Annotated in this window: 96 protein-coding genes, 2 tRNA genes and 2 pseudogenes; 50 read left to right on the forward strand and 50 right to left on the reverse strand. The window is 61.1% G+C overall.

Going from position 1 to position 92218, the window contains the following annotated elements:
• Positions 1-516: methyl-accepting chemotaxis protein (locus RHIBUN_RS33715; protein WP_037217316.1), on the forward strand; the 516-nt coding region annotated here is incomplete at its 5' end.
• Between the two features lie 62 nt (positions 517-578).
• Here the strand turns inward: RHIBUN_RS33715 and RHIBUN_RS0121170 are convergent.
• The 6 genes from RHIBUN_RS0121170 to RHIBUN_RS0121200 all read right to left on the reverse strand — a co-directional run bounded on the left by RHIBUN_RS0121170 (position 579) and on the right by RHIBUN_RS0121200 (position 7003).
• Positions 579-1829: a class I SAM-dependent RNA methyltransferase gene (locus tag RHIBUN_RS0121170; RefSeq protein WP_025661081.1), complete on the reverse strand. Its 1251-nt coding sequence runs from the start codon at positions 1827-1829 to the stop codon at positions 579-581.
• Positions 1826-2572: a TlyA family RNA methyltransferase gene (locus RHIBUN_RS0121175; protein WP_025661082.1), complete on the reverse strand. Its 747-nt coding sequence runs from the start codon at positions 2570-2572 to the stop codon at positions 1826-1828. The genes RHIBUN_RS0121170 and RHIBUN_RS0121175 overlap by 4 nt, the downstream gene beginning before the upstream one ends.
• A 165-nt stretch (positions 2573-2737) precedes the next feature.
• Positions 2738-4660: a 1-deoxy-D-xylulose-5-phosphate synthase gene (gene dxs / locus RHIBUN_RS0121185; protein ID WP_018858967.1), complete on the reverse strand. Its 1923-nt coding sequence runs from the start codon at positions 4658-4660 to the stop codon at positions 2738-2740.
• Positions 4661-4766: 106 nt separating this feature from the next.
• Positions 4767-5690 carry a pirin family protein gene (locus RHIBUN_RS0121190; RefSeq protein WP_018858968.1) on the reverse strand — a complete coding sequence of 308 codons (924 nt, stop codon included), beginning with the start codon at positions 5688-5690 and terminating at the stop codon, positions 4767-4769.
• Positions 5691-5813: 123 nt separating this feature from the next.
• Positions 5814-6065 (reverse strand): exodeoxyribonuclease VII small subunit, encoded by a 252-nt coding sequence (locus tag RHIBUN_RS0121195; RefSeq protein ID WP_018858969.1) that lies wholly within the window; start codon positions 6063-6065, stop codon positions 5814-5816.
• A 2-nt stretch (positions 6066-6067) separates the two neighbouring features.
• Positions 6068-7003, reverse strand: a complete 936-nt coding sequence (locus RHIBUN_RS0121200) for a histone deacetylase family protein (protein ID WP_018858970.1) — start codon at positions 7001-7003, stop codon at positions 6068-6070.
• Positions 7004-7163: 160 nt separating this feature from the next.
• Between RHIBUN_RS0121200 and RHIBUN_RS0121205 the strand changes: the two genes are divergently transcribed.
• Positions 7164-7559, forward strand: a complete 396-nt coding sequence (locus RHIBUN_RS0121205) for a hotdog domain-containing protein (protein WP_018858971.1) — start codon at positions 7164-7166, stop codon at positions 7557-7559.
• On the opposite strand, the gene RHIBUN_RS0121210 is transcribed toward RHIBUN_RS0121205, so the two are convergent.
• From RHIBUN_RS0121210 to RHIBUN_RS0121220, 3 genes are read right to left on the reverse strand one after another with little or no spacing between them, the layout of a single operon-like run.
• Complete coding sequence (locus RHIBUN_RS0121210) at positions 7556-8119, reverse strand: biotin transporter BioY (RefSeq protein WP_018858972.1); 564 nt, start codon at positions 8117-8119, stop codon at positions 7556-7558. The genes RHIBUN_RS0121205 and RHIBUN_RS0121210 overlap by 4 nt on opposite strands.
• Positions 8120-8142: 23 nt before the next feature.
• Entirely contained in the window at positions 8143-8751 is a 609-nt protein-coding gene (locus RHIBUN_RS0121215; protein WP_025661083.1) for an energy-coupling factor transporter transmembrane protein EcfT, read from the reverse strand.
• Positions 8748-9425: an ABC transporter ATP-binding protein gene (locus tag RHIBUN_RS0121220; protein ID WP_025661084.1), complete on the reverse strand. Its 678-nt coding sequence runs from the start codon at positions 9423-9425 to the stop codon at positions 8748-8750. Before RHIBUN_RS0121220 ends, RHIBUN_RS0121215 begins: the two co-directional genes overlap by 4 nt.
• A gap of 148 nt (positions 9426-9573) precedes the next feature.
• Between RHIBUN_RS0121220 and RHIBUN_RS0121225 the strand changes: the two genes are divergently transcribed.
• The 3 genes and pseudogenes from RHIBUN_RS0121225 to RHIBUN_RS0121235 form a co-directional block, all read left to right on the forward strand.
• Positions 9574-10764 (forward strand): winged helix-turn-helix domain-containing protein, encoded by a 1191-nt coding sequence (locus RHIBUN_RS0121225; RefSeq protein WP_025661085.1) that lies wholly within the window; start codon positions 9574-9576, stop codon positions 10762-10764.
• Positions 10765-11022: 258 nt separating this feature from the next.
• Complete coding sequence (locus tag RHIBUN_RS38045) at positions 11023-11232, forward strand: KTSC domain-containing protein (protein WP_025661086.1); 210 nt, start codon at positions 11023-11025, stop codon at positions 11230-11232.
• Positions 11233-11254: 22 nt separating this feature from the next.
• Positions 11255-11516 (forward strand): annotated as a pseudogene (locus tag RHIBUN_RS0121235) (crosslink repair DNA glycosylase YcaQ family protein); the annotation flags it as partial.
• Here RHIBUN_RS0121235 and ribB read toward each other — a convergent pair.
• The 3 genes from ribB to RHIBUN_RS0121250 all read right to left on the reverse strand — a co-directional run bounded on the left by ribB (position 11513) and on the right by RHIBUN_RS0121250 (position 17054).
• The gene (gene ribB, locus RHIBUN_RS0121240) at positions 11513-12616 is read right to left on the reverse strand and encodes a 3,4-dihydroxy-2-butanone-4-phosphate synthase (RefSeq protein ID WP_018858978.1); all 1104 of its coding nucleotides are present in this window, start codon (positions 12614-12616) and stop codon (positions 11513-11515) included. The pseudogene RHIBUN_RS0121235 and the gene ribB overlap by 4 nt on opposite strands.
• Before the next feature lie 11 nt (positions 12617-12627).
• On the reverse strand, positions 12628-13725 hold the full coding sequence (gene aroC / locus RHIBUN_RS0121245) for a chorismate synthase (RefSeq protein ID WP_018858979.1): 1098 nt from the start codon (positions 13723-13725) through the stop codon (positions 12628-12630).
• 161 nt (positions 13726-13886) lie between these two features.
• Positions 13887-17054, reverse strand: a complete 3168-nt coding sequence (locus RHIBUN_RS0121250) for an EAL domain-containing protein (RefSeq protein ID WP_025661088.1) — start codon at positions 17052-17054, stop codon at positions 13887-13889.
• Positions 17055-17301: 247 nt separating this feature from the next.
• Between RHIBUN_RS0121250 and RHIBUN_RS0121255 the strand changes: the two genes are divergently transcribed.
• Complete coding sequence (locus RHIBUN_RS0121255; RefSeq protein ID WP_025661089.1) at positions 17302-17562, forward strand: DUF1344 domain-containing protein; 261 nt, start codon at positions 17302-17304, stop codon at positions 17560-17562.
• A 6-nt stretch (positions 17563-17568) separates the two neighbouring features.
• Here the strand turns inward: RHIBUN_RS0121255 and RHIBUN_RS0121260 are convergent, their stop codons facing one another.
• From RHIBUN_RS0121260 to RHIBUN_RS0121275, 4 genes are all read right to left on the reverse strand, one after another.
• On the reverse strand, positions 17569-18159 hold the full coding sequence (locus RHIBUN_RS0121260) for a histidine phosphatase family protein (protein WP_025661090.1): 591 nt from the start codon (positions 18157-18159) through the stop codon (positions 17569-17571).
• An 84-nt stretch (positions 18160-18243) separates the two neighbouring features.
• Positions 18244-19062: an enoyl-ACP reductase FabI gene (gene fabI, locus RHIBUN_RS0121265; RefSeq protein ID WP_025661091.1), complete on the reverse strand. Its 819-nt coding sequence runs from the start codon at positions 19060-19062 to the stop codon at positions 18244-18246.
• A 123-nt stretch (positions 19063-19185) separates the two neighbouring features.
• Positions 19186-20355 (reverse strand): DnaJ C-terminal domain-containing protein, encoded by a 1170-nt coding sequence (locus RHIBUN_RS0121270; RefSeq protein ID WP_025661092.1) that lies wholly within the window; start codon positions 20353-20355, stop codon positions 19186-19188.
• 251 nt (positions 20356-20606) lie between these two features.
• The gene (locus RHIBUN_RS0121275; protein WP_018858985.1) at positions 20607-21065 is read right to left on the reverse strand and encodes an RT0821/Lpp0805 family surface protein; all 459 of its coding nucleotides are present in this window, start codon (positions 21063-21065) and stop codon (positions 20607-20609) included.
• A gap of 66 nt (positions 21066-21131) precedes the next feature.
• Here RHIBUN_RS0121275 and pdxH point away from each other — a divergent pair, with 66 nt between their 5' ends.
• Positions 21132-21752 (forward strand): pyridoxamine 5'-phosphate oxidase, encoded by a 621-nt coding sequence (gene pdxH, locus RHIBUN_RS0121280; RefSeq protein WP_025661093.1) that lies wholly within the window; start codon positions 21132-21134, stop codon positions 21750-21752.
• A 5-nt stretch (positions 21753-21757) separates the two neighbouring features.
• On the opposite strand, the gene RHIBUN_RS0121285 is transcribed toward pdxH, so the two are convergent.
• Positions 21758-22810 (reverse strand): polysaccharide deacetylase family protein, encoded by a 1053-nt coding sequence (locus RHIBUN_RS0121285; protein WP_025661094.1) that lies wholly within the window; start codon positions 22808-22810, stop codon positions 21758-21760.
• A gap of 226 nt (positions 22811-23036) precedes the next feature.
• On the opposite strand from RHIBUN_RS0121285, the gene RHIBUN_RS0121290 reads away from it, so the two are divergent.
• On the forward strand, positions 23037-24314 hold the full coding sequence (locus tag RHIBUN_RS0121290) for a D-alanyl-D-alanine carboxypeptidase family protein (protein WP_025661095.1): 1278 nt from the start codon (positions 23037-23039) through the stop codon (positions 24312-24314).
• A gap of 22 nt (positions 24315-24336) precedes the next feature.
• Complete coding sequence (locus RHIBUN_RS37425) at positions 24337-24645, forward strand: pyrophosphatase (RefSeq protein WP_084659768.1); 309 nt, start codon at positions 24337-24339, stop codon at positions 24643-24645.
• Here the strand turns inward: RHIBUN_RS37425 and RHIBUN_RS33720 are convergent.
• From RHIBUN_RS33720 to RHIBUN_RS0121305, 3 genes and pseudogenes are all read right to left on the reverse strand, one after another.
• Positions 24642-25139: pseudogene (locus RHIBUN_RS33720) on the reverse strand (GNAT family N-acetyltransferase). The gene RHIBUN_RS37425 and the pseudogene RHIBUN_RS33720 overlap by 4 nt on opposite strands.
• 19 nt (positions 25140-25158) lie before the next feature.
• Positions 25159-26574: a metalloprotease TldD gene (gene tldD, locus RHIBUN_RS0121300; protein ID WP_018858991.1), complete on the reverse strand. Its 1416-nt coding sequence runs from the start codon at positions 26572-26574 to the stop codon at positions 25159-25161.
• 84 nt (positions 26575-26658) lie between these two features.
• The gene (locus RHIBUN_RS0121305; protein WP_007793136.1) at positions 26659-27246 is read right to left on the reverse strand and encodes an invasion associated locus B family protein; all 588 of its coding nucleotides are present in this window, start codon (positions 27244-27246) and stop codon (positions 26659-26661) included.
• Between the two features lie 337 nt (positions 27247-27583).
• On the opposite strand from RHIBUN_RS0121305, the gene coxB reads away from it, so the two are divergent.
• From coxB to RHIBUN_RS0121335, 6 genes are all read left to right on the forward strand, one after another.
• A complete protein-coding gene (gene coxB, locus RHIBUN_RS0121310) occupies positions 27584-28477 on the forward strand; it encodes a cytochrome c oxidase subunit II (protein WP_025661096.1) in 894 nt (297 codons plus the stop codon).
• 18 nt (positions 28478-28495) lie between these two features.
• Positions 28496-30193, forward strand: a complete 1698-nt coding sequence (ctaD, locus tag RHIBUN_RS0121315) for a cytochrome c oxidase subunit I (RefSeq protein ID WP_018858993.1) — start codon at positions 28496-28498, stop codon at positions 30191-30193.
• 69 nt (positions 30194-30262) lie between these two features.
• Positions 30263-31219 (forward strand): heme o synthase, encoded by a 957-nt coding sequence (locus RHIBUN_RS0121320; RefSeq protein WP_018858994.1) that lies wholly within the window; start codon positions 30263-30265, stop codon positions 31217-31219.
• Positions 31219-31356 (forward strand): hypothetical protein, encoded by a 138-nt coding sequence (locus RHIBUN_RS36925; protein WP_018858995.1) that lies wholly within the window; start codon positions 31219-31221, stop codon positions 31354-31356. The genes RHIBUN_RS0121320 and RHIBUN_RS36925 overlap by 1 nt, the downstream gene beginning before the upstream one ends.
• 1 nt (position 31357) lies before the next feature.
• Positions 31358-31963 (forward strand): cytochrome c oxidase assembly protein, encoded by a 606-nt coding sequence (locus RHIBUN_RS0121330; protein WP_025661097.1) that lies wholly within the window; start codon positions 31358-31360, stop codon positions 31961-31963.
• A 58-nt stretch (positions 31964-32021) separates the two neighbouring features.
• Entirely contained in the window at positions 32022-32900 is an 879-nt protein-coding gene (locus RHIBUN_RS0121335; protein WP_018858997.1) for a cytochrome c oxidase subunit 3, read from the forward strand.
• A gap of 62 nt (positions 32901-32962) precedes the next feature.
• On the opposite strand, the gene RHIBUN_RS0121340 is transcribed toward RHIBUN_RS0121335, so the two are convergent.
• On the reverse strand, positions 32963-33604 hold the full coding sequence (locus RHIBUN_RS0121340) for a chloramphenicol phosphotransferase (RefSeq protein WP_025661098.1): 642 nt from the start codon (positions 33602-33604) through the stop codon (positions 32963-32965).
• Positions 33605-33735: 131 nt separating this feature from the next.
• On the opposite strand from RHIBUN_RS0121340, the gene RHIBUN_RS0121345 reads away from it, so the two are divergent.
• The 6 genes from RHIBUN_RS0121345 (at position 33736) to RHIBUN_RS0121370 (ending at position 38328) form a co-directional block, all read left to right on the forward strand.
• Positions 33736-34119: a DUF983 domain-containing protein gene (locus RHIBUN_RS0121345; RefSeq protein WP_018858999.1), complete on the forward strand. Its 384-nt coding sequence runs from the start codon at positions 33736-33738 to the stop codon at positions 34117-34119.
• Positions 34112-34861 (forward strand): SURF1 family protein, encoded by a 750-nt coding sequence (locus tag RHIBUN_RS0121350; RefSeq protein ID WP_025661099.1) that lies wholly within the window; start codon positions 34112-34114, stop codon positions 34859-34861. Before RHIBUN_RS0121345 ends, RHIBUN_RS0121350 begins: the two co-directional genes overlap by 8 nt.
• A gap of 62 nt (positions 34862-34923) precedes the next feature.
• The gene (gene ispH, locus RHIBUN_RS0121355) at positions 34924-35925 is read left to right on the forward strand and encodes a 4-hydroxy-3-methylbut-2-enyl diphosphate reductase (protein ID WP_018859001.1); all 1002 of its coding nucleotides are present in this window, start codon (positions 34924-34926) and stop codon (positions 35923-35925) included.
• A gap of 107 nt (positions 35926-36032) precedes the next feature.
• Positions 36033-36998, forward strand: coding sequence for a homoserine kinase (locus RHIBUN_RS0121360; protein ID WP_025661100.1), 966 nt, complete (start codon positions 36033-36035; stop codon positions 36996-36998).
• Positions 36995-37435, forward strand: a complete 441-nt coding sequence (gene rnhA / locus RHIBUN_RS0121365) for a ribonuclease HI (RefSeq protein ID WP_018859003.1) — start codon at positions 36995-36997, stop codon at positions 37433-37435. Before RHIBUN_RS0121360 ends, rnhA begins: the two co-directional genes overlap by 4 nt.
• Positions 37436-37524: 89 nt before the next feature.
• Entirely contained in the window at positions 37525-38328 is an 804-nt protein-coding gene (locus RHIBUN_RS0121370; RefSeq protein ID WP_025661101.1) for an endonuclease/exonuclease/phosphatase family protein, read from the forward strand.
• A gap of 66 nt (positions 38329-38394) precedes the next feature.
• Here RHIBUN_RS0121370 and fdhA read toward each other — a convergent pair whose 3' ends face one another.
• A complete protein-coding gene (gene fdhA / locus RHIBUN_RS0121375; protein WP_025661102.1) occupies positions 38395-39585 on the reverse strand; it encodes a formaldehyde dehydrogenase, glutathione-independent in 1191 nt (396 codons plus the stop codon).
• 258 nt (positions 39586-39843) lie between these two features.
• Here fdhA and RHIBUN_RS0121380 point away from each other — a divergent pair, with 258 nt between their 5' ends.
• Entirely contained in the window at positions 39844-40152 is a 309-nt protein-coding gene (locus RHIBUN_RS0121380; RefSeq protein WP_025661103.1) for a Dabb family protein, read from the forward strand.
• 37 nt (positions 40153-40189) lie between these two features.
• Here RHIBUN_RS0121380 and RHIBUN_RS0121385 read toward each other — a convergent pair whose 3' ends face one another.
• The 6 genes from RHIBUN_RS0121385 to RHIBUN_RS0121410 all read right to left on the reverse strand — a co-directional run bounded on the left by RHIBUN_RS0121385 (position 40190) and on the right by RHIBUN_RS0121410 (position 44360).
• On the reverse strand, positions 40190-41089 hold the full coding sequence (locus RHIBUN_RS0121385) for a zinc ABC transporter substrate-binding protein (RefSeq protein WP_025661104.1): 900 nt from the start codon (positions 41087-41089) through the stop codon (positions 40190-40192).
• 16 nt (positions 41090-41105) lie between these two features.
• Positions 41106-41978, reverse strand: a complete 873-nt coding sequence (locus tag RHIBUN_RS0121390) for a metal ABC transporter permease (RefSeq protein ID WP_025661105.1) — start codon at positions 41976-41978, stop codon at positions 41106-41108.
• On the reverse strand, positions 41975-42715 hold the full coding sequence (locus tag RHIBUN_RS0121395) for an ABC transporter ATP-binding protein (RefSeq protein ID WP_025661106.1): 741 nt from the start codon (positions 42713-42715) through the stop codon (positions 41975-41977). The genes RHIBUN_RS0121390 and RHIBUN_RS0121395 overlap by 4 nt, the downstream gene beginning before the upstream one ends.
• Complete coding sequence (locus RHIBUN_RS37935; RefSeq protein WP_272481253.1) at positions 42712-42840, reverse strand: hypothetical protein; 129 nt, start codon at positions 42838-42840, stop codon at positions 42712-42714. The genes RHIBUN_RS0121395 and RHIBUN_RS37935 overlap by 4 nt, the downstream gene beginning before the upstream one ends.
• A 135-nt stretch (positions 42841-42975) precedes the next feature.
• The gene (locus RHIBUN_RS0121405; RefSeq protein WP_018859011.1) at positions 42976-43461 is read right to left on the reverse strand and encodes a peroxiredoxin; all 486 of its coding nucleotides are present in this window, start codon (positions 43459-43461) and stop codon (positions 42976-42978) included.
• Positions 43462-43523: 62 nt separating this feature from the next.
• On the reverse strand, positions 43524-44360 hold the full coding sequence (locus tag RHIBUN_RS0121410; RefSeq protein ID WP_025661107.1) for a protein-disulfide reductase DsbD domain-containing protein: 837 nt from the start codon (positions 44358-44360) through the stop codon (positions 43524-43526).
• Positions 44361-44500: 140 nt separating this feature from the next.
• Here RHIBUN_RS0121410 and RHIBUN_RS0121415 point away from each other — a divergent pair, with 140 nt between their 5' ends.
• A complete protein-coding gene (locus tag RHIBUN_RS0121415) occupies positions 44501-45100 on the forward strand; it encodes a YqgE/AlgH family protein (RefSeq protein ID WP_018859013.1) in 600 nt (199 codons plus the stop codon).
• Positions 45101-45255: 155 nt separating this feature from the next.
• Positions 45256-46323: a putative zinc-binding metallopeptidase gene (locus tag RHIBUN_RS0121420; RefSeq protein ID WP_025661108.1), complete on the forward strand. Its 1068-nt coding sequence runs from the start codon at positions 45256-45258 to the stop codon at positions 46321-46323.
• 29 nt (positions 46324-46352) lie between these two features.
• Here the strand turns inward: RHIBUN_RS0121420 and RHIBUN_RS0121425 are convergent, their stop codons facing one another.
• From RHIBUN_RS0121425 to thrC, 4 genes are read right to left on the reverse strand one after another with little or no spacing between them, the layout of a single operon-like run.
• Positions 46353-49265: an EAL domain-containing protein gene (locus tag RHIBUN_RS0121425; RefSeq protein WP_025661109.1), complete on the reverse strand. Its 2913-nt coding sequence runs from the start codon at positions 49263-49265 to the stop codon at positions 46353-46355.
• Positions 49262-49876 carry a GNAT family protein gene (locus tag RHIBUN_RS0121430; protein ID WP_025661110.1) on the reverse strand — a complete coding sequence of 205 codons (615 nt, stop codon included), beginning with the start codon at positions 49874-49876 and terminating at the stop codon, positions 49262-49264. The genes RHIBUN_RS0121425 and RHIBUN_RS0121430 overlap by 4 nt, the downstream gene beginning before the upstream one ends.
• A gap of 29 nt (positions 49877-49905) precedes the next feature.
• Positions 49906-51204 carry a pitrilysin family protein gene (locus RHIBUN_RS0121435; protein WP_025661111.1) on the reverse strand — a complete coding sequence of 433 codons (1299 nt, stop codon included), beginning with the start codon at positions 51202-51204 and terminating at the stop codon, positions 49906-49908.
• Positions 51205-51230: 26 nt separating this feature from the next.
• Complete coding sequence (thrC, locus tag RHIBUN_RS0121440; protein WP_025661112.1) at positions 51231-52631, reverse strand: threonine synthase; 1401 nt, start codon at positions 52629-52631, stop codon at positions 51231-51233.
• 228 nt (positions 52632-52859) lie between these two features.
• On the opposite strand from thrC, the gene RHIBUN_RS0121445 reads away from it, so the two are divergent.
• Entirely contained in the window at positions 52860-53504 is a 645-nt protein-coding gene (locus RHIBUN_RS0121445) for a hypothetical protein (protein WP_025661113.1), read from the forward strand.
• A gap of 49 nt (positions 53505-53553) precedes the next feature.
• Positions 53554-54474: a diacylglycerol kinase family protein gene (locus tag RHIBUN_RS0121450; protein ID WP_025661114.1), complete on the forward strand. Its 921-nt coding sequence runs from the start codon at positions 53554-53556 to the stop codon at positions 54472-54474.
• Positions 54475-54517: 43 nt separating this feature from the next.
• Here the strand turns inward: RHIBUN_RS0121450 and RHIBUN_RS0121455 are convergent, their stop codons facing one another.
• The 3 genes from RHIBUN_RS0121455 to RHIBUN_RS0121465 all read right to left on the reverse strand — a co-directional run bounded on the left by RHIBUN_RS0121455 (position 54518) and on the right by RHIBUN_RS0121465 (position 57086).
• Positions 54518-55399, reverse strand: a complete 882-nt coding sequence (locus RHIBUN_RS0121455; protein WP_025661115.1) for an MBL fold metallo-hydrolase — start codon at positions 55397-55399, stop codon at positions 54518-54520.
• Positions 55400-55589: 190 nt separating this feature from the next.
• Positions 55590-56279 carry an HAD family hydrolase gene (locus RHIBUN_RS0121460; protein WP_025661116.1) on the reverse strand — a complete coding sequence of 230 codons (690 nt, stop codon included), beginning with the start codon at positions 56277-56279 and terminating at the stop codon, positions 55590-55592.
• Positions 56280-56399: 120 nt separating this feature from the next.
• Complete coding sequence (locus RHIBUN_RS0121465) at positions 56400-57086, reverse strand: helix-turn-helix transcriptional regulator (RefSeq protein ID WP_025661117.1); 687 nt, start codon at positions 57084-57086, stop codon at positions 56400-56402.
• 201 nt (positions 57087-57287) lie between these two features.
• On the opposite strand from RHIBUN_RS0121465, the gene RHIBUN_RS0121470 reads away from it, so the two are divergent.
• The 5 genes from RHIBUN_RS0121470 (at position 57288) to RHIBUN_RS0121495 (ending at position 61241) form a co-directional block, all read left to right on the forward strand.
• Complete coding sequence (locus RHIBUN_RS0121470; RefSeq protein ID WP_025661118.1) at positions 57288-58355, forward strand: IS110 family transposase; 1068 nt, start codon at positions 57288-57290, stop codon at positions 58353-58355.
• 269 nt (positions 58356-58624) lie between these two features.
• Complete coding sequence (locus tag RHIBUN_RS0121480; protein ID WP_025661119.1) at positions 58625-58954, forward strand: NIPSNAP family protein; 330 nt, start codon at positions 58625-58627, stop codon at positions 58952-58954.
• Positions 58951-59304, forward strand: a complete 354-nt coding sequence (locus RHIBUN_RS0121485) for an antibiotic biosynthesis monooxygenase (protein WP_018116426.1) — start codon at positions 58951-58953, stop codon at positions 59302-59304. Before RHIBUN_RS0121480 ends, RHIBUN_RS0121485 begins: the two co-directional genes overlap by 4 nt.
• 161 nt (positions 59305-59465) lie before the next feature.
• Positions 59466-60596, forward strand: coding sequence for a site-specific DNA-methyltransferase (locus tag RHIBUN_RS0121490; RefSeq protein ID WP_016553038.1), 1131 nt, complete (start codon positions 59466-59468; stop codon positions 60594-60596).
• 177 nt (positions 60597-60773) lie between these two features.
• A complete protein-coding gene (locus RHIBUN_RS0121495) occupies positions 60774-61241 on the forward strand; it encodes a DUF6790 family protein (RefSeq protein ID WP_025661120.1) in 468 nt (155 codons plus the stop codon).
• Here the strand turns inward: RHIBUN_RS0121495 and RHIBUN_RS0121500 are convergent.
• From RHIBUN_RS0121500 to mutY, 3 genes are read right to left on the reverse strand one after another with little or no spacing between them, the layout of a single operon-like run.
• Positions 61229-61594 (reverse strand): nuclear transport factor 2 family protein, encoded by a 366-nt coding sequence (locus RHIBUN_RS0121500; protein WP_025661121.1) that lies wholly within the window; start codon positions 61592-61594, stop codon positions 61229-61231. The genes RHIBUN_RS0121495 and RHIBUN_RS0121500 overlap by 13 nt on opposite strands.
• Before the next feature lie 2 nt (positions 61595-61596).
• On the reverse strand, positions 61597-62205 hold the full coding sequence (locus RHIBUN_RS0121505) for an HAD family phosphatase (RefSeq protein ID WP_025661122.1): 609 nt from the start codon (positions 62203-62205) through the stop codon (positions 61597-61599).
• 3 nt (positions 62206-62208) lie between these two features.
• On the reverse strand, positions 62209-63300 hold the full coding sequence (gene mutY / locus RHIBUN_RS0121510; RefSeq protein ID WP_025661123.1) for an A/G-specific adenine glycosylase: 1092 nt from the start codon (positions 63298-63300) through the stop codon (positions 62209-62211).
• Positions 63301-63397: 97 nt separating this feature from the next.
• On the opposite strand from mutY, the gene RHIBUN_RS0121515 reads away from it, so the two are divergent.
• The 4 genes from RHIBUN_RS0121515 (at position 63398) to ppdK (ending at position 71394) form a co-directional block, all read left to right on the forward strand.
• Positions 63398-63886, forward strand: a complete 489-nt coding sequence (locus tag RHIBUN_RS0121515) for a DUF721 domain-containing protein (RefSeq protein ID WP_018116432.1) — start codon at positions 63398-63400, stop codon at positions 63884-63886.
• A 160-nt stretch (positions 63887-64046) separates the two neighbouring features.
• Positions 64047-64739, forward strand: a complete 693-nt coding sequence (locus tag RHIBUN_RS0121520; RefSeq protein WP_025661124.1) for a DsbA family protein — start codon at positions 64047-64049, stop codon at positions 64737-64739.
• A gap of 78 nt (positions 64740-64817) precedes the next feature.
• On the forward strand, positions 64818-68279 hold the full coding sequence (locus tag RHIBUN_RS0121525) for a chromosome segregation SMC family protein (protein ID WP_025661125.1): 3462 nt from the start codon (positions 64818-64820) through the stop codon (positions 68277-68279).
• A gap of 397 nt (positions 68280-68676) precedes the next feature.
• Positions 68677-71394 (forward strand): pyruvate, phosphate dikinase, encoded by a 2718-nt coding sequence (gene ppdK, locus RHIBUN_RS0121530; protein WP_025661126.1) that lies wholly within the window; start codon positions 68677-68679, stop codon positions 71392-71394.
• On the opposite strand, the gene RHIBUN_RS35565 is transcribed toward ppdK, so the two are convergent.
• Positions 71327-71602 (reverse strand): hypothetical protein, encoded by a 276-nt coding sequence (locus tag RHIBUN_RS35565; protein ID WP_083929893.1) that lies wholly within the window; start codon positions 71600-71602, stop codon positions 71327-71329. The genes ppdK and RHIBUN_RS35565 overlap by 68 nt on opposite strands.
• 182 nt (positions 71603-71784) lie before the next feature.
• Here RHIBUN_RS35565 and RHIBUN_RS0121535 point away from each other — a divergent pair, with 182 nt between their 5' ends.
• Complete coding sequence (locus RHIBUN_RS0121535; RefSeq protein ID WP_018116436.1) at positions 71785-72030, forward strand: hypothetical protein; 246 nt, start codon at positions 71785-71787, stop codon at positions 72028-72030.
• 17 nt (positions 72031-72047) lie between these two features.
• On the opposite strand, the gene RHIBUN_RS0121540 is transcribed toward RHIBUN_RS0121535, so the two are convergent.
• On the reverse strand, positions 72048-72434 hold the full coding sequence (locus tag RHIBUN_RS0121540; RefSeq protein ID WP_018860461.1) for a hypothetical protein: 387 nt from the start codon (positions 72432-72434) through the stop codon (positions 72048-72050).
• 218 nt (positions 72435-72652) lie between these two features.
• Between RHIBUN_RS0121540 and RHIBUN_RS0121545 the strand changes: the two genes are divergently transcribed.
• A complete protein-coding gene (locus RHIBUN_RS0121545) occupies positions 72653-73561 on the forward strand; it encodes a DUF1499 domain-containing protein (protein ID WP_025661127.1) in 909 nt (302 codons plus the stop codon).
• A gap of 74 nt (positions 73562-73635) precedes the next feature.
• Here the strand turns inward: RHIBUN_RS0121545 and RHIBUN_RS0121550 are convergent, their stop codons facing one another.
• Both RHIBUN_RS0121550 and RHIBUN_RS0121555 read right to left on the reverse strand, forming a co-directional pair.
• A complete protein-coding gene (locus RHIBUN_RS0121550) occupies positions 73636-74553 on the reverse strand; it encodes an MBL fold metallo-hydrolase (protein ID WP_025661128.1) in 918 nt (305 codons plus the stop codon).
• Entirely contained in the window at positions 74554-74850 is a 297-nt protein-coding gene (locus RHIBUN_RS0121555; protein ID WP_025661129.1) for a cupin domain-containing protein, read from the reverse strand. It lies immediately after the preceding gene.
• Positions 74851-75011: 161 nt separating this feature from the next.
• Between RHIBUN_RS0121555 and RHIBUN_RS0121560 the strand changes: the two genes are divergently transcribed.
• A tRNA-Gln gene (locus RHIBUN_RS0121560) sits at positions 75012-75086 on the forward strand.
• A gap of 133 nt (positions 75087-75219) precedes the next feature.
• On the opposite strand, the gene RHIBUN_RS0121565 is transcribed toward RHIBUN_RS0121560, so the two are convergent.
• Positions 75220-75633 (reverse strand): hypothetical protein, encoded by a 414-nt coding sequence (locus tag RHIBUN_RS0121565; protein WP_025661130.1) that lies wholly within the window; start codon positions 75631-75633, stop codon positions 75220-75222.
• A gap of 272 nt (positions 75634-75905) precedes the next feature.
• Between RHIBUN_RS0121565 and RHIBUN_RS0121570 the strand changes: the two genes are divergently transcribed.
• The 4 genes from RHIBUN_RS0121570 (at position 75906) to RHIBUN_RS0121575 (ending at position 77429) form a co-directional block, all read left to right on the forward strand.
• Positions 75906-75982 (forward strand) — tRNA-Pro (locus tag RHIBUN_RS0121570).
• Positions 75957-76247 carry a hypothetical protein gene (locus RHIBUN_RS36475; RefSeq protein ID WP_156932735.1) on the forward strand — a complete coding sequence of 97 codons (291 nt, stop codon included), beginning with the start codon at positions 75957-75959 and terminating at the stop codon, positions 76245-76247. Before RHIBUN_RS0121570 ends, RHIBUN_RS36475 begins: the two co-directional genes overlap by 26 nt.
• A gap of 317 nt (positions 76248-76564) precedes the next feature.
• The gene (locus tag RHIBUN_RS36480; protein ID WP_156932736.1) at positions 76565-76822 is read left to right on the forward strand and encodes a hypothetical protein; all 258 of its coding nucleotides are present in this window, start codon (positions 76565-76567) and stop codon (positions 76820-76822) included.
• A gap of 373 nt (positions 76823-77195) precedes the next feature.
• On the forward strand, positions 77196-77429 hold the full coding sequence (locus tag RHIBUN_RS0121575; protein WP_018858477.1) for a hypothetical protein: 234 nt from the start codon (positions 77196-77198) through the stop codon (positions 77427-77429).
• 74 nt (positions 77430-77503) lie between these two features.
• Here the strand turns inward: RHIBUN_RS0121575 and RHIBUN_RS33725 are convergent, their stop codons facing one another.
• Positions 77504-77782, reverse strand: coding sequence for a hypothetical protein (locus tag RHIBUN_RS33725; RefSeq protein WP_025661131.1), 279 nt, complete (start codon positions 77780-77782; stop codon positions 77504-77506).
• A gap of 125 nt (positions 77783-77907) precedes the next feature.
• On the opposite strand from RHIBUN_RS33725, the gene RHIBUN_RS0121585 reads away from it, so the two are divergent.
• A complete protein-coding gene (locus tag RHIBUN_RS0121585) occupies positions 77908-78729 on the forward strand; it encodes a bifunctional allantoicase/(S)-ureidoglycine aminohydrolase (RefSeq protein WP_025661132.1) in 822 nt (273 codons plus the stop codon).
• Between the two features lie 59 nt (positions 78730-78788).
• On the opposite strand, the gene cysN is transcribed toward RHIBUN_RS0121585, so the two are convergent.
• The 3 genes from cysN to RHIBUN_RS0121600 form a co-directional block, all read right to left on the reverse strand.
• Entirely contained in the window at positions 78789-80276 is a 1488-nt protein-coding gene (gene cysN / locus RHIBUN_RS0121590) for a sulfate adenylyltransferase subunit CysN (protein WP_025661133.1), read from the reverse strand.
• Position 80277: 1 nt separating this feature from the next.
• Positions 80278-81231 (reverse strand): sulfate adenylyltransferase subunit CysD, encoded by a 954-nt coding sequence (gene cysD, locus RHIBUN_RS0121595; RefSeq protein ID WP_018116469.1) that lies wholly within the window; start codon positions 81229-81231, stop codon positions 80278-80280.
• A gap of 111 nt (positions 81232-81342) precedes the next feature.
• Positions 81343-82089 carry a phosphoadenylyl-sulfate reductase gene (locus tag RHIBUN_RS0121600; protein WP_018116470.1) on the reverse strand — a complete coding sequence of 249 codons (747 nt, stop codon included), beginning with the start codon at positions 82087-82089 and terminating at the stop codon, positions 81343-81345.
• A 413-nt stretch (positions 82090-82502) separates the two neighbouring features.
• Here RHIBUN_RS0121600 and RHIBUN_RS0121605 point away from each other — a divergent pair, with 413 nt between their 5' ends.
• The 3 genes from RHIBUN_RS0121605 (at position 82503) to RHIBUN_RS0121615 (ending at position 83958) form a co-directional block, all read left to right on the forward strand.
• Positions 82503-82949 carry an Rrf2 family transcriptional regulator gene (locus RHIBUN_RS0121605; protein ID WP_018116480.1) on the forward strand — a complete coding sequence of 149 codons (447 nt, stop codon included), beginning with the start codon at positions 82503-82505 and terminating at the stop codon, positions 82947-82949.
• A gap of 142 nt (positions 82950-83091) precedes the next feature.
• Positions 83092-83478 (forward strand): DUF6152 family protein, encoded by a 387-nt coding sequence (locus RHIBUN_RS0121610; protein ID WP_018116479.1) that lies wholly within the window; start codon positions 83092-83094, stop codon positions 83476-83478.
• A gap of 3 nt (positions 83479-83481) precedes the next feature.
• Entirely contained in the window at positions 83482-83958 is a 477-nt protein-coding gene (locus RHIBUN_RS0121615; protein ID WP_025661134.1) for a DUF6644 family protein, read from the forward strand.
• A gap of 14 nt (positions 83959-83972) precedes the next feature.
• Here RHIBUN_RS0121615 and betA read toward each other — a convergent pair whose 3' ends face one another.
• The 3 genes from betA to betI form a co-directional block, all read right to left on the reverse strand.
• Positions 83973-85625, reverse strand: coding sequence for a choline dehydrogenase (betA, locus tag RHIBUN_RS0121620; protein WP_025661135.1), 1653 nt, complete (start codon positions 85623-85625; stop codon positions 83973-83975).
• Positions 85626-85732: 107 nt separating this feature from the next.
• Positions 85733-87202: a betaine-aldehyde dehydrogenase gene (gene betB / locus RHIBUN_RS0121625; protein WP_025661136.1), complete on the reverse strand. Its 1470-nt coding sequence runs from the start codon at positions 87200-87202 to the stop codon at positions 85733-85735.
• Entirely contained in the window at positions 87199-87798 is a 600-nt protein-coding gene (betI, locus tag RHIBUN_RS0121630; protein ID WP_018116475.1) for a transcriptional regulator BetI, read from the reverse strand. Before betI ends, betB begins: the two co-directional genes overlap by 4 nt.
• A 142-nt stretch (positions 87799-87940) precedes the next feature.
• Between betI and RHIBUN_RS0121635 the strand changes: the two genes are divergently transcribed.
• The 4 genes from RHIBUN_RS0121635 (at position 87941) to RHIBUN_RS0121650 (ending at position 91932) form a co-directional block, all read left to right on the forward strand.
• Positions 87941-88489, forward strand: a complete 549-nt coding sequence (locus RHIBUN_RS0121635; protein WP_025661137.1) for an HdeD family acid-resistance protein — start codon at positions 87941-87943, stop codon at positions 88487-88489.
• Positions 88490-88672: 183 nt separating this feature from the next.
• Positions 88673-88915 (forward strand): type II toxin-antitoxin system ParD family antitoxin, encoded by a 243-nt coding sequence (locus tag RHIBUN_RS0121640; protein WP_018116473.1) that lies wholly within the window; start codon positions 88673-88675, stop codon positions 88913-88915.
• Positions 88916-89052: 137 nt separating this feature from the next.
• On the forward strand, positions 89053-90858 hold the full coding sequence (locus RHIBUN_RS0121645) for a GGDEF domain-containing protein (protein ID WP_025661138.1): 1806 nt from the start codon (positions 89053-89055) through the stop codon (positions 90856-90858).
• Positions 90859-90936: 78 nt separating this feature from the next.
• Positions 90937-91932 (forward strand): NAD(P)H-quinone oxidoreductase, encoded by a 996-nt coding sequence (locus RHIBUN_RS0121650; RefSeq protein ID WP_025661139.1) that lies wholly within the window; start codon positions 90937-90939, stop codon positions 91930-91932.
• Positions 91933-92218: the final 286 nt, after the last annotated feature.

Here is a 92218-nt window from a genome sequence, read left to right on the forward strand (position 1 = left end):
GCCAATATCATCAGTGTCATCGACGACATTGCCTTCCAGACCAACCTGCTGGCGCTGAATGCCGGTGTCGAGGCGGCACGCGCAGGCGAAGCCGGCAAGGGCTTTGCTGTCGTCGCCCAGGAAGTGCGCGAGCTGGCACAGCGTTCTGCCCATGCCGCGAAGGAAATCGAAAGCCTGATCACCGCCTCGAACTCACAGGTTCGCTCGGGCGTCACGCTCGTCGGCGACACCGGCAAGGCGTTGGAAGCAATCGTCGGTCAGGTTCAGGAAATCAGCCGTCACGTCGACGCAATCGTCACGGCAACCCGTGAGCAGTCGACGGGGCTTGCCGAGATCAATACGGCCGTCAACACGATGGACCAGGGCACGCAGCAGAACGCCGCCATGGTCGAGGAGCAGACGGCAGCGAGCCATGGGCTGGCGCAGGAAGCAGCAAAGCTGATGCAACTCCTTGCCCAGTTCAACCTGCAGGCAGCATCCCACGGCGCATCATCCTACAGCCGTCGCGCCGCCTGATTGATTGATACACACAAACTGGAACGCCCGCGCTCGTCGCGGGCGTTTTGTTTTTCGCGCCGCTACTTCTCCAGCGTCGCCACGACCTCGACGTGCGATGTCCACAGGAACTGGTCGATCGGGGTCACACCGGTGATGCGATAGCCACCCTCGACGAGCAGGGCGAGATCCCGGGCGAGCGTCACCGGATTGCAGCTGACGGCGACGATTTTCTTGACCGTCGAGCGCGCCAGTTCCTTGCACTGAAACTCGGCGCCGGCGCGCGGCGGATCGAAGACCACGGCGTCGTAGACCTTCAGCTCGGATGTCATCAGCGGCCGGCGGAAGAGGTCTCGCCTTTCGACGCTGACCGGCTTCAGACCCTGCGTGTTGCGAGCAGCGTGATCGAGCGCCGCCAGCGGCTTGTCCTCGCTCTCGACCGCATGAACCCGGCCGACGCGGGCAAGGCGAAGCGAGAAGGTGCCGGCGCCTGCGAAAAGATCGGCGATGCGTTTCGCCTTGCCGACATGCGCCAGAACCAATTCCGCCATTGCGTCTTCCGCCTGCTTGGTCGCCTGCGTGAAGCTGCCGGGCGGCGGAACGACATTGACGCCGCCGAAATCGACGATCGGCTTCGATGGTTCGACGAGGATTTCGTCGTTGAGCGAGACGCGGGCGATGCCGCGAAGGGAAAGCACCGTCTCGATCGCCTTGCGGCGCTGCTGATCCGAGAGTTTCTTGATGCCGTCGACCGCGAGATCAAGACCCGACAGGGTCTCCAACACGGTGATGCGGAACGCTTCGGCGCTATTGGCAAGTGCTGCACCAATCGCCTTGATCGCCGGCAGCCTGGCGATGATGCCCGCCGACGAGATGGGACATTCCTCGATGGCGACGATGTGGTGGCTTTCGGCCTGATTGAAGCCGATAAGCATGTCCTTCTCGGTCCGCCGTGCGGCGAAGACGACACGCCGCCGTTCGCCGGGATGAGCGACGACGAGGTCGGCAACCTCAGCCGTCAGTCCCTTCGATTTCAGCGCGTCGACGACAAGCTGGCGCTTGAAGCTGCGATAGGAAGGATCGTTCATGTGCTGGAGGCTGCAGCCGCCGCAGGTGCCGTTCACTCCGTCCGGTCCGAAATGCCGGCAAGGAGGGGCCTGGCGATCGGCCGATGGATCGGAGATCGACATCACCGTGCCGTGGTTCTTGAGGCGCGCGATGGCGACGGTTTCGCCGGGCAGGGTGAAGGGCACATAGACCGGCCCGCCATCCGCGTGCACGATGCCATCGCCCTGGGCGCCCAGCTTTTCGATCGTAACAGTTTGCGTGCTCACGGTTTTGTCCCTGCGAGTAGAAATTCCTGATTACCGTCGCCGCCGGCAATGGGTGAGGGGATGAGGCCAAGGCTCTTCCAGCCCATATCCTCGACGAACCAGCGCTCGAGTTCGGCCGCGACATCGGGCGCCGATGACGGGTCCTTGAGAAGCCCCCCCTTGCCGATCGCCTCGCGCCCGGCCTCGAACTGCGGCTTGACGAGGAGAGCCGCGCAAGCCCCAGCTTCCGCGATCTCAAGAGCAGGGGCAAGTGCCAGCTTCAGCGAGATGAAGGAGACGTCCGACACGATAAAGGTGATCGGATGGCCGATATTCTCCGCCGTCAGGTTGCGGGCGTTGAGGCCTTCGATGTTCGTCACGCGGGGATCGCTCGAGATGCGCGGATGCATCTGGCCATGGCCGACGTCGATCGCGGTGACATGGGTTGCCCCTTGGGCCAGCAGCACTTCGGTGAAGCCACCGGTTGATGCGCCGACATCGAGACAGTGATGTCCTGACGGGTCGAGCTTGAAGTGATCGAGCGCTGCGGCGAGCTTCAGCGCCGCACGGGACACATAGTCCTGCGCCGGATCGTCGATTTCGATTGGGGCATCCTCGCCAAACAGCGCACCTGCTTTCGTCACGATCTTGCCTCCGACCTTCACGGTGCCGCGTTGCACCGCATCCCGCGCTCGGGAACGGCTGGCGAAAAGACCAAGGCTGACGAGCAACTGGTCGAGGCGTTGTGTGTTTTGATCGGACATCGGCTGTCCATGACCGGCAAAGCCGTTAGTTGCAAGCCTTTTGTTGGAGAGGCGTCGCTGGCAGCCGGATGGCAGCGGTTCATCGACACTTCCGTCGGCCTTTCGCCAAACAAAAAAGACGGTCCCGTCTCCAGGGCCGTCTTCATCTGACGCGATGAGATTGAACTATCCGGCAGCGCCGACGCCAAATGCGGCGGGCCGGCCAAGCGCCTTGAACACGGTCGAAACGATGCCCGCGCGATCGAGGCCGGCATGGGCGTTCATCACTTCCGGCTTTGCCTGTTCCACCCAGATATCGGGCATGACAAGCGAGCGGATCTTCAGGCCATTGTCGAGCAGGCCGTCCATGGCCAGGAACTGCATGACTTGGCTGCCGAAGCCGCCGACCGCTCCCTCTTCGACGGTGATCAGGATTTCGTGGTGGCGTGCCAACTGGCGGATCAGATCATGATCCAGCGGCTTGGCGAATCGCGCATCGGCAACCGTCGTCGAAAGCCCGGCTGCGTCAAGGTCCTCGGCAGCAAGCAGACAGTCAGCGAGGCGGGTGCCGAACGAGAGCAGCGCCACTTTCGCGCCTTCCTTGACGACGCGGCCCTTGCCGATCTGCAGGATTTCACCACGGACGGGCATTTCTATGCCGACGCCTTCGCCGCGCGGATATCGGAAGGAGATCGGACCGGCATCATAGGCTGCCGCCGTTCGCACCATATGCTTCAGCTCAGCCTCATCGGCGGCCGCCATCACCACGAAGCCGGGGAGGGTGGCGAGGAACGTCGTATCGAACGAGCCTGCATGCGTCGGGCCGTCGGCGCCGACGAAACCGGCGCGATCGATCGGGAAGCGAACCGGAAGGCCCTGGATCGCGACGTCGTGCACCACCTGGTCATAGGCGCGCTGCAGGAACGTCGAGTAAAGCGCGGCAAACGGCTTGAAGCCCTCGGCGGCTAGACCGGCGGCAAATGTCACCGCATGCTGCTCGGCAATCCCGACATCGAAACATCGCGACGGGAAGACGCTTGCGAGCTTGTCGAGGCCAGTCCCGTTCGGCATGGCGGCGGTAATGCCGACGATCTTGTCGTCGTGCTCCGCTTCCTGCACCAGCGCTTCGGCGAATACGCTCGTGTAGCTCGGCGCATTCGGCTTCACCTTCGCCTGCGCGCCGGTGATGACGTCGAACTTGTTGACGCCGTGATACTTGTCGGCTGCCGCCTCGGCGGGCGCGTAGCCCTTGCCCTTCTGCGTCACCACATGGATCAGCACGGGGCCGTTGGCATTGTCGCGCACATTGCGCAACACCGGCAGCAGGTGCTCGAACGAGTGACCGTCGATCGGCCCGATATGATAGAAACCCATCTCCTCGAACATTGTCCCCCCGGTCACATAGCCCCGGGCATGCTCCACGGCGCGAGTGATGGCGCGGTCGACATTCTTGCCGAGGTAGGCCGTCAGCTTCTTGCCGAAATCGCGGAAGCCCATGTAGGTGCGGCCGGAAGCAAGGCGCGCGAGATAGGCGCTCATCGCGCCGGTCGGCGGCGCAATCGACATGTCGTTGTCGTTGAGGATGACGATCAGGCGGGCGTCGAGCGCGCCAGCATTGTTCAATGCTTCGTAGGCCATGCCGGCCGACAACGCGCCGTCGCCGATCACGGCAATCACCCGGCGGTCGGTCTTGTCGAGGTCGGAGGCAACCGCCATGCCGAGGCCGGCGGAGATGGACGTGGAGGAGTGAGCAGCACCGAAGGGATCGTATTCGCTTTCCGCGCGGCGCGTGAAACCGGAGAGGCCGCCTTCTTGGCGCAACGTCCGGATACGGTCACGGCGACCGGTGAGGATCTTGTGCGGATAGCACTGGTGCCCGACGTCGAAGATCAGCCGATCTTCAGGCGTGTTGAAGACGCTGTGGATCGCAATCGTCAGTTCCACCACGCCGAGTCCTGCACCGAGATGACCGCCGGTGCGCGACACCGCATCGATCATTTCATCGCGAACCTCGCGCGCAAGCTGCGGCAGGTCGCGATCGTCAAGCTTTCGGAGGTCGGCTGGATAGGGAACCTTATCCAGCAGCGGCGTCTTCGGCGATTGTGTCACGGGCGGGCGCTCTTTCTTGTCTTTCTTGGGCAGGATGCCTTTAAGCCATAAATTGCGGTGAAAAAAGTCGATTTCAAGAATGGCCGAAACTCCTTTCTAAAGGAGATCAGCCTTCCGGCAAAGGTATGAATTCTTCTTCGTCCCCCGGTACGATGTCGAACTTGCCGGTCCGCCACTCTTCCTTGGCCTTTTCGATGCGTTCTTTCGACGAGGAAACGAAGTTCCACCAGATGTACCGCTTCGAGTTCAGCGCCGCTCCGCCGAACAGCATCAGGTGACAGCCCTCTCTGCCAGCTTCGAGAGTGATCGCATCGCCGGGGCGGAAGACGAGCAGCTGATCGGCTGCAAACCTATCGCCCGATATCACGACTTCGCCTGACAGTACGTATGCCGCCCGCTCCTCGTGTCCCGCCGCGAAGGGAAACTTCACACCCGGTTCAAGGCTGATATCGGCATAGAGCGTGTCGGAAAACACCTTCACCGGTGAAGACATCCCCTCGAACGATCCGATGACGACACGCCCGCGCACGCCGCGTTCGTCGATCACAGGCATGTCGCTCTTTTCGGTATGCGCAAAGGAGGGATCGATCTCCTCCCTGTCATCCGGCAGTGCGAGCCAGGTCTGCAGGCCCGACATCAGCAGCGGATGGCCGCGCAAATTATCGGGCGTGCGCTCCGAATGGACGATGCCGCGCCCTGCCGTCATCAGGTTGATGTCCCCGGGGCGAATGACCTTCTCGGTGCCGAGGCTGTCCCGATGCCGGATCTCGCCGTCAAAGAGATAGGTCACCGTCGAAAGCCCGATATGCGGATGCGGCCGCACATCCAGCGCCTCGTTCGGCTTCAGGATCGCCGGCCCCATGCGGTCGAAAAAGATGAACGGCCCGACCAGCCGCCGCTGCCGCGTCGGCAGCGCTCGCCGCACCTCGAAGCCGCCAATATCGCTGGTGCGGGGGATTATGAGGTTCTCGATCGCATCGCAGGCGAAAGCATCGCCGGGCAGGGGATCTTTACCGGGGAAAAAGGACATCAAAGCGTCTCCGATGAGCGTTGTGCGTAGGCTAGACCGATTACCGATGGCGGACTAGGAAAACTTGATCGCCAGGAGGCGACGCTCTGTTCATCACGACGACGATTTCGGCAAAACTCTTGCTTATGCCCCGTCTAGCGGCTCGACGCCCTGCGGCCTGCCAGATCGGTCAAGGCGGATCTTTTCGATGCGGTTTTCGGCGGCCGAAAGCAGCGTTTCGCAGTGCTTCTTCAGCGCTTCGCCGCGCTCGTAGATCTCGATGGATTCGTCCAGCGCCACGTCGCCGCGTTCCAGCCGGGCCACGATGCTTTCGAGCTCTGCAACCGCCTTCTCGAAGGAAAGACCGGAAACGTCCGGCTTGGCGCTGTCAGTCATACTCAACCCTTCATCATTCTAAGAATATGCAGGCCAGCCGACTCGGCGAGGCCTTCGAGATCATAGCCGCCTTCCAGCAGGCTGACGACCCGGTTTGCGGCACTTTTGTCGGCGACCTCAAGCAACCGCCCGGTTGCCCAGTCGAAATCCTCGCCGACGAGATTGATCTGCGCCAAGGGATCGCGGTGATGCGCATCGAAGCCGGCGGAGATGATGATCAGGTCCGGGCGAAAATCAACGAGCGCAGGCAACACCCGTGATTTGAACGCTTCGCGGAAGTGATCGCTACCGACATTCGGAGACAGCGGCGCGTTGACGATGGTACCGTGCTTGCCGCTTTCCTCCTTCGCGCCGGTGCCGGGGTAAAGCGGCATCTGGTGCGTCGAGCAGAAGAGCACGGAGGGATCGTCCCAGAAGATGTCCTGCGTGCCGTTGCCGTGATGCACGTCCCAGTCGACGATCGCCACACGCTCCGCACCGTGCGCTTTCTGGGCATGGCGGGCGGCGATCGCGGCATTGTTGAAGAAGCAGAAGCCCATTGCCGTTGATTTTTCGGCATGATGGCCCGGCGGGCGGGCCGCAACGAAGACGTTATCGGCCTTGCCGGTAAACACATCATCGACCGCGGCCATCGCGCCGCCGATCCCCGTCAGTGCCGCTTCGAAGCTCTTTCGGCTGGCGTAAGTATCGGCCTCGAGCTGATTGATCTCGCCATCCTCTTCGGGCACCTGGCGCAGCACTGACAGCAGGTGCTCTTCGGGATGGGCGAGCAGAACGGCTTCTTCGGCGGCCTGCGGTGCGCGCTTGCGGTCAAGACCTGCGAAGTTCGGATGTTCCAGCGCCACGTTGATCGCCCGCAGACGGTCGGACCGTTCGGGATGGCCGGCGGGCGTGACGTGTTCCAGGAAGATCGGGTGCTCGTAAAGGCGGGTGCTCATGGTGTCACTCTATCTTTCCGTCCCGTCATGATCCACAGCAGATGGGGCTCGGCGTGGCAATTTCAACAAGCGCGCGCCTTGGTCATGGGGCCAGTCCTGCGTTTACTTCGTCCGGCCCCGCGGCTAGTCTTTGGGGAGGGGAGAATTGGCAGAAAGATCAATGAACGAGGTCACGCGTACCGTTGAGATGAATGTGCCGTTCCGCGACGTCGACATGAACGGCCAGGTTTTCTTGGGCTCCTACATTTCCTATGCGGAGTCGGTGCTGGCGACCTTCTGGTCGTCGAGGCCGCAACTGGCGAATGAGCCGCTTTATATCGCCAGCAAGGTGACCTGTATCCTCCATCGGCCGCTGCATTACGATGAGCGGGTCGTGTTCACGGCGTCGGTCGACAAGATCGGCATGCGTTCGGTCGGCTTCATCATTTCGGCCGATATCGGCGACGAGCGCTCCGCCGAGGTCGAAATTATCTGGCAGGCGCGCTCGCGCGACGATCGTTCGCCAGTCCCGCTTCCCGAAGACACGCGTGACTGGCTTTATGGTTTCGTCGATTAGCTGCGCACCGGCAGGAGGGGATAGCCGACCATGACCGCGCGGCCGACAAGTGCCGCAACGAAGGCCTTGACGACGTCGCCGGGGATAAATGCCATTGAGCCGAGGAACGCCTTGGAGAGGCCAAGCTGGGCGGCGAACGCCAGATAGACGATGCCGCAGGCGTAGAGAACCACGATGCCGCCGATCATCGCGGCGAAGAAGAAGCCGACCGTCTGCACCAACGCCGACTGTTCGGATTTGACCAGCCGTTCGCTGAGATAACCGGTGACGAAGGCTGCCAGCACCCAGCCGATCAGAAAGCCGGTGGTCGGTGCGGCAAAGGCAGCAAGTCCGCCACGACCGCCGGAAAGCACAGGAAGGCCGATCGCGACAAGCACGAGAACGATCAGGACCGCGATCGTGCCGCGGCGCGCGCCGAGCACGACACCCGCCATCATGACGCCGAGCGACTGCGCCGTAATCGGCACCGGTATGAAGCCGAGCGTGATCGGCGGCAGAATGCCGAGCGCGACGATGATGGCCGCAAAGAGGGCGGAGAGAACGAGGTCGCGAGTGCTCATGCAGGGCTCCTGTTAGCGAGTTCTCAATTGACATGCCGCCGAACGCCGCGCGCGTCAATTGCCGCAGCAATGTTATCCGCATCCCTCAGCGTCAGAATGATCAATGGCACGAGCACGGTTGTCGGCCGCACCTTGATACCGCGCGCCGCGTGCGCCTCGCGGATGGCACGATAACGATCGAGAATCTCGGGAACAAAGCGGACGACGAGCCCGACAGCCAGCCCGACATCGTCGGCCCGAAGAAGTCCGAGCCGCTCCAGTGGCCTGGCCAGCAGGGTAATTTCGTCGATGAATTGCGCGATAGCAGTTGTTGCAGTCACGGCAGCGGCAAACAGCATCAATGCCGTGAGCCGGAGCAGGGCGACGACGGCGATATGCCAGGGATTGAAGGCCAGGCTGAACAACGCCACGATGAGGATCGTCAGGAAGACCGGCTTCAGTCGCGCAAGCGCGGATCGCGCCGGAAGGCCGATGCTGAAGTAGATCCCGGCCGTCGCGAGCACTCCAAGGGCAAGCAACAGGAAGTTCGCCGTAAGGAAGAGCATGACGCCGAGGGCCGCAAGAACAAGCAGCTTGGCGCGCGCCGAAACCCGATGCATGGCGCTGTTGCCTTCGACGAAAAGCGACTTCATCGGCTTGCGATCTCCCTGTAGCGGCGGATCGCCTCTCCGGCCGGCGCGTCGGCGACGAGAATGCCCTCATGGAAAACCAGTACGCGCTCGTAATCCGCGACCAATTCCAGATCGTGGCTGATGACGACCGCGCTCTCCGGAAGGCTTTCCACCAGCCTTTGCACGAGGCTGCGGTTCTTGAGGTCCAGCTGATTGGTCGGCTCGTCCAGGATGAGAATATCGGGCCCGGTTGCGAGCACGGAGCAAAGGGCGGCAATTTGCAGCTCTCCGCCCGAGAGCTCGTGCGCCCGGCGGTCGGCAAGACGGGCCGCGCTGAAACGCTGCAGGACCGCCTCCACCTTCGCCGTAATTTCCGCCGGCTTGTAGCCGCGGCACTTCAGACCGAAGGCGATGTCGTCGCGCACGACCGGCAGGATGATCTGGTTTTGCGGCGACTGGAAGATGAAGCCGACATCGGTGAGAACGGCCTTGGCGTCGGCCGTGTCGCGACCGTTGACGATCACCCGCCCGATGCTCGGCTTGGTCAGGCCGTTGATGAGGCGCGCAAAGGTCGTCTTGCCCGAGCCGTTGAGGCCGATGATGCCGATGCGCTTTTCTGTGAGCTGCAGCGTCACGGGCGCCAGCGCGACGCGCGCACCATAGCTGACCCCTGCGCCTTCGAAACGGATATCCACCTGGTCCCTCGTGAATTGAGAGGCCGTTCTATAACGAATTTCGCGCTTTGAAAGCTCAAAATCTCGCAATGAATGCCGGCCGCTCCTACCTGATGATCGTCCTAACTTAACGGGTGGCTAGGAACATTTTCCGTTCTATGATGTGCACATGACGAATCTCATTTCGAATTCCGATGCCCGCCGCATATTCCTCGCCAAGCAAGGCCTGAGCGCGCCGCCGAACAAGGCGCTGACGAAGGGCGGCCTGCTGGAGCTCATCCACGAACTCGGCTTCGTGCAGGTGGACAGCATCCAGACGGTGGAGCGAGCCCATCACCAGATCCTGTTTTCCCGCAACCAGACTTACAAACGCGAGCATCTGACGGCGCTACTGGAGAAGGACGGCTCGCTCTTCGAGCACTGGACGCACGACGCCTCGATCCTGCCGAGCGCCTTCTTCCGATACTGGAAACACAAGTTCCGCCACGAGGAAGAGGTAATCGGCGAGCGCTGGCGAAAATGGCAGGGGGAGGGGTTCGAACACGCCTTCGACGAGACATTTGAGCGCGTCACTCGTGACGGCGCCATCATGGCGCGCGAGATCAAGGCGGACGGGCATGTTTCCGGCGGCTGGTGGAATTGGCATCCCAACAAGACGGCGCTGGAATATTTCTGGCGCACCGGCAAGTTCGCCATCGCCGGACGCTCGAACTTCCAGAAAATCTATGATCTCGTCGAACGCGTCATTCCGCCTGAGTTTCACGAGCCGGAAGTCACCTACGAGGAGTTTGTCGACTGGGCCTGCCGCAGCGCGCTGACCCGACTGGGCTTTGCCACGCATGGCGAAATCGCCGCCTTCTGGGATCTGTTGTCGCCCGATGAAGCGAAAGCCTGGGTCAACGCGCATCGCGACGAGTTGATCGAAGTCCTGATCGAGCCGGCGCTTGGCGGAAAGCCGCGCCCCTCCTGGGCAGTCCCCGACCTGCTTACGAGCATGCAGGACTATCCCGGCGCACCGCCGCGCGTGCGCGTGCTCAGCCCCTTCGATCCGATGATCCGCGACCGCAATCGCACCGAACGGCTCTTCGGTTTCTTCTATCGCATCGAGGTTTTCGTGCCCGAGCCGAAGCGGGAATACGGATACTATGTCTTCCCGCTGCTTGAAGGCGACAAGCTGATCGGCCGCATCGACATGAAGGCCGATCGCAAAGGCGGAAGCCTCGACGTCAAGCGTCTGTGGCTGGAACCGGGCGTACGCCCGTCGGCCGGGCGGATCGAAAAGCTTCTCGCCGAACTTGACCGACTGGCCAAATTCACTGGCGTTGAACAGGTCGTCCTAATGGATGGTTGGCAAGGCTGAGCGGCGCTCGTCGATAGTCGATATTTTAGGAAATTGCGTCGCAATTACAAAGAATTAATGTTGATGCGCGCTTTACCATGCTTGTCTTGAACTCTTTAAGAGCCGCCTGCGTAGGATGGCTGCATGAAAACACGAGCCATCAAATTCGCCGCATTGGCGGCACTGAACAGCCTTCGCCGTGAAGTGAGGGCCTTGCTGCGCAAGCGGCGCGATGCGCGCGCCGCCACGATCGTCACACGGGCCGGACGGCAGGCGAAGATGGAGCCGTTGGCAGTGAAGTCAACGCTGATCGATGCGGTCTATTTCAGCCAAGAGGATGGCCGGCTTCGCGTCTGTCTGAGCAACGGCGAAGAGCGGCAGTTCGAGGGCGTGGCGGAAGCCGAGGTCATCGCGATGGTCACCGCCCAATCGCCGGGAAAATACTATATCGAGAACGTCAGCGGTCGCTTCAAGCGCATCGCCGCCTGAGCGCGAAGCAGGCGGCCGCCTCTATCGCATCGAGGTTTTCGTGCCGAGCCGAAGCGGGCATGCGGCTACTATGTCTTCCCGCGCTTGAAGGCGACAAGCAGATCGGCCGCATCGACATGAAAGCAGATGGCAAAGGCGGGAGCCTCGACGTCAAGCGCCTATGGCTGGAGCCGGGCGTGCGCCCCTTGACCGGTCGCCTGGACCGGCTCGACGCCGAGTTGCAACGCATCGCGCGGTTCTCCGGCGTCGAGAAGGTCGCCTATCTCGACGGATGGCGGGCTTAGTAGATCTCCGTCTTCGAAATCTTGATGCCGAAGCCTTCGAGACCGACATAGTGCCGCTCGCGGCTCGTCAGGAGCCGGATCGACGATACGCCGAGGTCCTTGAGGATCTGTGCGCCGAGACCGATTTCCAGCCACTCGCTGTCGCGCACCTGTGCCTCGACGTGTGCCTCGCGTCCTTGGCTGCGTGCCTTGCGACCACTGTCCGAATGACCGACGCCGACGGAGCCTTCCCGCAGGTAGACGATGATCCCGCGACCTTCCTCGGCAATCTTCTTCATGTAGTGGTCGACGGGACGGCGCTTGCCGAAAAGGTCCTCGGCGACATTCTCAGGGTGCAGGCGCACCGGAATGTCGATGCCGTCGCGGATGTCGCCGAAAACGACGGCGAGGTGCTGCATCGTATCCCAAGGCAGCGAATAGGTATGCGCCTTGGCCTTGCCGAAGGGTGTTTCGATGTCGAAGCTCTGGCCGAGTTCGATCAGCGTTTCCTTGCGCTGGCGGTAAGCGATCAGGTCGGCAACGGACACCAGCTTCAGGCTATGCGTTTCAGCGAATTCGACCACCTGCTGCCCGCGCGTGACGGTCCCGTCATCGTTGACGAGTTCGCAGATCACGCCGATCGGCGGAAGGCCGGCGAGCTTGCAGAGATCGACAGCAGCTTCCGTGTGGCCCGAGCGCATAAGCACTCCGCCTTCCCGCGCAACGAGCGGGAAGATGTGACCCGGGCGCACGAAGTCGGCGGCGCCGACATTGGGATTGGCGAGGTTGCGAACGGTCAGCGTCCGGTCGTCGGCGGAAATGCCGGTCGTCGTGCCGTGCTTGAAATCGACCGAAACGGTGAACGCCGTCGTGTGCGCCGAGTCGTTTTCGGCAACCATCGCATTCAGGTTGAGCCGGCGGGCCTCCTCCTTCGGCATCGGTGTGCAGACGATGCCGGAGGTGTGACGGACGATGAACGCCATCTTCTCCGCGGTACAGTGAACGGCCGCGACGATCAGGTCGCCTTCGTTCTCGCGGTCGTTGTCATCCATCACCACGACGATTTCGCCGGCCTCGAAGGCCCGGATCGCATCGACGACGCGCTTCTGATCGTAAGGCATGTCTGTATTTCCTATTTCAGTCGGCCGGTCTGGCCGCGGTCACGGAGATAATGGTCGGCGATGGCGCAGGCGACCATCGCCTCGCCGATCGGCACGGCGCGGATGCCGACGCACGGATCATGCCGTCCCTTGGTGCGGATATTAACATTGTTGCCGTCGGCATCGATCGACTGGCGCTCGGTCAGGATCGACGAGGTTGGCTTGATGGCGAAGCGCGCGATAACCGGCTGGCCAGTCGAAATGCCGCCGAGGATGCCGCCCGCCTTGTTCGACAGGAACAAGGGCTTGCCGTCATTGCCCATGCGCATCTCGTCGGCGTTTTCCTCGCCGGTGATCTCGGCGGCTTCGAAGCCGTTGCCAATCTCGACACCCTTGACGGCATTGATCGACATCAGCAGCGAGGCGATGTCCTGGTCAAGCTTGCCATAGATGGGGGCGCCGAGGCCCGCCGGCACGCCTTCGGCCACGACTTCGACGACGGCGCCGATCGAGGAGCCGTTCTTGCGGATACCGTCGAGATATTCTTCCCAGACGGGAACGATCGCGGCATCAGGTGCAAAGAACGGATTCTGGTCGACCTGGTCCCAATCCCAGTTCTGGCGGTTGATCTTGTGCTTGCCGATCTGCACCAAGGCGCCGCGCACCTTGACCTCAGGCACAACAAGACGGGCAATGCCGCCAGCCGCCACGCGTGCCGCCGTTTCGCGGGCCGAGGAACGGCCGCCGCCGCGATAGTCGCGGATGCCGTATTTCACATCGTAGGTGTAGTCGGCATGGCCGGGCCGATATTGCCGTGAGATCTCACCGTAATCCTTGGAGCGCTGGTCGGTGTTCTCGATCATCATCGAGATCGGCGTACCGGTCGAAATCATCGTCTCGCCGTCAGCGTCCAGCATGACCCCGGACAGAATCTTGACCAGATCGGCCTCGCGACGCTGCGTTACAAAGCGCGACTGGCCGGGCTTTCGCTTGTCGAGCCAGACCTGAATATCCTCGAGCTTGAAGCGCAGACCGGGGGGGCAGCCGTCAACGACGCAGCCGAGCGCCGGGCCGTGGCTTTCGCCCCAGGTGGTTACGCGGAAGAGATGACCGAATGTATTGTGCGACATGTGTCCCGACCGGATCACGCCAACCGATCGTCACCGGCGGCGTCCTTCATCTGAAAATGCGCGACACTCATAGGCCAAAAAAACGCGGCGGCAAAAGCCTTTCTTTGCTCCAAATCGCCAACGAAAGGAAATGGTGTTTCCGCGGACTGTGAACGATGGCCTCAGGAGGCGATGCGCCAGGAGCTTTCGATCGCCATCTCCGTGAAATCCTCGAAGGACAGCGGGCGGGAGAAGGCATAGCCCTGCAGGAGGTCACAGCCGAGTTCGTCAAGGAGGGTGGCATGCGCTGCCGTTTCGACGCCCTCGGCCACCGTTTCGACGCCGAGCGAGCGGGCGATGTCGATGATCGAGCTGACCAGCGCGCGCTCCTGCGGCGAATTCATGATCGGCTGAACCAGCTGCCGGTCGATCTTCAGCCGCTTCGGCTTCAGCTTGAGGAGGCTGACAATCGACGTGTGACCCGTTCCGAAATCGTCGATTTCGATGTCGACCCCGAGCGTCTTGATCCGCTCGAGGTTATGCGCGGCTACATCCTCGCTTTCGTCGAGGAAGATCGACTCGACCAGTTCAAAGGAGAGTTCGCCGGGGCGGATCTGCAGGCCACTCAGCGATTCTGCGAGCATTTCGTCATGCAGCCGTCGCGCCGAAACGTTGACCGAAATCTTCGGAATGGTCACACCCCGTGCCGCCCAACGCATCTTGTCCTTCAGCGCGGTGTCGAGCACGATGCGGTCTAGCGTCTGGACGACGTTGATCTCGTCGGCGACCTTCAGGAACTTGTCCGGCGTCAACAATCCGCGGGAAGGATGCTGCCAGCGAACCAGGGCTTCGACGCCGGTGAGTTGCATCGTGCGCGCCGAGAACTGCGGCTGATACCAGGCGATAAACTCGCCGTTCTCGATGCCGGCAAGGATCTCGTCGGCCAGGCGCTTGTTGTTGATGATGTCGGCCTGGAGATTGTGATTGAAGAACTCGTAGCGGTTCCGGCCCTGGCTCTTGGCGCGGTAAAGGGCGATGTCGGCATTGATCAGCACCTTGCGTGCATCGACGTGCACGCCATTGGCGAGCGCGATGCCGATGGAGACGCCGCAGCGGCAGGCAAAGCCCTCGAAGTCGATCGGCTGGCGCATCTGCTCGATGATCCGGCCAGCAAGGGCAGACATATCCGTATCGCTGGCGTTGTGCGCCAGGATCACGAACTCATCACCGCCGATGCGCGCCACGAGGTCGTCTTGGCGCAGGTTCCTCGACAGTACCCGCGATGCATGGATCAGCATTGCGTCGCCTGCGGCATGGCCAAGCGTGTCGTTGATCTCCTTGAACCTGTCGAGGTCGATGTGGAGGATGGCGAATTTCTGCCGCTCGCTCCGCCCGTCGAGGGTCAGCCTTTCAAGCGCGATATCAAGCTTGCGGCGGTTGGCAAGCGCCGTCAGCGGGTCGTGCAGCGAATTGTGCTCGATGCGGTTCTTGGCGATCTCGAGTTCGATGTTCTTGGCGATCGCCTCGTCCGTGGCGGCCTTGAGCTGCACCGTCATCAGCGCATCCTCGGTGATGTCGAAGGCAACGCCGATAATCTTCAGTTTGCCGCCTGAGGTCTTATGCACCTTGCCAGTGGAGCGGACGTAACGCATCGCGCCGTCCTCAACGGGAACCCGACAGATCAGGGTATGAGTGTCACCAAGGCGCTTGAAATGACGCGCGCTTTCGCGAGCCAGTGCCTGGTCCTCCGGCAGAATGCAGGAAAGCCAGACCGGTTCGGTCATGAAGCCGACCCTTGGCTTCAGGCCATAGAGCTCGTGCATCCGGTCGTCCCAGATCGAGCCTTCATCACCGAGCGTCGCCTCCCATATCCCGCACTGATAGGTGTCGAGGGCCAGGTCCAGCTTACCTGAGAGTTCGGCGAGTTCAGCCTCGCGCCGCGACAGTTCGTCCAGCGCCATCTCCAGTTCGGCATTCTTGACGTCGCTGACATCCTTTGCCTTACGCAGGGTTTCGGCCGCTTCCGCGTCGGTGGTGACGTCCCAGACGATCCCGACCGTTTTGTCGTCGCCGGCCGCGTCCGTGTAGAAGGAGCCGATCGACCGCAGGTGTCGGACGCTGCCGTCCTCGGCGATGACGCGGTATTGTGTCTCGTAGGCTGAACCGGCGACGTGGTAGTTGAAGAAATGGACCTCCGCGAGGTGCCGGTCTTCGGCAACGATCGCGGCAAGCCAGTCTTCCAGCGAGTGACTGCCATCTTCTGCCGGCTTCCCGTGGAGCGCTGCGGCCCGGGCATCCCAGAAGAGCGTTTCGCCGTGGTCATGCAGCTCCCATATGCCGATGTTCGACGACTCCAATGCCAGATTGAGGCGCTGCGACAGCTTGAGCAGCGTAGCTTCGCGCACCTTGAGTTGGACGATGTTGCGGTTTCGCTCGCCGAGCAGCAAGGTCGCGAAGAAGACTGGGACGATGGTGATGCAGCCTGCGGCAGCGATAATCAGCCGAAGCGTCGACTGGTTTTCCGGAATCGCGTTCCAACCGGTCTTCGGAGCCGCGGCAATTTCCCAGCGCCCGCCGGCAAAGGCGATCTTTCGCGTCATCGGCCGCTTGTCACGCAAATCCGGTGAGCCGAAAAAGGGTAGGGCCGAGCCCGCAAGAGCAAGGTCGCGAACCGCAATCGAGAGATGGTCGAGGTGCGGATATTTCTCCTGATTCTCACTGTTGTGCGCGGGCTTCAATCCGGTGTTCTGATAGAACATGTTCGCGTCGATCATAACCTCGACTGCGCCCCAGATACGGCGTTGCCCATTTTCCTTCACGAAGACGGGAAAGAAGATTCCGAAAGCTTCCTTGCCGTCGCTGGCGGCGATCGGTCCATAGAAACGCGCCTGCTCGGCGCTGGCGCGCGTCACCGCTTGACGGGCGAGGAGGACCTCGCGGACATCCTTGCCGATGCGACCTTTACCCGCTTGCGAGGGAAAGACATTGCCGACGATAAAGTTCGGCGCGATGGCGACATCCAGGAAGTGGGGATTTTGGATGAGCAGCCAGTTGATCTGCCGCTCCATCTCCTCGGCATTTACGCTGGAATTGACCGCAACCATGTTGGCCAAGTCGCGTACGACGGTAATGTCCATGTTGGTCTGCGCGCTGATGCGCGCACGAATCAGGCTCACCTCGTTTTCCGTCCGGATCGTCAGTTCGCGCAGATGAGCGGCAGTATTGGCGCGGTCGAGCCCAAAGCCGACGATGACGACGAAAATAGCAACGAGGCCGGAGACTAGGAGGGCAAGGCGTGTATTCCTGAAGACGCGCCGCAACGTGTTGCTGTCTTTGTGGCGGAATAGCAAAACCCAGTCTCCCATATTCGAGGGAGACTTTAGATAGGGACGGGTTAATTTACGATTTCCCGGAAATCCTCTTTGCCAGAAAGGCGGACATACGGGGAAAATAATTAACGAATGCATGCGGTTATTGTTAAAGTACTATTCATTAATTGGACGCGGAAGATCATTCTTCCGGGCAAATTTCGCCATATTCGGGGGGTTATCTGTGCGCAGTTGGGTTATCGAGTCGCGTTTTCGAGGGAAGTCCGCCATGCGCTTCGTAGTAGCTACGCTTTTGGCCACAGCGAGTTTCTTGTCGCCGATCGGCGCATTTGCTGAAAGCGCGGACGTCGAGGCGACGATCAAGAAGGTCGATATGACCAATCTCAGCCTCACTCTGGATGACGGAAAAACCTACCAAGCGCCGGAAGAGTTCAATTTCGAGGGGCTGAAGGCGGGCGTCAAGGTTATCGTCTTTTATACCGAGGTCGACGGCAAGCGTGTCATCAACGATCTCGATGTCGTTCAGTAATCGGAACTAGATCCAGCCGATCAACCCGTTGTCCCGATCAATCTTAAGGATCCGGTCCTGCGGAATCTCGCCCTCTGCCGCTTCGTCCTTCGGTAAGGCCGCAATGGTCCTGAAAAGACTGCGTATGACGCCGCCATGAGTCACGCAAACCGTAGGCTTGTCGACGGAATTCAACCAGGACGCCACGCGCCAGGACATGATTTCGTAGCTCTCCGCGTCGTCTCCTGGCGGAATGAAATCCCATTTGTTGAGATTACGCTCGGTGATGCGGTCCCGGGCCGTTGCTTTCAATTCCTTGATCGTGAAACCTTCCCAAGCGCCGAAGGAAACCTCCACTAGGCGCTCGTCGGTTCGATAATCTTTCGACGGAAGACTCATCGCCTCGCGCATGATCTCCATCGTGGCGCGGGTTCGCGCGAGCGGGCTCGCGACGAAGTCAAAGGGGATTGCCTCGACTTTCAGGATTTCTGCGAGGTCGATACCATTCTGCCACGCCTGCGCTCTGCCGATGGCATTGAGCGGGATGTCCTTCTGCCCTTGCAGGCGGCGTTCGGCGTTCCAGTCTGTCTGGCCGTGTCTGACGACGTAGATAAGCAATGATCGGCTCCGTTTACGGCACGCAACCCCTCAATCGCTGTCGCGAAGAAGGGGTCGCGAGCACGACGCAGCAAAGGAGTGCGATCAGTCCTTTATGACGGAAATGTCCGGTGCGTCTACCGCCTTCATGCCGACGACGTGATAGCCGCTGTCGGCATGGTGGACTTCGCCGGTGACCGAGCGAGAAAGATCCGAAAGCAGATATAGGCCGACATCGCCGACCTCTTCGATCGTCACCGTCCGACGCAGCGGCGCATTGTATTCGTTCCACTTCAGAATGTAGCGGAAGTCGCCGATGCCGGAAGCTGCAAGCGTCTTGATCGGGCCGGCGGAGACGGCGTTGACGCGAATGTTCTTCGGTCCGAGGTCGACCGCCAGGTACTTCACGCTGGCTTCCAGCGCCGCCTTGGCAACGCCCATGACGTTGTAGTTCGGCATGACCTTCTCGGCGCCGTAATAGGTCAGGGTCAGCATGGAGCCGCCATCCGTCATCAGCCTCTCGGCGCGACGCGCCACCGAGGTGAAGGAATAGACGGAGATCTGCATGGTCTTGGCGAAGTTGTCGGCCGAGGTATCGACATAGCGGCCGGTCAACTCGTCCTTGTCCGAAAAGCCGATCGCGTGAACGATGAAGTCGATCTTGCCCCACAGCTTTTCGACGTGGTCGAAGACGGCATCGATGGTCGACTCGTCGCTTACATCGCAATGTCCGGCAAGAACGCCGTTTACCTCTGCAACCAGGGGCTCGACGCGCTTCTTCAGTGCATCACCCTGGTAGGTAAATGCGATTTCGCCGCCCTGTGCATGAATAGCCTTGGCAATACCCCACGCAATCGAACGATTGTTGGCAACGCCCATGATGACGCCGCGCTTGCCTGACATGAGGCCTGTTGCCTGAGCCATATTTTGCCCCCTAAGAAATTCTGATAGGTCCTGCCTATGGCATAGGCTGCTAATCGGTTCAAGATTAGTAGCAATCATCAACTGTTAGGGATCGTAACAAAGGGTGCGCTTGTCACCTAAATTTCACAGAAACAGCCCGTTCTTCATGCTTCGCATCAGATCGGTGACTTTGTCGTCAGGTTTTTCCCACAACATAATGCGCAGTTCGACGACGAGATCTCCCTTGCCGCCATCTGCGTTCGCAAGTCCCTGACCGGAAATTCGGATCGTCCTGTCGGAGCCAGACCAGGCGGGAACCGTGACGTTGATCGGCCCGCGAGGGCCCTCGATGCGCGCATCGGTTCCGAGCACGGCATTTTCGATCGTCACCGGCAGCACGGTGTGCAGGTCGAAGCCACTGACGGTAAATCGCTCATCGGGCGCAATGTGGATATTGATGACCGCATCGCCCCGCTGCATGCCGGTCAGCTTGTGGCCTTGGCCCTTGAGACGTACCTGGTGGCCTTCCGTCGTACCGGCGGCCAGCGCAAATCCGGCCTCCCGGCCTTCGCCGAGATCGACCGTCAGCCAGCTGCCCTTGATGAGATCGTCGATGCTCACGGTCTTCGTTGCGAACTGGTCGGGCACCTTTTCAGGTGCCTGCTGCGTCCCGCTGCCGGTGAAGCGACGCACCAGGGAAGTCAGCAAGCTGAGTGGCTGCATGATCGCAGAGGCCTGAGCGGCCGCGTCCTCGGCAGCCTGCTGCTCAGCCTCGGCCTTGCCGGCCTCCGGCTGTTTGTCTGCGATCGCGGCCTCCGTTTCCGGCCGCCTCGCGGCGCCAGCGCTAAAACCCTGGTCGCGACCACCACCGGCTGCGGCGCGTGCCTGCGTGCCGAAGATGCGTTCGATCATTTCTTCTACCGGTTCGGCAGCACCAGTCTTCTGCTGGTTGGCGGCATCGGCCGCGGCCTTCTGGGCGGCGGCGCGCGCGAGTTCTTCCATCACGCGCTCGGCATTGGCTTGCGCTGCCTTGGCACGCATGGCAGCTTCGCGAGCCGCCTGGCGCTGTTGCATGATCGTGTTCTCATTGGCTTTGGCTTCCGCCATGCGCGCGGCATTGTCGAAGAGACTCCGCTTCTTCGGATCCTTCAACGTCTCATAGGCGCGGCCAATCTCGGCAAAGCGGGCGCTCGCCGTCGGATCACCCTGATTGTGGTCCGGGTGAACCGCCTTGGCCATGTGGCGCCAGGCTGCCTTGATCTCGTCCTGCCCCGCGTCCCGCTTGACGCCCAAAATCTTATAAGGATCGCGCATGTCCCCAAACCGCCGGTGTTCCGATGCGGTGTGCCTGTCCCTTGCCCTAGCACCCCGAAGCCTCTGACTTGGCGCTCGGCCTCATCCCCAGGGAAGCAGCCGTGCGCACGTCAGGCGGATTGTGAGTAGAAGTTGCTAATCAGTTCTTAGCCCGCGTGGCGGACAACTCGCTTTTGCGCCGAATGGTTAGCCTTTTACTAAACATCATGAGAGGACGGAACCGCGCGTGTTAAGCACGCAACGCGCGGCACTCAGCTTTCCGGCTGGAAACTCATCAGTTGCCAGTTGCCGCCGCCGACCAAGCAGGTCTTGCCGTAAAATTTCGCGATGCCGACATAGGAGTGCCGCGTCGTGCGGAACTGGCGGCAAACCTGGCCGGAATCCGTGTTCTCGACGATCGTGTCGATGACGCCGGCGCTGCCGGTCGAGGCATTCGCCCAGGGGAGGGGGCGTCCCTCCAACCTTTGGATATCGGCCGAGGTCACGGCGTTGCCGACGGTCATTTCGTCGGAAATCGAGTCGCTCGTCGGCGCGGGCTGTGGCACGGTGCCAGTCGCAACCGACCGATCGACCTTCGAGCTGCTGAAGAGGTCCAATCCGCTGGAGACGCAGGCGGAGAGGGAGAGCACCGCCGTACCGACAACGCATAGGTCCGCGCTGCGACGCAGCAGACCCTTTGTATGGCGATCTGACTTTGCTATGACTTCCACCCTGCGTCCTGTCCAGTAGCTAAAAGCTGGGCAAACTTCGAATAAACCCGGGGCATTTGAGCTAATATGTCGGCAAATGAGTTAACAAGCGGTGACTTCACCGAGCGAAACGAACCCTTCGATCTTTTCTCGGAGTGGCTGAAAGAGGCAGAAGCTTCCGAGATCAATGACCCGAATGCGGTAGCGCTTGCGACGGTCGACGAGGACGGCCTTCCCAACGTCCGCATGGTACTCCTTAAGGGATTCGATCACGACGGCTTTGTCTTCTACACGAATTTCGAGAGCCAGAAAGGCCAGGAAATTCTCGGACAGAAGAAGGCGGCCATGTGTTTCCACTGGAAAACGCTGCGCCGCCAGGTTCGGTTGCGCGGGCCTGTCGAAGTTGTGACGGACGAAGAAGCAGACGCTTACTTCAAGACGCGCGCCCGCGGCAGCCGGATTGGCGCCTGGGCGTCGAAGCAGTCGCGGCCGCTGGAGAGCCGGTTCGCGCTTGAGAAAGCTGTTGCCGAATACACCGCCCGCTACGCGATCGGCGAGATCCCGCGTCCTGCGCATTGGTCGGGCTTTCGGATCCGGCCGGTGTCGATCGAGTTCTGGAAGGACCAGAAGTTCCGCCTGCATGATCGTATCGAGTTTCGCCGGGGTTCGCCGGAAGGCGATTGGACGAAGGTTCGCATGTATCCGTGAAGCGTTCAGCTCCTGTGTGGCGCAAACCGAAACGGAATACCGGAGGCAAGGCCGGACACGTACCGCACCTTTTGATAGAGACCGTTGATCGAAAGCCTCGGCAGATAGGTCATGTTGTTGAGCGAGCGCTTCGTGACAACACCCGCCTGTGTCGTCACCGCGAGGTCGAAACCGACTTCGCGCGCGATCTGTGCCTGTCTCTGGGTTACGGCCTCGCGCGTGCCATAAGGGTAGGCGAAGGAGCTCGGCCGGTGTCCGGTGATCGCTGCAACGTAGTCGCGGGACACCTCCATCTCGTCGCGAACCTCCTGATCGGAGAGGCGTGAGATCGCCCGGTGGCTGATTGTATGGGCGCCGAGTGAGGCGAGGGGGCTCGCCTCAAGCAGATTGAATTCCGCCGGTGTCATGACGAGATCGTCGACGATTTCGTCCGGATCGATCTCGTGCTTTCGCGCCATCAGGTCGATGGCCGCGACGGCGGCGCGTTCGTCATGTCGATGAAGATGGTTGGCGATGCGCGCGAAAGCGCGGCCCTTTGCTTCGGTCGTCGTGATGTCAAGCATCTCGTGGCCACTACCGAAATCGAAGCCGAGCCTCTCCTCTCTCCGAAGAAGCGCTGCCAGCGTCTCCCACCAGATCGTATGCGTGCGTTCGGCGAGGCCCTTGGCGACGAATACCGTGAAAGGCGCATCGTACTTTTCGAAGATGGGCAGGGCGTAGACGAGATTGTTGCGGTAGCCGTCATCGAGCGTGAAGGCGGCAAAGGGCTGGCTCGACCCGGTTTGCGAAAGCAGCGCTGGAATCTCGTGGAGCGCCACGAAACGATAGCCGTCGCTCTTCAGGCGATCGAGAACGAGATCGAGGAATACCGGCGTGATTTCCAGGTGCGCGTTCGGCGCGAAAGCGGTTTCCTCGCGTGGACGGACATGATGGAGCGTGCAGATGGCCCCAAGTCCGCGCGCGCCGCGCATCACGCCTGCTGCGCGCAGGAGGTTGGCCGTCTCAAGACCGCCTGCAATCGCAATCTGCTTTGCAAGCCCTTTGATACTCGCCGCCATCTCAACTGCTCGCTGGTTTCTGGAGCCGCGAAACTAGCAAGCCTGCGGTTAAGTGTTGCTGAATGAAGATTTTTGAGTGTCCTCTTTACGGGATTTTCACTATGAAAGGTAAAACTTGACAAAAATGGTACCGGTTGCCGCAAAGTCGCGCCATATCGGCGACTGCTGTAGTGGAACGGGACAAATCCGAATGGCGCCGGCTATTCGTTCATTGAGGGGAAATTTCATGAAGAAGCTGTTGGCCGCGATTATGACAGCGACGCTCGTCGTTGCGGCGCCGTTGACCGCGATGGCAGGCAGCGCCTCCCTGATCCTGGATGCCCGAACCGGCAAGGTGCTCAGTGCCGAGAACGCCGATGTGCTGAATCATCCCGCGTCGCTGACGAAGATGATGACCATTTATATGGCCTTCGAGGCGATCAAGCGCGGCAAGATCAGCTGGAACACTCCGCTTGTCATGTCGAGATACGCCGCCTCGCGGCCGCCGACAAAGCTCGGCGTTCGCGCGGGCGATTCCATCACCGTTCAAGAAGCAATCCTCGGCATGATCACCAAGTCGGCCAACGATGCTGCCGCAGCCATGGCCGAGAAGCTCGGCGGTTCCGAAGCCAACTTTGCAGCCATGATGACGCAGAAGGCGCGGCAGCTTGGCATGCGCCGTACGGCCTTCTACAATGCCTCCGGCCTTCCGGATGGTCGGCAGGTCACTACGGCGCGGGACATGTCCACGCTTGCCGTGGCGCTGATGCGGAATTTCCCGAGCGAATACCGCCTGTTCTCGACGGCGAGCTTCACGTTCCGTGGGCGCACGATCCGCGGCCACAACAATCTGATGTACCGCTACCAGGGCATGGACGGCATCAAGACGGGTTATACCAACGCGTCTGGCTTCAATCTGGTCAGCGCTGTCAAGGATGGCGACCGCCGGGTCGTCGGCGTCGTGCTCGGTGGCCGCACTGCCCGCAGCCGCGACGCCAAAATGGCCGGTCTGCTCGACAAGTATCTTGGCCGCTCGGCGGGCGGCAACCTCGTCGCGAGCACCAACTCGCGCCAGACAGTCGAAGTTGCTTCGGCTGCCGCTGATGCAGATCTCCCGATCCCGGGAACTGCGCCGCGCACCAATGATCTCGCGCCGAAGGCGCTCGGCTTTCTGAGCGATACGACTGTACCGTTGGAGCGCCCGTTCGCCGCCGCCGAACCCGCCAATGCCGGCAAGATCGCCGCCAAGTCCGCAGGCGCGCCGTCGGCATCCGGCGACTGGCAGATCCAGATCTCGGCTGCATCGAGCGACGATGCCGCCCGTGCCCTTCTGGCCCAGGCCAAGGCCGAAGGTGGTGCGGCACTGAAGGCCGCATCGCCTTATACCGAGGCCGTCGGCAATGGCGCGAACAAGGTCTATCGCGCTCGCTTTATCGGCTTTCAGAGCCGCGAGGCCGCTACATCTGCCTGCGACGCGCTGAAGCAGCGTTCCTACGACTGCATGCTGTTGCCCGATCACGGCTGATCCATCTCGACTTTCCGACAGAATCAGGGTTCTCCTTTGTAAACAAAAGGAGCGTGCGTCGCGGAACTACGCCGATGCCAACGGCATCGAGCGCGACGCCGACTGGTTTCTGCTGAAGCTTCAGGAGGAAATCGGCGAGCTTACCCAGGCTTGGAACCGTGTCAGCGGGAGAGGGCGCAAAAAGGGCAGGTCGGATGAGGAGCTACGGCTGGACCTTGCCGACGAGGCGGCCGATGTCCTCGGCCACATCCTTCTTTTCGCGCACAGGAACGATCTGGATCTCTCAGCGGCAATCAAGCGCAAATGGCTCTTCCGGCCAGAGCAGCGCTAGGCTGCAGTGATCCTGCGCCGATAGAATTTGCTGTCCACGGCCATCAGTGGGAACGATGGCGGAAGCTCACTTTTCGAAACTTCGGCGAATCCATTCTTCTCGTAGAACCGGTGGGCGGCGAGGAATTTGTCCGTGGTCCCAAGGAAGATGTCTTTGATCCCCTAAGCCTCCGCATGGTCAACCAACCCGGCAAGAAGACGGGCTGCGACTCCATGTTCGCGACCGCGCACATCGGCAGCAACAAACATCTTGCGCAGCGCCGTCTGGCTGTTGCCGATGTCCTTCAGCCCGATCGTGCCGACGATCTGGCCATTGCGCACCGCCACCCAGAACTGACCTTTTCCGGATTGATAGAAATCAGGAATGGCGGCGAGATCAGGCTGGTCGTCGGCCGTGATCGCGATGCCGAATTCCTCGCGCTGGATCGGCAGGATCACCGCGAAAACATCATCGATATCGGAGGCAACGAAAGGTCTGATTTCGATTTCGCTCATCGCCGCTGCTCGTTCTAGACTAGGCTTTCGTGCCGCCGACGGTGATCTGATCCATCCTGAGGTGCGGCTGGCCGACACCAACCGGAACCCATTGCCCAGCCTTGCCGCAATTGCCGATCCCGGTGTCGAGCTTCATGTCATTGCCGACCATTGAAACACGCTTCATGGCGTCCGGCCCGTTGCCGATCAGCATCGCGCCCTTGATCGGGGCGCCAATCTTGCCGTTGTCGATCAGGTAGGCCTCCGTGCAGCCGAACACGAACTTGCCCGATGTGATATCCACCTGGCCGCCGCCGAACGAAACCGCGTAAATGCCCCTCTTGACGGAGGAAATGATTTCCTCCGGCGTCTTGTCGCCACCCAGCATGTAGGTGTTGGTCATGCGGGGCATTGGAACGTGGGCATAGCCCTGCCGACGGCCGTTGCCCGTCGGTGTCATGCCCATCAGGCGGGCGTTCTGTCGGTCCTGCATGTACCCGACCAGCTTGCCGTTTTCGATCAGCACGTTGTAGCCGGACGGCGTGCCCTCGTCATCGATGGTGATCGAGCCGCGGCGGTTGTCGATCGTACCGTCGTCAACGACTGTGACGCCGGGCGCCGCAACCATCTGGCCGAGGAGACCGGCAAAGGCCGAGGTCTTTTTCCGGTTGAAATCGCCTTCGAGACCGTGGCCTACCGCTTCGTGCAACATGACACCCGGCCAGCCGGAACCAAGCACGACGTCCATGGTGCCGGCGGGCGCCTCGATCGCCTCCAGGTTCACCAGCGCTTGCCGCAAGGCTTCGTCGGCGCCGTATTGCCAGTTGTCCTCGGCGATGAAATCGCCAAAACCGATGCGGCCGCCGCTGCCGTAGGAACCGCTCTCCTGGCGGTCGCCTTCGCCTGCAATGACCGAGATGTTGATACGCGTCATCGGCCGGATATCGCGAACGCGGTGACCATCGGCGCGCAGAATATCGACAACCTGCCAGCTGGCGGCGATCGATGCGGTCACCTGGCGCACCTTGGCGTCCTTGCCGCGCAGATAGGCGTCGATGTCCTGTAACACCTTGACCTTCTCTTCGAAGGTCGGCGTGCCGATCGGGTTCTCGTCGGAATAGAGCTTCTTGTTGGTCCGCTGGGGAGCCGCCGCATAGCTGCCCGCATGACCGCGGGTGACGGCGCCAACCGCATCGGCGGCGCGCTTCAGGGCCGCGACGGAGAGGTCGCCCGCATGCGCATAGCCGACCGCTTCGCCGGCAACTGCGCGCAGGCCGAAGCCTTGCTCGGTGTTGAAGCTGCCGCCCTTGAGGCGTCCGTTATCGAACATCAGCGATTCCGCCTGGGAATGTTCGATGTAGAGCTCCCCATCATCAGCGCCGGAAAGCGCCTCGGCAACAAGCGAGCGCATCTTCGCTTCGTCGGCATCGAAAAGCGTCAGGAGATCCGTATTCATATCTTTATGCTCCGCTGAAGCAGGAATGCTATCAGCCGATGTAGGTTCGGTGGACGGTTCGAGCAAGCCCCGAAGGCGAGACGATCAGGGGAGGGCGTCGTAGCCTTCAGCGAAACCCTTGAGGTCGACAGGAATGCCGATCCCCTCTTCCGGCGTCTGGAAGACGATGAAGGTGGCGCTCGCGCCGCTGCGGAAGGTCTTCAGCAGCTCGTCCTCGAGAACGACCTCAGCGTAGCAGCCATCGGCGAAGCAACGTACGAAATAGGCGCGGCCGATATCCTTGCCGTCGACGTTAAGGCCGAGGCCGTTCGGCAGCAGGACGCCGAGCGGGGCGAGGACGCGCAGGATTTTTGACTTGCGGTCGGCGGTCTTCAGCACCACGACGGAGAGACCGACCTCAGGCCGATCCTCGGCTATGACGTTCTGCATCAAGGCGCACTGCTCGGTCGAGGCGCCGGCCGGCTTGTCGCAGACGACCGACCATGCGCCGTGGTTCGACTTTACGGTGCCGGGTGCCTGCGGCTGCGTCTGGCCGGGCGTTGCCTGCGTGGCGGGAGCTTGGGGCGCGGGCTGTGCCGGCGCGGGCTGCTGCTGGGCGAAAGCGGGAGCAGTCGCTGCGGCCGCAATGCACGCTGTCAGCACGAACGGCCGTGCGAGGGAACGGAAACCCATGAAAACCTCTGCAATTCGAATCAGTGCCGCTAAATTGGGGCGCGCCACCAAAAATGAAAAGCCCCACCCGCTGAAAAGCCGGGGACTACGGCGGAAATGGGACGTTTATCCGAGAATGTTGGCGTAGTCGGGCGCTGCACAAGCTTTATTTCGTCGGTGATCGCGAAAAGATGGAATGTTTCTTTATGCTTGGATCAAGCTGTTTGAATGCGAAAATGCCGCACGAACAAACGCTTTGGGCGGTTGCGATCAATGACAAACTGTGGTTTGAAGCGCTGAGATGGCAAGGATTCTGTGCGCGATTTTGCACGGACCAGCGCTCGAGGGAGATATTAAGGTGATTAAGAAGGCTTCTGCAGCTCTGACCGCGCTGGTCTGTCTGCTTTTTGCTTCCGGCAGTTATGCCGACCAGCCGCAGCCGTGGCAGGCAACATTGCAGCCGGCAGCCACGCCGATCATGCGAGACATTCATTGGTTTGAGCAATATACCCTGTGGTTTATCGTTCCGATCACGCTTTTCGTGTTGGTCCTTCTTATTGTCGTCTGTCTGAAGTTCCGCTCCGGTGCCAATCCGGTGCCTTCCAAAACGAGCCACAATACGCTGATCGAAGTCGCATGGACCGTGGGACCGGTTCTCGTGCTTCTTTTCCTCGCGGTGCCTTCGTTTAACCTTTTGACCGCCCAGCTGACTTTGCCGGAAAATCCGGATGTCACCATCAAGGCGACGGCCACCCAGTGGCAGTGGAACTATGAATATGAAGGCTCGGGCGAAACCCCGGTCGCTTTCGACTCCTATCTTCTGAAGGATCAGGATCGCGCCGCTGCCGGCAAGGAAGACAAGTCGCGTTATCCGCGCCTCCTGGCCGTGGACAATGAGCTGGTCCTGCCTGTCAACAAGACCGTCCGTGTTCTCGTGACGGCTGCTCCCACCGACGTCATTCACGCTTTTGCAATGCCGTCTTTCGGCGTCAAGATCGACGCCGTACCGGGTCGCCTGAACGAAACCTGGTTCCGTGCCGAGCGGGAGGGCCTGTTCTACGGCCAGTGCTCCGAACTCTGCGGCAAGGACCATGCGTTCATGCCGATCGCTATCCACGTCGTTTCCGAGGACAAGTACAAGCAGTGGCTCGCCGGTGCTGCTACTGATCTGCCTGGGGCGTACAAGACACTCATGGCCGCAACCGATGGTCCCGCAAAGACCGTCGACGTTGCCGAAAACGTCGCACAGTAAGGGAAGAGGGAACGGGACATGGCTGGACCTTCCGCACACGATCATTCGCATGATCACGGTCATGGCGCACACGCCCATGACGACCATCACGATCACTCGCACAAGCCGAGCTTCATCAATCGCTGGTTCTTTTCGACGAACCACAAGGATATCGGCACGCTTTACCTGATCTTCGCGATCATGGCCGGCATCGTCGGCGGCGCGCTCTCCGTTGCCATGCGCATGGAGCTGCAGGAGCCGGGCATCCAGATCTTCCACGGTCTGGCATCGATGGTTTACGGCTATGAAGGCGACGCCGCCATCGACGGCGCCAAGCAGATGTTCAACATGTTCACCACAGCGCACGCGCTGATCATGATCTTCTTCATGGTCATGCCGGCGATGATCGGTGGCTTCGCCAACTGGATGGTGCCGATCATGATCGGTGCGCCTGACATGGCGTTCCCGCGTTTGAACAACATCTCCTTCTGGCTGATCGTTCCGGCCTTCCTTCTGCTGGTCATGTCGATGTTCGTCGAAGGTCCGGCGGGCGCTTACGGCGCAGGCGGCGGCTGGACGATGTATCCGCCGCTGTCGAGCTCCGGCACGCCGGGTCCGGCTGTCGACCTTGCGATCTTCGCGCTCCACATTGCCGGTGCGTCCTCGATCCTCGGTGCGATTAACTTCATCACCACGATCCTGAACATGCGCGCTCCGGGCATGACGCTGCACAAGATGCCGCTCTTTGCCTGGTCGGTTCTGATCACCGCCTTCCTGCTTCTGCTGTCGCTCCCGGTTCTTGCCGGCGCCATCACCATGATGCTGACCGACCGCAATTTCGGTACGTCCTTCTTCGTGCCGGAAGGCGGTGGCGACCCTATCCTCTACCAGCACCTGTTCTGGTTCTTCGGTCACCCCGAAGTGTACATCCTGATCCTGCCCGGCTTCGGCATCGTCAGCCACATCATCTCGACCTTCTCGCGCAAGCCGATCTTCGGCTACCTCGGCATGGCCTACGCCATGGTCGCGATCGGTGCCGTCGGCTTCGTCGTCTGGGCGCACCACATGTACACGGTCGGCCTGTCGCTCGACGCGCAGCGCTACTTTGTGTTCGCAACGATGGTCATCGCCGTTCCGACGGGCGTGAAGATCTTCTCCTGGATCGCGACGATGTGGGGTGGCTCGATCAGCTTCCGCACGCCGATGGTCTGGGCGATCGGCTTCATCTTCCTGTTCACCGTCGGTGGCGTGACGGGCGTCCAGCTCGCCAATGCCGGTCTCGACCGCTCCCTGCATGACACCTATTACGTCGTGGCTCACTTCCACTACGTTCTGTCGCTTGGCGCCGTCTTCGCCATCTTCGCTGCCTGGTACTACTGGTTCCCGAAGATGACCGGCTACATGTACAACGAGTTCATTGGCACGCTGCACTTCTGGGTCATGTTCATCGGCGTCAACCTGGTGTTCTTCCCGCAGCACTTCCTTGGCCTCGCGGGCATGCCGCGCCGCTACATCGACTACCCGGATGCGTTTGCCGGCTGGAACTATGTTTCCTCGATCGGTTCCTACATCTCGGCCGTCGGCGTGCTGATCTTCCTCGTCGGTGTCTTCGAAGCCTTCGCCAGGAAGCGCGTTGCCGGTGACAATCCGTGGGGTGAAGGCGCAACGACGCTCGAATGGCAGCTGTCTTCGCCGCCGCCGTATCACCAGTGGGAACAGCTCCCGCGCATCAAGTAAGATGCGAGAAATCGCGACCGCCGCGTGTTACAGTGCGGCGGTCGGCTTACAAGTTTGCAGGACAATAGAATGACAGTTATCGGCAATCGCAAAGCTCTTGCACACGACGGCGAGTTCCGCCTGTCGGAGGCGAGCGCGCGCGATTATTTTGAGCTTCTGAAGCCGCGCGTCATGTCGCTCGTGGTCTTCACGGCATTTGCCGGTCTCGTTCTGGCACCGGGGCACATCAATCCGGTTCTCGGTCTCATTGCCATCCTGTGCATCGCCATTGGCGCAGGCGCTTCAGGCGCGCTCAACATGTGGTACGACGCCGATATCGATGCGATCATGACCCGCACAGCAAAGCGTCCGATACCGGCCGGTCGTGTCGCTCCGCGCGAGGCGCTGGCATTCGGCTTGGTGCTTTCCTGTTTTTCGGTGGTTATCCTGGGGCTCGCCGTCAATTGGCTCGCAGCCTCGATCCTCGCCTTCACGATTTTCTTCTACGCCGTGATCTATACGATGTGGCTGAAGCGCTCGACGCCGCAGAACATCGTTATCGGCGGTGCCGCCGGCGCCTTTCCGCCGATGATCGGCTGGGCCTGCGTGACGGGTACCGTCACGATCGAAAGCTTCGTGCTCTTCATGATCATCTTCCTCTGGACGCCAGCCCATTTCTGGGCGCTGGCTCTGTTCAAGATGAAGGATTATGAGGCCGTCGGTGTTCCGATGCTGCCCAATGTCTCGGGTGAGCGCACCACCAAGCATCAGATTGTTGCCTATGCCGTGCTGACGGCGGTGTGCGGCGTGCTGCCGACTGTCCTAGGCTTTGCGAGCCTCGGCTACGGCCTGGTTGCCGCAGTCCTCGGCGCAATCTTCATCTACTGTTCCATCGCCGTCTGGCGGATGCCGGACGGCGATGAGAAGATGATCCCGGCCAAGAAGCTCTTCGGCTACTCGATCCTGTATCTTTTCGCAATTTTCTCCGCCCTGATGTTCGACCGGCTGGCGGCCGTGCTCGTTTCGCATGCGGGAGGCATTTTCTGATGGATGTCGTCAAGCTTACGGAAGCGCAACGCAAGTCGCGCCGCAATCGCAACGTCGCTCTTGGCCTGGTTCTGGCCGGCCTTGTCGTACTCTTCTACGCGGTCACGATAGTGAAGTTCACATCGGGGCACATGTAAGATGAGCGAGATGCAGAGCACGCCGAGGAAACAGCGCAACAATGGCGCCGTCGTTTTCATGTGCCTTGCCTTCGTCGTCGGCATGGGCGCTGCGAGCTATGCGGCTGTTCCGCTCTATCGGATGTTCTGCCAGCTTACTGGTTACAACGGCACGACACAGCGCGTCGAGCAGGCCTCCAGCGTGATTCTCGACCGCAAGATGCGCGTCACCTTCGACGCCAACATTGCGCCGGGTCTCGACTGGGAGTTCAAGCCGGTCCAGCGCGAGGTCAACCCGCGCATCGGCGAAACCGTTCAGGTGAATTTCACCGCGGTGAACAAGTCGAACGAGCCACAGCGCGGCCAGGCGGTGTTCAACGTCACCCCCGGCGAAGCTGGCGTCTATTTCAACAAGGTGCAGTGCTTCTGCTTCAACGAGACTGTGTTGAGGCCGGGCGAAAAGCTTGAAATGCCGGTCGTATTTTACATTGACCCTGACATTACCAAGGCCGTGGAATCGAAAGATATCCACACTGTTACCTTGTCCTATACGTTCTACCCTAAAGAGGGTCCGAAGCCGGTGGCTTCGAATGAGGGTGAAACGGTAAAGCTTGAAAAGAAACTTTGATTGAGGTTCGTGTCCGGCGATGCCGGAGCGGAGAGGAAGAGATCCGGGGATAGCTTACATGGCTGATGCGCATCAGAAACATCACGACTACCACATCATCGATCCGAGCCCGTGGCCGCTGCTGGCTTCGATCGGCGCGTTGATCATCACCTTCGGCGGCGTTGGCTTCATGCGCTACCTCAACGGTGGCTCGCTGCATCTCTTCGGCGTCGAATGGGCGCATCCGTGGCTGTTCTTCATCGGCCTCGCGCTCATCCTCTACGTCATGTTCGGCTGGTGGTCGGACACGGTGAAGGAAGCGAATGAGGGCGCTCATACGCGCGTCGTCTCGCTGCACCTTCGCTACGGCATGATCATGTTCATCGCTTCCGAAGTGATGTTCTTCGTCGCCTGGTTCTGGGCCTACTTCGACGCCAGCCTGTTCCCGAATGAAGCGATCCAGGCCTCGCGCGTTGCCTTCACCGGTGGCCAGTGGCCGCCGAAGGGCATCGAAGTCCTCGATCCCTGGCACCTGCCGATCTACAACACCGTCATCCTGCTGCTGTCGGGCACGACCGTCACCTGGGCGCATCACGCGCTGCTGCATAACGACCGCAGGGGCCTGATCCAGGGCCTGACGCTGACCGTTCTGCTCGGTGTCCTATTCTCGAGCGTGCAGGCCTACGAATACGCGCACGCTCCGTTCGCCTTCAAGAACTCGATCTACGGCGCGACCTTCTTCATGGCGACCGGTTTCCACGGCTTCCACGTTCTGGTCGGTACGATCTTCCTGCTGGTCTGCCTGCTGCGCGCGATCCGCGGCGACTTCACGCCGAAGCAGCATTTCGGCTTCGAAGCGGCGGCCTGGTACTGGCACTTCGTTGATGTCGTCTGGCTCTTCCTGTTCTTCTGCATCTACGTCTGGGGCGGCTGGGGCGCTCCGTTGGCGGCAGGCTGAGCGGGCTGTCTGGAATTTGAAAAGGGCGGGTGCCACGGCACCCGCCCTATTCGTTTTGGGGATTAGCGCATGGCGGCGATGCGCTCGAACGCGGAGGGTTCCGGAATGCCGAGGTCCAGGCGTTGCCGGATCGCCTCGGCGCATTCGAAAGGCGTCAATACAGAGGTATCGACCTCCAGGTCGTAGATGCCGGGGATATGCACCTGCTCCTGCCAGAGCTGGACCGGATGGGGGACGGCGTCGTGTTCGTCGGCGCGCACATACAGCGTATGCCGTCCGGGCGCAGGAATGTTTCGCCTTTTCATGATGACCTTGATCGGACATTTGACGCCGACGAAAAGCACCGGCAATCCCTCAAGCCGACGCGCGCAATCGGAAAGAATACCGAGCGGCCGAGAGTAGCTGTCGTGATGACCGAGGTCAGCCACCACATTGAGCCCGAGGCCGGCATGGATTGCAATCGACTCGTAAAGCGCAGCATAGAAGAACGGCACCATCTCCTCGAGGTCGGGACGTTCCCCACCCGGGCGGAGCCCGATGCCCGGCAGATAGCGTTCCGGGGTCATGTCGTTGTAGGTGTCGACGCCGAGGTTCATCCAGGGACCGTCGAAGTGCTCCTGGATCGCGTTGGCGATCGACGATTTTCCACTGCGCGGGGCGCCGTTCAGAATGACGATCTGTCCGGCCGAGCTGTCGTATGTCATCAGTTTTCTTCTTCTGTTTGGCGCGAATCGCTGAGGCGAAAGAGCGCAGGTATTTCCTTTCCCTCTGCGAATACTTTATGGGTGAGTTAAGGCAGACGCACAGGTTGGCCATAGGCAATTGGAAGGATGGCATGAACGAGGACAGCGCGCATTTTCCACCGGTCGATCCGGTGAAGACAGGCATCAGGGGATGCTGCCCGCGCTGCGGCCAGGGGAAGCTCTTTGATGGCCTGCTCGCGCTGAAGCCCCGCTGCTCGGCCTGTGGTCTGGACTACGCCTTTGCCGATGCTGGCGATGGCCCCGCCGTGTTCGTCATTTTGATCGTCGGCTTCATTATCATCGGCTCGGTGTTGTGGCTGGAAGTCAACTACGCGCCGCCGATCTGGCTGCACATTATGCTGTTCGGCCCCCTGACCGTCATTCTCTCCCTGCTTGCCCTTCGCTGGTGCAAGGGGATCCTGATCGCGATGCAGTATCGCCACAACGCCAGCGAGGGGCGCATTTCCCGTGACTGAATTTCATGTTTCGGCGTCACGCCGAAAGCGACCGGTCCTCACCGGCATCGCGGTGGTCATTGCGCTTGCCATCCTCCTCTCGCTCGGCACTTGGCAGGTCGAACGGCTGCACTGGAAGGAAAAGCTGTTGGCCAATATCACCGAGCGCCGGCAGGCGTCGCCGGCATCGCTTGCCGATATCGAAGGAATGGCCGCGACGGGCGAGGATATCGACTATCGCCACATCACGGTCAGCGGCGAATACGTCAACAGCAAGGAGCGGCACTTCTTTGCGACCTGGCATGGCCAGACGGGTTTCTATGTCTACACCCCGCTGCAGTTTGCCGATCGCCGCTATCTCTTCGTCAACAGAGGTTTCGTTCCTTACGACAACAAGGAGCCGGAAATGCGGATGCAGGGCCAGCTCACCGATCAGCAAACGGTGACCGGCCTTGCTCGTGCAAAACTTCCGGGCAAGCCGTCCTGGGTGGTGCCTGATAATGATGTCGCCAAGAATATCTTCTACTGGAAGGACCTCGACGTGATGGCGTCGAGCGTCGGGCTCGACAAGGCCGAGGTGGTTCCGTTCTTCGTGGATGCGGACGATACCCCCAATCCGAAGGGGCTGCCGATCGGCGGGGTCACCGATGTCGATCTGCCCAACAACCATCTGCAATATGCCTTCACATGGTTTGGGCTTGCGGCAACGCTTGTCATCATCGTCGTAGTCGCGCGTTTCCGTAAGCGGGGTCCCGCGCAATAGTATCGCTTCAATTCTTGCCTATATTGGGCTAGAGAGCCCTATCCCTACGAACCGGAACAGACATGAATATTGCGGCGAAACCTCCCTTGACGATCAGGCTCTGCGGACCGCGCGGCTTTTGCGCAGGCGTCGACCGTGCCATCCAGATTGTCGTGCTGGCGCTGAAATCCTACGGTGCGCCTGTTTATGTCCGCCACGAGATCGTCCACAATCGCTATGTGGTCGAAGGCCTGGAAGCCAAGGGCGCCGTCTTCGTCGAGGAGCTCGACGAGATCCCGGAAGAGCACCGCGCTCAGCCGGTCGTCTTCTCCGCGCATGGCGTGCCAAAATCCGTGCCGGAGGATGCAAGCGCCCGCAACCTCTTCTATCTCGACGCCACATGCCCGCTGGTCTCCAAGGTGCACAAGCAGGCGATGCGCCACAACAAGCTCGGTCGCCATGTCGTTCTGATCGGCCACGCGGGCCACCCGGAAGTGATCGGCACGATGGGCCAACTGCCGGAGGGCACGGTCTCTCTCATCGAGACGGTCGAGGACGCCGACGTCTATCAGCCCGCCGATCCCGACAATCTCGGCTATGTGACGCAGACGACCCTGTCTGTGGACGATACGGCCGGCGTGATCGCGCGCCTGCAGGAACGTTTCCCCAATCTGACCGCACCGGCGGCCGACTCGATCTGTTACGCCACGACCAACCGGCAGGAAGTGGTGAAGCAGGCAGCCCCCGGCTGCGATCTCTTCATCATCGTTGGAGCGCCGAATTCCTCGAACTCCAAGCGGCTCGTCGAGGTGGCTTTGCGGGCAGGGGCCAAGAAATCGCTCCTTGTGCAACGCGCCTCGGAACTGGATTGGGACGAGATCGGCCCGATCTCCACGCTTGGTCTGTCAGCCGGTGCATCGGCGCCCGAGGTGATCGTCAACGAGATCATCGAGGCCTTCCGCGCGCGCTTCGACGCCAAGGTCGAGCTTGCCGAGACGGTTCAGGAAAACGAGCATTTCCTCGTCAACCGCGAACTGCGCAGCATAGAGCTGACGCATGAGGATATGGCGTGGGTGAACGGGTGAGCCGCAATCCCGGTTAGGGGAGCAGTCGTCGAGGGGACGATTGCGGTGGCTGCCAACGCTCTGCGGGGCGCTGGCGTTCGATTGATCAAGCTTTCGTGGGACGTAAATTGGCAGTCTATACCGATATTTCCGAAGACGATTTGAAGTGGTTCCTGACGGAGTACGACACCGGAACGCTGCTCTCCTACAAGGGGATCGCGGAAGGCGTCGAGAACTCGAACTTCCTGCTGCACACCACCAAGGATCCGTTGATCCTCACCCTTTACGAGAAGCGCGTCGAGAAGAACGATCTGCCGTTCTTTCTGGGGCTGATGCAGCATCTGGCCGCTCGCGGTCTGTCCTGCCCGCTGCCGTTGCCGCGAAAGGACGGGGCCTTGCTTGGTACGCTGTCCGATCGCCCGGCAGCGCTGATCTCGTTCCTGGAAGGCATGTGGCTGCGCAAGCCGGAAGCCAAGCATTGCCGCGAGGTCGGCAAGGCGCTGGCAAAGATGCACGTCGCTGGCGACGGCTTCGAGTTGAAGCGGCCCAATGCGCTGTCGGTCGATGGCTGGAAGGTACTCTGGGAGAAGTCAGAGGCTCGGGCCGACGAGGTGGAGAAGGGGCTGCAGAACGAGATCCGCACGGAGCTCGATTTTCTCGCGGCCCACTGGCCGAAGGACCTGCCTGACGGTGTCATCCATGCGGATCTTTTCCCCGACAACGTCTTCTTCCTCGGCGACGAGCTATCGGGCCTGATCGATTTCTATTTCGCCTGCAACGACCTCTTGGCCTACGATGTCTCGATTATCCTGAACGCCTGGTGCTTCGAGAAGGATGGCGCCTACAACATCACCAAGGGCATGGCGATGCTGGAAGGCTACCAGAGCGTCCGACCGCTCAGCGATGCCGAACTGGCAGCACTACCGATCCTTTCGCGCGGTTCGGCATTGCGCTTCTTCCTGACGCGCCTCTACGACTGGCTGACGACGCCGGAGGGGGCGCTGGTCACCAAGAAGGACCCGCTCGAATATCTGCGCAAGTTGCGCTTCCACCGGCAGATCGCCAACGCCGCGGAATACGGACTCTCGGCATGAAGCACGTCGATATCTACACCGACGGCGCCTGCTCCGGAAATCCCGGCCCCGGCGGCTGGGGCGCGGTGCTGCGCTATGGCGAAGTCGAAAAGGAACTGTCGGGCGGTGAGGCGGAGACGACCAACAACCGCATGGAGCTGCTGGCCGCCATCTCGGCGCTGACGGCGCTGAAGAGCGCGTGTGAGGTCGACCTCCACACCGACAGCAAATACGTAATGGACGGCATCTCCAAGTGGATCTTCGGCTGGAAGAAAAACGGCTGGAAGACCGCCGACAAGAAGCCGGTAAAGAACGGCGAACTTTGGCAGGCGCTAGACGCCGCCAACCAGCGCCACAAGGTCAAGTGGCACTGGGTCAAGGGCCACGCCGGCCATCCGGAAAACGAGCGCGCCGACGAGCTCGCCCGCAAGGGCATGGAGCCGTTCAAGAAGCGCTAGACTTGGTGCTCGGAATGGTGCGGAAACAAGGACATCGCGCGTTTCCCTGAATCTGCAAGGAATCGTTCGGCGTAGATCGGGGGGATGTGATGCGGATTGTTTCGCTGAATGCATGGGGCGGAAAGCTGCATGCGCCGCTCATTCCCTACCTCGCCGAGATCGACGCCGATGTTCTCTGCCTGCAGGAAATCACGCGCTCGGTAACCGTTTCCAGTGACTGGCTGGTCTACCGCGACGGCAGTCATATCCTGCCGCAACGCGCCAATCTGTTTGCCGAGATCAAGGCGATCCTTCCCGCCCATGATGCCCTCTACGCGCCGACCGCAAGGGGCGAACTTTTCGAAGGCGAGACCTCTGTCGTGTCGGAATTCGGGCTTGCAACCTTCGTGCGCCAATCGCATCCGGTCATTGGCCAGGCGATGGACTTCGTACACGGCGACTTCTCGAGCGATGGCTATGGCGCACACCCCCGCGCGCGCAACGCGCAGTGCCTTCGCCTGTTCGATTATCGCGCCAATCGTCCGATTACCATCGCCCAACTGCATGGCCTACGCGACCTTGCCGGCAAGGGCGACACGCCAGCGCGTCGCGGCCAGGCGGATGTCTTGGTCGCTCTCATCCGCCGCATATGGCGCGAGGGCGAGCCGCTCGTCGTCTGCGGCGACTTCAATGTGCTTCCTGACAGCCTCATGTTCGACGCGCTTGCCGAACTCGGTCTCACCGACCTCGTGACCTCGCGCGGCCATAAGGATACTCGAACCTCGCACTACACCAAGGAAGGCCGCTACGCCGACTACATGTTGGTCACGGCAAATGTTGACGTCGTGGGGTTCGACGTCGTTGAACAGCCCGAGGTGTCCGACCATCGGGCTCTCTTGCTGGATATCGCGTAGGAATTTTGGGGTGGCGCAACGGATGCGGAATGCACCCGCTGCGCCGAGCCTCGGGAGGCTTGTTGATTACGCCGCCTTGGCGACTTCGCCGTGCGGGTCGAGCACGAACTTCATCGCAGCACCATGGTCGAAGCTTTCGTAGCCCTGTACCGCATCTTCAAGCGGGATGACCTTGGCGTTGACGATATCGGCGATCGGCAACCGGTCATGCAGGATCGCCTGCATGAGCTGGCGGTTATACTTCAGCACCGGCGTCTGGCCCGTATGGAAGGACTGCGCCTTTGCCCAGCCGAGGCCGAAGCGGAGCGACAGGTTGCCGTGCTTGGCGGCGTTGTCGACGGCGCCCGGATCTTCGGTCACGTAGAGGCCGGGAATGCCGATCGAGCCGGCCGCGCGGGTGATTTCCATCATCTGGTTCAGAACGATCGCCGGTTGCTCGCCGCCCGAATGCCCGCGTGCCTCGAAGCCGACGGCGTCGATGGCGCTGTCCACTTCGTTAGTGCCGGTCACCTGCGCGATCATGTCGCCGAGCCGGTCGCTCTTCGACAGGTCGATCGGCTCGAAGCCGACCTTGGCGGCATGGGCAAGGCGATCCTTGTTGAAGTCGCCGATCATCACGACGGCAGCCCCGAGGATGCGGGCGGATGCAGCCGCCGCAAGCCCGACCGGACCGGCGCCGGCGACATAGACGGTGGATCCGACGCCGACACCGGCGCGCACCGCACCGTGGAAACCGGTCGGCAGGATGTCGGAGAGCATGGTCAGATCGCGGATCTTTTCCATCGCGCGGTCGCGGTCCGGGAATTTCAAGAGATTGAAATCGGCATACGGAATGGTCACGTAGCGGGCCTGCCCGCCGATCCAGCCGCCCATGTCGACGTAGCCGTAGGCGCCGCCGGCGCGCGACGGGTTGACCGTCAGGCAGACGCCCGTGTCCTGCGATTTGCAGCAGCGGCAGCGGCCGCAGGCGACGTTGAACGGAACGGAGACGAGATCACCGATCTGCAGCATCTCGACATCGACACCCTTCTCGATCACCTCGCCGGTGATTTCGTGGCCGAGAACAAGGCCTGGCATCGCGGTAGTGCGGCCGCGAACCATATGCTGGTCCGATCCGCAGATGTTGGTGGAGATCACTTTCAGGATGACACCGTGCTCGATCTTGCGGCCATCGGGTGCCTCAAGTTTCGGATCGTCGATGTCGTGGATTTCGACCTTGCCGGGCCGCATGTAGACGACGCCTCGGTTCTTGCTCATTTCCATCTCCTCCGTTGAAAATGCTGCCTCGTGCGGGGCTCCTCTTCCCCGCACACTGGATACCGACAGATTAGACGAGAATGTAGGACGCGCCGTTCCGTTTACGACGGTTTAGGGCGTCGAATTGGTCACGTCTCGCACGCCGGTGTTGCCGTGGCCATTCAGATGGGGATCTCTGCAAAACGGCACATCCTTGTCACTTGCCCCCGCGACGTTTCTCCTTATGCTCGCCTGAAAACGGATCCGGGAGGTCACCACATGATCCTGCACTGCGTGCTGATGCGGCTTAAGGCTGCCATGACAGGGGAAGAGAAGCAGTCCTTGTTTGACGCGATCGTCGCATTGAAGCAGGTGATCCCCGGCATCATCGACATCAAGTATGGCCCGAATGTCTCGCCAGAGGGGCTACATGCGGGCTACGTCGATGGTTTTGCGGTCACCTTTGAAAGCGCGGAAGCGCGCGACGTCTACCTCGTGCATCCCAAGCACGTCGGCGTCGGCGAGCGCATCGTGTCCTCGACCGACGGCGGCTTGGGCGGCCTGATCGTCTTCGATCTCAACTATTGAGGCCGTGCCGCGCCTTGGCGCGATCCGGCCGTCGCCGTCAGCTGGCTTTCGCCATCGCCGCCACGAGCAGATCGACGTTGTAGCGGAACATCTTCTCGTAGGTCGAAGCCGGCCCCTTGGCGTCGGAAAGAGACTCGACGTAGAGCTCGCCGCCGGGTTCTGCCCCCGTCGCCTTCGCGATCTGCCTGACCAGGCGCGGATCGTTGGAATTCTCGATGAAATACGTTTTCACGTGCTCGGCCCTGATCTGCTCGATCAGCTTGGCGACATCGGCGCCGGAAGCTTCGCTCTCCGTCGAGACGCCGACCGGCGCGAGGAACTGCACGCCATATTCACGGCCGAAATAACCGAAGGCGTCGTGGCTGGTCAGGACCTTGCGATGGTCCTCAGGGATATTGGCAAGCTCCGAGTGCGCGTAGGCATCGAGCGCATCAAGCTTCTTCAAATAGACTTCGGCGTTGGTCTTGAACGCCGCAGCATCGGCCGGCGCGGCCTTCGCAAGCGCCCCTTCGATGTTGGCGACCCAGACCTTGACGTTGACCGGGCTGTTCCAGACATGCGGGTCGGTGACCGTCTGCCCATCCTCTTCCATGCTGCGGAACTTGATCCCTTCCGAGACGACGACCGGTTTGCCCTTGTAGCCCGAGGCGCTGATCAGGCGGTCCATCCAACCCTCCAGACCCTCACCGCTGACGAAGGCAACCTGTGCAGCGTTGAGGTTCTTCGCGTCGCTTGGTGATGGTTCAAACTCATGGGGGTCGCCGTTCGGGCCGACGAGGCTTGTGACCGTGACGCGGTCGCCGCCGACCTGGCGGACGACGTCGGCAAGCACGGTGAACGATGCGACCACCTTGAGGGTTGCGGCAGAAGCCGACGTCGTCGAAAGCGCGACGAGTGCGGGAAGCATCATTGAGAAAAGCAGTCTGCGGGAAATCATTGGGGGTCTCCGGTTGTCAGCCCTTCAGATGCGGGCGAGGAAGATACCGCCGGGCAAGGCCCGACGGGGCAAGGAAGATCGAAATGGCGTAAAGCAGCGCCGCCGTCATGATGATCGTCGGTCCGGAGGCGAGTTCGAGATGGTAGGAGGCGATGAGCCCGAGATAGCCGGAGGCTGTGGCACTCGCCGCCGCGATTGCCATCATCGACGGGAGGCTAGGCGACCAGAGCTGCGCGATAGCGGCCGGCAGCATCATAAGGCCGACCGCCATCAACGTCCCCAGGGCCTGGAAGCTCGCGACCAGATTGAGTACGACCAGCAGCAGGAAGATAAAGTGATAGATCGGTCCGCGTCCGCCGATGGCTCGGAGAAAGCCGGGATCGAAGCATTCCGCGACCAGCGGCCGGTAGATGATCGCAAGCGTTGCCAGCGTCGCCGTGCTGATCGCGCCGATCTCGTAAAGGGCGGATGCATCGATCGCGAGGATGGTGCCGAAGAGAACGTGCAACAGGTCGATATTCGAACCGCGCAGCGAAACGATGAGCACGCCGAGCGCCAGCGAGGAGAGGTAGAAGCTGGCGAAGCTCGCATCTTCCTGTAAGGAGGTCGCGCGGCTGACCATGCCGGACAAAAGTGCAACTGAAAGCCCGGCAACGAGCCCGCCCAATCCCATTGCCGTAAGCGAGAGCGAACCGGCAATAAGATAGCCGATGGCGGCGCCGGGCAGAACGGCATGGCTCATGGCATCGCCGACGAGGCTCATTCGCCGCAGCATCAGGAACACACCGATCGGCCCGGAGCCAAGCCCCAGGCACAGGCAGGCGACGAGCGCGCGGCGCATGAAGCCATAATCCGCGAAGGGCGCGAGGAGGAGATCGTAGGCGGTCATCTGGCGGGCTCGCAAATGCCGGCGCTCTCGTCCCATCGCTCGGCCATCGCCCGCGCTTTGCGAAGGTTCGCCTCGGACATGACATCCGCCGTTGCGCCCCAGCCGATGACGTCGCGCGCAAGCAGGAGTGTCTGCGGAAAGTGGGCGCGGACCTGCGTGAAATCGTGAAGGACAGCAAGCACCGTTCGGCCTTCGCCATGCCAGTTGGCAACGATATCCAGAAGATCCCGCGTGGTGCGGCCATCGATAGCCGTGAACGGCTCGTCGAGAAGGATGACATTCGCATCCTGCAGCAGCAGCCTTGCAAAGAGCACGCGCTGAAACTGGCCAGCCGACAGCGATCCGATGCCGCGCCGTTCGAAGCCTCCCAGCCCAACTGCCTCCAGTGCGTCGTGCGCTTTCTGCCACTCCGCTGATGCAATGTGCCCTAAGGCCCCAGACTGTCGCCAGGCTCCCAGCAGAACCGTGTCGAGTACCGAGATAGGAAAGCGGCGGTTGATGTTGGCTGCCTGTGGCAGATAGCCGAAATCCGTGCTCTTCAGCCGGTGCCTTATCATGCCGGAGGAGGGACGGAGTTCTCCGATAATCGCCTTCAGCAGGCTCGATTTGCCGGCTCCGTTTGGGCCGGCGATCGCCGTCAGGCTTCCGGCCGCGATGGTTCCGGTCACATGATGCACGGCTGGATGCCGCTGATAGGCGACCGTCAGATCTTCAAGCTCGATCGCAATGGCGCTCATGGCAGCAGCGTCGCCCAATGGATTGCCGCCCAGAGCGGGATGCCGATCAAGGCAACATAGAAGACGCGACGGCCGGCAGAGAGCGCCATCAGGCCTGAAGAATGTCGAAGCTCCCAAAAAGTCATAGCAACACCAAAATGTAATAACATTACAGTTATGTTATAACAAATGAGGCAAAAAAATGGCGTGCTGTGAACTTTGACGACGAAACAAAAAAGCGGCCGCATGGGCCGCTTTCAGTTTGGTTGAGGCTCGAAGCCTTACAGCTGTTCCAGCATCCTGGCGGCGCCGGAAACCGTAGCCTGACCTGGGCTTTCTTCGACATTCAGTGATTTCACGACGCCGTCTTCGACGAGCATCGAGTAACGCTTCGAGCGAACGCCGAGACCGCCTGCCGAGAGATCGGTGTCGAGGCCAAGCGCCTTGGTAAAGCCCGCGTCCCAGTCGGCGAGGAAGTGGATCTTGCCCATGCCGCCCGAAGACTGGGCCCAGGCACCCATCACGTGCCAATCGTTGACGGCGACGACGGCGATGTCATCGACGCCTTTGGAAAGGATGGTGTCGCGGTTCTCGAGATAACCCGGCAGGTGGTTCAGCGAGCAGGTGGGCGTGAACGCGCCGGGGACCGCAAAGAGAACAACGCGCTTGCCGTTGAAAAGCTGCTCCGTCGAAATTTCGACCGGGCCATCCGACGTCTTTTCCTTGAAAGTGGCCGCAGGAAGCTTGTCGCCGATTGCGATGGTCATGGACGTCTCCTTGTCATATGGCGGCACTAGTGCCGCGATTTTGGCGCGACTATAGAACGAGATCACTCAAAGGCAAGCGGTGTCTCGATGGCGCGCGAGCCGTCGATGACAAGAGCGCTCCATGTCTTTCCGCTGAGGTCATATGCCTTGGGAAGCTTGTCCACGGACAGCGTCGTCGTGAAGTTGCGACCGTCGCGATGGGTTGCCGTCTGTTTGGTAAAGACGCGCCCGCTCGGGCCTGTGACGATCACCTCAGGCGCGCTCTCGCCACTCTCCGGCAGGGTAATGCTGAGGGAAAGTTGCTTCATGTCGGCCGACAGCGCGTGGTCGTCGACTTTGAATGCGGAGGAGGCGGCTTGTGGCAAGGCTGCCTCGGCATCCCTGAGAATGGCCTCTTCGGCCGGCCGCGACTGGGCCAATTGTTTAAAGGTCAGCGATAGCTCTGCCTGGAAGGGGATGCAGATTTCCTCGCAGATGCCGATAAAGGCGTTTGCCTTGAGCTCATGAAGAGCAGGGTCTTTCGCCGTCAGTTGCAGCGGGAAGGTGACAGGCGCGTCGTAGGCAACCTCATCGATCTTGTCGGCGACAATGTGCTTTGGGACGGGGTAGCTCATCTTGTCGAGCGACACGCCTTCGGAGGAGAGAGTGACTTGAGGCGGGATGCCGCTGTTGCCCGGTTCGCGCCAATAGGTGATCCAGCCTGGCTTCGGCTCGATCTGCAATCCGGCGCGAATATTTCCGTTTGCATCGGGCGGAAGCGCGATCAGGCGCATCCGACCGCCCTCGTTGTCGGCCCAGGCGCTCATCTCCGCCCTGGCGGGCTGAGAAAACTGCAGCACGGCGACGAACAGGCACAGGGCGGAACCGAATTGGCGGATGGTGAGTGAAATAGTCTGCATGGATCAATGATGTATTGAAAATCCCTATGCTCGGCTAGAACTCGCGTACATTTAAGTTTTCATTTTCAGTTGATTGATCCGTGACATTGGCTCATGCTCATGGTGTCGGGGCCTAGCGCGGTCTGGCAGAAGGAGGAGTGATGTCCTTGGCGACCGTGAAAAACAAAAGAGAACGCGGCTTCTTCGATGGCCAGTTTCTCATTGCCATGCCGGGCATGGAGGATCGAAATTTCGCCCGCACGGTGATCTACATCTGCGCCCATTCGGATGCCGGCGCGATGGGGTTCGTGATCAACCGCCCGCAAGAGCTGACCTTTACTGACGTTCTCCTGCATCTCGAAATGATCAAGGACGAAGAAGCTATCCTCCTTCCTCAGCATGATTGCCCGATCCAGACGGGTGGGCCCGTGGAAAGCGGCCGCGGCTTCGTGCTGCACTCCGATGACTATCTCTGCGAATCCAGCATTCCCGTCAGTGACGATATCTGCATGACGGCAACGCTCGACATCATCCGCGCCATTTCCAATGGCAAGGGACCGAAGCGGGCGACCATGCTGCTCGGCTATGCCGGCTGGGGTGCGGGACAGCTGGAAGCCGAAGTCGGCAACAATGGCTGGCTCACATGCGCGGCGAATGAGGAGCTGATCTTCGATCGCAGCCTCGACGACAAGTACGAGCGAGCACTGGCCGCAATGGGTATCAATGCCGCCATGCTCTCAGCCGAAGCCGGCCACGCCTAATCGGCGGAACGATCTGCAAAAAAAGCGCGTTCTCTGCTGGCGCGGGCAATAAGGCCCAGTCAGGAGAAGCAGGTTGATGGAAACCACGACCGGAAATTGCCCGCCGTCCATGTTGCACGATGGGTTTTTGATCCCCATCCCGAGGGAGGCGCGCGTTGAGGCTCTTTGTATGTGACAACTGCGACCAGGTTGTTCATTTCGACAATCGCCAGTGTGTTCGGTGCGGTCATCGCCTTGGCTTCCTGTCGAATAGTCTGCGCATGCATGCAGTTCAGCAGCAGGACGGCGATGTCTGGCAATACGTGGCTCAGCCGGATCTGGTGCGCTTCTGTGCCAATGCCGGCCTCGACGTCTGCAACTGGCTGGTGGAGGACGGAGACGCGGGGGATTACTGCGTCGCCTGCCGGCATAACAGGCTTGTGCCGAATTCAGCGACGCAAGATGGCGTCGATCGGTGGCGCCGCATCAGCCAGGCACAGCGGCACCTCTTCTACTCCCTCTTGCGTTGGCGGCTGCCGCACCCGGACCGCACGCAGGATCCCGTAGGCGGCCTGGTTTTCGACTTCCTCGAAGACACCGTCAAGGAAGACGGCAGCGTCGTGCCAGCGATGACGGGACACGAGGAGGGCCTTATCGCAATTCGGGCCGCCGAGGCCGACGACGTCACGCGCGAACAGGCTCGCACCTCGATGAACGAACCTTACCGGACGCTGCTCGGTCATTTCCGCCACGAGACGGGTCATTTCATCTGGAACCGCCTCGTGCGCGATAGGACCGCCTTCGATGGATTCCGAGCGGTGTTCGGCGATGAGCGCAAAGACTACAGCGAAGCCCTTGCACGGCACTACGCGAACGGCGCTCCGCCCGGCTGGCAAGAGAGTTTCGTCAGTGCTTATGCCAGCGTTCATCCCTGGGAGGACTTCGCTGAGTGTTTTGCTCATTACCTTCACATTGTCGATACCTTGGAGACCGCTCGAGCCTTCGGCGTTGCAATTGATCCCCGCGGTCACGAAGAGATGGCGGCCGAGGTGGATTTCGACCCCTACAGGGCAGCAAGTGCCGATCAGCTTGTCGACGAGTGGGTGCCGCTCAGCGTTGCGATCAACTCGATACAGCGCAGCATGGGACAGCCCGATTCCTATCCGTTCGTGCTCTCAGCGCCGGTGGTCACCAAGCTTGAATACATGCATCAGCTGATAGCGGGAGCCGCTGCGCCGCAATAGGGAGCGGCATAGCTCGGGTCGCGGGTCGGCTAGGCGCGCTTCGTCAGCGGGAACCGCTCCTTCAGCAGCCGCAAGACGGACTCCGATGCCATCGGCGGTCCGAACAGATAGCTTTGCCCGAAGGTGCAGCCCATCTTGGCGAGTTCCATCGCATCCTCGTTGGACTCGATCCCCTCGGCAACGACCTTCATATCCAGTTCGCGCGCCATGGCGATCACGGAGCGAATCACGGTCGCCTTCTTGTCGCTAGTGTCGCACACCATCGTCTTGTCGAGCTTGATCGTGTCGAACGGGAAGCGCGTCAGATAGGCAAGCGACGAATAGCCGGATCCGAAATCATCCAGAGCAAGGCCAAGGCCCATTTCGCGCAGCTTCTCGAGAACGAGGCGCGCCTGTTCCGGGTTCTCCATGACCATGGATTCCGTCAGCTCGAGTTTCAGGCGTGACGGATCGCAATGGGTCTTCGCCAGCACCGAGCGGACGTCGTCGAAAAGCTCGTTGTTAAGCAACTGCGCACTGGAGAGGTTGATCGAGACGAAGATCGGCAGTTCGCCCGTCTGGTTCTCCCAGCCCATCAGGTCGTTCGTCGCCTGCTCCAGCGCGAAGCGGCCGAGCATGTCGATAATGTCGGATGCCTCCGCGATCGGTATGAACTCCGAAGGCGGAATGCTGCCGCGTTTCGGATGCTCCCATCGCATCAAAGCTTCGAAGCCGGCGATCTCCACGTCTTCAAGCCCTGCGATCGGCTGGTAGACCATCGACAGTTCCTTGCGCTCGATGGCGCGGCGCAGGTCGGATTCGAGCTGCAGCCGGTCGGCGCCGAAATCGCGGAAGGCGGGCTGGAACGGCTCGACGCGATTGCCGCCGGCGCGCTTTGCCCGGTACATAGCGAGCTCCGCGTCGCTGAGCATGCCCGCAGCACTTTCCTGCTGATCGACGAAGGAGGCCAGCCCGATCGACGCCGTCAGGATGATCTCGCGATTGGAGAAGTTGATCGGCACCATGATCGCCTTGCTGATCGCATCGGCAAAATCGGCCACCTTCGTCGGATCGCGTTCGGACGTCAGGATGAGACCGAACTGATCGCCGGAGAGGCGCGCGAGCGTATCCTGCGGCTTGAGGAGGCGGCGCAGGCGGCGCGTGAGCGCGATCAGGATATTGTCGCCGGCGGCGATCCCGAGCGTATCGTTCACCAGCTTATAGCGGTCGATATCGATCACCATCACCGTCGGGCGCAGCGTCTCGCCACCGGGCGCCAATGCCAGCACGGCTTGCAGGCGATCGAGGAACAGCTGGCGGTTCGGCAAGCCGGTCAGGTTGTCGTGCAGTGCGTCGTGGAGCAGCCGCTCGACGGAGTTCTTCTGTTCGGTGACGTCGATGATGGTGCCGACGCAGCGGATGATCTCACCGTTCGAACCAAGCACAGGCCTCGCGCGGATGAGAAGCCAGTGGAAATGACCGTCTTCCGCGCGGATGCGGAACTCGTGGTTTAGTCGCCCGCGGCGATGTTCAAGGAGCACATCAAGCGTCGCGCGGAAGCGGTCGCGATCGTCGGGATGCAGCCGCGGCAGCCAATTGCGCGCGGCGCCATGCATAGCGCCGAGCGGGAGGCCGAGCTTGACGGAGACATCGGGTATCGTGACGATACGATCGCGCGCCACATCCCAGTCCCAAACCGTATCACCCGAGCCCGTTAGAGCCAGCGATTGACGCTCGAGATCGGAAAACAGCCCTTGCTGGAACGCGCCGCCAGCAAAGGCGTGCTGCATCACGGTAAAGCCGATCAGCAGGACGATGAGAACAAGGCCGCCGCCGAGTGCGGGCTGGATGATGTCGTTATCGAGCCGGCCGGTAATCGTCAGCCATGCACCGAAGATCCAGACAAGGATCAAGGCCCAGGCCGGGACCAGCAGGATCGCGCGGTCATAGCGGTTGAGCCCGAGGTAGACGATCAGCAGAAGGCCCAACGTCGCGGTCAGCGCGAAGGAGAGGCGCGCGATGCCTGCGGCAATTGCCGGGTCGTAGATCGCGACGCCGAAAAGCAACGCCAGGCCGAGCACCCAGGCGAGCGTCACGTAGCCGAGGTGCGTGTGCCACCGGTTGAGGTTGAGATAGGTGAACAGAAAGATGACGAAGCTGGAGGCAAGGGCGACTTCCGCACAGGCGCGCCATATTCGCTGGTCGGTCGACGCAATGCTGATCAGTTTACCGAGAAAGCCGAAGTCGACGCAAATGTAGCCGAGGACGGCCCAGGCGAGTGCCGCCGTTGCCGGCAGCATCGACGTGCCCTTGACGACGAAAAGGATAGTCAGGAACACCGCCAGCAGGCCGGCAATGCCGAGCACGATGCCGCGATAGAGCGTGAACGCGTTGATCGTGTCCTTGTAGGCGTCGGGTTCCCAGAGGTAGATCTGCGGCAGCTCCGGCGTCGTCAGCTCAGCAACGAAGGTGATGACGGCGCCGGGGTTGAGCGTGATGCGAAACACGTCCGCCTCGTCGCTCGGCTGCCGGTCGAGCGCAAAGCCTTCGCTCGGCGTAATGGCGATAACGCGCTGCGAACCGAGGTCCGGCCAGAAAAGCTTGGAATTCACGAGGCGGAAGTGGGGGGCCACGATCACGCGCTCAAGCTGCTCGTCGGAGACGTTGGCAAGCGCGAAGACGGCCCAGTCGCCCTGGTGATTGTCGGAGCTGGCACGTACCTCAATACGGCGACGGATACCGTCGGCACCGGCAGCGGTCGAGACCTGAAAGGCTTCGCCCTGGTTGGCGTAGATCTCCGTCGTGGCAGTCAGGTCGAGTGCCGTGTCGTCGCGGGAAATCTTGACCGGTTCGGCGGCCTGAACGTGGCCAGCCACTAGCAGGATGGCTGACAGCAAGAGAGCTGCGATCACCGCGATCGATCGCCTGGCCGGTGATGAGAGCAGCATGCGGTTGTTGGTCATCGGCTGTCGGTTATCCTGCCTTTATCCGTGTCGGTGGCGAGCAATGAGAACATTACATGGTCGTGCCAATGACCGTTGATTTTCAAGTATCCGCGCAGATAGCCTTCCCGCTGAAACCCGGCTTTTTCAAGCAGGCGGATGCTCCGAGCATTGTCTGGAATACAGGCTGCTTCGATACGGTGCAACTCAAGCCCTGCGAAGATGTAGGGTATAACCAATTGAAGTGCGGCGAACATATGACCCTGACCGGCATAAGCCTCGCCCATCCAGTAGCCGATCATGCAGCTTTGTGCCGCCCCGCGCCTGATGTAGCCGATCGTGATGCCGCCGAGCAGCGTCATGCCCTTTTTGTGAAACAGAAGGAGCGGAATGGCCTGGCCGGAAGCGTACTCCTGCTTTCCGCGGATGACACGGGCGCGATAGGAGCCCTCCGTCAGCTCGTCGCGGCGCCATGTCGGCTCCCACGGTTCCAAGAACTGCCGGCTCGCCGCCCGCAGCTTGTGCCACTGGTTGAAATCCTGGTAGCGCGGCAGGCGCAGCACATAGTGCTCGTTCTCGAGCTCGACCGAATCCGGCTGTCGCGACAGAAACCGAAAAACCGATTTTGGCATCGATCACTCCCGGCAGGATGGATCTGGGATCAGACGAGGGCTTGCTTGCCCTGGTGATCGGGCGAGGAAAGAGACGCGGTAATATCCTCCATCGGGGCCAGATGTTCGAGCGGTCCAATGGCCGAGAGCGTCGGCACGGTATCGAAGAACAGGCGTCCCGCAAGATCCGTAAGGCGCTCGACCGTGATCCCCTCGAGGCGTTCCATCATCTCCTGGTTGGAGATGGGGCGGCCGTAGAGCATCATCTGCCTTGCGATCTGGCCGGCGCGGGCGGCGGGGCTTTCCTGGCCCATCAGCAGCTGGGCGCGGATCTGGGCGCGGGCGCGTTCGATTTCCTTCTGTTCGATCGTCGCCGCCGACTTGTGTAGTTCGTTAATGATAACAGGCACCAGCTCCGGCAGGTTCTCGCCGCCGGTGGCGGCATGGATGCCGAATATCCCGGTATCGGAGAAACCCCAGTGGAAGGCGTAGATGGAATAGCAGAGGCCGCGGATCTCGCGCACCTCCTGGAACAGCCGGGATGACATGCCGCCGCCGAGGATGTTGGCGAGGATCTGCGAACAGTAGAAGTCGCGGGCGTGATAGGCCTTGCCTTCGAAGCCGAGCAGGATCTGCGCATCCATCAGGTCGCGCGTCTCGCGGATATTGCCGCCGATGTATTTTGCAGGCTCCATGACGGGCGTCGCCGATGGCGAGGTGGGAAGGCTCGCGAAGCGCTCCTCGACCATGCGAGCGAACTCGTCGTGCCGGACGGCGCCGGTCGCAACGACGAACATCCGGTCGGTCGTGTAATTGCGGCTGAGATAGCCGCGGATCTGCTGCGGCGTGAACGACACCACGGTCTGCGGCGTGCCGAGGATCGCCCGGCCGAGGGTCTGGTCGCGATAGGCGGTCTCGGAAAACTTGTCGAAAACGACGTCGTCAGGCGTGTCGTTTGCCGCGTTGATTTCCTGCAGGATGACCTGTTTCTCACGCTCGAGTTCTTCCTCCTCGAAGGCGGACTCCGTCAGGATATCGGCCAGGATGTCGACAGCGAGCGGGACATGATCCTTAAGCACGCGGGCATAGTAGGAGGTCGTTTCGGTGGATGTTGCGGCATTGACCTCGCCGCCGACATCCTCGATTTCTTCAGCGATTTCGCGCGCGCTGCGGCGTGCCGTGCCCTTGAAGGCCATGTGCTCGAGCAGGTGAGCGATGCCATGCTCGTCTGTCGTCTCGTTGCGCGATCCTGATTTGATCCAAACTCCCAGCGCAACGCTTTCCAGATGCGGCATGGTCTGTGTGACTACTGTCAGCCCGGATTTGAGCCGGGTGCACTCAACTGTCATTGGCTATCTTTCTGCGCCTGCGTTACTTAGGCCCGAGTATGCTCGCCGATGAAGGTCTCAATGGCTTTGAGCTCAGGCTTCACAATCTGAAAGCGCTCCTCCTTGTGCATCAGATCAGCAAGCCACGTCGGAAGCGCGGGGTCAATACCGGAGGCCGATTTTACGGCGGCGGGGAATTTTGCCGGGTGTGCGGTGGCAAGCGTCACCATCGGCGCGTTCGGCTTCTCGTGTTTACCTGCAACGAAGACGCCGATTGCCGAATGCGGATCGAGAAGATAGCCGGTGTCGGCATGGGTTTTCTTGATCGTCAGGGCGACCTGCTTTTCGCTGGCGCGCCCGGCGCGGAAGTCCTTTTTGATGAAGGCGAGGGCGTCCTTTGCAATCTCGAAGCCGTTGGACTGCTTGAGGCTGTTCATCGCCGCGCGAACCTTCGATGCGTCGCGATCATAGGCCTCGAACAGCAGCCGCTCGAAGTTCGAGGAGATCTGGATGTCCATCGACGGCGAAGTCGTCGCTTTCACGGTTTTCATCTCGTAGCGGCCGGTCTTGAGCGTGCGGTCGAGGATATCATTCTCGTTGGTGGCGACCACCAGCTTGCCGATCGGCAGGCCCATGCGCTTGGCGCAGTAACCGGCAAAGATGTCGCCGAAATTGCCCGTCGGCACGGTAAACGAAATCTTACGGTCCGGTCCGCCAAGCGCGATCGACGTCGTGAAGTAGTAGACGATCTGGGCCATAATGCGGGCCCAGTTGATCGAGTTGACGCCGGAGAGTTTAACGCGGTCGCGGAAAGGTGCATCGTTGAACATTGCTTTGACGAGGTTCTGGCAGTCGTCGAAATTGCCTTCGACGGCAAGCGCGTGAACGTTGGAGGCCGTGGAGGTTGTCATCTGGCGCTGCTGCACCGGCGAGACCTTGCCGTTCGGGAAGAGGATGAAGATGTCGGTGCGTTCGCGACCGGCAAATGCGTCGATCGCCGCGCCGCCAGTGTCGCCGGAGGTGGCGCCGACAATGGTCGCGCGCTCGCCACGCTTCTCCAGGGCATAGTCCATCAGCCGGGCGAGCAGCTGCATCGCGACATCCTTGAACGCCAGCGTCGTGCCGTGGAACAGCTCCATGACGAAGCTGTTCGGGCCGGTCTGGACGAGCGGGGCGATCGCAGGGTGACGGAAGGTACCATAAGCGTCGTCGATCATGGAGCGGAACGTCTCGTCGGGAATCTCGCCGTTGGTGAAAGGCGAAAGGATCGTAAAGGCGACCTCCTGGTAGCTCTTGCCCCGAAGCGCGCGGATTTCCTTTTTCGTGAAATGCGGCCACTTACGCGGCACGTAGAGACCGCCGTCGCGCGCCAGGCCGGCCAGCAAAGCATCACAAAAACCGAGGGCAGGGGCTTCGCCGCGGGTCGAGATATAATCCACTGTCGTCATCCTTGATGTGCCGGCCGGAGGAAATCCGGGTTGGAGGGGAAGTCTGCCTGTCGCCGCATCTCGCTTGCCCTGCCGGCCGTGGCCCGCGATCCCGAAATGTGCATCAAAACGGTTCTTACCCAATCGATTTTTGTTTGCGCCGCTGATATAGACCATCGCAAACTGTCACGAAAGGCCTGCCATCAAGTGATTGGGCCTGCCAAAAAACTTTGTGAAGAGGGTGGAATAATCGTGCTTGGCAAGGTCTCGCGTCTCATCGTTTCGGCTTCTTTTGCGGCAATTCTTGCCGGCTGCAACTCGCTCGGTGTGGGCGGGGGAGACAGCGCAACAGCACCGGCCCAGCCGAATGGCAATGCGCAGATCATGCCGATGGCGCCGGCCAATCCCTCGTCCAATAACGCATCGATCGGCACCGCCAAGACCGCGTCGGGCAACACTGCCCCTGTCGTCCAGGGAGCATGCCCGCAGATCTTCATGAAGGACAAGGACGCGATCTTCCGCACCTATGCCGGCGGCGCCAAGACCGGCGATGCGGACAAACTCGCCTTCCAGGCATCGATCGGTGACTATACGCGCCAGTGCAGCCTGAACGATGCAAACCTGACGATGACTGTTGTCGCCCAGCTTCGGGTTCTCGCCGGCCCGAACGGTTCGCCCGGTAAGGTCACGCTTCCGGTTCGCATCACGGTCTTTGACGGCGAGGATGCGCTTTATTCCGAAGTAACGAATTTCCCGGTCGAGGTCGGCTCCGGAGCCACCCAGGCGCTGTTCCGCAAGGACGGTATCAAGCTTCCGGTCGGTTCCGGCTCAATGGTGCGCGTGAACATCGGTTTCGACCAAGGGCCGGTTTCGACGAAAAAGAAGAAGGCCTGAGGAACGTTTCCGTATCGCTAAGCTGATCGGCGCGGGGAGAGCAGATCGCTTGAAAATCGGCATCGTATTGAATCCGGCGTCGGGTCGACGCGGAAAGAAGCTGTTCTGGTCGGCGCTGCGGCGCGCCATAGAGGCGAGATTTACCAATCTCAGCCTGCGTGAAACCAAGGGGCACGGCGATGCCGAACGGTTCGGGCGCGAACTGGCGGATGACGGCGCCGATCTGGTGATCGCCGTCGGTGGCGACGGGACGATCGGCGAAGTGGCCGGCGGCATTTTGAAGTCGCATCGGCCGGGCACGGCCTTCTCCTTTATTGCGACCGGCACCGGATGCGACTTCGCCCGCAATTTTCCGGTGTCACGCGATCCTGCTACGATCGCCAACCGCCTGACCTCTCCAACGGTACGGCAGATCGATGCCGGATTGCTCACCTGCGACGACGAGGATGGGGACACCGTCAGCCGCCACTTCGCCAACATCGCGAGCTTCGGCGTTTCCGGTCACATCGTGCAGGCCGTCAACGAGGCGCCCAAGGGCAGGCGTCTGCCGGGACCGATGGTCTTCTTCTTCCACAGCCTGCTTCAAATCCTGCGTTACACGCCACGCGACATCCGTCTCAGGCTGGACGGCGAGGATATCTATGAAGGGCCGATCACCGCGGTTGCCGTTGCCAACGGCGCATGGTTCGGCGGCGGCATGAAGGTCGCTCCGGATGCCGATGTTGCCGATGGCCTGTTCGACGTAGTCATCATCCGCGGCGCCGGCAGGCTGAAGGTCCTGACGCTGATGAACAGCATCTACAGCGGCGGCCATCTGAAAAGCCCGCTCGTCAGCATCCATCGCGCAAGGCTCGTCGAGGCTTGGTCGATCGGCAGGGAGCCGGTGCCGATCGACAGCGACGGCGAAGCCCCTGGGCAGCTTCCGGCGCGCTTCGAGATTATGGTCGGTGCGCTAAGCCTGAAAATCTAGCAATTGCAGGATACCAAAGGGACGATCGGCAAGGCCGTGGCTCTCATGCGACGTTCAACCCTTCCAGGCGTGCTTGAATCGTCGCCCCGAGATTGGTTTCGTGAAACGTCTCGTAGAATGCCACCGCTTCCGGCGACATGTCGGCCGGGATGGCCACGAAATCCTGAAGTCGAAGGCTCACCAATTTTCCCAATTCCGGGTTTGCGAGTTCAGTCGCGCTTAGGTTTTCGACCCGGGCCGCCAGTGCTCGGAAATAAGACAGGTTGTCGTCAACAGTGGACGGCGAGATCGTCCGTCCATGTGCGGGGATGACGAACTTGGGGTGCAAGTCGCGGATCCGTTCGAGCGATGAACAGATCAGCCGAAGGTCGTTGGAGCTTTTACTCCAGACCTCCGGAATGGGCGTCTCGACGGCGTCGGCAGCCAGGCAGACACGGATCTCCGGAAACCAGATGGCAACATGGTCAGGCGTGTGCCCCGGTGTGTGGATGAGCTCCAGAGTGAGGTCGCCGCCATGAAGGGCCATTGAATCTGAAAAGGTGATATCGGGCGCGATGAGTTCGACGTTTCGGAACCGCGGCTCCTCACGCATCTTCTCGTCCAGAACTTGACGGCAGGAAGTGTCGCTCAGACGTGCACGCGCAGCCGTGTGGGCAATGATCGGGGCCTTGCCGGCAATCGCGGCGTTGCCCCAGAAGTGATCCCAGTCCATGTGGGAATTGACAACGATGAGAGGACGAGCGCGCATGTCCTCGTCAAGCAACTCCAATGCCATCCGGCATAACTCAGGCGTTCCGAGAGTGTCGACGAGGACGTTGAATCTCTCTGTGCGGACGAAGACGGCGTCAACCTCTTCTCCCGCCCTGAGGATGGAAATCCGATCGTCGAGTTCGGGATGGGTGCACAATTCCACGGAAATAGTCATGCGAGACAACCAGCATTCAGACACAGACAGTTACTTTGATAGCTGAATGAGTTCGTTCTGTCGCGATGCTATGCGGGGACCCCGGTCCCCATAGCAAGATCGGTCGCAGAGTTTCGACTCTGCGACCGATCTTGTAGCTGAACTTCAAATGGGGACTGTTCCGGCGGCTGCTGCTCGAGAGTAACCGGAGTTACACTGCGCCTTCCCACTCGGCGAGCGCGGCGACGACGCCGGGCAGATCGTTCATGCGGGAGATAACGGTTTCAGCGCCGGCATCGGTCAGCTTGTCGGCATGTGACGGATAGGTGTGCGAGGCACCGGTAAAGCCGATGACTCGCATGCCTGCTGCGCGTGCGGCGTGGATGCCGTGAACGGAGTCTTCGACCACGACAACACGCTCGGTCGAAACGCCCATCTGCTCGGCGCCGTGCAGGAAGATATCCGGCTTCGGCTTCACGCGATCGGCCCCGAGATCCTTTGCCGAGAAGATGTGGGGCGCGAAGAGGCGCTTCAGGCCAACTTTGCCAAGCATCATGTCGAGGCGCGCGGTGCTGGAGTTGGAGCAGATGCAGCGCTTCAGCTTCAGACGCGAAAGAGCGGCTTCGACGCCCGCTATCGCCTGCACGTCTTGCTCCAGGCGCATATCGAGGAGCCTCTCGGACTTGTCGAGCAGCGAGGCTGATATCGGGATGCTGGCCTCGCGCTCGACCTGGAAGAGAATATTCTGCCACGTCATGCCGGCGAAGCGTTCGCCCATTTCCTCGATGCTGATCGGATAGCCTGCTTCGGTGAGAAGCTTGGATTCGACATCCGCAGCGATGATTTCCGAATCGACCAGAACGCCGTCGCAGTCGAAGATAATGAGGTCGAAGCCTTCCATTTACTCGCGCCTTATTTGGGATGATGCCCCTTTACACGATGCCTCGCAGAAGCTCAACCGACAGCGGGGCATGGCTGGATTGCGTGTCGCGGGCGGCTTCGATTTTACGGGTGTTCGCGGCTATTTGGTGGCTGGAAACAGTGCAAGAAACTGCCGTTCGCCTTCCGGGGAAAAGACCACCGAGCGGCTTTCCGCCGTGCGGCGGGCCCAGCCCTTCTCGAGGAAATTCGAAAGCAGGGCCTTGCCGAGGCTGCCGGCGAGGTGCGCCCGCCGTTCACTCCAATCCAGACAGGAGCGGCAGAGCGGCCGACGCGACGATTTCAGGGCGTGGACGTCGATTCCGATAGTTTTGAGCTCGGTTTCGCCGCTCTCCGTCAGGGCAAGACCGTCGCCCATGGCATCGATCGCTCCCTTGGCAATCAGGCTGTCGAGCATGCGAACGCCGTAGTCGCCGGCGAGGTGATCGTAGCAGATGCGGGCCTTGCGCAATGCCGGTTCCTTTGGCCCTGGCTTATGGTGCAGATGGCCGCGCCCCGCCGCAAAGCCCATGATGCTCTCCAGGAACTTGCCGACGCTGTCATCCGCCAGCGTGAAATAGCGATGGCGGCCCTGTTTGCGCTGCACGAGCAGATTGCCCGCTTCCAGCTTGGCAAGGTGCGTGCTCGCCGTCTGCACGGTAACACCGCCCGCCGCTGCAAGCTCGGTCGCCGTCAGCGCCTTGCCGCCCATCAATGCAGTCAGCATGTTGGCGCGGGCGGGGTCGCCGATCAGTGCGCCGATCTGAGCTATATCAGGTCCTTCCTTCATACTTCGATCATAACCGAAGCATCGTCGTCGGACAATGTGCGAAAACTATCTCCAGACAACAAGGAGGTGGCATGAAAGACGCCGCCTCCACCGATAGAACGGATCACTGAGATGCAGGTGATGATCGAGGGACAGTCACGCTTCCGGCCTTTCGGCTTACCTTATTGGGGTTTCGAAGATCTCAATGAGGGAGTTGGAAGCATGACTGCCTCTTATGAATACCATATCGGCGTCGACTACCACAAATCCTATAGCCATCTGGTGGTGCAGGATAGCAGCGGCAAGACGCTCAGATCCGGCCGGGTAAAGAACGACCGTCAGTCACTCGGCGGGTTTCTCGAACGCTATCGCGAGAACAGCCATGCGGTTGTCGAGGCGACGCGCAACTGGATGGTGATCTACGACTGGCTCGACGACATTTGTGATGATGTCGTCCTCGCCCATCCGTTGAAGGTCAAGGCGATTGCCGACGCCAAGATCAAGACCGACAAGATCGATGCGACGGTGCTGGCGCATCTGCTGCGGGCCGATCTGGTGCCCGAAGCCTGGGCCCCGAGCGACAAGGCCCGCGAGCTGCGTGTCGCGCTACGCGAGCGGATGTTTTACGTGCGGCTGCGGACGATGACGAAGAACCGCATCGTCACGGTGTTCGATCGCTATCCCGAGCAGACGGCACAGCTGAAGAAGCTCGGTGACCTGTTCGGCAAGGCCGGCCGTATCCGGCTGGCGCAGGTGAATGTCTCTGAGATCGACCGCATCCAGATCGACCGTGGCCTCGCCTTCATCGGCGACATCGACATCAGGATCAAACAGTCGGAAGCAACGCTCCGGGCGATGACCAAGGCCAGTGGCAATGTGAGGCTATTGAAGACCATCCCCGGCATCGGCGAGTTCTTTGCACGGCTGATCGATGCGGAGATCAACGACATATCGCGGTTCCGCAACGCCAAGAAGCTTGCCGCCTATGCCGGCTTGGTGCCGTCGACCTATTCCAGTGGCGGCAAGACCTTTCACGGCAAGATCATCAAACAAGGCAACAAGTGGCTGCGCTGGGCTTTCGTGGAAGCGGTGACACCTGCCATCGCCAGCGATGCGCAGCTGCGCGCCCAATACGAGCATCTGAAAATCAGAGGGACCAACAAGGCGCGGGTTGCCATTGCGCGCAAGCTTTTGACGATCGCCTTCCAGATCCTGCGTGACCAGCGCGCCTATGAGCCGCGCGGCACCAACACGACGGAAGGCGCGTCGACGATATCCCGGTTGTCCTGATGACACTCTAGCGAGCCCGGCAGGACTGGGCTGCGCTCCTCAAGGAGAATGGGAAGCCGGGAGCCGAACGCCACTCTGTGACCGAAGCCAGAAGCGGCATCAGGTCACGCATTGGAGAATGGTTCAAGAACCGAACGGCAGATGCCTGTCGCGCGGAAGGAAGAGATTGAGCCGATCGGCGAAAATGCCGGTCAATAACCAACCGAACCCAAGGAAAAGCGGCCAATTGAAGGCGTTTTGCCCCTTGTGTTCTTTCATTGGAGACGACGATGATTACTTGCTTCATCCACTACGAGATCGATCCGTTCAAGAAGGAAGCCTTTGCCGAGTATGCCCGCAACTGGGGCCAGGCGATCCCGCGCAACGGTGCAGACCTGATCGGCTATTTCGCACCGCATGAGGGTTCGGTCACGACGGCTTACGGCGTGTACAATATCGAAAGCCTCGCCGCCTACGAGGCCTATCGCGCCCGTCTTGCCGCCGATACGCTCGGCAGGGAAAACTACGAGTTCGCCAAACGCGAACGTTTCATTCTCAAGGAAGATCGTATCTTCCTCAAAAACACTTCCCTTCCTCATGCAAAGCTGGTGATGCCATGATCGCTGTTATCTTCGAAGTCCTGCCCTTCATGGGCGAACGCCACACCTATCTCGATCTCGCCGGCGAGCTTCGCGGTGAACTGGAAAAGATCGACGGCTTCATCTCGATCGAGCGCTTCGAAAGCCTCACCAATCGTGGCAAGCTGCTTTCGCTTTCCTTCTGGCGTGACGAGGAGGCTGTGAAGACGTGGAGAAACCTGGAGGCGCACCGCGCCGCCCAGCACGCCGGCCGCAACGGGGTCTTCGCGGACTATCGGCTGCGCATCGGCCACATCGTCCGCGACTACGGCATGAATGACCGCGGCGAAGCGCCGGCGGATAGCCGCAAGGTGCACGACGTGGCGGCCTAACGAGAGCAGCCGGAAGGGCAGGGGCCGCTGCCCAACTCCTTCGGCGCCAAAGCGCCTGCGACTTATTTTCCCGAAATCGCTCATGCCTTCAGGCTTTGGTAACCAAACTGAGTAACCATAACAGACAGTAAAAAGCGTAATGTGTATGAGCGAGTTTCCAGATGGCGTCAGTATTTCCGCTTGCCGATCTCAAGGCCTCCGCAAAGCCGGACTCCTGGATCGACACGATCATCAAGGGCGATTGCGTTGCTGCCCTTGAAGCCCTGCCGAACCACTCCGTAGACGTAATTTTCGCCGATCCGCCGTACAATCTGCAGCTTGGCGGCACGCTGCATCGTCCCGATCAATCGCTGGTCGATGCCGTCGATGACGAGTGGGATCAGTTCGCCTCGTTCGAAGCCTATGACGCCTTCACCCGCGCCTGGCTGCTCGCGTGCCGCCGTGTCCTGAAGCCGACGGGCACGATCTGGGTGATCGGCTCCTATCACAATATCTTCCGCGTCGGCGCCACGCTGCAGGATCTGAACTTCTGGATCCTGAACGACATCGTCTGGCGCAAGACCAACCCGATGCCGAACTTCAAGGGCCGTCGTTTCCAGAACGCGCACGAGACGATGATCTGGGCGAGCCCGAACGCCAAGGCCAAGGGTTACACCTTCAACTACGACGCCATGAAGGCTGCCAACGACGACGTGCAGATGCGTTCCGACTGGCTGTTTCCGATCTGCAGCGGCAACGAGCGTCTGAAGGGCGACGACGGCAAGAAGGTGCACCCGACGCAGAAGCCGGAAGCGCTGCTTGCCCGCGTCATCATGGCTTCCTCGAAGCCCGGCGACATCATCCTTGACCCGTTCTTCGGCTCCGGCACGACGGGCGCCGTCGCCAAGCGCCTCGGCCGCCACTTCGTCGGCATCGAGCGCGAGCAGGACTACATCGACGCGGCCTCCGCCCGCATTGAAGCGGTGGAGCCGCTGGGCAAGGCTGAACTCACCGTCATGACCGGCAAAAAGCAGGAAGTCCGCGTGGCGTTCAACGTGCTGGTCGAAAGCGGCCTGATCAAGCCCGGCCAGGTGCTGACTGATGCGCGCCGTCGCTACAGTGCGATCGTTCGTGCTGACGGCACGGTCGCCTCCGGTGGCGAGGCCGGCTCCATTCATCGCCTTGGGGCAAAGGTCCAGGGCCTTGATGCATGCAACGGATGGACATTCTGGCACTTCGACGACGGGCAGTCCCTGCGCCCGATCGACGAATTGCGGTCCGTGATCCGCAGTGATCTGGCAAAGGCGGAATGACGCGCGCCTCGACCTGATCGAGACTCCCTTCTTCCGGTGTTTTGTACCTCCAGTTACGGAAGAAGGCCTGGCGCCCGGGATCAACACCCCGGGCGCTCTTCATTTTGGCTCGCGCGGCAGCGCAATTCCGTGTCATGTATCGGCGGCTGATGATCCGAAAGAGGCAAGGACCCCGCCATGTATCTTGCGATCATACTGTTGCTGATGCTTGTCCTGCCGCTGGGTTCGGTTGCCGCCGAAGCCCATTGGAGCGCGGACGCCAACGTCGTCTTCCTCGTCGGGAAATGGTTCGTCTTTTGGGGCGTCGGCCTGCGACTGCTCGTGGCAAGCCTGAAGCAGATCATCAACCCGGCCTTCACTGCGGAGACGATCTTCGGTGTCACCGATCACAAGGCGCAGGCATTGGTGCAGGAGATCGGCTTCGGCAATCTCTCGATCGGCATGCTTGGCATATTCAGCCTCTTCGAGCCGCGGTGGATTGTCCCGGCAGCGATCACCGCCTGCCTTTTCTACGGGCTCGCCGGTCTGAAGCATCTTCTCGAGCGGCCGAGAAAGAGGTCGAGGAAGATCGCGATGTTCTCCGACCTGTGGCTCTTCTTCGTGCTCGCTTTTTATCTTTCCGCAGCGTTCTTTCAAAACGCCTGATAGTCCGTTACCTCGACGTGAGTGACACGACCGTCGTCGTTGAAGGTGATCGTCTCTTCGCCTTCCCGGACGAGTGGCTTGCCCGTCTTGCTGTGCGTTGCGCGAACGGACCACACGGCGCGGCCGGCATTCGGGCTGACCTTCTCGACCAGCGTGTTGATTGCCGTCTGGTCCGGGTAGTCCTCGAAATACTTGCGGAAGGCGACCATGATCTCAGCCCGCCCCGACAGGCTTCCGACCCCGTTCGAGACATAGGTCGCGTCGTCCGCAAAATAGTCCTCGATCATATCGAAGTCGAGCGCGTTGATCGCGCCGTGAAAGCGTTTGATTTCCTCAACCGGATCGAATGCCATCGTCAGAGCCTCACGCCGCGCGCTGCAAGATCGGCGCGCAGCTTGTCGGCGCCGGTGAAGAGAACCGCATCCCAGCCGGCCGCCTTGGCGCCTTCGACGTTGGGGGCGGAGTCATCGATGAAGATTGTCGCCGCCGGATTGAGGCCGAAGCTCTTGGCGTGTGTTTCGTAGATCGCGATGTCGGGCTTGATGAGACCGACGTCGCCGGAAACGGTAACGCCGCGCGGCTTCGTCAGGAACGGAAAGCGGACCTGCGCTTCGCGGAAGGTGTCGGAAGCGAAGTTCGTCAGCATCGTCACGTCCTGGCCATCGGCAATCAGGCCTTCCATGATGGTGACGCTGTCGTCGTAGGAGAGGGGGACCATCTCGTGCCAGTATTTGCGGAAGGCCCGGATATGCTCCTCGCGATCCGGATGAACCTCGATCAGCAGGGCTTCAGCTTCCTCCCAGGTGCGGCCGCGATCCTGCTCGACGTTCCAGTCATGAGTGCAGACATTCTCGAAAAACCACTTGCGTTCGGCCTCATCGGGAATGAGGCGGCTGAACGGAATATTCGGATCGTAATGGATGAGTACTTTTCCAATGTCGAAAACAATATGGTCGATGGGCATCGATTAATCCTTGGCATGTTTGAACGCGAGCGGGATAGCCGCGGTGATTGCTTTTTTCATGACGGTCGGCAGTGCCTGCGAGTCAAGATTTGTAACCGGCTCCCACCAACCGTTATCCGTTTGAATTCGCGAGGGGATCGCGACGCGGTAAATCGACAGCCTGAGCTCGAAATGGGTGAAGACTTGGGTGATGGTCCCGCAAGGCTCCCAGGCAGCCGGGAAAGGCGCAGCATCGGCCGAGGTTTCCCCGTCCTGCCGCGCCGTCCAGTTGGTCGTCGGCACTTCCGTCATGCCGCCGAGCAGGCCGCTCTCGATGCGCCGCCGCAACAGAACGTCACCATCCGCGGTGACCGCAATAAAGGCTGCGCCCTGGCGGAGCGGCTTTTCCTTCTTGGCAGCCTTGACCGGAAAGTGCTCGGGATCGTGCAGGCGCAGCGTCTCGCAGGATCCCCTGAAGGGACAGAGCGAACAGGCGGGCCGCTTCGGCGTGCAGATCGTGGCGCCGAGATCCATCATTGCCTGCGCAAAGTCGCCGGGCCGATCCTGCGGCGTCAGCAGAGCCACCTTCTGTTTCATCAATGGTTTGGCAGCGGGTAGGGGCGTAGCGATCGCGTAAAGGCGCGAGATCACCCGCTCGACGTTGCCATCCATCACGGCTGCCTGCCGGTTGAAGGCTATCGCCGCCACCGCGGCCGCCGTATAGTCCCCGATGCCGGGAAGCGACTTCAGCCCCTCCTCGGTATCTGGAAAGATGCCGTTATGATCGGACGCGACGGCCTCGGCGCATTTCTTGAGGTTGCGGGCGCGGGCGTAGTATCCAAGCCCGGCCCAGGCCGCCATAACGTCTTCGCTGGCGGCATCGGCGAGGTCGCGCACGCTCGGCCAGCGTGCCAGGAAATTGGCGAAGTAGGGTTTCACCGCCGGCACCGTCGTCTGCTGCAGCATCACCTCGGAAAGCCAGACGTGATAGGGATCGGCCTTGATGCCGCGCGCCGCCATCGGCGGCGAGACGCGCCATGGCAGATCGCGATGGTGGCGGTCGTACCAGTCGAGAAGGGGCTTGGCGGCTGGCGCGTCCAGTGTCGTCGATGTCATCATTTGCCGTCGTGAGGGGAAGTGCCCTATACTTGGCGAAGCAATGCCGCGCGATCAAGGCAGTGGTGCCTGAACGCAGCGCGATCTGAAGGTTTCGATGAGTTATCCACGCAAAGGTGAAAAGCAGATCTCCGAATTGGCCAACGGGCTGATCGATCCCGTGCTGGCGCGCCGCGCCGGAATCAACACGGCGCTGCTCGGCTCGTGGGATGAAATCGCCGGTGCAGAGTTCGCCGACTGCACGCGTCCGGAAAAGATTGCCTGGGCGCGCGGCAACGACGAGGGCAGCTTTCGGCCCGGTGTGCTCACGATCGCCTGCGAGGGCGCACGCGCGCTGTTTTTGACCCATGCGCAAGGCGAGTTGATCCAGCGCGTCAACAGCTTCTTCGGATTTGCCGCCGTCCACCAGATCCGTATCGTCCAGAAACCCGTCTATCCGGTGGTGAAGCGCTCCCGCACGCCTCCTCCCTTGAAGGGGGCGGCTGCGGCAAAGCTGGAGGATATGATGGAGGGGATCGAGGGCGATAAGCTGCGCGAAGCCGTGAAGCGGCTCGGCACGGCCGTGCTGGGCAAGCGCGGTCGCTAACGCCTTCCAAGTGTTGGCCCTGCAATTCTGTCCGCAATTTAATCGGGCTGTCCAACCAAGGTCACAATTCTTTGAAGAAAGTTCGCGAGCCGTGTCTTGTTCAGGACTTCGAGGCGCTATATCGGACTCACAGCCACTACTCTCATTTATGGGGACCTTCATGCCGATTTCTGAAATGCAACTGACGAAACGCCAGCTTCTGGGCGGCGTGGCTGCCGCGACCGCGACCCTGGCGGTTTTCAGTAGCGCGCATGCCGCTGTCGAAGTGCCTCAGCCCGATGGCGAGGTCGACATGGCCGCCGTGCTGAAGCCGGGCGCGCTGCCGGAAATGGTGCTTGGCAAGGAAGACGCCCCGGTAACGATCGTCGAATACATGTCGATGACCTGCCCGCACTGCGCTCACTTCCACACGACGACCTTCGACGCGATCAGGAAGAAGTATGTCGACACCGGCAAGGTCCGCTTCATCATCCGCGAATTCCCCTTTGATCCGCGCGCCGCTGCCGCCTTCATGCTGGCCCGCTGCAATCCGCAGAAGCCGGAAGAAATGAGCACGCCGGAACAGTATTTCGCGATGGTATCCATGCTCTTCAAGCAGCAGCAGACCTGGGCCGCTGCCGATGACGGCCGCGCTGCACTGCTGCAGATGGCCAAACTTGCTGGATTTACTGAGGATAGCTTCACGAAGTGCTTGACGAACCAGAAGCTGCTGGATGAAGTGAACGCAACGCGGGAACGAGGTTCCAAGGAGTTTGGCGTCAATGCCACGCCGACGTTCCTCATCAACGGCAAGCGCTTTTCTGGAGACATGACGGTTGACACCATGTCGGCCCTTATCGACAGCCTGCTCTAATCTGAACCGTATCCGATCGACGGGCGACGGCGGAAGCCGTACGCCCGTCTTTTGCTTTATCGGGCGCGGGGACGCGGCATGAAGTTCAACAAGCTTCGCGTCGTCGGCTTCAAGTCCTTCGTCGAACCCACCGAATTCATCATCGAGCGCGGACTGACCGGTATCGTCGGCCCGAACGGCTGCGGCAAGTCGAACCTCGTCGAAGCGCTCCGCTGGGTGATGGGCGAGAATTCCTACAAGAACATGCGCGCGTCCGGCATGGACGATGTCATCTTCTCCGGCTCCGGCAATCGTCCCGCCCGCAACACCGCTGAAGTAGCACTCTATCTCGACAATGCCGAGCGTACGGCGCCCGCTGCCTTCAACGACAGCGACGAGATCCAGGTCACGCGCCGCATCGAGCGGGAGCAGGGATCGATCTACCGCATCAACGGCAAGGAAAGCCGCGCCAAGGACGTACAGCTTCTCTTTGCTGACGCCTCCACCGGCGCCCGTTCGCCGTCCATGGTCGGGCAAGGACGGATCGGCGAGTTGATCTCGGCAAAGCCGCAGGCCCGCCGCCAGTTGCTTGAAGAGGCAGCCGGCATATCAGGCCTGCATTCGCGCCGTCACGAAGCCGAGCTTCGCCTGCGTGCCGCCGAAAGCAATCTCGAACGTCTCGACGACGTGACTTCTCAACTGGAGAGCCAGATCGAGAGCCTGAAGCGTCAGGCCCGCCAGGCAAGCCGTTTCAAGGCGCTGTCCGCGGATATACGCGCCCGCGAGGCGCTGCTTCTGCACATCCGCTGGGTTCAGGCCAAGGAGGCCGAAGCCGAGGCCGATAGCGCGCTCAATCAGGCCACCGTCGTCGTCGCCGAAAAGGCGCAGATGCAGATGGAGGCCGCCAAGGTTCAGGGCATTACAAGCCTGAAGCTGCCGGAATTGCGGGACGCCGAAGCACGCGCCGCTGCCGCGTTGCAGCGCCTGCAGATCGCCAAGACCCAGCTCGAGGAGGATGCCAACCGCATCCTGCGCCGTCGCGACGAACTGACCCGCCGTCTTGCGCAGCTCGGCGAGGATATCCGCCGCGAGGAGCGGCTGGTTGCCGATAACGCCGAAATCCTGGCGCGGCTGGATGCCGAAGAGAGCGAGATCACTGAGATCCTTGCCGATTCCGGCCGTTTTGCCGAGGAGACACGCGAGGCCTTCGAGGAGGCTGCCGCAAAGCTCGCCGACAGTGAGCGCACTTTTACCGCGTTGACAGCCGAACGCGCCGAGGCTGCAGCCGGGCGCAACCAGCTCGAGCGCGCCATTCGCGACCTTGCCGATCGCAAGATGCGCCTTGAACGGCAGATGGATGAGGCCAACCGCGAGCTGTCGGCCATCGGGGAGAAGATTTCCAGCCTGCCCGATCCGGACGAGAAGCGGGACGTGGTCGAGGCGGCCGAGCAGGCTCTTGCCGAGGCGGAAGCCGCAATCCAGGGCGTCGAGCAGGCCTTGGCCGCTGCCCGCCAGACCGAGGCTCTTTCCCGATCGCCTGTCGATCAGGCGCGTGCGAAGCTGAACGCCATCGAAACGGAAGCCCGGACCATTTCGCGCATGCTGGCTGCCGGTGCCGCGGCAGGCGAATATGCACCCGTTGCCGATGAACTTCGCGTCGATCGCGGCTTTGAGACGGCGCTCGGTGCGGCCCTTGGCGACGACATCGAATCCCCGCTCGATCCGAAGGCGCCGGTGCATTGGTCCGGCCATGGTGACGGTGCCGCCGACCCGGCATTGCCGGCTGGCGCGACGCCGCTGATCGACCATGTGCGCGCTCCTGCGGCACTGATGCGCCGCCTGAAGCAGATCGGCCTCGTCTCCGGTTCGGATGCGGCAACCCTGATGAGGGACCTCAAGCCAGGCCAACGCCTGGTGACCAAGGAGGGCGCCGTCTATCGATGGGACGGCCATGTCACCGGCGCGGATGCGCCGAGTGCGGCGGCACTCCGGCTGGCACAGAAGAACCGGCTCGCCGAACTGGAAAGCGAAGCCGCGCTTGCCCGCGACATACTTGATGAAGCGGAGGAACGCCTGGCGAGTGCGGCCGATGCCATCCGACTTCAGGAACAGCGCCTCGCCGAGGCGCGCGAGAAGAGCCGTATATCCGCGCGGCAACTCGCCGAGGCGCGCGAAGCGCTGGCAGCGGCCGAGCGGGCCTCTGGCGATCTCATCCGCCGCCGTGATGTCATTGCAGAATCTGTCAGCCAGCTACAGATCCAGCTTGAAGATCTCTCGATCCAGGAAGAGAACGCCCGGATCGAGTTGGAAGACGCCCCTGATTTGATGGCGATCGACGTACGGCTTCGAGCGCAGCAGGCGGAAGTCGCGACCGATCGTGGCGCACTTGCAGAAGCGCGGGCACGCCATGAAAGCCTGAACCGCGAGAACGAAGCCCGTCAGCGCCGCATCATTGCCATCGGGCAGGAGCGCGAGACCTGGCGCCAGCGCGCTGCCAGCGCCGAGGACCACATCGCGACACTTCGCGACCGCGAGGAGGAGGCGCGGGAGGAAGCGTCTGAGCTCGAAATGGCGCCCGATGAGTTCGACGACAAGCGCCGCGCGCTCTTGACCGAACTCCAGAAGGCCGAGGAAGCACGTCGCCACGCGGCCGATGTGCTTGCTGAAGCCGAGCTCGTCCAGCGTGACGCCGACCGCAAGGCGGCGACAGCGCTTTCCGAACTCGCCGAAAGCCGCGAGCGCCGCGGTCGCGCCGAAGAGCGGCTGGTCTCGGCGCGCGAAAAGCGACAGGAAACCGAGGCCCGAATTCGTGAGGCGCTAAACGTTGCGCCGCACGAGGCGCTTCGGCTTGCCGGACTTGAGTCGCTGCAGGCAGCACCCGATCTTCGCGAGGTCGAGCGCGAACTCGAACGCCTCAAGATGGAGCGCGAGCGCCTTGGCGCCGTGAACCTGCGCGCCGAGGAAGAACAGAAGGAACTGAGCGGGAAGCTCGAAGCGCTGATCAAGGAACGCGACGACGTGATCGATGCGATCCGCAAGTTGCGTGGCGCGATCCAGAGCCTTAATCGCGAGGGTCGCGAGCGCCTGCTCGCCGCGTTCGACGTGGTCAACGGCCAGTTCCAGCGCCTTTTCACCCATCTTTTCGGCGGAGGAACGGCCGAACTGCAACTGATCGAATCCGATGATCCGCTCGAGGCAGGCCTGGAAATTCTCGCCCGTCCGCCGGGCAAGAAGCCGCAGACGATGACGCTCCTTTCGGGCGGCGAGCAGGCGCTGACGGCAATGGCACTGATCTTTGCCGTCTTCCTGACCAATCCGGCCCCGATCTGCGTGCTGGACGAAGTGGACGCCCCGCTCGATGACCACAATGTCGAGCGCTATTGCAACCTGATGGACGAAATGGCCGCCTCCACCGAGACGCGTTTCGTGATCATCACACATAATCCGATCACCATGGCGCGCATGAACAGGCTGTTCGGCGTGACGATGGCGGAGCAGGGGGTATCGCAGCTCGTGTCGGTCGATCTTCAGACCGCCGAACAACTGCGCGAGATTGCCTGAGCCAAAGGCTGGGAAAAGCCCAAAAAAAGTCTGCCAGAATGGGCTGACTCCACCATTCAGGTAATGTTTTCCTACCGATCTTGTATTAGAGATTGCTTCATGGTGTCGCCGAATTACCGCGAAAAGGTATCGGCTGCATGGTTTCCTGCGCGACGCGCTCGGAGCAATATGGTTTTGGCTCTGACAGTCCGTATGGACGGAACCCCCCGTCCGGTTTTCCTGGCTGGACGGACATAAGGCTTTGCGGGACTTTGTTGCAGTCCCGCAAAGCTTTTTCTCCCCTCAATCGCTTCAGTCTGTCGCAGTTATTGTGCGCCGCAACATTTCGGCCGCATTTGTCGATTTTCATTTCAACACCAAGGGATTAAGTTGATCCGGATTTGGTGTTGGGGGGAATATGACCAAGTGGGTCTATACATTTGGCAATGGTCAGGCAGAGGGTAGTGCCCTTGAGGGCGAGCGTTTGGGCGGCAAAGGCGCAAACCTCGCGGAAATGTGCAACCTGGGTCTGCCTGTCCCTCCTGGTCTGACGATCATCGCCGGCGCCTGCTCTGCCTACTACAAGAACGGACGGCAGATTGCAGAAGAGCTGAAGGCACAGGTCCGCGCGGGCATTCAAGGGATCGAAGAAATTACCGGCCGGCGGTTCGGCGCGGGCGATCGGCCGCTGCTCTTGTCCGTGCGCTCGGGAGCGCGCGTTTCGATGCCGGGGATGATGGACACCGTCCTCAATCTCGGCCTCAACGATGAAACCGTACAAGCGCTCGGCCACGATGCCGGCGACGCACGGTTCGCCTGGGATAGCTACCGCCGTTTCATCCAGATGTATGCCGACGTCGTCATGCGTCTCGATCACGAGGTGTTCGAGGAGATCCTCGAGGACGAGAAGGCGCGGCTCGGCTATGAGTTTGATACCGAACTGACCGCCAACGAATGGCAGCACGTGGTCTCGCTCTACAAGAGCCTGATTGAGGAGGAGCTGGGCGAGGAGTTTCCTCAAGATCCCGAGGTGCAGCTATGGGGCGCTGTAGGCGCCGTCTTCGCCAGCTGGATGAGCGTCCGCGCAGTCACCTATCGCCAGCTTCACAATATTCCCGAAGGCTGGGGCACGGCGGTCAACATCCAGGCGATGGTCTTCGGAAACCACGGTAATTCGTCCGCGACCGGTGTTGCCTTCACGCGTAATCCGTCAACGGGCAATAAATCGCTCTATGGCGAATTCCTCGTCAATGCGCAGGGCGAGGATGTGGTTGCCGGCATCCGCACGCCGCAGAGCATTACCGAGGAGGGACGCATCAGCTCCGGTTCCGAACGACCGTCGATGGAAAAGCTGATGCCGGATGCCTTCAAGGAGCTGTCAGGCATCTGTTCCGAGCTTGAAACGCATTATCGCGAGATGCAGGACATCGAGTTCACCATCGAGCGCGGAAAGCTCTGGATGCTGCAGACCCGCGCGGGCAAGCGCTCGACGCGCGCTGCGATGAAGATCGCCGTCGACATGGTAGATGAGAAACTCATCACCGAAGAAGAAGCGGTGCTTCGCATCGAACCTTCGTCACTGGACCAGCTCCTGCACCCGACGATTGACCCGCGTGTTACCCGCGAGATCATCGGCACCGGCCTGCCGGCCTCGCCCGGCGCGGCGACCGGCGAGATCGTCTTCACCGCCGAGGAGGCCGTGACAGCGTCCGAGGAGGGGCGCAAGGTTATCCTGCTGCGTGTCGAGACCAATCCAGAAGACATCCACGGCATGCACGCGGCCGAGGGCATTCTGACGACACGTGGCGGCATGACCAGCCATGCCGCCGTTGTCGCACGCGGCATGGGCATCCCCTGCGTGGTCGGCGCTGGTGGCATGCGCATCGACGCCCGCAACGAGCGGCTGATCGGCGTCGGCGTCACGCTGAAGAAGGGCGACGTCATCACCATCGACGGTTCGGCTGGGCAGGTGTTGAAGGGTGACGTGCAGATGATCCAGCCGGAGCTCTCCGGCGATTTCGGGCGCATCATGCAATGGGCCGATCGGGCGCGGCGCATGACCGTGCGCACCAATGCCGATACGCCGGCTGATGCGCGCGCGGCTCGCTCCTTCGGTGCCGAGGGCATCGGCCTTTGCCGCACCGAGCACATGTTCTTCGAGGGCGACCGCATTCATCTGATGCGCGAGATGATCCTGGCGGAGGATGAAACCGGCCGCCGCGCCGCTCTCGATAGCCTGCTGCCGGTCCAGCGCCACGATTTCACCAGCCTGTTCAACGTCATGCACGGCCTGCCGGTGACGATCCGTCTGCTCGATCCGCCGTTGCACGAATTCCTGCCGAAGACGGACGAGGAGATCGCCGACGTTTCCGCCGCAATGGGCATGGACGCTGCAGCACTGCGCCAGCGCGTCGATGCGCTGCATGAGTTCAATCCGATGCTCGGCCATCGCGGCTGCCGACTGGCGATTTCCTACCCTGAAATTGTCGAGATGCAGGCGCGCGCCATTTTCGAGGCGGCGGTCGCGGCAGCCCATGAAACGGGTGCTGCCGTCGTGCCCGAGATCATGGTGCCCCTGGTTGGGTTGCGCTCCGAGCTGGACTACGTCAAGGAGCGCATCGACGCCATCGCCGGGGACGTCATGGCGGAGGCCGGCATGCGGATCGACTACCTGGTCGGCACGATGATCGAACTGCCGCGTGCAGCCCTCAGGGCCCATATCATCGCCGAAGCGGCGGAGTTCTTTTCCTTCGGCACCAACGACCTGACGCAGACAACCTTCGGCATCTCGCGCGACGATGCATCCGCCTTTATTCCGACCTATCAGCGCAAGGGGATCATCGAGCACGATCCCTTCATTTCGCTGGATTTCGACGGTGTCGGGGAGTTGATCCGCATTGCCGCCGAACGCGGTCGGCGCACGCGCAATGACATGAAGCTCGGGATTTGCGGCGAACATGGCGGCGATCCGGTATCCATCCATTTCTGCGAGGAAATCGGATTGGACTACGTGTCCTGTTCACCCTTCCGCGTGCCGATTGCCCGGCTTGCCGCCGCGCAGGCGGTGATTACCAATGGCGCCCGTATCCGCGACCGTAGTAAGGACGGTCGAGATCATAGGACATCTGCAACATGAGCATATCGCTGTCGTAACGCGCCTGGGCACGGCGATAGAGATCGATGCGCTGCATGCAGGTCGCGAAGCCCTCCGTGCCGCGCCGGAAGCCATAGCGTAAGCATTGAGCCTCGTCGGCGGCGCGCCGCTCTTCCGGCGTCATTGTTTGGCAGGCCGAGAGGCCGATTGATAGCGCGGCAAGCGCGAGAGCTAAAACGAGCGTACGCATCGACATGTCTCTGCAATCAAAACCCTGCGCCATCAGATGACGCCAATCGGCGGTTACAGTCAACCAAAAGAATAACTTAGGCCGAAGCGGTGCGCTTGCATCGCTGCTTTCAACGCCTGTGGCCTTCCGTCTGTGGAGGATCGTCTGTAAGAAGACGGCTCGGACGACATTGGAAGATAAACATGGCACTACGCGATCGATTCTCGAAGAAACTGACCTGCCCGCAATGCGGCAACGCCGGCTTTGCGGAAGCGTCCGAGACGGATGATCCGAAGCGCAAGCATCCGGGCTTTAGCGTCGATCATCTACCGCGCGGCTTCTTCATCCAGCGCGCGTCCAACCATCAGGAAACTTCCATGATCAAGTGTGAGTGCGGGCGCAAATTCCCGTTCCGCAGCCTGGCTGAAGCAGCGGCGCAACGCGATTAGAGCCGAAAGGCTCTAGCTCAGAACCGTTCAAGAACCTTGATGAAGGCGTCGGCGAAGCGGATGAGGTGGGCCGTCGCAGGATCCGGCGCTTCCATGCGGATTTCCGTGCCGCTGTGATCCAGCACGGCAAGAACGACACGCATCTGTTCGCTCATGGACGGGATGCGCAGCACTGCAATGCGCTTGCAATCGTCCATCAATCCCTCGGCGGGAAGATCAAACAGGAATTCTCCGCCAGCCTTGGCGGATGCTACGCGGACGGTTTCGCAGAAGTCGGATTTGCCATCGTATCCGTCGAGCGACAATTCCAGTTCCAGAAGCTCTATCGGCAGAAGCGGATCTGCATGATCGGCTGCGCCCAGCGTCGGCGACTGGGTTCCCGATGCGGGCTCCGGTGCAATCATTGCCCTTCTCCTGTTGGTCGGTTGCGACCCAAACCATACAACTGCAAATCAAGGAATATCAGAAAATGCTTACGCACGCCATTGTCGTCTTCCCCGTGGATTGCGCCCATCGGAATGACACAACAGTTTCAATTTAGGCGAATCTTGCACTAAACAAGTGGAGGGCGATTTTGCGCGTTCATGCGGGACGCGCCGCTTGCGAGTAACCGGTAAGTTTGATGGCAATCCGTTTCGACCGCCCTGTTTCAAATGCTGCCCGCTTCTCGCGGCGCTTCGCAGCGTTTGCCCTGGTTCTCTGCCTTGCGGCTCTGGTTGGTCATCGCTTCGCCGGCCTTTCTACGCCATACCTTGTGCTGGTTCTACTCGTTTCCGCGGGCTTCGCGCTGCTTGGGACCGTGCTTGCCGTTGCCGGGCTGCGCAGCCTTTGGCTGACGGGTGCCGAAGGCGGGCTAGATGCCTTGAAAGCCTTGATCTATGTGGCCCTTCCGCTCGCGATCGGCGGGATTGCCGCCGAACGCTATTTCGCGCTGCCGGCGATCTATGACGTGTCAACCGATATCGTCTCGGCGCCGGACTGGCTGAAGACGCCGAACGTAGATCAGATCTGGCTGAAGCGAGAGCCGGCGGTCACGCCCGAGGACCGCGAAAAGCAGCTCGAAGCCTACCCGGAACTCACAGGCCGTCGCTACGACGGCGCTATCGACCGCGTGCTCGAAGCCGTCAAGAAGGTCGCCAAGGAGAATGGCATCCGCATTACCCGCGCCGACGGTGACAGCGAGCCAAGCCCCGATATTGAGAAGCGACCGGCGAAGCCGCAGCCAGATGATGCTGCGGTTGCTGAGGCGCCAGAAGCCGTGCCGGTCCCGACGCCACGGCCCTACGACGACGACGTTGCGCAGCTGATTCGCCGGGCGAATGGCGTAACGCTGCAGGGCGAAACCCGCACCTTGGTTCTCGGCCTGCGCTTCGACATCGTCATCCGCCTGCGAGAGGAAGCGGAAACCACCTTCGTCGACGTTAGGGTCGCCTCGCGCTACGGCCCGCATGATCTCGGCCTCAGCGCCGATATCGCGGAGAACTACCTCAAGGCGCTCGATTCCGAATTGCTCGGCATCGCCGGCAGCTAACCTCGTCCGCCTCAATATTTGCCATCGAAGACGATGACAGGCTTGTCGTCGGCAAATGCAGGCGGCGACGTGAGCTATTTCCGCGTCGCAGGTCGGTAGGAGCCGAAAAGGGCAGGCGGTCCATCCGTTTCGATCTCGCCCCGCTCCACCAGATCCTCGATATGGGCGAGAACCGAAAGCGCCGCAGCGCCATGCAGGCGCGGATCGGTCTCGCGATAAATCACCTTCACCATGTCGGGGATGTTCGTATCGCCAGCGCGGATGCGGCCGAGCACGGCGCGTTCGCGCATCCGCCGATGCGTTTTCAGGGCTCGCATGAAAGAGATCGGTTTGCGGACGGGGCCGCCATGTCCGGGAAGCAGCAGGCGGTCGTGCCTCTCGATCAGCTTGTCGAGGGAGGCCATGTAGTCGGCCATCGAGCCATCGGGCGGCGCGACGATGGAGGTAGCCCAACCCATGACATGATCGGCGGAAAACAGGATTCCAGTTCCCTCGAGCGCGAAGGCCGCGTGATTAGCGGTATGCCCGGGCGTCAGCACGCCAGTCAGCCTCCAGCCGTCGCCCTCGATCGTCTCGCCGTCGCCGATTGTGACGTCGGGCCGGAATCCCAGGTCCGAGCTTTCGGCGAAGGGATTGATCTCGCCCTGATGCAGTGGCCGGGCAGCGCGGTGTGGTCCCTCGGCGACGATCCGCGCCCCGGTCGCCGCCTGCAGGCGCCGAGACAGCGGGGAGTGGTCGCGATGGGTATGACTGATGAAGATATGGGTGACCTCGCGTCCATCGAGCGCTGCCATCAATGCCAGCAAGTGTGCCTCGTCCTCCGGACCAGGATCGATGACCGCCACGGAGCGATCCCCGACGATGTAGCTGTTCGTGCCGTGAAACGTGAAGGCGCTCGGATTGTTGACCGTAATGCGCTGCACGTCTGAGGCAACAGGCACGGCCTGGCCATAGGCGGGCTCGAAGGCCAGATTGAACTCGGGACTTGCCATTTATTTGTATTCGATCTCGATGAAGGACATCAGCTGATTGCCGGCATTGACGACATTGTGCTCGGTCCCGGCGTCGCGGCGGTAGGCAGCGCCCTTGGCAATATCGACCCTGCGACTGCCGCCCTTTTCCTCCAGCAGAAACTGGCAATCGGTCATCGGCACGACGACATAGCCCATCCCATGCGTATGGACGCCGGTATCGGCACCTGGCTCGAAATCCCAGCGCGTGATCCGAACCACGGCATCGTCGAGCAGCAGCGTTGCGAGGGCAGGCGGTCGGGCGCGGTACTGGCTCATCGTTACTCCATCGTCCTGGACGGCTGCGGCGAGACCTAGCATGGTGACGCTAAAAGCGCACAGAAATATGCAATGGCCCGAAACTTAATGATTGTGACCTCAGGCGAGCTTTGCTAAGCAGGCGTCGATTTGGCAAGCGGGTCTCCGCTTTCAAGCTCTGGTGGGGCGTCGCCAAGCGGTAAGGCACCGGTTTTTGGTACCGGCATTCCCAGGTTCGAATCCTGGCGCCCCAGCCATTGAATTCCAGCAATGGTGAAGTCTTTTTGCCGCGGTGTCAGCCGCGAACGGAGGCCGCGCAGCAACTCAGAACACTCGATATAGAAAAAGGCGACCAATGGGCCGCCTTCCAAACGCTCGCTCTGTCGTTTCTTACTGCGCGGGCTGCGCCGGCGCCAGGAACTCGGCGCAATAGGACGGGCCGTTCACGCCCGGGATATCGCCGACGACATGGATGCTGCGGATCGTGTAGTCGGCGTTGGTGACGATTTCGGCCTGGCAGCGGAAATACTGCGTGCGGGCCGCCGAAATCTGCTTGCCGCGCTTGCCATCTGCACCTTCTGCGTATTTCGCCGGGATGCGGACCGTCTTGTAGCCGCCCTTCCAGGTGTAGGTGACGCCGCCGTCGCTCTCGACGTCGCTGATCGGCGGGCCGTAGGCGGCAAAGAACTTGCCGGCCGACTGGCCAACCCAGCGGCTGGAGATCGGATCTGCGGAGGTCGGAATCGTCGTGCAGCCGGCAAGCGCAATGGCAAGCCCAGCCGCGGCAAAGGTGCGGAGTTTCATTCTATCGTCCTTGAAAAGTTGTCGCGCATTCGACGGCGGGAATCGCTGGTCTGCAGCGGTTTCCGCTTGTCCTGCCGAGCGCTTTAACGCGGAACCCAGCAAAAGAAAATCGGGCCGCCTTCGCAATCGCAAAATATGCCGCAAGTGTGTCATTTTGCTCCACTTAGTGCTCTCAGGAGGTGCGCCGGCCCTGTCGAAAAAAAATGCGCCGGCTTTTGAATTTTGGTGCTTGCGCAACGAGATGGGCCGGTCTATAGAGGCGCCGCTGGTCACGGAGTGTAGCGCAGTCTGGTAGCGCACCACGTTCGGGACGTGGGGGTCGAGTGTTCGAATCACTCCACTCCGACCAGCCGAAAAGCCCGCGCAAGCGGGCTTTTTTCATTTGTGCCAATGGACGCACAAAAACCTCACCAACAGATTCACCAGGTGATTGGAATTCCAATCCGTCGGAAAGCCGTCGGCGGCTACAAATTCTCGACTTTGGTTTGCTTAAGCCGACGGCGAAGACCAAACGCGCCGCCGACACACGGAAAGAGCAACTCGAAATGCCGTCATCTCTGTTGGCTGGACAGGTTGGATATTGGGCGGCGATTTGGGGTACGAGTGATAATTGAAACGCTTATGCCGAAGCTCCGCTGTACGAGCTATGGAAATGTGGGGTGCATCTCCAGTGGATCTTGACTCTTTACTTCGCGTCCATCCGAATTACGCGTCCGGAAGCCGTAACTGTGCATTCTAGAGTGTAATGTCGGGTCGCGATCGTCAGAAGCCAGGTGGGACCGGTCCGCTCGGCTGCTTTGACGACGTTCGTTCCCCCTCGGGGACTCTGATATCGATCGGCCCGTCGGCTGCACGCGCGCAAAGCGGGAGCCGGAACGTTGCTCAAGTCCGGCGATCCTGCGGAAGCTTCGCCACATGCAGACGGCTTCAATTGATCGATACGCGAGTAGCGGCCAAACGACACGCGTACATCGACACACGTGCCTGTCTTGGCGTTCCACCAAGTGCTGCTCCTGACGTGCCGGTAGCCACGGGCCTGCATCTTGGACACGGCGTCCGTCGCGCGAGTACCGACGAGATCGGCGACATCACTGGGCGCGGCAGCGAAAGCAAAAATAGAAAACGAGCAAAAGATGGCCGCAAGGCCGACTATCCTTTTCACGAAACCCTCCTTGAATCGAGCCTCTGAAGACCATCGCTTTGCCATCCGCGGTTAAAACGGGTGCCTCGAACAGTAGCCGCAATAGTCGGTAGAGAACATGTCTTCTGGGTGGATCGGACCACAAACGAGACCAACGGTTAAGTACGCAACAGTAAATTTACGGCTCGTGAAGATCGACGATCTATCCGGACTTCTCGGGATCAGCCTTGGAGTCCTGGACCGACTCTACGGCAAGCATCGGATCCACCATCAAAGATCGACATGGCTGTCGCATCGTCTGTCGCAAACAGAGGCTCATATGTCGCATTTCGGTATCCATAAAAATAAGCGAGAACTAAAGTACGCAGCTTCACATAAAGATATATCAGACAAGCGCGCTTCGGCGGGCGGGGAACAGTGCATGAAGACCTCAGAATACAAAGCTGCGGTTGCCGTCACGGGACTGAGCGCCGCTGGTGTCCAAAAGCTCTTTGGTGTCGATCAGACGACCACACGTCGCTGGGCGTCGGGTGAAACCGAAGTACCGCGCGCGGTCGGCCTGTGCCTGCTGTTGATGGCGTCGGCAAACGTGTCCGTCGCGCAGGCTGAGATCTTGGCCGATGACACGGATGTCAGGCTTGCAAGGATCGCGTAAGACGGCCTGCCCAATCATTTCAGCAATCGGATGCAGCACCCGTAGTGGCCAGGGTCCCCGACCCTCGGGCCCGGCTACGGACGCGCAGCCCCCATTGCTTCGATCCGGCACCGCTGGTGCAGCGGCTGTTCCGGCTTCGAGCGCACTATGCTCCGAGAATTTTCGGCAATCAGGGTCGCATAGGTCTCGATATGCCGATAATACTCGTTGCGGATTTGCTCGGTGATATCGGAGAGCGGCCCGCCACCCTCCGCGCGGAAGTGTTTGACGTCGTTCTCGGACATGGATTTGAGATTGTCCTCGTATTCCTTGACCCTCTGAACATAGTCTTCCCGAAGTTTTTCGAGACTCATCAATCCCTCCTGAGCTAGCGAGGCACCGCGGACAGTCTGCCGCGGCGACGGCAATCTAAAGGTTGCCTAGAAGAGATGCGGCGCTTAAACCAGATTGACAATCCCGGCCCGTGAAAAGTGAACCAATGAGCAGCTCGAACTTCTACTCCAGCATGGGCGGCCTGCCGCCGCAGACCGAACTCCTCTCCAGCAAGGCGGTGTTCACGACGGCCTATGCCGTCATCCCCCGCAGCGTCATGACTGACATCGTCACCAGCTATTTCCCGCACTGGGAAGGCACGCGCGCCTGGGTGATCTCCCGCCCGCTGACCGGTTTTTCCGAGACGTTCTCGCAGTACATCATGGAAGTGCAGCCGGGTGGCGGCAGCGACCGGCCGGAACCGGAAAAGCGCGCCGAAGGCGTGCTCTTCGTCGTCGACGGTGAGATGACCGTCGAGTTCGACGGAAAGGTACAGCAAATGCGCCCCGGCTCCTTCGCCTTCCTGCCCGCCGGCTCCTGTTGGGCGCTGTGGAACAAGAGTGCTGCACCCGTGAAGTTCCACTGGATCCGCAAGGCGTTCCAAGAGGTCGAGGGGCAGGAGCCGCCGCCGGCGATCTTCACGCATGAGGAAAATCACCCGCCGCAACCGATGCCGGATACGGACGGCGCCTGGGCCACGACGCGCTTCATCGACACGGCCGATCTTCGCTACGACATGCATGTCACGATCGTCACCTTCGAGCCCGGCGGCGTGATCCCGTTCATGGAAACGCACGTGATGGAGCACGGCCTCTACGTGCTCGAGGGCAGGGCCGTCTATCGTCTCAACAAGGATTGGGTCGAAGTCGAAGCCGGTGACTTCATGTGGCTGCGCGCCTTCTGCCCGCAGGCCTGCTATGCCGGCGGTCCCGGACGCTTCCGCTACCTGCTCTACAAGGACGTCAATCGCCACATGCCACTGTGGTAGGGGTCACGCGGCGAGTTTAGAATGAGAAACGGGGCCGATGTGGCCCCGTTTCCGTTTGCCTAGATGTCGCTTGCCGCGTTCGACCAGAGGTCGGCCGCCTCAGCGGCAGTCATGCGTCGCACCTCCGCCTCGTGGCGGCGGTTGGCGAAGAGTTCGCTCGCCATGATCTGGTCGGCGAGATCGGCCGGCAGAGACAGGATCACGCGGGCATCGCCGCCGTGGATGCCGCCGAGCTCGCTCCGCTTTCCGCTGACCATGCCGCCGGCCACCGTATTGTTGGTGTCAGGGTCGATCAGGATAAAGGAGCCGGTCGCCCGGTTCTGCTCGTAGGGGTCGAAGATCGCTTGCTCGTCGAAGGCGAGGCGCACCTTGCCGATCGCATTCATGTAGAGCGTATCGACAGGAGCCCAGGCGCCGGTCGTCAGTTCAAGCTGCGCCAACGGCTGTACCTGCACGCGCTGGCGGCGGCTGCCGCTCTTCAGCCAGTAGCGCTTGCCGGCTTCGATACCCTCCGGCTGCAGTGCGACGATCTGCGCGTCGAAGGAGAGGCCGACCTGCGGCTGGCTGTCGATCGAGACGATCATGTCGCCGCGCGCGACGTCGACCTGCCGGTCGAGGACCAGCGTGATCGCATCGCCGGCGACTGCCGCGTTGCGCACCAGATCGAAGGTGACGATCTTGGAGACGTTGGCGACCATGCCCGACGGCAGGATCATGACGCTATCACCCGGCTTGACGGACCCGCCGGCAACGGTGCCCTGGTAGCCGCGGAAGCTTTCGCCGGGGCGGGAGACGCGCTGCACCGAGAAACGGAAGCCGGTCGCCTGCGAGGAGCGAACGGTCGCAAGTTCGAGCGTCTCGACTAGCGTCGGGCCGGCATACCACGGCATCGACGCTTCACCGGAGTAAACGACGTTCTCGCCCTTCAGGGCCGACATCGGGATCGCGGTGATCTGCTTGACGCCGAGCGACAGCGCGAATTCGCGGAATTCATGCGTAATCTTCTCGAAGCCGGCGCGATCGTAGTTCGTCAGGTCGATCTTATTGATGGCAAGCACGAACTGCTTGATGCCGAGCAGCGAGGCGATCGTTGCGTGGCGACGCGTCTGCTCCAGAATGCCGGCGCGCGCGTCGACGAGCAGCACGGCGAGGTCGGCGGTGGAGGCGCCGGTTGCCATATTGCGGGTGTACTGCTCGTGGCCGGGCGTGTCGGCAACGATGAAGGAGCGCTTGTCAGTCGAGAAGTAGCGATAGGCGACATCGATGGTGATGCCCTGTTCACGCTCGGCCTGCAGGCCGTCGAGCAGCAGGGCGAAATCGGGCAGGCCGAGATCGTTCTGCTTGCCGGTGGAATCGCGCTGTAGCGTGGCGGCCTGGTCTTCCTTGACTGCCTTGGTATCCCAGAGCAGGCGGCCGATCAGGGTGGACTTGCCATCATCGACGCTGCCGCAGGTGATGAGGCGCAGCGGCCGCGAGTCGCGGGTCGCCGTCGCGGGTTCTGCGGCGGGCACGGCGAGGGCGTGTGCGGCGGTTACGGCTGCGGTCATCTCAGAAATATCCTTCACGCTTCTTCTTTTCCATGGAACCGGACTGGTCGCGGTCGATGGCGCGGCCCTGACGTTCGGAGACAGTGGCAATTTCGAGTTCGGCAATCACCTCTTCGAGCGTGGTCGCCTTCGATGGGATGGCGCCCGTCAGCGGAAAATCGCCGAGGGTGCGGAAACGGATCATGCCTTCCTGGCGCACTTCGCCGGGCAACAGTTCCAGCCGCGGATCTTCGGCAAGGATCATCATGCCGTCGCGCTCAACATAGGGGCGCTTCTTGGCGTAGTAGAGCGGCACGAGCGGAATGTCTTCGGCCTGGATGTAGCGCCAGATATCGACTTCGGTCCAATTCGACAGCGGGAAAACGCGAACGCTTTCGCCCTTGCGGATCTGGCCATTGTAGATGTTCCAGAGTTCCGGGCGCTGGTTGCGCGGATCCCAGCGATGATCCGGCGTGCGGAAGGAATAGATGCGTTCCTTGGCGCGGCTGGCTTCCTCGTCGCGGCGCGCGCCACCGAAGGCGGCATCGAATTGGCCGGCGTCGAGGGCCTGGCGCAGCCCCTCGGTCTTCATGATGTCGGTAAAGGCGGCCGAGCCATGCGTGAACGGCGTGATGTTTTCAGCCGCACCGCGCGGATTGATGTGCTCGATCAGGTCGAGGTCGTATTTCTTCGCGGTTTCATCGCGAAAGGCAATCATCTCGCGGAATTTCCAGCCGGTGTTGACATGCAGCAGCGGGAAGGGGACGCGACCGGGATAGAAGGCCTTACGGGCCAGATGCAGGAGGACCGACGAATCCTTGCCGATCGAGTAGAGCATGACGGGACGCTCGAATTCGGCGGCGACCTCACGGAAAATGTGGATCGCTTCGTTTTCGAGCGCCTTCAAATGCGGGTCGAGCGGCGGCTTCGCGCTCCGGGGATTGTTGAGTTCCGTATCCGGACGGCTATCGGGCATTTCTAACTCCAGGCTTCAATCATTCTCGGAAGGGAGGCATCCGGAATGGGTGCATTTCAGACTTCGAGGAGCGCAGGCGACGGGCCGCGCTCCGATCCCGAAGTCGACGGGTTACTGTTGTGCGGCAATCGCCGAGGCCTCTTCAGCCACGTGCAGGCCGCATTCGCGCTTTTCGTCCTGTTCCCACCACCAGCGGCCGGCGCGTTCCGGCTCGCCCGGCTTGATCGCCCGGGTGCAGGGTTCGCAGCCGATCGAGGGATAGCCGCGGGCGTGCAGCGGATTGATCGGCACGCCGTTGTCGGCGACATAGGCCTTGATAACGTCGAGGTCCCAGTCGGCGAGCGGGTTCACCTTCAGGAGATGACGCTCCGCGTCATATTCCGCAAACGGCGTCTCAGCGCGGTTGGCCGATTGGCCACGGCGCAGGCCGGTGATCCAGATCGTCGCCCCTGCCAGGGCTCGCGCAAGCGGCTTCAGCTTGCGCACGCCACAACAGGCATGCCTGGCTTCGACGCTCTCGTAGAAGCCGTTGAGGCCGTACTTGGCGGCATAGGCATCGATATCTGCCTGTTCGGGCTCGTAACGGCTGATGTGAAGATCGTATTGCTTCTCGGTCTCGTCGATCAGCGCCAGCGTTTCCGGAAACAACCGTCCGGTCTGCAGCGTCACGACGTCAATCGGAAGGCGGTGGTTGCCGATTTCGGCGGTGATGACTTGGTCCTCGATGCCGAGGGAGGTGGTGAAGACGACGCGGCCGCCAAGACCGGCGACGAGCGACAGACGCTCCGCAAGGTCAAGGCTCGCGAGGTTCGCGTTCAGCGTTTCCGCTTCAGCGTTCGGATTGGCAGCAACAGTCATGGGGATCCTGTCCTTGATGTTGGCCGGAGTATCGCAGGTCGGGCTTGGATCGGACAGAAAAACGGATTTCGAAAGCAGGCGCGATAGGAGCAAATATCTCTCCCCGGCCGCTGCAATGCGGAAAAGCAGCCGCACCGGCGATGGTTTGTCGACGGTCAGCCAAATTGTCTATTGATTTAGTAGAGTAACACGTTGCCTGTCAATCGGAAATGTGAAGTGATGACATCGCAAGTGCATTTTGACGTAGATTTGCAGTATTGGCCGAGCGTGAAAAAACAAGGCCAAAAACCTTGTCTCTCAAGGGTTTCGCCGGCTTGTTCAAATTCCGTTCATGCTGCGCATGCCATAGAGACAGGATCCTGCTTGCGGCGGGTCTGTGATTCCGCCCGCCATGTGTGTGTCGACGGTCAAAAATGATTACGCAAAAGGCAAAATATGCGCTGCGGGCGCTGACGGTGTTGGCGGCAGCCGATGACGGCGAGCCGGTGATGATCTCAGACATTGCGGCGCAGCAGAAGATCCCGAAGAAGTTCCTTGAACAGATCCTTCTCGACCTGAAGCATCAGGGCATCGTCGTCAGTCGCCGCGGCAAGTCGGGCGGATATCTGCTGCTGAAGCCGGCCGACATGATCACCTTCGGTGAGGTGCTTCGGATCATCGACGGCCCGATCGCACCGCTTCCATGCCTATCGATCACCGCTTATCGCAAATGCGATGATTGCGATGGCGAGCAGAACTGCGAGATCCGCCATGTCTTCGCCAAGGTGGCGGATGCGACCCGCAAGGTGCTGTTCTCCACGACGATCGCAGATGCTGTCGCGCCGGCAAAGGTCGCGGAAGTCACCCGCCTGCTCGCCTAGGCTTTACGATAGCGAATGCTGAGACCCGTTGCTTGAGGCCATCAGGCACGCGGACGTGGCCGCTTCAAGATTTGGTGAGATAGCTTTCAATTGCCTGGCGCTACGCCAATTCGCCCCTGTCCTGAGGCAGGGAGAAACGAATATGCGTCTCATCAACTCGAAACGGATGGTAATTGGTGCGATCCTCGCGCTGAGCGTGGCGACGGGAGCCGCAGCGCACCATGGCTGGTCGTGGGCCGAGGGTGAGCAGACGGAGCTGCGCGGCACCATCGAGAAGGTAACGATGGGTGGCCCGCACCCGACGCTCGACGTTGCGACAACGGCCGACGGCATCTGGCTCGTCGAACTTGGCAATCCCAGGCAGACTGAACGCTCGGGCTTTGTCGAAGGCTCCGCGAAGAAGGGGGATCCGATTGTTGTCCTCGGAAACCGTTCGCTGAAGGCCGACGAAAAGCGGATGAAGGCGGTGCGGATCACCGTCGCCGACAAGCGCTACGACATCTATCCGGAACGGATCCAGACGAACTAAGCAATGGCGATCGAGTTCCTCGAATGGCTCGCCGCAACCCCGCTGTCGTCAGGGCTGCGGCGCTCGGCGCTTGTCTACATGGCCGTCAACGCCGCCCATATCCTTTCGACCGGGTTGCTGATCGGGGCGATCCTGCCGCTGGATCTGCGGCTGATGGGCTGCGTCGGCTCGGTGCCGCTGGCGGTGGTTGGCCCGTTCCTGTCGCGGGCCGCGGCTGTCGGGCTCATGGGAGCTGTTATCACCGGCTTTGCCCTTTTCAGCGTCAAGCCGATCGAATACGCCGAAAATCCCGCCTTCCTGGCGAAGCTGGGGCTGCTGGTCCTCGGCATTCTGAACGCCGCCGTGGTCCATGCCCAGGCAGCCTGGCGACGGGCCGTGTCAGGCTCTGCGCCCGCGTTGAGCTTGCGCCTGCAGGCGGGCCTTTCCGCGGCCGTATGGATATCCGCGCTCCTTGCCGGCCGCTGGATCGGCTTTGTCTGATGGCGATCGGCAGGTTACCGATCACTCACTTCCCAGCGCGGATTGATCCACGGCTCCTGGTTGGAGCGCGGCAGCGGCTGCTTGCCGAGGATATGGTCGGCAGCCTTCTCGCCGGTCATGATCGACGGGCCGTTGAGATTGCCGTAGGTGACGTGCGGGAAGATCGAGCTGTCCGCGACGCGCAGCCCGTCGACGCCGATGACGCGCGTTTCGGGATCTACGACCGCCATCGGGTCGGTTTTCGCGCCCATCTTGCAGGTGCCGCATGGGTGATAGGCGCTTTCCAGGTGCTCGCGCAGGAAGGCGTCGATCTGCTCATCGCTCTGGACGGCCTCGCCCGGCTGGATCTCTGGGCCGCGATACTGGTCGAACGCCTTCTGGCCGAAGATCTCGCGGGTGAGCCGCACGCAATGACGGAACTTTTCCCAGTCCTCGGGATGGCTCATGTAGTTGAAGCGAATGACCGGATCGGCCTTCGGTTCCGAGGAACCAAGCGTGACATTGCCCCGCGACTTCGACAGATTGTAGCCGACATGCACCTGGAAGCCGTGGCTCTTGGCTGCCGCCTTGCCGTCATAGCTGATCGCGACCGGCAGGAAGTGATACTGGATGTCAGGCTGCTTGACGCCAGGCGCGGAGCGCAGGAAGGCGCAGGCCTCGAACTGGTTCGAGGTGCCGAGCCCCGATTTGGTGAACATCCATTGCGCGCCTGCGACCCCCTGCCAGAACCAGGGAAGCCAGGAATAGAGCGAAACCGGCTTGGTGCTGACCTGTTGGAAGTAGAATTCCATGTGGTCTTGCAGGTTGGCGCCGACGCCCGGCCGGTCTGCCTTTATCTCGATCCCCATCTCCTGCAGATGCGCGCCCGGCCCGATGCCTGAGAGCATCAGGAGCTTCGGCGAATTGAAGGAGGAGGCCGAAACGATGACCTCGCGATTGGCCTTGACGATCTCGACCCTGCCGCCGCGCTCGATTTCGACGCCGGTCGCCCGGCCGTTCTCGATTATCACCTTCTGGGCGTGGCCATAGACGACTTCGACATTCGGCCGCTTCAGCGCCGGTTTCAAATAGGCTGACGCAGCCGACCAGCGCCGGCCCCCGAAAATCGTCTGCTCCATCAGCCCGAAGCCTTCCTGCTTCGAGCCGTTGTAATCCTCGGTTGCCTCAAAGCCCGCCTGCTTGCCGGCCTCGATGAAGGCGCGAAACAGCGGGTTGCGAAAGACGCCGCGCTGGACGTGCAGCGGACCGTTAGTGCCGCGCCAGCCTTCCTCGCCGCCATGGCTGTGCTCCATCCGCTTGAAGTAGGGCAGCACGTCGGCATAGGCCCAGCCTTGCGCGCCGAGCTCTTCCCAGCGGTTATAGTCCTCGGCGTGGCCACGCACATAGACCATGCCGTTGATCGAGGAGGAGCCGCCGATCACCTTGCCGCGCGGCGCGGTGATCCGCCGGTTGTTCAGGTTCGGCTCGGGCTCGGAGAGATAGCCCCAGTTGTAGCGCTTCATGCTCATCGGCCAGGCAAGCGCCGCCGGCATCTGGATGAACGGCCCGAAATCGGAGCCGCCCGCCTCGATGACGATGACGGTATTCTTGCCGTCTTCCGAAAGCCGGTAGGCGAGGGCGGAACCCGCCGAGCCGGAGCCGATGATGACGAAATCTGCCTGCTGCATGATGTGCTTCTTTTCCGATTCACCACCTCGTCCTCGGGCCCGCTGGTGAGCCGATCGTGACGAAGCGAAAATTGAATGCTACCTGCCGGGACCGGCCGCCTGCTGCCTCAATAGGGCGCCTGCACCGGCCCCATGCCGACATAAACCGTCTTCAGCTCCGAATAGTGCTCCAGCGCGGCCAGCGAATTCTCGCGTCCGAAGCCGGATTGCTTGGAGCCGCCGAACGGGATTTCGACAGGGCAGAGATTGTAGGTGTTGATCCACAGCGTGCCCGCCTCGAGCTGGTCGACGACGCGATGGGCGCGCGTCAGGTCGGCGGTGAAGACGCCGGCGGAGAGACCGAATTCCGTGGCGTTGCCGCGGGCGATCACCTCCGCCTCGTCGTCGAAGTCGAGCACGCACATGACAGGGCCGAAGATCTCCTCGCGGGCGATCGTCATCTCGTCGGTGACGTCCGCAAAGACCGTCGGCTGCACGTAGTAGCCTTCGCCGGAGACGTTGTTCGGGATGCCGCCGCCGGTGACGAGCCTTGCGCCTTCCGCCTTGCCCTTCTCGATGTAGGAGAGAACCTTGTCGCGCTGCGCCCAGGACACCATCGGCCCGAGCTGGGTCGCCTCGTCCATCGGATCGCCGATGGCGATCGCCTCGGTGCGAGCCTTCAGCCGCTTCAGGAACTCCGCCTTGATTTTCCGCTGCACGAAGACGCGGGTGCCGTTCGAACAGACCTGACCGGTCGAATAGAAGTTGCCGAGCATGGCGCCGCCGACGGCGCTGTCGATATCAGCATCGTCGAAGACGATTAGAGGCGACTTGCCGCCGAGCTCCATGGTGACGTGCTTGAGATTGCCGGCAGCGGCCGCGGCGACCTTGCGGCCGGTCGGCACCGAGCCCGTCAGCGACACCTTGGCAACGTCAGAGTGATTGACCAGCAGGGGGCCGGTCTCGCGGTCACCCTGGATGACATTGTAGAGCCCCTTCGGTAGGCCCGCCTCATGAAGGATCTCGGCAATGGCAAGCGCGCCGAGCGGCGTGTTTTCCGACGGCTTGAAAACCATGGCATTGCCGGCGGCGAGCGCCGGTGCACCCTTCCAGCAGGCGATCTGCTGTGGATAGTTCCAGGCGCCGATGCCCACGCAGACGCCGAGCGGCACGCGCTTGGTGTAGGCGAAATCGCCACCGAGCGGGATGTAGGAACCATTGAGGCCGGCAGCGGCAATGCCGCCAAAGAATTCGAAGCTGTCTGCCCCCGATGTCGGGTCGGCGACAATGGTTTCCTGGATCGGCTTGCCGGTATCGAGCGTCTCGAGTTCGGACAGCTCGCGGTTGCGCTCGCGCATGATGTCGGCGGCACGTTTGAGGATGCGGCCGCGCGCCGTCGGGCTCATCGCCGCCCATTCCGGCTGGGCGCGCTTGGCCGACGCGATCGCCTTTTCGACGATAGCAGGGGTTGCCGCGTGCAGCCGGGCGATGATTTCGCCGGTCGCCGGATAGATGCTTTCGATGACGCTGCCCGCGTCATCCTCGACATATTCGCCGTCGATGAAATGGGAGGCTTTCGGCTGGGCTCTGAGGGTCACTGGATCTGTCCTTTCGCAAGGGCGGCAAGCTGTGAATTGATATAGTCTTCGGTAAGCGCGATCGATGCCTCGATGCTGACAGGCGCCGATCTCAGACTTTGGCGGATGTAGAGCCCGTCGATCATCGCAGCCGCGCCTTCGGCAATGCGTTCTGCGGCATCGTAAGGGCAGAGCGCTTTCAGGTTGGCGATGAGGTTCGACTGCAGACGGCGGGCATAGATGACAAGGAAGCGCCTGGTTTCCTCGGAGCGCTGCGCCTCGGCGTAGAAGGCCAGCCAGGCGGCGATTGTTGCCGGCGCGAACTGGTCTGCCTGGAAGCTGACGCGGATGACGGCGGAGAGCTTCTCGCGCGGTGCGTCCACCGCCTTCAGCGCAGTCACGACGTCGTCGCGGAGCTGCTTGAGGAGAGAGCGGACAGTCTCGATCAGCAGCTGTTCCTTGCTGCCAAAGTAATGATGCGCCAGCGCCGGCGACACGCCGGCTTGCCGGGCAATTTCGGACATGGTGACAGTCAGCGAGCCGTGATCGCCGATCACGCGCAGCGCGGCATCGACAAGCGCCTTGCGGCGAACCGGCTCCATTCCGACCTTGGGCATCGCATCACTCCATGAAGATGCCATCCAGCATAATTTTGATTGACTGATCAATCAATAAAAATCTGACAACACTTCCAGAAGGCTAACCTCTTCCAATTCCGCGATTTTGCGGCATAGTCTTCTACCAACCAGGAGGCGTGCCATGGCAGATATTTCTGATCGACTGGGTTTTTCGTCGCTGCAATCGAAATGGGGTTGGTTCGCGGCACTTGGCGTGCTGCTGATCGTCTGCGGCTTGATCGCGTTGGCAAACGTCGCGCTCGCGACCGTTGTCTCCGTCTACTATGTCGGAATCCTGATGCTGATCGGCGGTGTGGTCTACCTGATCCACGCTTTTCAGGTGAGAAGCTGGGAGCAGGCGCTGGTTTGGGCCTTGAGCGGCGTTCTGTATTTGCTGGCCGGTTTCTTTGCCTTCGAGAATCCCCTTCTGGCATCGGCTGTGTTGACGCTGTTTCTGGCGATCGCCTTGCTCGTTGCTGGCGTGTTCCGAATCTGGGTCGGCTGGCGTATGCGCCCCGTGAAAGGATGGGGCTGGGTCCTTGTGAGCGGTATCATCACGGCGCTGGCTGGCGTGGTTATTGCGCTCGGATGGCCGGTCAACAGCCTTTGGATCCTGGGACTTTTCCTCGCCTGTGACCTTCTGCTGCAGGGTTGGTCGATGCTCGCTTTCGGTCTTGCGGTCCGTCGCTGACTTATGCCCGCAATTCACAGGCAGACATCACGGACTGTTTCCTTTTTGACAAGTATCTGAGTGGGGTCTAAAATTTCGCCCAATAAGAGGCAGCCGAGGCGGCGGCGTCGGCAATGCCGTGGACGGGTTAATCCGTCTCCCCAGAGGACAGGCACTGTCCGACGAGGCAAAGGGAGGAATCTCATGCCGATGGTTACCGTATCCATTTCGCCGCTGCAGGCTGCGGATATCCGCGCCGCTGTCGACAATGGCACCTATGCGTCAAGCAGCGAGGTTGTGCGCGAGGCCCTGCGCATGTGGGAGGCCGCCCGCAAACTCGGCGGATGCCCCGAAGGCGCCTTCGATCAGAGCGGCGTCTCCCGGGGTGGCAAATGCGTCGCTGACATGTTCGCCGATCATGAGGCTGAGAACAGGCATACAGTCTGACCAAGCCATTGATTGATCGATAAAATTCGATCGAAAGTGGACGTGGTTTCACAAAAGTTTCATATTCGGGAAAGGGTTCGTTGATCCTTCTCCGCCAGTGTCCCTGCGCAAAACAATAAGACACAGTGGAGATTGGCATGTCTTTGGCTGCCACCGTCGATCCGGCGCTTGTTCGTCGCTACGCCAGCGATCAGATCGTGACCCTTGCGAAACTCGTCATCGAGAACGCGTTCCAGCCCATCGTGGAAGCAGGGACGGGAGTGGCGTTCGGCTATGAATCGCTAATGCGCGGCCAGGAGCGCATTGGTTTCAACTCTCCGATCGAAATCCTCGACGAGGCTCACAAGAACCAGCAGCTTCTGCAACTGGAGCAGATGGTGGCAAGCCGTGCGCTTGCGAAGTTCGCAACGCTGCCGCACTTTTCCAGTTCGACACTGTTCCTCAACCTCGATGTTCGGCTGATCCCGCATGGCGAGCGCCTGGTGGAAGGCCTGCTGCAGCACCTGAAGCTCGCCAATATTCCTCCGTCTTCCATCTGTTTCGAGTTTTCAGAACGCTTCGACAATACTAGCGTGCCCGAATTTGCGGCACTCGTATCGCTTCTCCGCAAGGCCGGCTTCAAGCTGGCGATCGACGATTTCGGTGTCGGCCACGGCGAGATGAAGCTGCTCTGCGACCACCCGGTCGATTACCTGAAGATCGACCGCCATTTCATCGCCGACATCGACAGCAGCCCGCGCAAGCGCCATCTTCTGAAAAACATCGTCCACATCGCCCATGTGCTCGGCACTCGCGTCATCGCCGAGGGCATCGAGACGGAGGCGGAATTCGTCGCCTGCCGCGAGTTCGGCGTCGATCTCGTCCAAGGCTGGTTCGTCTCCCGCCCGACCACCCATGTCACCGAGTTGCAGCCGTCGTTTCCGCACCTGTTGGACCTCGGCAAGAGCAAGCGAAATCCGCAATCGCTCGACGAGATCCTAATCCGCAAGCAGATCGAGATGCTGCCGACAGTCTATGAAAACGACACAATCGACAGTGTCTTCGAGCTGTTCCGCCGCAATCCGCAGCAGGCGTTTTTCCCGGTGCTGAATGCGAACGGCGAGCCGCGCGGTATCCTGCACGAACGGCATCTGAAGGAATACATCTACCAGCCTTTCGGTCGCGATCTCCTGAAGAACAAGGTCTACGAGCGAACGATTTCCCACTTCGTCGAGATGGCGCCGATCGTCGGGCTTGATTCCGATACCGAACAGCTAATGGCGATCTTCGCCAACATGGAAGGCACGAACTGCCTGCTTTTGACCGACAACATGCGCTATGCGGGTGTCGTGTCAGCCGCCTCGCTCATCAAGGTTATGAATGAGAAGAAGCTGAAGACGGCCCAGGACCAGAACCCTCTGACTGGACTGCCGGGCAACAGGGCGATCCGCGACTTCATGCGCGAGTCCAGTCTCGATGGCGACGAGAAGCGTCACTTCTGCTACTGTGATTTCGACAACTTCAAGCCGTTCAACGATGCCTATGGCTTCCATCTCGGCGACCACGCGATTTCGCTCTTTGCCGCGCTCATGCGCCGCTATTTTTTCGCTGAACGTCATTTCCTCGGGCATGTCGGCGGCGACGATTTCTTCATCGGCGTCCGCGGCTGGGCCAAGGAAGAGCTGACCGAAATTCTCGACCGCCTGATCAGCGATTTTCACGAGGATGTGCTCGGCCTCTATTCCGATACGGATCGCGCCGCTGGCAGCATTCGCGGCCATGACCGCGCAGGCGTCGAGGCACTGTTCCCGCTGATGCGCTGCTCGATCGGCGTGCTGGAGCTACCGGAAGGTCTTGTCATCGACGACACCAATCGCGTCAGCGCCGAAATTGCTCACATTAAGGCCGAGGCTAAGGAAAGCGAGGAGGGGCTCGTCTTCCACCTCCTGGGCGAGACGAATTGACGCCATCCGTTCTTCCTGCCTTCTCAAATCCGAAGCGCTGGACTATCTCACGTGCTTTCGGAACGAGGAGACCGGACCATGTCTTTGCCCACGCAGATGCGCTTCATCGACCTGCCGAGCTTCGGCGCGCCTGAAGTGATGCGGATTGCCACCGGACCCTTGCCGATACCGGGCGAGGGGCAGCTTCTTGTTCGCACCGAGGCGATCGGCGTCAACCGGCCCGACGTCGCTCAGCGTCAGGGCACCTATCCCCCGCCCAAGGACGCAAGCCCTGTCCTCGGACTTGAGATGGCGGGCGAGATCGTTGCCGTTGGCGCTGGCGTCAGAGATTTTGCCGTCGGCGATAAAGTTTGCGGCCTGACGAACGGCGGCGCCTATGCCGAATATTGCCTGCTGCCCGCCGGCCAGGCGCTCCGTTTCCCGAAAGGCTACGATGCGGTCAAGGCGGCCGCCCTCCCGGAGAACTACTTCACCGTCTGGGCCAACATGTTCCAGATGGCCGGGCTGACCGAAGGCGAGAAGGTCCTCGTGCACGGCGGCTCGAGTGGTATCGGAACGACCGCCATCCAGCTTGCGCGGGCCTTCGGCGCCGAGGTCTACGCGACCGCCGGTTCGCAGGAGAAATGCGACGCCTGCGTCAGGCTCGGTGCAAAGCGGGCCATCAACTATAAGACCGAGGATTTTGCAGAGGTCATCAAGACCGAGACGGGCCAAGGTGTCGATATCATCCTCGATATGATCGGTGCTGCCTATTTTGAGCGGAACGTGGCATCGCTTGCGAAGGACGGCTGCCTCTCGATCATCGCCTTCCTCGGCGGCGCTGTCGTGGAAAAGGTCGATCTAGCGCCGATCATGGTCAAACGGCTGACGATCACCGGCTCGACGCTGCGCCCGCGCACGCCTGAGGAAAAGCGCGCGATCCGGGACGATCTCCTTTCCCAGGTCTGGCCGCTTCTCGAGGAAGGCAAGCTTGCGCCTATTATCGATACCGTCGTTCCTTTCGAAGACGTCGCCAAGGCGCATCGGCTGATGGAAACGAGCGGTCACATCGGCAAGATCATGCTGCGGATCTAATACTACAGTTGCGTTTTGTGTCTTGTTTTGTAGTGAGCGCTCATTGCGTAGGCTTGATGCTCTCGTCGCCAGAGTGACCATGCGAGAACGAAGGCCGTCCTGATCGGCGGTCGCAGTAGGAGCCGGGTGATCAGATAGCGGATCTCTGCGACGCTTGGTAGAAGCGCAAGTTTGTTGGTCAGGCGGCGATTGGCGGGTTTGGACTCGTTTCGTTCGGTTTGCCACCGGCGCTGCGGCGCAGGTCGGAGCCCAACTTAGCAAGGAACGCTGCGGCCGCCATGACGAG

Source organism: Rhizobium sp. IBUN (genome assembly GCF_000510625.1).
Lineage (GTDB): Bacteria > Pseudomonadota > Alphaproteobacteria > Rhizobiales > Rhizobiaceae > Rhizobium > Rhizobium altiplani.

Coding starts and splice junctions, on each gene's coding strand:
- RHIBUN_RS0121175 (WP_025661082.1), bottom strand. CDS start 2,572: ATGTCCGATCAAAACACACAACGCCTCGACCAGTTGCTCGTCAGCCTT.
- RHIBUN_RS0121190 (WP_018858968.1), bottom strand. CDS start 5,690: ATGTCCTTTTTCCCCGGTAAAGATCCCCTGCCCGGCGATGCTTTCGCC.
- RHIBUN_RS0121195 (WP_018858969.1), bottom strand. CDS start 6,065: ATGACTGACAGCGCCAAGCCGGACGTTTCCGGTCTTTCCTTCGAGAAG.
- RHIBUN_RS0121200 (WP_018858970.1), bottom strand. CDS start 7,003: ATGAGCACCCGCCTTTACGAGCACCCGATCTTCCTGGAACACGTCACG.
- RHIBUN_RS0121205 (WP_018858971.1), top strand. CDS start 7,164: ATGAACGAGGTCACGCGTACCGTTGAGATGAATGTGCCGTTCCGCGAC.
- RHIBUN_RS0121210 (WP_018858972.1), bottom strand. CDS start 8,119: ATGAGCACTCGCGACCTCGTTCTCTCCGCCCTCTTTGCGGCCATCATC.
- RHIBUN_RS0121215 (WP_025661083.1), bottom strand. CDS start 8,751: ATGAAGTCGCTTTTCGTCGAAGGCAACAGCGCCATGCATCGGGTTTCG.
- RHIBUN_RS0121225 (WP_025661085.1), top strand. CDS start 9,574: ATGACGAATCTCATTTCGAATTCCGATGCCCGCCGCATATTCCTCGCC.
- RHIBUN_RS38045 (WP_025661086.1), top strand. CDS start 11,023: ATGGAGCCGTTGGCAGTGAAGTCAACGCTGATCGATGCGGTCTATTTC.
- ribB (WP_018858978.1), bottom strand. CDS start 12,616: ATGCCTTACGATCAGAAGCGCGTCGTCGATGCGATCCGGGCCTTCGAG.
- aroC (WP_018858979.1), bottom strand. CDS start 13,725: ATGTCGCACAATACATTCGGTCATCTCTTCCGCGTAACCACCTGGGGC.
- RHIBUN_RS0121255 (WP_025661089.1), top strand. CDS start 17,302: ATGCGCTTCGTAGTAGCTACGCTTTTGGCCACAGCGAGTTTCTTGTCG.
- fabI (WP_025661091.1), bottom strand. CDS start 19,062: ATGGCTCAGGCAACAGGCCTCATGTCAGGCAAGCGCGGCGTCATCATG.
- RHIBUN_RS0121270 (WP_025661092.1), bottom strand. CDS start 20,355: ATGCGCGATCCTTATAAGATTTTGGGCGTCAAGCGGGACGCGGGGCAG.
- pdxH (WP_025661093.1), top strand. CDS start 21,132: ATGTCGGCAAATGAGTTAACAAGCGGTGACTTCACCGAGCGAAACGAA.
- RHIBUN_RS0121285 (WP_025661094.1), bottom strand. CDS start 22,810: ATGGCGGCGAGTATCAAAGGGCTTGCAAAGCAGATTGCGATTGCAGGC.
- RHIBUN_RS0121290 (WP_025661095.1), top strand. CDS start 23,037: ATGAAGAAGCTGTTGGCCGCGATTATGACAGCGACGCTCGTCGTTGCG.
- tldD (WP_018858991.1), bottom strand. CDS start 26,574: ATGAATACGGATCTCCTGACGCTTTTCGATGCCGACGAAGCGAAGATG.
- RHIBUN_RS0121305 (WP_007793136.1), bottom strand. CDS start 27,246: ATGGGTTTCCGTTCCCTCGCACGGCCGTTCGTGCTGACAGCGTGCATT.
- ctaD (WP_018858993.1), top strand. CDS start 28,496: ATGGCTGGACCTTCCGCACACGATCATTCGCATGATCACGGTCATGGC.
- RHIBUN_RS0121320 (WP_018858994.1), top strand. CDS start 30,263: ATGACAGTTATCGGCAATCGCAAAGCTCTTGCACACGACGGCGAGTTC.
- RHIBUN_RS36925 (WP_018858995.1), top strand. CDS start 31,219: ATGGATGTCGTCAAGCTTACGGAAGCGCAACGCAAGTCGCGCCGCAAT.
- RHIBUN_RS0121330 (WP_025661097.1), top strand. CDS start 31,358: ATGAGCGAGATGCAGAGCACGCCGAGGAAACAGCGCAACAATGGCGCC.
- RHIBUN_RS0121335 (WP_018858997.1), top strand. CDS start 32,022: ATGGCTGATGCGCATCAGAAACATCACGACTACCACATCATCGATCCG.
- RHIBUN_RS0121340 (WP_025661098.1), bottom strand. CDS start 33,604: ATGACATACGACAGCTCGGCCGGACAGATCGTCATTCTGAACGGCGCC.
- RHIBUN_RS0121345 (WP_018858999.1), top strand. CDS start 33,736: ATGAACGAGGACAGCGCGCATTTTCCACCGGTCGATCCGGTGAAGACA.
- ispH (WP_018859001.1), top strand. CDS start 34,924: ATGAATATTGCGGCGAAACCTCCCTTGACGATCAGGCTCTGCGGACCG.
- rnhA (WP_018859003.1), top strand. CDS start 36,995: ATGAAGCACGTCGATATCTACACCGACGGCGCCTGCTCCGGAAATCCC.
- RHIBUN_RS0121370 (WP_025661101.1), top strand. CDS start 37,525: ATGCGGATTGTTTCGCTGAATGCATGGGGCGGAAAGCTGCATGCGCCG.
- fdhA (WP_025661102.1), bottom strand. CDS start 39,585: ATGAGCAAGAACCGAGGCGTCGTCTACATGCGGCCCGGCAAGGTCGAA.
- RHIBUN_RS0121380 (WP_025661103.1), top strand. CDS start 39,844: ATGATCCTGCACTGCGTGCTGATGCGGCTTAAGGCTGCCATGACAGGG.
- RHIBUN_RS0121385 (WP_025661104.1), bottom strand. CDS start 41,089: ATGATTTCCCGCAGACTGCTTTTCTCAATGATGCTTCCCGCACTCGTC.
- RHIBUN_RS0121390 (WP_025661105.1), bottom strand. CDS start 41,978: ATGACCGCCTACGATCTCCTCCTCGCGCCCTTCGCGGATTATGGCTTC.
- RHIBUN_RS0121395 (WP_025661106.1), bottom strand. CDS start 42,715: ATGAGCGCCATTGCGATCGAGCTTGAAGATCTGACGGTCGCCTATCAG.
- RHIBUN_RS37935 (WP_272481253.1), bottom strand. CDS start 42,840: ATGACTTTTTGGGAGCTTCGACATTCTTCAGGCCTGATGGCGCTCTCT.
- RHIBUN_RS0121405 (WP_018859011.1), bottom strand. CDS start 43,461: ATGACCATCGCAATCGGCGACAAGCTTCCTGCGGCCACTTTCAAGGAA.
- RHIBUN_RS0121410 (WP_025661107.1), bottom strand. CDS start 44,360: ATGCAGACTATTTCACTCACCATCCGCCAATTCGGTTCCGCCCTGTGC.
- RHIBUN_RS0121415 (WP_018859013.1), top strand. CDS start 44,501: ATGTCCTTGGCGACCGTGAAAAACAAAAGAGAACGCGGCTTCTTCGAT.
- RHIBUN_RS0121425 (WP_025661109.1), bottom strand. CDS start 49,265: ATGACCAACAACCGCATGCTGCTCTCATCACCGGCCAGGCGATCGATC.
- RHIBUN_RS0121430 (WP_025661110.1), bottom strand. CDS start 49,876: ATGCCAAAATCGGTTTTTCGGTTTCTGTCGCGACAGCCGGATTCGGTC.
- RHIBUN_RS0121435 (WP_025661111.1), bottom strand. CDS start 51,204: ATGACAGTTGAGTGCACCCGGCTCAAATCCGGGCTGACAGTAGTCACA.
- thrC (WP_025661112.1), bottom strand. CDS start 52,631: ATGACGACAGTGGATTATATCTCGACCCGCGGCGAAGCCCCTGCCCTC.
- RHIBUN_RS0121455 (WP_025661115.1), bottom strand. CDS start 55,399: ATGACTATTTCCGTGGAATTGTGCACCCATCCCGAACTCGACGATCGG.
- RHIBUN_RS0121460 (WP_025661116.1), bottom strand. CDS start 56,279: ATGGAAGGCTTCGACCTCATTATCTTCGACTGCGACGGCGTTCTGGTC.
- RHIBUN_RS0121465 (WP_025661117.1), bottom strand. CDS start 57,086: ATGAAGGAAGGACCTGATATAGCTCAGATCGGCGCACTGATCGGCGAC.
- RHIBUN_RS0121470 (WP_025661118.1), top strand. CDS start 57,288: ATGACTGCCTCTTATGAATACCATATCGGCGTCGACTACCACAAATCC.
- RHIBUN_RS0121480 (WP_025661119.1), top strand. CDS start 58,625: ATGATTACTTGCTTCATCCACTACGAGATCGATCCGTTCAAGAAGGAA.
- RHIBUN_RS0121485 (WP_018116426.1), top strand. CDS start 58,951: ATGATCGCTGTTATCTTCGAAGTCCTGCCCTTCATGGGCGAACGCCAC.
- RHIBUN_RS0121490 (WP_016553038.1), top strand. CDS start 59,466: ATGGCGTCAGTATTTCCGCTTGCCGATCTCAAGGCCTCCGCAAAGCCG.
- RHIBUN_RS0121495 (WP_025661120.1), top strand. CDS start 60,774: ATGTATCTTGCGATCATACTGTTGCTGATGCTTGTCCTGCCGCTGGGT.
- RHIBUN_RS0121500 (WP_025661121.1), bottom strand. CDS start 61,594: ATGGCATTCGATCCGGTTGAGGAAATCAAACGCTTTCACGGCGCGATC.
- RHIBUN_RS0121505 (WP_025661122.1), bottom strand. CDS start 62,205: ATGCCCATCGACCATATTGTTTTCGACATTGGAAAAGTACTCATCCAT.
- mutY (WP_025661123.1), bottom strand. CDS start 63,300: ATGACATCGACGACACTGGACGCGCCAGCCGCCAAGCCCCTTCTCGAC.
- RHIBUN_RS0121515 (WP_018116432.1), top strand. CDS start 63,398: ATGAGTTATCCACGCAAAGGTGAAAAGCAGATCTCCGAATTGGCCAAC.
- RHIBUN_RS0121520 (WP_025661124.1), top strand. CDS start 64,047: ATGCCGATTTCTGAAATGCAACTGACGAAACGCCAGCTTCTGGGCGGC.
- RHIBUN_RS0121525 (WP_025661125.1), top strand. CDS start 64,818: ATGAAGTTCAACAAGCTTCGCGTCGTCGGCTTCAAGTCCTTCGTCGAA.
- ppdK (WP_025661126.1), top strand. CDS start 68,677: ATGACCAAGTGGGTCTATACATTTGGCAATGGTCAGGCAGAGGGTAGT.
- RHIBUN_RS35565 (WP_083929893.1), bottom strand. CDS start 71,602: ATGCGTACGCTCGTTTTAGCTCTCGCGCTTGCCGCGCTATCAATCGGC.
- RHIBUN_RS0121535 (WP_018116436.1), top strand. CDS start 71,785: ATGGCACTACGCGATCGATTCTCGAAGAAACTGACCTGCCCGCAATGC.
- RHIBUN_RS0121540 (WP_018860461.1), bottom strand. CDS start 72,434: ATGATTGCACCGGAGCCCGCATCGGGAACCCAGTCGCCGACGCTGGGC.
- RHIBUN_RS0121545 (WP_025661127.1), top strand. CDS start 72,653: ATGGCAATCCGTTTCGACCGCCCTGTTTCAAATGCTGCCCGCTTCTCG.
- RHIBUN_RS0121550 (WP_025661128.1), bottom strand. CDS start 74,553: ATGGCAAGTCCCGAGTTCAATCTGGCCTTCGAGCCCGCCTATGGCCAG.
- RHIBUN_RS0121555 (WP_025661129.1), bottom strand. CDS start 74,850: ATGAGCCAGTACCGCGCCCGACCGCCTGCCCTCGCAACGCTGCTGCTC.
- RHIBUN_RS0121565 (WP_025661130.1), bottom strand. CDS start 75,633: ATGAAACTCCGCACCTTTGCCGCGGCTGGGCTTGCCATTGCGCTTGCC.
- RHIBUN_RS0121575 (WP_018858477.1), top strand. CDS start 77,196: ATGAAGACCTCAGAATACAAAGCTGCGGTTGCCGTCACGGGACTGAGC.
- RHIBUN_RS33725 (WP_025661131.1), bottom strand. CDS start 77,782: ATGAGTCTCGAAAAACTTCGGGAAGACTATGTTCAGAGGGTCAAGGAA.
- RHIBUN_RS0121585 (WP_025661132.1), top strand. CDS start 77,908: ATGAGCAGCTCGAACTTCTACTCCAGCATGGGCGGCCTGCCGCCGCAG.
- cysN (WP_025661133.1), bottom strand. CDS start 80,276: ATGACCGCAGCCGTAACCGCCGCACACGCCCTCGCCGTGCCCGCCGCA.
- cysD (WP_018116469.1), bottom strand. CDS start 81,231: ATGCCCGATAGCCGTCCGGATACGGAACTCAACAATCCCCGGAGCGCG.
- RHIBUN_RS0121600 (WP_018116470.1), bottom strand. CDS start 82,089: ATGACTGTTGCTGCCAATCCGAACGCTGAAGCGGAAACGCTGAACGCG.
- RHIBUN_RS0121605 (WP_018116480.1), top strand. CDS start 82,503: ATGATTACGCAAAAGGCAAAATATGCGCTGCGGGCGCTGACGGTGTTG.
- RHIBUN_RS0121610 (WP_018116479.1), top strand. CDS start 83,092: ATGCGTCTCATCAACTCGAAACGGATGGTAATTGGTGCGATCCTCGCG.
- RHIBUN_RS0121615 (WP_025661134.1), top strand. CDS start 83,482: ATGGCGATCGAGTTCCTCGAATGGCTCGCCGCAACCCCGCTGTCGTCA.
- betA (WP_025661135.1), bottom strand. CDS start 85,625: ATGCAGCAGGCAGATTTCGTCATCATCGGCTCCGGCTCGGCGGGTTCC.
- betI (WP_018116475.1), bottom strand. CDS start 87,798: ATGCCCAAGGTCGGAATGGAGCCGGTTCGCCGCAAGGCGCTTGTCGAT.
- RHIBUN_RS0121635 (WP_025661137.1), top strand. CDS start 87,941: ATGGCAGATATTTCTGATCGACTGGGTTTTTCGTCGCTGCAATCGAAA.
- RHIBUN_RS0121640 (WP_018116473.1), top strand. CDS start 88,673: ATGCCGATGGTTACCGTATCCATTTCGCCGCTGCAGGCTGCGGATATC.
- RHIBUN_RS0121645 (WP_025661138.1), top strand. CDS start 89,053: ATGTCTTTGGCTGCCACCGTCGATCCGGCGCTTGTTCGTCGCTACGCC.
- RHIBUN_RS0121650 (WP_025661139.1), top strand. CDS start 90,937: ATGTCTTTGCCCACGCAGATGCGCTTCATCGACCTGCCGAGCTTCGGC.